Origin of the sequence: Paenibacillus sp. LX16 (assembly GCF_036252815.1) — a bacterium.
Lineage (GTDB): Bacteria > Bacillota > Bacilli > Paenibacillales > Paenibacillaceae > Paenibacillus > Paenibacillus polymyxa_B.
Window position 1 is genome coordinate 531,030 of sequence record NZ_CP141152.1, and the last position, 115,343, is coordinate 646,372.

Sequence of the window (115,343 nt, forward strand, 5' to 3'; positions counted from 1 at the left end):
TGGTTTTTCATCCTTCGCGTCCATATGCTTTTGTCGCCAATGAGTTGAACAATACAGTTGCTGTGTTTAGTTATAACGAACGTAATGGTGAGCTTACATTGATGCAAAGCCTGTCCACACTGCCAGAAGGCATTATAGATGTAGAAAATACAGCAGCCGATATTCGGATTACGCCCTGTGGACGCTTTTTGTATGTGTCAAACCGCGGCCATGACAGCATCGTGCTATACCATGTCGACCTGGACAGCGGCAAGCTGAAGACGGTGGAATGGGTGGAAACCTTCGGCAGCACACCTCGTAACTTCAACATCTTGTCCGGTTATCTGGTAGTGGCGAATCAGGATGGAAACAACCTCGTTTCCTTTGCCATCCATAGTGAGGATGGACGGCTGACCCGAACGGGATATGTGCTGGAGGTTCCTTCACCTGTGTGTATTGAACCTGTACGCTAATCGGATAGCACGTGGCAAAAGAGTACGATACAAGTGGATAAAAAAAATAAAACACGGCGCTTTGTTTCCCATGAAAGGCATGGGCAAAACGCCGTGTTCAGGTTTTGAAGTGGCCTAAAAACTATTTGCTGCTGTCGCCAGCTTCTACCGTTACTGTTTTGGTATGATTTTCTGCAGGTTTGTAGTACAAACGGAACAGGATGTCCTGATTGTAGTTACCGAATCCGGTACCGAACAGGGTAACCCCCCCAACATGCTGGGCATCATCCAATATGGCAATACGGAATTTCCATTGCTTCTGATCAATCAGCACTTGGCTTAAAGTCACGTCAGATATTTGCTTGCCATCCATAAAGGTACCTTCAGAGGTAACGCGAAGTCTTTTAAGGAGACCATATTGATTGATAAAATCAGGCCACCATGCAGGTGTGTATTTACCACGGTTATCCCCGAAATCCCCTGGGCTGGTCCATGTACCCAAATTCACATCATTTAGGAAAAAAGTGATATCTGAAGGCCAATTATCATTGGTAAAAGGGGCCTCGGATGATAGTTCCATCGAAATTTCCAGTTCCTCAGCTTTTTGGCTGGACAGTAGGAAATTCGGCACCTTATAATCCATATATCCTTGGCTGAACCACAGAATTTTGGAATTGAAGCGCTCAGGGTCCAAGAACGAACGAGGCTCATCGAATTCACCAATGATCTTTTCGACGGTAGCCAGTCCGCAGGTCGCCTGTATTTCAAAATCTGTAAAGTGTCCCACAGAAATCTCCGTCTGATGGAATTGTCGTACATCCTGCTGGTAGCGTGGCATGGCGATTTCAATTTTGTCTGTAGCCAGTGAGCACACTTTCTGTACCCCGCCTCGTCCAGGCAGCATTTTGGTCGAAATAATGGACGCTCTCTCCAGTTTCTTGACATGCATCGTCATAATCGCACTGCTGAGCCCCAACGCTTCCGCCAGCTCACGTATATTCATAGGCTTCTCCGCAAGCAGAACAATCATGTTTAGCCGAACCTCACTGGCCAGCGCTTCATAAACGGGAAGTGATTTTTCAGAAATGTCCAGTTGCATAGTTCCTCCAATTCTAACGTACATCATAAATTGATGGTAGTTTAACATATATGGATTTTTTTCAATATTCATACATAAAAAACGATATGATTTACATTTATATAAACAATATACCCTTTCCTTGATCACTGGCACAAGCCTAACCCCTCAAAAAGCCAAAAATTGTTCAAAAAACAGGACACCCCCATAAACTCTTTCTTTGTTGTTGGGATGTCCTGTGATGGTATGTGATTTGCAGGGTGGATACGGGATAGAGTCCTGTGCCATTGGTGTTTAGGACCGGATATGTTCTTCTGCCAAAGAAGAGTCAGCCGTTTTATCTTTATCTGCTGTGTGTAAATCCTGATGTTGAGAAGCATCTGCCTTGATCAATCCGGGATGACCAACATAAGGACGATCACTGCGCGAACGGCCTCGGGTAAGTCGGAAGCCGATCAAGAACAGCACAAGCTGAACAGCCAGTATGTAGGGAGACGCTTCCGGTCCGATCCATTGAAACAGGGCGACAGCGGCGATTACCAAGCACAACAGGCTTGTTGGAAAATGGGATGCCGTCACGTCCAGATCATTTTGCCTGCGAAGGGTCATCAGTCGATATACATACAGTAGGGCGATCAGGCCTGAAACGAATCTCATCCATGCATACCCTTTGAGCCATGAGGCAGATTGTGCAATATCGGGCAGACTAACATCGACATGGCTGGAGGCTATCAGTTCCACAACCAGTCTTGAGACCAACCAGACGATTCCTGCCAGCGCCAACGGACCAGCTGCTGGGCGCAATAGCTTCCACAATGCTGTTCCCCAGCCCGGAGCATGAGATTCCAGCAGAACAAGACGCCGTTCCTCAATGAGTTTGTTCATTTCACGCTCCAGTGATTTGAGAAGCAATTCTCTGCGGAACGTATCACATTCCCGGAGGGATGCTTGAACCTGCTCTTGAAGGTGAGGGGTCAAATAGGGAGCAGCTTTGGCTTCCTGAAGAGCGTGGATGAGTCCGTTCTGGTACTGCCTTTCGCTGTTATTGAACCCGTTCTGGGTAGCGGTTTGGAGACAACCAGCTAATCGTCCATAGATACGCAGCGATTCCTGTAATTCTTCCAGCCGCTGCTGACGCGAATTTCGAAGCTGGGCTGCACTGTGAACATACAGCCATACCATCAAAGACAACGCCAGCAGGAAGGCAATCAGACCGGGTGAGATATATGCGGCTAACGCCGCGAAGTCCGTCGGGGACACCCGCAATCCCTCCTTCCATTGTTCTTTCTACACTATTGCACAGACCACACAGGCATTTCAAGGGCTTGTATATCTCTGACCAAGATATATGAAGTATTTTTTGGTAAAATAGACAAGATTACAAGCAGGAAGAGGAGATTCGGCATGAATAAAAATATAGTAAATGCAACAGAACATCATGAGACATCGAATCACCCGTATGAGCTTCTTCGTGTAGCTTACGCCATTCCATCCGTCGAGGAATATCGGGCTTTGCGCAAGGAAGCTGGTTTGTCTCAAATTACAGAAGAAGCGGCAGCCAAGGGCCTGCCGAATAGTTTATTTGCTGTGACATTGCGGCTAGGACAGGAATTGATCGGGATGGGCCGGGTGAGCGGTGATGGTGGTGTCTTTTTTCTGGTTACGGATATTGCAGTCAAGCCTTCCCATCAGGGGAAGGGTTATGGGCGTAAGCTTATGGAAGAGATTATGGAGTATTTAAGACGGGAGGTTCCGGCGGGCAGCTTTGCAACGCTGATTGCGGATAAACCAGCCGATCAATTGTATGCACAGTTCGGCTTCCAGTTGGTTAGCCCGAGGTCAGAAGGGATGTACTGGCGACAGCCGGGAGGACTGTAAACTGAAATCCTGTACGAGTTTGAGTTGAACATAAAACGGATAAATAACAGTAAGAAAATTATAGACAGGAAGAAGGCAGTGAATATGAAGGTTATTATTTTCGGGGCAACAGGGACAATCGGCAAAGCGTTAGTAAAGGAAGCTATCAAGCGTAAGTATCAGGTGACGGCGGCGGTGCGCGATCCGCAACGTATGACGGAGCAAAGTGAATATTTGACGGTAGTTCAAGCAGATATTCTAAATCCGAATTCCGTTACGGAAGTGGCCAAAGGGCACGATGCTATCATTAGCGCGTACGGTCCCAAGTTTGGAGAAGAGGAAGAACTGCTCGAAGCGACTCGTTCTTTGCTGGAAGGAACCCGGCGTTCCGGCGTGCAGCGCATACTTGTTGTGGGCGGAGCGGGAAGCTTGAAAACAGAAAACGGTGAACGCCTCATGGATACCGCCGAGTTTCCAGAGGAAGTGAAGCCACTGGCGGCTGCCCATGCAGATGCACTAGAGCTGTACCGCGTTGCGGATGTAGACTGGACCTATTGTAGTCCTGCCGGAATGATTGAATCGGGAAAACGTACAGGACAGTTCCGTATTGGTTTGGATCATTTGGTGGTTGACGAATTAGGCCATAGCCGTATCTCGGTCGAAGATTATGCGGTAGCCCTGATTGATGAGTTAGTAGAAGGGGAATTTGTCAATTCCCGTTTTACAGTCGGATATTAATAAGCAGGGATAGCCATACGGGAGGCGAAAAGCATGTATATGGTGACCGCCGAAGAAATGCGAGAATTGGATCGCTATACAATTGACAAGCTGGGTATCCCGGCCCTTACCTTGATGGAAAATGCCGGGCGCGCGGTAGCTGACGAGGTGTTGAAGCTATGTGGCGAAAGAAGTGGGAAGAGCAATAGCGGCGGCTTCTCAGTAGGCACTGCTGATCTAACACGTGGGATTGATCGTGCTGAAGTGTTGGGATCGCAGTGGACAGAAGAGGTTACACACACCGGGCCGGGGGATATACCGGGACATGGCGGTGTTATACGGACAGAGACGTGGAGTCAAGGACGACATGACTTACGGGAACGAGAACACTGGTATATCCTCATAGGTAAAGGCAACAACGGTGGTGACGGACTGGTGGCAGCCCGTCATCTGACCGATGCAGGGCTGCGCGTCACCGTTGTGTACGTCGAGCCGCCAGACACGCTGCGCGGTGAAGCGGCTGCGCAGCGCGATATCATCGCGGCTCTGGGTATCCCGGTGATCCTCTATGGCCGGGATACCTTCGATCTGCGCGGCGCCTCCGGCATCGTCGATGCCCTGCTGGGCACGGGCACGCAGGGCCCGCCGCGCGAACCCTACGCCTCGCTGATCCGCGAGGCCAATGCCAGCGGCGCGCCGCTCGTGTCGGTAGACGTGCCTAGCGGCCTCGACGCCGACACAGGTGCGCTGCACGAGCCGTGCATTCGTGCGCGCGTCACCGTATGCCTCGCTTACTTGAAGCGTGGGCTCGTCCAATATCCGGGTGCCGGGACCGCAGGCGATGTGGTGGTACGCTACATCGGTATTCCACCCGGCCTTGCCCGTGAGTGCGGCGTGCAGCTGCGGCTCTTGACCCGTGACACGCTGCGCGCTGCGCTGGACGTGGATGTAAGCCGCAGCCGCGTGCCGGATGGGCACAAGGGCACCTACGGCCACGTTCTGGTCGCGGCTGGAAGCCTGCGCATGAGCGGCGCGGGCTTGCTGGCCGCACGTGCCGCCCTGCGCATCGGCAGCGGCCTTGTCACGTGGGCGGTGCCCGAGGCGTTGTTGCCGCGCGCCATTGGCGCCGCGCCGGAACTGATGCTCGCTGCCGCGGCAGCAGGCGGAGACGGCGAATGGAATGCCGACTCCGCAGACGAGCTGCTACAGCTCGCGCAGGCACGCGATGTACTGGCCGTCGGCCCCGGCCTCGGCCGCTTTGCAGGGGACACCGGCTGGCTGCGCCGCCTGTGGGAGGAATACGGCGGTCCGCTCGTGCTTGATGCGGACGCCTTGAACATCCTCGCCTCGGCCGGGCCTGAGCTGGAGGCTTGGAAGCCAAGAAGTGCGGCGGTCGTACTGACGCCGCACCCCGGTGAAATGGCTCGCCTACTGGGTATACCGACAGCAGAGGTGCAGCGTGACCGTATCACCCATGCCCGGGAGTACGCCCGGACACGTGGGGTCACGCTGGTGCTCAAAGGAGCGCGCACTGTCATCGCTTGTCCCGACGGAACGGCCTACGTCAATACCACAGGCCATGCTGGGATGGCGACAGGCGGTGCGGGCGATGTGCTGACAGGTATCATCGCAGGTTTGCTGGCCCAGGGCTTGAATGCTTCGCAGGCAGCAGCCTTTGGCGTGTATTTGCATGGTGCGGCTGGAGAAACAGCCGCACGTCATCGCCAGCATCCTGCCTCTGTGATCGCTGGCGACATTATTGAAGCCCTATAGGCCATAGCAGCAGTGGCAGGAGGAAGGCCAGCATAATCTGTAATCCATATTCACGGTTTAGCCAGTGCCTTCCTCCATAATACAGCAGTGTAATCCCTGCACCTGCTATGCTGTTGCTCCATAAAATGCCCGTTCCGGCAGGCGACATCAAAGAACCTAGCAGGAGAAAGACACTGAATCCTGCAGCGAGGTATAGGGTGATCCGCTCGGGCTTGCGAAGCCAGGGTAAAAGATCGCGTAGCGCATCAGCGGCAAGAGCAGCAGGAAGGGCAAAACCATAGGCCCACAGCTGCGCGGTCAGTTCACCACTATTGCCTGCTATAGTCAAAGGAATTCCTGTTATTTCCTCTGTCAGATAGCAGTAAACCCATAAGAGACCAAAAACCAATCCTCCACAGGCCAGTTTATTCAGCGCATAACAACCAAGCTCCATCCGCCAAGGCATTTTGGAATTAAATTCATTCCAAGGCTGTCTCATGTTGCGACTCCTCCTCTTATCACACTCGGTATTCACAACCAATCAAGGAATTTATTTTCAATTACAATCCGCTTACCGTTTACGACATTTCAGTTTACGTTAGCTGTGTATCATGTTCCTAAGCAAAATAAAGATTGCGGATAGCCGCGGTACGGAAAGGCGGGGATTGCATGATACAAGCGGTTATTTTTAATCTCGAAAGTACATTGTTAGACCCCGGAGGACGAGGCTTAACCCAGGGAATGCGTGACATTTTCAGATGGAAAGGTATACAGGTAACTGAAGAACAGGTATCTCATGGGCGAGGAATGCCGATCCGGGATCATATTGCGAATGTGCTGGGACTTTCAGAGGTTCGGAGAAAATGGCTGGAGTGCTTTGGTGCGCATCCCGGCAGAGCGGATATTGAGCATATTTATCTTGAGCTTGTCCCTGTTCTCCGCTCTTTGATCCAAGGGGCTGAGCCTGCTATCGGTATAGACAGGGCGCTGCAGGAGTTGCAGGATCGTCGCATTCAGTCAGGTGCCACTGCATCCTGTCCGATGGAGATGCTCAGTCACGTATTTACGCCTGCACAGTCACCCTATACGCTGGATTGTATGGTTGCCCCTTGTGAAGTTTCGCAGGGGAGGCCTTATCCGTGGATGATCTATGAAATTGCACATCGCTTGCAGGTATTTCCGCTGAGCGATATTGTGAAAGTAGGAGATACAGCAGCCGATATGCAAGAGGGACGGAACGCCGGCGTATGGACGATTGGTGTGTTGAACCATAACGAAAGCGTGACGACCGCAGCTCAAACGACCAGCCATGAAGTGGACGACAGAGTGGCTGAGGAACGGCGCAGACAGAGTGTATATGGTTTGAAAAGGGCAGGAGCCCACATCGTGATGAACTCGGTCGCTGACTTGCCACGTATTTTGCGTGAAATTGAAATGCTCCAACATACGGGAGGATATCCCTCTTATATGAAGCAGGTAAAAACAGCGTTAATGCCACCATCGTGACTAGAAAGGCCTGAGTTTTTGATTGCTTAGTTCTAGGTTATATGTATGCACGTACCTGGATAAAGGTGAACTCTGCTTGGCTTTCACAACATAATAATGGAGCATTTCGCTACGTTAGCGAATGCTCCATTTTAGTTCACTCCTTTTTGTCTGTTGAACTGAAGAATTTATGCGATCTGAATAACTTGAACACCCCAGGCTAATCCTGCGCCGAAGCCAGCCAGGACGACAATATCACCAGCTTGAATTCGCTGCTGTTCCATAGCTTCCGCGAGCGCAATGGGAATAGAAGCAGCTGACGTATTTCCGTATTTTTCGATATTTATAAAGAACTTATCCAGTGGAATTTTCAACTTAACTGCCGCATGTTCAATGATTCGGATATTGGCCTGATGCGGAATGATCAAAGCAATATCATCTATGCTTAATCTTAATTCCTCCATAACTTTAGTCAGCATAGATTCCAGAATGCGCACCCCAAACTTGAAAACCTCTCGTCCATGCATTGTAATAGGCCCTGTGACGGGGGAGATCAGCATGTCTGCTCCACGTTCTTCCGAGCCAAGCAAGGAAAAAGACGAGAAAGCACCGGGATGAGATTGAAGGACAACAGCACCTGCTCCATCTCCAAATAAAACGGCGGTATTACGGTCCTGCCAATCTACGATTTTGGAGAACTTGTCTGCTCCAATCACCAGGACGTTGTGGTATGCACCCGCCTTCATCATGTCACTGCTGATCGAGAGGGCATATACAAAACCGGAGCAGGCTGCCGATAAGTCGAATGCAGGTGCGCGGCTTCCTAGCTTTTGCTTGACCAACATGGCCGTGGAAGGGAAAGCATAGTCAGGGGTGGACGTTGCCACTACAATAAGATCCACATCTTCCGATGATAATTGAGCACGGTGTAAAGCATGAGTTGCAGCCAGGACGGCAAGATCAGAGGTTTCTGCGGATGCTTCTGCGATATATCGCTGACGGATACCTGTTCGCTGAGTGATCCATTCATCGGATGTATCCAGAGATGCGGCTAATTCCAAATTGGTGAATAGTGATGCCGGTACATAGAATCCTGCACCCGTAATAGTAATGCCGTTGGGCTTGAGAGTTGATTGCATGAACGTTTCCCTCCAATAAAATAATCACACAAAAGACCGTAAAGACCAAAAAAACCAAAAAACGATATGGATAAAAATATAACACAAGCCAATTAAAAAGGAAATATGTAAAAGAGCAGCCCGCTGTGTGAGAATCAATAATCATTATGAGGCTTGCTTATATGGGTATTCAGTGCTAATATTTAGACACAAAAAACCCGAAAACGAATTCATAGAGAATTACACAGGGAGGTTACAACGCTATCGTGTCACTTACTAAACGCCGACTGCAATTTTTGCATACATTAGTGGAACTGTACCAAAAAACAAAACTACCTATTCATTATGAGGCCTTGGCTAAATCATTAGGGGTTAGTAAGTGGACGGCCTATGACATGCTGAAAGAAATTGAAAAGCTCGGGTTTATTACGCGCAGCTATGAGGTGAATACCAAGGTAACCGGACGTTCACAGGTTGTATTTGTACCTACAGATAAAGCTTCGGATTTGTTCAACCAGTCCCGGAATGAATTAGTGGATCTGGTGGATTGGAAAAAAACCGTCGAGAATATCTCGGGACTGCTCAAGGATTTGAACAATACAGGTCCCAATGAGGCGGTCCGAAAAATTTGGGCTGAAATTCCTGAAGCCAGTGTCAGAATCAATTTTTGCGCCTATATTATAGGGCTGCTTTTGATGTACTTGAAGAAGCTGGGAGGTAAAAGAGGTCCCTTGATTCAGCGGATTGTCCTTACAGCGCCAAGCAAGGAAATGGGCATGACCATGTTTGTTGGCACTGTGTTGGGTATGGCCTTACAAACGATGAACGATGAACTAGGCCTTGAAATTACGGAGCTGGTTTCCCGTTTTCTGCAATCCATTTCGGATCTTTCTGACGAGGAAAAAGGGTTGCTTTCCGATTTTCTAAGCGAGGCTTTTCATTTTTGAATATAACAGGAATGAGTCATTTGTGAGGAGAGGAAGCTGGCCTCCTTACGTTTAGTTTTTGGGTCTTTTGTGTGTTTGGACGCATGCAGTAAATACATGTAAAGGGGTTGCGTATATGCCGAAGGTAGGATTGGTTTTGGGTGGGGGAGCAGTCAGAGGACTTGCTCATTTGGGGGTACTGAGAGCGTTCGAAAGACACGGGATTCAGGTCGATTGTATCGTCGGTACGAGTATGGGCGGCATTGTTGGCGGACTTTATGCGGCGGGTGTTCCTACGGATGCTCTATTGGATTGTATTAAAAATACACCTAAATACCGCCTGTTGGATATCGGCATACGCCATCGTGGTTTAATTGGCGGTAACAGCATGAATACGGTGGTGAATGAGCTACTGCAGCAGTATGGACAGCATACGCAGAAGATTGAGGATCTTCTTATCCGTTTTGAAGCTGTTTCTATCGATTTACTGGAAGGCAAGCAATTCATTTTTGAACAAGGTGATTTGGTGACAGCACTGCGGGCTACGATGGCGTTTCCTGGCTTATTCGCTCCTGTGATGCATGAAGGCAAGATGCTGGTCGACGGAGGGGTATTAAACAATTTGCCTGTAGAAGAGATGAGTCGGGAAGCAGATTGTTTAGTAATTGCTGTTGATGTGGCACGGGGACATGAAAAGAAGCCGCCGCGAAATATGGTGGAAGTTGTATACCGCTCTTACAGCTTGATGACCGCCGAACGAAAGCATAATAGTCTCCGGCTAGCAGACGCTGTTATTCGCCCTGAAGTCGGACATATTGCGGCGTTTGATTTTACAAAATGGCCTGAATGCGTCGAGGCTGGCGAGGAAGCGGCTAAATGCATCATGGATGAACTGAAGCCGCAAATAGCCAATCATGGGCAATCAGCACAGATGCATGTTTAGTATGTAAAGAAAAGAAGTGCCTCTTAGTCGACACGCACGCATAGATCATCTGCCACTGATCCGCTCCAGACACATCTTGTATTCATCTGTTGAAAACGCAAATGACCCGTAAAAGAAACGCTTTTTCAAAGGTTCATCTTACGAGTCACAATTCATCATGCATGGGTAATCCCTTTTTTACTATTCAGCGTTTTTCACCCGGAACTGGTCAGCATGTCGCTGCAGATTGTTTGATAGTGTGGTCAGATTGCGGGCTACTTCGGATAGTTCTTTTACCGCTAGGGCCTGCTTCTGAGCGCTTGCTGATACATCTTCTGTCATTCCGGCAGTCTGCTGTGCCGCGCTGGCTGTATGATTTAAATGTTGATCTACGCTGTGACGTACCTCTTGCATCTCTGCCGTCAATTGAGCCAGATGTGCAGCTAACTCCTGAACTTCCTGTGAAACCTGGGTGACTTTGTCAACAGACTGTAGACATACAGAAATTTGGGTTTCTTGTTCATTGACGGTCTTTATGTTTTCATCAAATTGATCACCCATTTGCTCAATTTGCTCAACAAAGCTTTTTAAGATTTCGTCGATTTCACGAATCGATATGGCGGATTGTTGGGCAAGTTGTCCCATTTCATGAGCGACCACAGAAAAACCCTTGCCAGCTTCGCCTGCACGTGAGGCTTCAATAGATGCATTAAAGGACAAAATCTGCGTCTGCTTTACGATGCCCTGTACCTGCTGACCGATGTTAGCCGCCTCGCGGGATTTTTCGGTTAACGCGTGTGACATGCGCTGCATCTGCTTGATACGCAAGGCGCTTTCTCGTCCTTTCTCTAATAACAGTTCATGCTCACTAGCTACCTGATTACGAACCTCATTGAGATGATGGGCCGTATCCGTAAATTGTTGCACATGGCTTCCGACTTCATCCAGCGTTTGTCCTAATCGATCAGATTGTTGAACCGATTCCACCGCTTGATCCGCTTGGTTAATAGAGACATCGGCAATTTGCTGGAGTGTACGGGACAGTTCCTCAGTCTGGTGGAGTGTTCCTTCCGTTGTCACGACAATATTCTCCGATGCGTGCTGGAGTGTGCTTGAACTGCTTTGAATATCCACAATCATATTCGACATGGCTTCCACCATTTTGTTCGTCAATTTGCTGATTTCGCCTAACTGATCATAGGTTACTTGCGACGATGTAACCGTAAGGTTGCCGTCGGCTACTTGCTCCAGTGTATTTTTAATAAATCTCACCTGACGCAGTATCCGCCGGGTTACCAGCATCATAGCCGCAATTGAGATGATCAGAATGATGGAGATAACAGGGATAACTAATCGGTAGGCCTCGGGCAAGGTATGTTCGTATACTTCAGTCACAGAGGAGAGGGATCGGTCGATTCCCAAATAACCAATGATGGTTCCATCTGTATCCTTAATGGGAGTAAAGGAGGAAAACATCGTCCCCCACTCAGGGTCCGTTGTGATATCTGTAGTCACTGTTTCCCCTTGTTTCAATTTCTCTTCCGTTTCTTTAAGGGTAAAACTTACAGGAGTTCCGAATGGACTGTAGTCTTTGTCGTCCCATGCGGCTCCATCCACCGTAATTTTCCACTCATTTCCAACACGATTGTACATATAGATGTACAGGATTCCAGTTTGCAACCTGAGCGTATTTAACTCGTTACGAAGCTGCTTATACTCGCTGCTTTGCTCAGATGAATCAGTATTTAAGCTCTTGACTGCGGATTTGTCCAATAGCTGGGCCGTGTTCTTTGCCAGCGTTTCATTGTTTAGCTGCATGGTTGATAGAGAAGCATTTTGGATAGATTGATTGGTCGTCCACAGAACAATGATGCCAATCACTATTAAAGGAATGAGCAAGATGAAGTAGAGTTTGGATTGTAATCCCATTCTTTTTTTAACGCTGCTTTTCATAATATGCTCCTTACTATATTTTTTTCACCTTCATATATATCGTGTACAAATAGGAAAATATGAATAGTAATTCAGATGTTTCATGATTTTTTTGCGTATTTGCGTAAATTCTCATGAAAAAAGCCTTAGCCCGGTAAGTACCGAGCTAAGGCTGTATCTTATGACTTACAAATCGTCAAATCCGTTGTCATCTCCGACCTTGCCATAATTGCGTGATTTTGCTTCAAAAAAGTCCGTTTTTGTCGCATTCAGCGCTTCGTCTGAGAATGGTTTAATCCAAGGCATACAGTTTACATCTACGCCTTCGTATGCTTTGTCCATACCAAGCAATCTCAGGCGCATATTTGCCATGTATTTGATATAATCGCTCAGCTCGTTCAAGTCGATGCCGCGAACCTCTTTGAGCGTATAATGCGCCCAATTCGTTTCCAGCTCCACAGCACGGTTAATCATACGATAGACATAGTCCGTATTTTCCTTGGTGTTCAGCTCAGGGAAGTCAGACAATAGCTGCTTGAACACTTCAGCAAAAAAGTAGCAATGCTGATTTTCATCACGCTGAATATACGAGATCATTTGGCTGGTTGCCATCATTTTCTGATCACGGGCCAAATTGTAGAAGAAAGCAAATGTACTGTAGAAGAAAATGCCTTCCAGAATCAAATCGGCTACCATCGCTTGGAAAAAGGTTTGCGGGTTCTGCTCATCGCGGAACTCCTGGTAAATATCCGAGATGAATGTGTTACGCTCCAGCAGGACAGGATCGTTTTTCCAGTATTCAAAAATTTCCTTCTGTTCCTGATCTGACACCAAAGAAGACAGAACGTAGGAGTAGGACTGGTTATGCACCACTTCCTGCTGTCCGATAATCGCCGAAATAGCTTCCAGTGAGGAATCGGTAAAATAGCGTTTTACATCCCCGACAAACATGGTTTGCATGGAATCCAGCACAGCCAGCAGGCCGATGTTAATTTTGAAGGTGCGCTGTTCTTCGGCATCCAGCACAGGGAACTGGGACGCATCCTTGGACATTGGAATTTCATCTGGAATCCAGTGGTTCAGCAGCAGTACTTTATACAGTTTGTACATATGCGGCATCCGAATATCGTTCCAATTCAAAATACCGGAGCTTTCGCCTTCAATAATACGGGTAGAGCGATTTGGCGCTTCCGTGTTAAATATCTTCTGTAACTGCATGAGAGCTTCTCTCCTTTAGTTTAGGATGCGCAGCTATCACATTCTTCAATCGTCAGTGCGCGGCTGCGTACATAATAGGTCGATTTCATACCTGATTTCCAGGCATGGATGTGCAGCTCTAAAAATTCAGTTGCTTTAATATCGGGACGTACATACAGGTTAAAGCTTTGGCCTTGGTCAATATGACGCTGACGTGCAGAAGCCATGTTGATCGAAGCGTGTTGATCCAGCAAGAAAGCTGTCTTGTAGTACCAGATGGTTTTTTCGTTCAAGTCCGGTGCAGGGTTAGCGATCTTGTAAGTTGTTTTCTCTTCATAAGAAAGCAGCTCGTACAATGGATCAATGCTAGCGGTAGAGCCTGCGATGATAGACGTGGAACCGTTAGGCGCGATGGCGAACAGCCATGCGTTGCGGACACCGTTTTGTTTGACTTCTTCCGCAAGTTCGCTCCACTCGGACGTAGTGACAAATTTGCCTTCGCGTGTACCGTCCGTATAACCACGTGAAGTGAAATAATGCCCGGTAGACCAGTCAGAACCCTCGAATTTCGCATAACGGCCTTTTTCTTTCGCTAGCTCCATGCTGGATTTAACTGCCAGGTAGTTAATCTTTTCATACAAATGATCGTTATAGGTTACCGCTTCATCGGATTCCCAACGGATACCTTCCAGTGCGAGTAGATGATGCAGTCCGAATGTACCCAGACCGACAGCGCGATATTGGCTGTTCGTATATTGTGCTTGCAGCACTTCAATGTTGTTGATATCAATAACATTATCCAGCATACGTACCTGAATCGGTACGAGGCGATCCAGCACACCTGCCGGAACCGCACGAGCCAGATGGATGGAGTTCAGGTTGCACACAACAAAGTCGCCAGGAATTTTGGAAATAACAATGCGTGTTTGTCCGTCCTTGGTGACCAGTTCCTCTTTTTCCACTACAGTTGCAGATTGGTTTTGCATAATTTCCGTACACAGGTTGGAGGAATATACCATACCATGGGCGCGGTTCGGGTTGGCCCGGTTTACCGTATCACGGTAGAACATGTACGGTGTACCTGTTTCCAGTTGTGACTTCATCAGGCGCTTCATAATGTCGATGGCAGGCACTGTAATACGAGAGAGAATGGGATGCTGTGACGCCTCCTCATACTTCTCGCGGAAGGTACCCGAACCGAAGGTTTCATCATAAAAATCTTCCAGACCCAGTGGACGACCCTTGTCATCTTTCCAGCCCATCACCTTCTTCACTTCATGCGGACAGAACAGATTCCATTCGCCCCGGGCTTCGACCCGCTCCATGAACAGATCGGGCAGACATACGCCGTGAAACACGTCATGTGCACGCATCCGCTCGTCACCGTTGTTCAGCTTCAGGTCAAGGAACGCGAGAATGTCCTTGTGGAATACGTCCAGATAAACGGCAATTGCACCTTTGCGAGTACCCAATTGGTCTACGCTAACAGCTGTATTGTTCAACTGGCGAATCCACGGAATGACGCCGGAACTTGTATTTTTATGTCCACGGATATCGGAGCCGCGCGCCCGTACTTTACCGAGGTATACGCCGATGCCGCCGCCCATTTTGCTAAGACGGGCTACATCCGTATTGGAGTCGAAAATGCCTTCCAGCGAGTCGTCTACGGTGTCGATAAAGCAGCTGGAGAGCTGTCCGGCCACCTTTTTTCCGGCATTGGACATGGTTGGTGTAGCTGCTGTCATGTACATGTTGCTCATCGCCCAGTATGCTTCCTTGACCAGCTCCATACGCTTGTCGGCAGGCTCTTGGTGCATCAGATACATCGCGATGATCATGTAGCGTTCCTGCGGCAGTTCCATTACGCGTCCGTCAAAATCATTGGCCAAATAGCGCTCAGACAGCGTTAACAGCCCAATATAATCGAACAACAGATCATTTTGCGGCAATATGGAATCGCCCAACTCATCAATCTGCTCCTTAGTATAGTAGTCGAGCAGTTCTTGACGGTAAATTCCTTTTTGAACCAAATCAGTGATCAGTGGATAAAAAGCGCCGTAAGGCTCGTCTGCATAGGATTTGTAACGTCGGTGAGTAGCTGCTTTTTTATATAAGGAAGTGAGCAAAGCACGTGCAGCGGCAAATTTCCAGTCTGGTTCTTCCTTACTAACCAATTCAAGGGCAGCCATCGCAAACGCGTTGCTGATGTCATCCCCCGTGACTTCGTCCCGGCGCAGCTTACTAATTACACCGCGGATGAGCCGATCTTTATCCAGCTTGTCCAGCCCGCTGAGTACACGGTCGGCATATACGGAAATGCGTATTTCATCAAAAGCCAACTGGCGATTGTTTGGTTTGGTTACGAGTTGTGGCATAGGATTAATTCCTCGCTTTCCTGATTTGGAATCATACTTGGGAATAGGCATGAAAATGATCATGATGAGAAGATAATGGCGAAAAATGCGATGGTCAGACAGCATTTGGGGGCTGTATGTAATCCAATAACATAGAAATAGCGATGCACCTGCCAATGAAGGGGGAAAAGATGGTTCCCGTACGATTTATCGGCTACATCACTATATTTAGACGTGTTATGAATATTTAACCCAACATATTGTGTGTATAAACTTAAAATTTCAAATAAGTGCAAGGAGTATTATAGCAACATTCAAAGCCATACGTAAAGGAAAAGGAATGGAAAATCAAAATATGCAGAGAAGTCGCGCGCTGTATTTGAATTGAGGCAGTTTGAACGGTACAATGAATGATAGAGTTGTTTCCTACAGAAACAAGCAGCATACATATGAACTTTTTTTATGAAATCGGGTTACTCACACTATCGGACTGAGTTTAGATTTTTAAAGAAGCGACGATTTTAAATTAAGGAGGAACTTGGCGATGGCTATTGCAGAAGTGACAGTGATCCCGATTGGAACGGGGAGTACAAGCCTGAGCGACTACGTTGCCCAGATGCAAAAAGTGTTGAAGACGCAAAAAGGAATTACCTATGAGCTTACCTCCATGAGTACGATTATTGAAGGTTCGTTGGACGATGTGTTCACCGCTATTGCTGCGCTGCACGAAGCGCCATTCCTGTCTGGAGCCAAGCGTGTTTCCACTTCGGTCAAAATTGATGATCGCCGTGACAAGCCTTCTTCCAGTCACCAAAAGCTCCGTTCCGTCGCAGAGAAACTATCTGGCACCGCGACAGGAAATGTTACCGAACTAAATCCAAATCCTAGTTGAAAAAGTTGATGTAAGTGATTGATTTTTATGTAACTAAGAGTATAATAGTTTTTGTTGTCAGTTACACTGACCTGCTGGTGTAGCTCAGGGGTAGAGCAACGCACTCGTAATGCGTAGGCCGGGGGTTCAATTCCCTTCACCAGCATAGCTATAAACTCAAGCACAGCGCGGCTTCCAAGCTTTTTGGAGGACGCGTTTTTTTTGTGATTCTGGACAATCTTCTACGTTGAGGTCTTTTTAGTAGGATTATTATGCTATACATAATTAATTTTTTGTTTCGTTTCATGCTAAAGATCGAATTCTTACATTAGTTGCATAGTATATTGACAGGTGGTTAATTTTGGTGAAAAATGAAGTATGATTTTAAAAATTATGGAAAGTTTATGCGAAGGGTGGCTATGGCATGAAGCATACACCTACGATACGAGCAGAATTAGACAGATACTTAAAACAAGAGAGCATGAGTCTAACGCAATTCGGGCATATAGCAGGCATGAACAGGGGGATAGTAAGTAGCATAGTGTCAGGAAATAAATCTATGTCTGTTAACCAGATAGATCGCATTACTGAGGCTATGGGTTTACCAGAAGGCTATTTTTATGATCTATTTATAGAAAACTACATCATCGACACTCCACCGAATATGAGGCGAATCGAGCCGTTTTTGTATCGCTGTGCGGAGTTGGACAAGCTGGATGCGATCCGTCGAGTGGTGGGAACCATTATGGACAACCTACTCTATTCGCCTAAACTATTTGATATGGCAGAAGCGTTATTAGCACAGGGACGACATGATGCTGCGTTGCTGCTCTATGAGGGTGTAGCTGAAACGGAGAAGTACCAACATTCTGAGCGCTTAGCCATCTGTCAATATCGCATATTCACGATTCAAGTTGGAGACGATCAAAGCCGCAATCTCAGTGCAGCTACGATATTTGAAGCTTTTGTTGAGCGCCTAGATGAAATAGACCAACTTGACGCATTGAAGGATTTGGCTAACGTGTATCGTTCATTGCGTAAATGGGATAAGGTTGATGAAACAGCGAAAAAAATGAAGCAAAAAGCGAAAGCTCAATATTCGTTGAAACATCAACAGAAGAATCGAGAGTGTGATGAGACTAATAAGCAGCTAAGTCGTCCCTTATTTGTGTACATTTCCTATGCTGATTTATTGTGTGCAAGTGTCTGTGAAGCCCAAGGCGACTATCAACAAGCTCTAGATTATACATACACCTACGCTAATCTAGATTGGGTCAAAGAGACTGACGACGACACTCAACACTGGGTTAGCTTGTTTAAAAGTTGGGCAGAAGGTAATACTTACGTATATAAACTGTTGTCAGGAGATATAAGTGTGCTTCAAGATTATGTTGAATATATTGCAGCAACATCAGCCACTAACGAGAATGAGAAAATCTCAAAACTGTTGAATGTTATAATTTCAGCAAACCAATATAACATAGATGTGGAAGGTATACTTCAGCAATTTGAAGCGGAAATAAACGCTTTTGCACAACAGCAACCATCATCAGATGATATGTATACCCAACAAGTGATACCGGATTATATCGCTTGGTTTGGTTACGAGTTAGCTTATTATTATTTACATCGAGGCTCTTACATTGATGGTTTTAAACATTTGATGTATGCATTGGTAAGTTATCATACATTAAATAATGAGACTTATTTTATAAACTGTATGGGTTTGTTTTTACATTTTCGGGATTATGCGGTTCCTGAAACCAAAGCAGCGTTTTTAAATTTTATCGAAAAGGTGTGGATGACCAATGTTGAAAAAAATGGTACTGCTGATCATTGCGGCTAGCTTTTTGTTTATTGTTACTGTGCCGGATCAAGCCCTTAACCACCACAATAGTATTCAACCTTACGTTACCATCGGAGGTGCTTAAACGTAAGCAAAACAAATCCCCGCTAACCTTAACTGGTCGGCGGGGATTTTTGTTGAACAATCTAAGGAACAATGTGCTGAAGATTCGTACAGGAAATTTAGGCTTTAACTGGTTCAGGTCTTTTTAATTGAAGAGGGGGAGGTATTAGCCAACCCTTTTCTTTGTTCATTTTTAGAATACGGACTCCCAAAGCAGTCTTAGTTAGATGATACTTCGCAAATAAAGCCCCGATGTCTTCTCTAATGGATTGACCCATAGCTTGGCTGCAAGATGTCAATCCTACAGAGGTATCTAATGCGATTTTAGCTGCGATTTCGGGATCAGTAAACCTTGCACCAACCGGGATATCCTCAAGTTTCACAGGGGGTCTTTCAGGCAAAATAGGAGCTGGGGCAATACCATTATCAGTTAGCATTGCGTCGCATTCTTGGATTTCCAGTTTAGCTTGATCAATAAGATCATCCAGTATTTTTTTGAGTTCTTTGTCACCTGCGTGGTTTAAACATGCTTGGTAAAATGAAACGCTACCTTTCGCTAACGCTGAAAACTGCCACACACTATAAATTTCTCCGTAATGCATGGGCTCGTCTTTTGGATTCCCGCTTAGGATACCCATTATAAAAACCACTCCTTTTTTATTTTAATGATGTACAAATTTATGATTCCCAGTAGTGAAGATTTAATGTGTGTATATGAAATAAGTTCTACGGGGCATGCTAAAAACATTAAAGAATTGATTACAAACACAAATTTAAAGGAGTGGTTTAGGTATGTTGAAAAAAATGAAGATAATGGTTGTTGTTGCATTAATGATATCAAGTTTTGGAGCGGCAGTAGCATTTGCTAAAAATGGTGAAACCAATATGGGCACAAACGACAATGGTAGAACACAAATGCTGACTACTAATAATGATGACGATAATGATAATTGGGGATGGCTTGGTCTGTTGGGGTTAATTGGGTTGGCGGGTTTAAAACGTCGCGAGCCTGAAAACCACAAAAAAAGATAATCGTAAATAACAACTCAAAAACAACTTAACAATCCCCGCTAACCATACTTGGTCGGCGGGGATTGTTTTTATTCGAATTATGTCTTTAGACAGAAAATAAAGATTAAGACGGAGAAAAAGTAGACTAACAATGGACCATTAAGCTAACGGGCAGGATGGTTAAATGCTAATGTGCAACGTCATGACTCCGTTAGTAGTCGTGCAAGCGAAGGTAAGCGAGGAGAAGGATTCTGCTTGCCTAAGTTCCAAAATGGTGCAAATGAAAGGCGATATGCAGAAGGTATGAATCGATCATACAATATGGACGAGAAGCTATATTGTCTAGCGCCATATTTATTCGTCAAGATCAGAAGGACGTATTGGACCGGCTTTTACGGAACAGCAGGACATAGGCAATATGATCAAGCCTTATTATGGGGAAGCCGCTGGTAATAAGCTGGCTGATCTTCTGAGGGAGCATATTCTGATCGCAGGCAAAATTGTAGCGGCTGCCAAAGCGGGTAATCAGGCGGATGTGAAAAAGCTAGAGGCGGATTGGCATACAACGCCGACGATATCGCCAAATTTTTAAGTTCAGCGAATCCTAACTGGGAGTTTAAAGCGCTACAAGATATGCTGTATACGCACCTTCAGTTGATTACGGAAATAGTCCTTGACTGTATCAAAGGAGATTGGAAAGCGGATATTGCAGCAACAGACAAAAACGAGATCCATGTGATTCATTTAGCGGACATCTTGACAGAAGGCATTGTCAAACAGTTCCTGAAAAATTTTAAGTGAGCGCTATAGACGCTGCAAAGAAGATTAGCTTTCTATAATCACCCCAAAGAGTGGTATAGAAAGCTTTTTTATCGATTTAATGAATCGTTAATACAACTATGAATGCAGTCGGTATGTCGAACCGAAATACGTTCTCCCGCAAGCTTATTGTTATTGACTCTATTTCGACGCACTCGTAATACGTAGGGGTTCAATTCCCTTCATCAGCATTCTATGAAACTCAAGCACATTAAAATTTATTGATTTTCCTTCGAGAGAAAAGAAGCTGCTAACAGTGTAGTATTCGTATAGCCACCTGAAACATTTTCATATGAAAAATTAGCGATAGGAACTCCAATAACTGAAGCAACGTCTCCTTCAAAAATTTCTCCACTTGCTCCCGGATAAACTGCCATTACTGTATTATCATTTTCATCACTAATATAAACGATAGCCGTTGTGCCTATAGGAATGTTATCTTCTTCTATATCTATTACATCGCCGCTTATTTTTACAAATTTGTTTAAGTATAAGTTCAGATTTTTATTTAAGTGTTTTGTTGTTACGGATTTGTCTACTAGATTAATGACTTTGCTTTTGTCTGTGGAAGGAAATAAGTCACTGTTTTTAACAATGAAGTCATAAGATGTTTGTTCCATAGAAGCTTGATCTTCTGTTAAAACGGGTGTCCCATCTTTCATGAATTCGGCAAATACATATTGTTTATCTGTGACCTCATTTGTAGTAGATTGCTGAGCAGTATTTTCATTGCTTGCTGTTTGTTCAGTAGCAAAGGATGTACTTGAAGACCCAGACCTTGTCGTTGTTTCTTTAAAGTTGCTTCCACAAGCTGTTAGAGCTACAGAAAGTAGAGCAATGGATAGAACTTTTTTTAACATGACGAATTCTCCTGTGAGTATCCTCATCGGTTGAGGTAGTTGCTCATTTTATCTTGTTACCTTTATTATCGAATATTAGTGTTGAATAAATAAGCCAAGCACAGCTTCCAGGCTTTTTGGAAGCCGTGCTTTTTTTGTTTAAAAAACGATTTGCAAACTTTTAGTCTAGAAAAAATGTATCGTCCAGTATAGCAGTTTAGGCGTGATCTCGAGATTAGAGTAAATGTAAAGAAGGACTTCATCGGCATGTTAGCCGACATGAAGCCCTTCATATGTTTATTTAGTTGAATATTCGCTTACTTCAAATGTGAGAATTTTGTTGAAGATTACGTAGTCTTTGCGATTGCTGAATGGACCTTTGTTGTTATTGTGCTTGTCAATGGCAAAGAAAGAAGCACCTCTACCAGCATCTTTAGCGTCATACCAAGCGATGAAGGCATTCAGTTCTTTTTTACTCAAATCGAATTCTTTATCAAACCCATTTTCCATGGTTACAGTGAGAATGGCACGATCACCAGTTGGTTGGGAGGCCCCATCTGTATCCGACGGATCGGGCTTAGTGGACGGATCCGGTGTAGTAGACGGATCGGGCTTAGTGGATGGATCCGGTGTAGTAGACGGATCGGGCTTAGTGGACGGATCCGGTGTAGTAGACGGATCGGGCTTAGTAGATGGATCCGGTGTTGTAGATGTATCCGAATCTTGATAAGGTAAAAATCCTTCAGGAATAGGATATTTAAAATCACTTGCTCCAAAATTAGCAGTATATACAACAGAGCCATTTAATTGATCGTTTCTTATGTAGGGATATACAGTATCGCCTAATAAAGAAGGAGTGTACTTAGAAATACCTTGTGAAACTCCATTTTTGTAAAAGGTTATTGTGTTATTACTTAGATCTAAAGCGACCGAAATGACATCATTTACTGTATAAACGGCCCCGTAATTATAATTTCCTGTGCCAAAAGATTGGCTCGTAGGACCATGACTGTCTCCATGAGAACCAGTGTACCTGATTTGTTTTTTCTTGTCTGAATTTGCGATTCCAATATCGCCGCTTCCTTTATTAAGGGTTACTTCCCAATACCATTTCCCTGAGCTTTTACCTACATTAGCAATATCGGTTTGATTCCATTCAGGAATTGTTTTTGTTAAAGATCCATCTGACCAGGTCACATTTGTAGTCTCTGCTTTTGTAACGGTAGGGAACAATGAGAACACCGAAGCTCCAATAAGAAGGGCTAACACTATTGTTCCTAGTTTTTTGAATATAATATTGTTCATGACTTCCTCCTAAATATATGAAATAACAAGTGAATTATAGAACTAGATTGGGAGAAATGTCCAAACATTAAATGATATAAATTCAAATATGAGTATTATTATGGAATTTAATTTGTTTCAGGGGAACGTAGGTCGTCGAAAGTATGAAAAGGAGAAAACCCTAAATGATCTAATAACTTTGACGGTCAATAGCCAGTATAGAGAAAAATTTCACGTACATAAATAAGGCAACAGAGTTACGAGTCACAATAGCTCAACTTCAAAGTTAGATTTGTATGAGATTTGGAACTTCATTATTCATAATGACCTGGCATATCCCATATGACTAAGTAAGTGCTTTTTTGCTCACATAGAGGAGGGATATGATTGGATGCATTCGTTTCGCGCTCATTAGATGAAATACGATTTTGGTCGAGGATTATGAAGGAGCATTCCTTTTTTCTGGGGTTAGGTTTTAGAGCGGAAGATACTCAACTTAAAACAGAAGCCAATCAGTTTTACGCCATTTTTGAGGATATCGAGAAAAGGTCGCATGAATTTAATAACAAGACAGATTCTTATACAATCAAAGAGTTTAATACGGAAGTTCAGAATGCAGCGACGAATATTTGGGCATTTAAGAGGATGGTACTGGGCCTTATATTACAATGTAAGCTTCCTGGACAAACCAATTTTCCTTTACTGGTAGATCACGTAAGCCGGGAAGCAAATTATTTCAGAAATCGTTTAGGAGAACTCAATTCAGGAACACTTGAACCCTTACCTGATGCTATTATTGACGAAAATGTATTTTTCTTAAAAATCATGGCTGATCACGCAAAATTTATAGGCCATTTGCTTGATCCATCCGAACGTAAACTGGTTGAACAAGCTAGGGAGTTTAGTAATGATTTTGATATGCTAATGTTTCAAGCGATTGATTTAAGTCATATGCGGCCACAGTCACAGACCGTTCCACTGCTGAGTCAATTTGTTGATGAAAACCGTGTCTCTGTGAAGTCCTTGCGTGATTTTAAGAAAACAGCGCGTGATTTAATCGACGAGTGCCGAATAAAAAGCATTATCCATCCTTTATTAGCCGATCATGTATTTCGTGAAGCTGAGAGGTTCCTTTTTATTCTCGATATGTTCGATCAATCCTTATCAGGTGTTAAGGTGAATAAGAGAGAAATCATGCACTGAGAGACCGTGTTGTATGGAATAAAATAATTTAACGTTTAGAGAAAAAAAGGTGTACATTTAACCATTTGAATTTTGTGTGCATAGGTTATCAGGAAATGAAAATTTTCTGAGGAGAGATGTTAATGTATTTTAATCCTTACAATCAGTCCGGGACACAGTATTACCCAACAGGTACGCCAAGACCATATATTTTGAATCCTAATCAGGTGTCGAAATTTATAAATCAAGCTGTCGATATGAGGTTAAGTAGCGGTTCTCGTCTGTGCAATGTATTCATTACGTTCGTTTCACCTGAAACAGACAAGAACAAACCGACATACGGGGATATGACTTATGTGAGAATTATTGATGGTAAATTTGTGTCTTTAGAGAATAACACACAGAATGTCGATGAAATAGGGCCAGCTGGTTCTATTTGTGGTCATCGACCGTCATGGTGATAGATATACTTAAATTACATTTATGGAGACAAAGGGGTGCTGAAAAGAGAGTCCTGCAAAACGAATACAGTTTCTTTAAAATGTCCAGTGGAAATAAAGCTTTAGACTGAACAAAAATCAAACAGCGGCAGACCAAGACTTGAAAAATAAAGTCTTAGGCAGCCGCTGTTGTCATCCAACTAACGTGTATGAGCATATAGAAAATCCAATATGTCAGCATTAAGTCCCCTATGGAAATGTTCGCGATCAAAGCCGGGAGGGTCTTGCGATGGGAGAAAGGCTCGAGTCCTCATCGATTTCGGGAAAGGACTCAGAAAGGAGAAATGTCCGGCGTTTTTTACTGTTTTGTATTGTACCTTCTTAGGGTCCAGCACGCCATCCAATATTATACGCGCGTGTAAAGAAGGAGTGTACTGATCCTTCTCTGCATCCATCATTAAGATAGGTAGATTAACCGTACGCAAGCTATCTTCAGCTTGAAACCAGACCGACGCTGGCGCTAGTAAAACGAGGCATTTTACTCGGTAATCTGGTGTAACCTCTATAAACTGGGGCTTTCCGTCCGAGGTCTCGTGAGGAAAAGAAGTCGGCACGCCACCTGCCGCTGCTAATACCGTATAACCACCCATGGAATGTCCAATGAGCGACACAGCATTCTGTATCAAATTGTCCTTGAACAGCATACTATCGAAAAACCAATCGGTGGCCATATTAAGATGTCTAGGTCTATAGATAAGATTCTGGGCAGTCCCTTCCAGACTATTATCATTTCGATTGTTAAATGGATGCTCTGGAATGCCGACAATAAAACCATTACGTGCTAAATACTGCGCCAAAATCCGATACACAAGCGGTGTACTGCCAGTACCGTGAGAGATGATAACCAAAGGGAACCTTCCTTCCGATGGCTCTGCCTCTCTCGCCAACTCTAACTGGTATGGACCCAATCGCTCTATTTGTTCGGGTTCGTCCGTTGGATACATTACCATCATGGGAAATGTAATGCCTAGAGAGGAATCCTTTATTTCTACTTCTCGCCATCCTGCATAACTATTCTTAAATTCTGCGTTTCTTATCATCCACTATACTCTTCCTTTCTCGAAATTTTTGTTTAACTATCCCCCTGCCCGTCGCTTAATGCAATAATAGAAAGCTACGGAGTGCATACGCCCCATCTCCGATCAGCTTCAATTTTTCTTGTTCACTTCTAATTATTGCTATATATTCAAATCCAAGTATCATTGGCTGCCGTTAATTCTGACTCTGCTCCTCCAGTATTTACTACGCCCCTCGGCTCTACTAGCATGATATGGCACTCCTCATGGGCGAAAGGTTTATGTTCGACCCCCTTAGGTACAATAAACATCTCTCCCTGAGAAACTTGTACCCGTCCATCTCTAAAATCAATGAACATCTCACCTTCAAGTACAATAAAGACCTCGTCGGTATCCTGATGATCATGCCATACAAAATCCCCAACTATTTTCACCAATTTAAATTGATAGTCATTCATTTCACCAATAACTTTCGGAGACCAATGATCACTAAACTTAGATAACTTTTCATGCAGTTTGATTGATTGATACTTCATAATACCCTCCTTTTAAACTAGATATCCTCTGACGGATTTATAATCGCCAGTACCTGGTGATCCTCCCACTTTCCGTTGATCTTTACGTTGCTTCGAGAGATGCCTTCTTTGTGAAAGCCAGCCTTCTCAAGCACACGGATGGATCCTGGATTCCGAGGAGAGGCTTCCCCGAAGATCCGGTGAAACTTTAGCTCATCGAAAGCATAGCGAACCACTTGCTTCACCGCCTCCGTCATATAGCCCTTGCCGTTATATGCTTGATCTAGGCTGTATCCGATCATACAGCTCTGAAGCGGTCCTCTCACCACAAAAGATAGACCTATGCTGCCTATAATCCGGTCATCCTCCTTGTGGCATACCACAAAGGAATATTTCCGATCCTCCATCATGTCGGCCTTGCTCTTAATAATCGTCTGTAGCTGGTACTCTTCCGTATAGTACTTCTCTTGGTTGTTTGGCGAAAACTTATCAAAGAACTCCTGATTACGCTTGTACATTGCTGCCAACTCTGCGGCGTCCGTCTCCTCAGAGAACCGGATGTATACTCGCTGCTCCGACATCTGCACCATCCTTCCAAACTGTAATATTGAAAGAATTATATCACAGGCTGAAGATTGGGAAATTGATTTGATGATTGGTGTATATCAGGCATCATTCCTTTGAATGTTAACTAAAAATATATACCGTAATTATTGGATTGGATATAATGTTTTCTAAAAAAGGAGGATATATTCTCGTTCTCTTTGACCAAGGGGCTGAGGTTGATTTTCTATTCCGTCATGCTTCTGATCTGGATCATATAATCAAAAATGGACGTATTCCTGAAGGGTTTCAGCGGGGGGTCAGGATGCTGCTCGATAAGACGGGGAATGGAAATCAAATCATTTCTCAAACCACAACGATCCCGGATACTCCTCCAATATCTGAAGGTGCTTATCTACAGGTTGTTAACATGTATTGCTTCGCCTCTCTATATGTGGCTAAACAGATTTTGCGCAATGATCTGTGGGTAGCTAAGCAAAGAGATACGGACTGTAAACAATTATTGCTGCAAATGATAGAGTGGCATGCAAAAGCTGTACATGGATCGGAATATGATACTTGGCATGCAGGGAAATTCATGAATGAATGGGCTGATCAAGATGTTGTTACTGATTTGAAAAAATCTTTTGGGGAATACGACCCAATCATAGTTGGGAAGCACTGATCGTATCCTTTGAGTTGTTTAAACGATTATCCTCGGAAGTGGCAGCTAAGTATAAATACGCGTATCCGGATGAATTATTTTCCCATATTCAAAACTGGTTAGGGGGACAATATGATAAGAATAGATAAAAAGTCGGGCACCTTAATTGTTGTGCTGCATGAGATTTATGGGATTAACCAGCATATACAAAATTTTTGTAGCCTATTATCAGATCAGGGTTATGACGTCATTTGTCCAAATTTACTAGGCAAAGAAACGCCTTATGACTATTCGCAAGAGGAAAGTGCCTATACCAATTTTATAGAAAATATAGGATTTGAACGCTCTTCCTATTATATTGAAAGTTTATTATTAAGTACTCGAGCTCGTTATAAAAAGGTATTTATCGTTGGATTTAGCATAGGGGCAACGATTGCCTGGCTGTGTAGTCAAGAAAAGTATGTTGATGGAATTGTAGGATACTATGGCTCTCGTATTAGGAATTATTTAGAAATAACTCCACATTGTCCAACACTGCTTTTTTTCCCACAGGAAGAACCATCATTTAATGTGGATGAGCTCATTTCAATTTTAGATAACCGTAATATCCGGGTACATAAATTCAGCGGACAGCACGGATTCAGTGATCCGTACTCTCCCCGATATAACGTACATTCGGCTCAGCAATCATTTAACGAAACGGTAGAGTTCTTCAAGAGAGGTTGATCAATGAACAGCTTCATCCAGCCCACACCTGTTTCATTACTCTGGGGAAACGCACAGTCTTGATATGCGGATTAGTCATATGTATACACATCATTGACTATGAAAAGGAGACGTATATGGCTGTGGCTACCTTTTTTTCATAATACCATACAACCTTCTCCGGCAGATGGGGCAAAAGCGGCGGATCAGAGCGGGAAAGCTTCTTAATTTGAGGTAATGCGAAATAATAAAAGGACCCTGATGATTTAGTCGACCTCTATCGAAAATATCTCTTTAAAACCTCTTTTACCATCGGCTGTAATACGTATCGCGCGGGTTGTGGGCAGACGCTCGATCCAATTTAATTCGAATAATCTGTCCAGAAGTGCATTTCCTAAAGCACCTGCAAGGTGATGGCGTCGTTCACTCCAATCCAGGCATTTATGTGAAAAGGAGCGGCGCTTTTGTCTTGTTTTTGTAAGGTCAATCTGAAAGTCAGTGAAGAAAGCCTCTCCTTGTTCCGTGATATGAAGCCCGTCCCGATCCTCGGAAAGAATACCCTTTTGAATGAAAAAACTCATGAGCTGCACGCCTAATTGACCCGCAACATGATCGTAGCAAGTTCTTGCCAACCGTAGGGCCTCGTTTTCGGAGGCATGTTTGAATGAATGGATGGGGACAGACGGAGCTATGGATAAAAATGATTCCATCACCCGGGCAACTTCGGGGTCTTGAATGCCATAGTAACGGTGACGCCCTTGTTTTTCTACAGTAACGACTTGTGCCTCGGTCATTTTAGCCAGATGGAAGCTGGCCGTTTGCGGTTTGATGCCTGCCATATGGGCCAATTCACTTGCCGTGTGGAACCTGCCGTCTAATAAAGCGGTGAGTATAGCTGCACGGGAAGGCTCGCTAACAAGAGAAGCAATCATGGCTACATTTGACTTGGTGCTCATGGCACGGTTATCCCCCTTTGTAATCCATACTTCGATGAAGGTTGAAATATTTATATTTTACAATAGGGAGGCAGATCTGAATAGAAGGAGAAGAGATAATGAACCCAATAAATCAGATGAATGAGATGAATTATAGTTCAGACGTTAAAACGATTAACCCTAGCATTTTATATTACGGAACCCCTGTGATTTTACTCAATACGCTGAATGAGGATGGAACGACCAATATTAGCCCCATTTCCTCTTCGTGGGCATTAGGAGATTGTGTGGTACTAGGCATTGGAATAGGTGGGAAAGCATTTGAAAATATGAAGCGACATCCCGAATGTGTAATCAACGTCCCGGGGCCTTCAATGTGGGAAAATGTAGAACGTTTAGCCCCTTATACAGGCAAGAATCCTGTTCCAGCTGAAAAGAAGGAACATGGATTTATGTACCATAAAAATAAGTATGAGATCAGCGGACTAACTTCGATTGAGTCGAATAGGGTCAAGCCCGCCCGAATCAGGGAGTGCCCTATTCAAATTGAAGCTAAGGTGAAGGATGTGAGAATCCCTAACCATTCTCCTTATTTTGTGATCGTCGAAACTCAAGCCATACAGGTGCATGTTCATCAGGATATCATCCTCGGTGAGAACCATATTGATCCGACAAAGTGGAGCCCACTCATCTATAATTTCCGTCATTACTTTGGTCTGGGTGAGTATTTGGGCAAAACCTTCCGATCCGAAACCTGATATTTCGACAAAATAATAATATCCTACCTGAATAATAAGAATTATCTTCCCAAATCGTTCTTTTTGTGCGAGAATGATTGAAAAATCATCCATGAGTACGCATACAGGAAGAGACGATTCATACAGCACGTATAACAAGGGAGGAAATAATCATGTCAGAAGAACGCAAGCTGTCATTTGAAACTCTCGCTGTCCATGCTGGACAACAAATTGATCCTACTACCTTTGCCCGTGCCGTTCCGTTGTATCAAACCACTTCATATGGATTTCGGGATGCGGAGCATGCGGCTGATTTGTTCTCGCTGAAAGAATTCGGCAACATTTATACGCGTCTGATGAATCCGACCACGGATGTATTCGAGCAACGGATCGCAGCACTGGAAGGCGGGGCTGGCGCGTTGGCAACGGCTTCGGGAGCGGCGGCGATTTCCTTCTCCATCCTGAACATTGCTGGAGCTGGGGATGAAATTGTGTCGGCCTCCAGTCTGTATGGCGGTACCTATAATCTATTTTCTACAACCCTGCCGAAATTGGGCATTAAAGTACATTTTGTCGATTCGGATGACCCAGAGAACTTCCGCAAAGCCATTACGGATAAGACGAAGGCATTATTTGCCGAAACGATTGGCAACCCACAGGGCAATGTGCTGGATGTGGAAGCTGTAGCGGCGATTGCGCACGAATATGGTATTCCGCTGATTGTGGATAACACGTTCCCAAGTCCTTACTTGTTGCGTCCTATTGAATACGGAGCAGACATTGTTGTGCATTCGGCAACGAAGTTTATTGGCGGGCACGGTACGTCTATTGGTGGGGTGATCGTGGACAGCGGCAAGTTTGACTGGAAAGCGAGTGGTCGTTTCCCAGGACTGACTGAGCCGGACCCGAGCTACCACGGAGTTGTTTACACCGAGGCGGTGGGGCCTATCGCATATATTATCAAGGCAAGGGTGCAATTGCTGCGGGACTTGGGAGCGGCCATTTCTCCGTTCAATTCATGGCTGCTGCTTCAGGGCTTGGAGACACTTCATCTGCGGTTGGAAAGACATAGTCAGAATGCCTTGAAGGTAGCGCAATATCTCGAAGGCCACAAGGATGTGGAGTGGGTCAGCTACACCGGGTTGCCGAGCCATCCGTCCTATGAATTAGCTCAAAAGTATTTGCCGAAAGGACAAGGAGCAATCCTGACCTTTGGTATTAAAGGTGGAAGCCAGGCGGGAAGCAAGCTGATTGCGAATGTGAAGCTGTTTTCCCATTTGGCGAATGTGGGTGATTCCAAGTCTTTAATTATTCACCCGGCAAGCACAACGCACCAGCAGTTGAATGTGGAAGAACAGGTTGCTGCCGGAGTCAAACCAGAGCTGTTACGCCTATCTGTCGGGACAGAAGCGATAGACGATATATTGTACGATCTGGAGCAGGCGATCGCGGCCAGCCAGCAGTAGTAGCAGTAGACTCTTCTTAGACTAAGTGTGACAGAGCATTCGTGTAGCATCGCAAGTGATTTTTCGACCCAGATCAGTATTCGTTCAATGTTTATCAGGCGGGGGGCAACCTCCGTCTTTTTTTGCGTGTTGACACCATACCCCCATAGGTATATATTATACCCCATAGGGTATATAAGGAGGGGAAGAAATGGGTAGGAAAATAGTTATTATTGGCGGGGTAGCAGGTGGAGCTTCTGCTGCTGCGAGATTGCGTAGATGGAATGAGGAAGACGAGATTATTCTGTTTGAACGCGGAGAGCATGTTTCTTTTGCGAACTGTGGCCTTCCCTACTATATTGGCGGGACAATCCATGCGCGGGAGAAGTTGTTTCTCCAGACGCCTCAAGGGATAAGAGACCGTTTTAATATAGATGTAAGGGTACTGAAAGAAGTGATACAAATAGACCGCGAGCAGAAGCTCGTCCGCTTCCGCGATATGATTACAGGGGAAACAGATGAGCAGCCGTACGATATTGTGGTATTGTCGCCGGGAGCCAAACCGATGATACCGGACATTCCCGGATTACATGAAGCTGTGAATGTATTTACATTAAGAAACATTCATGACACGGACGTCATTAAAGCATATGTAGATGAAAGACATCCCCAGCATGTCACGGTGATCGGGGCCGGATTTATTGGGCTGGAGATGGCCGAGAATTTGCGGGAGCGTGGACTTGCAGTAACTATTATTGATATGGGTCAACAATTATTGAATCCGCTGGACCCTGAAATGGCCAAATGGGTAGAACAGCATATGAGGCTGAACGGGGTGGGGGTGCGTTTAGAGGAAGGAGTCACGGCTTTTGAAGAGCAGGGGACACAACTTCGATTGACCTCCGGGGGTGTGCTTCATACGGACATGGTTATTCTGGCGATCGGTGTTGTTCCTGAAAATGAGTTGGCCAAGCAAAGCGGATTGGAAATTGGTTTTCGCGGCGCCATTCAGGTCAACGCCCAACTGCAAACCAGCGATCCGGCCATTTATGCGGTGGGGGATGCCATCCAGGTCAAAGACCGCAATCATGGGTTTGCAACGATGGTATCACTAGCTTGGGGAGCCAATCGTCAGGGGCGTTTGGTAGCGGATCATATTAACGGTCAAGCCATTTCTTATGATGGGGCGCTTGGAACATCCGTAATTAAGACCTTTGCATTGACTTCAGCTTCTACAGGTAATAATGAAAAAACATTACAGCGGCTGGGCGTTCCTTATCAGGCTGTTCATATTCATCCTGGTTCGCATGCCGGCTATTACCCTGGCGCATCACCCATCGCTATGAAGCTGCTCTTTAATCCCGAGAACGGGATGATCTATGGGGCGCAGGCTGTTGGATCTGATGGAGCAGACAAAAGGATTGATGTCATTGCAACCGCTATTCGTGGCCATTTGAACGTCCGTGAACTGGCTGATATTGAACTTGCTTACGCACCGCCATATTCGTCAGCAAAAGACCCTGTGAATATGGCGGGCTACGTGGCTTCGAATATCATGGACGGGCTGGTCCAAACGATACAGTGGCATGAAGTTGATGATTTTCACCGCAATGGTGGTCTTATTATTGATGTTAGGGATGCAATGGAGCTACAGGCAGGAACCATTCCAGGTTCGATTCATATTCCGCTGGCCGAGATTAGAGAGCGGATGGCAGAAATCCCTCGTGAACTGGAGATCGCGGTATCCTGCCAAGTCGGCCTGCGAGGCTATATTGCGGCCCGAATTTTGACTCAAAACGGTTATCGGGTGAGGAACGTTGATGGTGGCTATAAGACGTATTCGGTTATGGCTGAACGTGTTCATCTCTTAAAATAGTTCATCACCCATCCAATCTGGTTGAGGTGATCTGTTACTTCGCCGTGCAGCGCACCAAAGAAAGTATCTTGTAGCTCCACGGTAACGGTACCTTTTTCTGCTAGTGCGCGGTAAGCCTGCTTAAGCTCGTCCTCACTTTCACAGTCGAGAATGATTTGTACATGCTGTGCTTTCAGCGGCTTACCGTAGGAATCCGAAAAATGGATATGACTGCTACCCAGGTGAAGTTCAGCGTGCAAGAGTCTGCCTTCCTGCTTGTTTAGCACTTTGATTTTCCCGCCTAAGACAGACTGGTAATAATCAATTGACTGCTGCACATCGTTTACAATGACAAAAGGACTTGCACTTCTCATGGGATCATTTCCTTTCATGTCTTTGGTGTAGGATCGCTACTGTACATTATTTACGTTATCCGCAGGGTTTACCCCTTTTCTGATCAAATTATGGCTTGGTTCACTGTGTGACGTCTGTTACAATAGAATAGGCATATACGAATGGATAGAAAAGAGGTTGAACAGGTGGGCACTTCAGTGATTTGGGAAGCAGTTATATATTGGGTGATCTTGGTGATTTCCGCTCTGTGCGTGATCGCAGTATCTGGTACTCGGAAGACAGCAAGCACGATTATTTTAGCGCCCGTTGTTTTGTTCTGTACCATATTTATGATGCAGGGATCAGTGTTTACTGCCATGAATCACCCGACGATGGGGTCTAATGTCGGTTTGGGTATGGCATTTCTGACAACATGGGTGGTCAGCGGAATATTGTTTGCTGTAGCGCTTGTAATTGCTTTTATTAAATATAACAAGAAGAACAAGGCGTAATTTAGCCTTAACCTCAGATGGATAAAGGCTTTCGGTGATGTGCCGAAAGCCTTTTTTTGTATTTTTTTACGATACAGGATGTCTCTGCTTATCTGCGTCTTCTCATAAGCAATACAACGATCAGCACGACGATGATCACGATCAATAGGAATTTCATATTCAATAACCTCCTTGGTCTGTCTCATATTTGGTATTAACCACTTTTAGTTAGTATGTACCGATGAATCTCAAGCAAGTATTTATTGTTGATTACCTGGGAAAAATTAGAATGTGGGACTAAAAAGAGGTTTACAGGCTTAGCTGGAAAGTGTATACATAAAGTAAGGAGGCGATTGCCATGAGTGATCGTGCATTTCATTTGTTCTATATTATTTTCTTAACGGTTCTGGCACTTGGAAGTGTTGGTGGAATCGCCTGGTGGCTGCGCTCTGTCGGTCGTCAGGAGAAGGAAAAAAACTAAATTCAGCATGGGCATACAAGCCCGAATGCATCTTCCAGTAGGAGGGTGCATTTTTATGTGTTATAATGAGAACATATGTTCTATGTAGGAGGGAAGACGATGTTGCCAGATTTGGAACGAAAGCTGCTACGTATTTTGTATAATTATTTCGCTCAGCATCGCCACATGCCCACAATGGCGGAATTGACCGTAAAAACGGGCAAGCGAGACGCTGAAATTACAGTCGCCTTGCGACATATGGAACAGGAGCGTTACATCACTTGGGAAAACAATTCGGGTACCCAGCATGTTGTTTTACTGGAAGGGTGGGAACGTCCCTCGACCCAAAGGCGCACCCAAGCGGAAACAAGACGTTCCACTACGCAAACAATGCCGTCCGATGGTACAGAATATTGGACGAATTATTAGAAGGTATATAAAACTGGAAAATTAATGAGTTTTTAAGGTGCATATCATTTAGTTTTAAGAAAGCGAGACTATAATGACCCTATTAACCCCTTTTTGATCAAGCTATAGGCCCTGCCGATGTATCGGCAGGGCCACTTTTTTGTTCATAGATATGCTTTCCGTATATGAAAAATCCCCCGGGGATCATCCGGAGGATGGTGCAGTTTGCATATACTGCACGGCCTGCTCAAACTACAACGTTTGATGGCATAATATATATTCAACCCCTGCTACCTTGCATTATATGGTCAGCATGTTCGTAAGGGGCAGTGTGATTCCACTATTCATTTTCCAAACGACAAAAGCCCTACCTCTCTTTCGTCCTTGCGGCTCCGATGACCGCGCCAGTGTGAATGTGAAAATCTTCGGCAAAAGCTCAAAATTCTACATTAGGGTTATACATAAAATTTGGAGAAGCTCCATACGGTGATTAGGAGTAATAGCTTGTTGCGTGGAATCTTATGGGGTTAATACATATTTCAATAGTATAGCAAGAATGATTATAAAACACAAGTCATTTTTGGTTTTTTGATGATTGACTGGAAAAAATGTTGGCTAAAATGTCCTTCCCTCGCGAGTTTCTTAATTAAGAATAAGATGATTTTCCATCTATAAATTGCAGATTAAAAGCCGTCCTCGTATTTATGTAAAATGCTCGAACAAGAAGGTAAACTTTTGATGGTTGGACTCCGATATTGAATACACAAGATATTTTAGAGTGTACGGATGAAAAGAGGGGTAGCAATTTGCCGACCTATAAGCGCTTTATTCAGCATGTTATCCTGAACTATATTATAGGTTCGTTTATCGCTGTATTGTTGGTAGGTATGATTTTTGTATTTTCCACGTTAAATGTAGCCCACTATGAAATTCTGGGTCTTGTTAAAATTATTGCATTTTCCAGCGTTATTATGATTGCTTGTGAAACCATAGTGTTTCGAATGCATTTGAGACCCGTTCATCGTTTTTTTCTAGGTAACCAGGAAACGCTTAAGGATGTAGAAGCGGTGTATATCCGGGTTCATCATCTGCCTAATTTGTCAGTTTTACGTATTGTTGGACCGCATTTGTTAGGCTTCTCTATCCCGGCAACCGTTATTGCTTTATGGATGATACATACTGGACAACTTACTTTTCCCTTTTATTATGTAGGAATCGCCTGTATAGGAGCTTGTCTGGTCGCTTCCATGCACGCACTGGTTGAATTTTTCCTGACAATGAGAGCAATCAAACCTCTGCTGGAGGAAATTCGTGATCGAACCTACCAGCAATATGGATTAAACCTGTCCCTGCGAGGAAGAGTCCTGCTATCGCTTCGGCATAAATTTCAGTTAAGCGCGACGCTCATTGGTGCTTTTCCTTTATTTTTATTTTGTTTAGCTACACAGATTCGCCTGGAACGTTTGGAGGCGACGGATTCTAGCTCCTATTGGGCTTGGGCGGGTACGATTTTAATTTTTGGTGTAGCCTTTGCTTATCTGGGCGGCAGGTTGCTGACCCGTGAGATCGAACAACCGATCCACCATCTGCTGGAAAAAATGAATGAAGTGAAGGAAGGTCGCCTGAACAGTAATGCCAGCGATTTGTATTCGGACGAATTTGCGGAGCTGGTCGAAGGATTTAACATGATGATCGAGGGCCTGAAGGAACGGGAAGAAAAGAACGGTCAGCTATTGGACAGTTACTTCGCCACCTTGGCGGCAGCACTGGATGCGCGAGATGCCTATACCGCAGGACATTCTTTGCGTGTAGCTGAATACTCCGTACTCATTGGGCGCAAGGGAGGTTTGAATGAGACGGACCTCGACTTGCTGCGCAAAACAGCCTTGCTGCATGATATCGGTAAAATCGGCGTGGCTGACGCTGTGTTGCTCAAGGACGGCAAGCTGACGGACGAGGAGTTTGATCAGATTAAAATGCACCCGGTTATGGGAGAGAGCATTCTCCGGCAAGTTGAACCGGCTTATGCTATGGCCCCTTATTTGCCTGGCGTGCGCTCGCACCATGAGCGTTATGATGGCAAGGGATATCCTGATCAGCTCGCTGGGGAAGATATCCCCTTATTTGGGCGAATCATTGCTGTAGCGGATGCTTATGATGCGATGACGTCTGATCGTCCCTATCGGCAAGGTATGAAGGAAGAGAAGGCGGTTATGATATTGGAAGAGGGAAAGGGAACCCAATGGGACCCTTATTTTGCCGAATTATTTGTCAAAGAGTGGCGCCGGAACAAAGGCATCACAAGCTGACTCTATAGGTATCAGCACTAGGGCGAGCCATTGAGGTTCGCTTTTTTTATATACGGATGTAAGACCTTTTGACATGTCGAAAGATGGGGCTTCATGTTATGATGTACAAGAAAGGCAAACGCGGTTAACATAGGCCTGGCATCCAATTTTTTGCGCTATGGGAGTGTGAGTCCATGCAATTTTCAATGATGTTTTTAATGAATTTAGGGATGCTGATTGCCGTTGCCTATGTGGCGAACGTGATTTATAAATATGGTTTGAGTCGTACCTCTTCGCGGTTCAAATATGTCAGCTCGGTGCTGCTAGTGATATTTGGCGGATGGGTCAGCTCTTGCTTTGGTTTTAACTTTAGTGAAACAGTTATTTTTGATCTGCGTTTCGTACCGCTGATTATCGCGGCGTTGGTGTATCCCCGCTCCTATACGCTTATTATTATTGGGGTCGCAATCGGACTTACGAGATTTACCTTCGGTTTGCATACGGCGGCGTGGGTCGGCTTTTTGAATATGAGCATTCTGGGCGTACTGTGCGCCGGATTGAACTACTGGATGCGTCGTTCCACCTGGCGTTTGATTATCAAGGCATCAGTGACCATTTTAGCAGTTAATATCGTAAATACGTTAAATATCGCCTTTCTGGGCGTCATTCCTTGGCGCTATTATGTAGCGGAGGTTGTTCCTCTTACACTGCCTATCGGCATCGTACTCAGTTTTTTATTTGCTCTGATTTTACGGGACTTTCAGATGGAGCAACAGCGGAATCATCAGATTAAGCAGGCGAATGAGTTGTTATCAGAGCAGCGAGATGAGTTGCAGAAGGCAAAGGTCATTCTAGAGGAACGTGCCAAGCAACTGATGATGGCTTCCCAATATAAATCCGATTTTATGGCAACGATGTCGCATGAGTTACGTACACCTCTTAACAGTATCATTAATCTGGCGCAAATTATCAACGAGCAGGGAAAAGAGCTGGATGAGGACGAGCTAGACCAGTATAGTGATCTAATTTATGCCTCAGGGCATGATTTGCTCCAATTGATCAACGACATTCTGGACCTATCCAAGGTCGAGGCTGGGCACATGGAAATCGTAAGTGAGCCAGTCAGTGTACGTGAGATTGCGCAGGTGATGATGATGCATTTTGAAGTCACAGCGAAGGATAAAAATCTGGAATTCAGCTTGAAGGAGCATGGGCCTATACCGAACGAAATCCGGTCTGATTCCAAACGCGTACAGCAAATTTTGCGTAATCTATTGTCCAATGCCTTTAAGTTCACTCATAAAGGACGTGTATTGCTGGAAATCAGTACACAACATCTGGATCGAAAGGGACAGGAGGGAGATTGGGTTGTATTTGCTGTAAAAGATACGGGCATCGGCATTTCCAAGCTTCAGCAACACGTTATTTTTGAGGCATTCCAGCAGGCGAACGGTTCCATTAATCGTAAATATGGAGGAACTGGGTTGGGATTGTCCATCAGCCGTGATTTTTCCCGCTTGTTGGGCGGGTTTATCCGTCTGGAGAGTGAGGAGGGCCATGGAAGTACATTTTCCCTGTACCTACCGATGTGTCCGTCCAAAAGCAAGGAGGCGGACGAACAGCCGTTTAAATTAACCTAATCGCAATTTGTAGGAGCAGGAGCGCTATGGCACAAAGGAGGTCTATCATGGAACGCAAAGCGGTCGTTGTGGGTGCAACAGGGCTTGTCGGGGGTTATGTTGTACGAGAGCTGCTGGTGCAAAAGGAATACAACCGCGTCATGGTTATGGGCAGACGTCCATTGGACATCAAGCATCCCAAGCTGGAGCAGGCGCTCATCGATTGGGAACAGCCTCAGAAAGCTGCGCTCGCCTTCGAAGGGGTGGATGATGTTTTTTGCTGCCTTGGGACAACGATGAAAAAGGCGGGCTCCAAGGAGCAGTTCCGTCTGGTGGATCTGGACTACCCGGTGCTGACAGCCCAGTTGGGCAAAGAAGCTGGAGCGGTACAGATGCTTACGGTCTCTGCGATGGGCGCCGATCCGGATTCACGCGTGTTTTATAATCGCACCAAGGGTGAGGCTGAAGAGGCGCTTGCTGCTGTCGGATTGCCTGCGCTGCATTTGTTCCGTCCGTCGCTGATTTTGGGCGCGAGACCTGAACGACGTTTGGGTGAAGCCGCTGCCGCTGTTGTCATGAAAGCGCTGGACGGTCTGATGACGGGCAAGCTCGCTTCCTACCGCGCCATCCCGGCCCCAGTCATTGCACGAGCCATGGTACGAATTGCTCTCGCACAGGCGAGCGGCGTACATATTTATCCGAACGACATCATTCGGGTCATCGGAGCTGAACTAACTTCCGATGATGAGGAACCTGTTACTGGAACAGCTCCTGATGAGAATGTGTAAAACCACAGCTAGGGTTAAAAATGACAATAACGCCAATGTTGCCCGATGATTCGGGTTGCAGTGGCGTTATTTGTGTTTTATTGGTGGTTTGTATGTTGCGGCACATCTATCGTAATCTCTAATTCATCAATGTAATGGCGTGTCCAGTTGCCATTAGCATCGAGTAGGGCACTGCCTCCTGGTTGTGTTGGCAATATATAAGGCTTGAAGATGATCTTCTGGGGAGTGTCCACAAAAGGAGTAAATAGGGTGATCATTTTGCTCTCACGTTCTTTAGTAAGGGGAACTCCAGAACCGCTTAGGAGTTGGAGTTCTCTTCCCTGCTCGTCGAATACCGCATAATCAAGCATATCCAATTCTTTTTTGGTGTACTGGATCGTTTGTCCATTTTTGATGTCATTGTACTCTCGCTCCACGGTGTACTCATCCGGCATATGTGCAATATCGGTCAGCATTTTAAACGACGTTGTGATCTTGGTCGTGATGGGTGTGATTTCTACCTTTTCTGCCGTAAATGCAAGATACGGATTAGATATACTCAATTGCAGCTGAAGTAACTTGTTATTTATTTTAGTTTTATGAACTGTGGCTTGTATGCGAAACGACTCGGCTACACCTTTTAACTTGGCATATACCTCTAGCTCAAACTGATCTGGTAAGGCGGGTTTACCACTGGCAGGGTCACGCATATACGCAATCAGCATAGAATTACTATCTTTGCCTGGGCGGCCATACATGAAATTAAAGGCGCCATTATTGCTATTGACCGATGTCCCATTGATGAACAGGTCCACTTTCTCCAGAATGTCCTCTTCGGGCTGTCCTTGCGTTTGGATCGCCGGATATAGGGTTTGATGTTGTGAATCTCCGCCGCTCTTTTCCAACGCGACGACCAAGCGTATCCCGTCAAATATGATTTGTGGTACCTTTAATGTAATACCGCTATGGGTAACACTGAGATTCGAGGAAGTTGCCAACCCTTTCTGATCAGCGGTTTGCAGCCCGAGATCCCCAGCAAGCTTGAACACGCTGTCTACAAGGGGAACCTGTTTCAATGATTCTGCCATTGTAGGCGAAACAAAGGCGCTACCAATGATCATAACGCTAATGACAGCCGCAGAAGCAGCGGCAATTGCGGTCCCCCGAAGAAATTTTTTGCCCGGTCGATGTAAGGAAGGATACTTGGATAACGGCTCCACATCCGATTCCATTTGTGTGTAAAATGCATCTAAGCGTGCTCTTACCAAATCGGGAATCATTACCGTGTCTGCGTTCAAGTTTTCTTTTTCTGATTGTAATTTCCGATCCAGCTCTTGATTCTGTTTCTCAATCTCTGAAGGGCTCATTGAAAGGTCACCTTCCTTTCTCCACGATTTTGTAGCAGGTCCATTAATATTCTGCGAGCACGGTGCAATCGTGTTTTGACGGCCCCCTCTGATACATCCAGTACCTCTGATATTTCTCTGATCGGCATATCCCGCAAATAGTGCAGGGAAATTACGGTTCGCATGGATTCCTCCAAGTGGTCGATGGCCTCGCGCAGTTCGATTTTTTCATATTCGCCCGAGGTGGAGGGTTCCTTTATAAATTCCGCCACGGGGACGATCCGTTTTTGCTTGCGGATAATCTGATGGCACTCATTAATGAGGATGCGAAGCAACCATGTTTTAAAATAGCGAGGTTCACGCAGCTCGCCCAGAGACTGGTATGCCTTGAGCATTGCCTCTTGCATCGCGTCCGCGCAATCTTCATTGCTGCGAAGAATGGAACGCGCCATGCCGTACATATCGGATTCCATATGTTTCATCAAGGCGACGAATGCCTTGCGGTCCCCCTGCCTTGCTTGGTTTAGGTTTGTTCCGAGATTCAAAGGATGGTGCTCCTTTCCCGTCTATACTAGCTATGGTCATTGTACCTGTATCTGGATTTGTAGAATTTATGTAGCAGGTTACAGGAGTTAGATGATACATAGGGGCTAAAGGTTACAGCGGAAATAAATAAAAAATATAGTACTGTCGCAAAATGATGTATTAAAGGAAACCCACTGCGTTATTCCGTCGCACGGAATAGTGGCTTTGGACTTCACATGCTATAATACGGTGAACCAGTATCAGGAAGGAGAATCCAACCCTTATGAAAAAAACAATTGCTACTGAAAAAGCACCTGGTGCTATCGGCCCTTATAGCCAAGCGGTAGAGGCAGGCGGGTTTATTTACACCTCGGGACAGCTTGGGCTGAATCCGGCAACAGGTGAGTTCGGTAAGGATGTACAGGAGCAGGCACGCCTGTCCTTGAGCAACGTACAAGCCATTCTGGAGGCGGCAGGCAGCAACATGAACCAGGTTGTGAAAGCGACTGTATTCCTGAAGGACATGAACGATTTTGTCAGCGTCAATGAGGTGTACAGTTCTTTCTTTGAGCAACCCTATCCAGCACGCAGTGCGGTGGAGGTAGCTCGTCTGCCTAAGGATGCACTGGTGGAGATTGAAGTCATTGCATTGAAGGGCGAATAGTCTGAAAGGTCCGTTCATAAAATAAAAAGTTTGTATGGCAACCGGGTGTCCCTATTAAATAGAGGCACCCGGTTGCTCAAATTTAATGTGTTTTGTTTGGAATCTGAACGATTTGTTGACATGATTCTTCGTTTGTATGAAAAAAGGTCGGATTATATTATCAATATGAAGAAAATAAATGCAGATCACTCGACAAGCAAGCTTATAGATTTGATTAAAGTCTATACCTAATCACATAGTTAAAATGAATAAACAAAGCAAGCGAGCTTGGGCTAGATAATTCAGACCCAACTCGCTTGCTTTTGCTAGTAGATAACAATAGTTTCTTTAATCCCGATCTCGATTACGGGCAAAGAATAGACATAGCGCGTACACCAGAATGATTACCGCCAAGATCCATGCAGCCAGCCGTACATTTTCATTGTTCGGATGCTCGACGGCGATGGCGACATAGGCCCATACAAATACGAGAGGATAAATGCTGTCGCGATAAGGGAAGCTGACCATGATGGCCAATACGGTGCCGATGAGCAGGATAATGATCGCCCATGTCGTATCACTCAGTCCCCAGCCACTCCATTCATTCTTTTCCAGTGCCACTGCAATGTTGATAATAGTAGCAACGGATACCCAACCGAGGTTGAGGCTGAACGTTAGCTTGACGAACCACATTTCTCCGCGGGTTGGCTGCGGCGTGCGGGTACGTACATACACGACGCTCAAGGAAAGCAAGTATAGAATAATGACGATGACGCACAGCTCTACGTATACATACTGCCAGAGGAAAATCCAGATGATATTGAAGAGACAGCTTAGAATGAAAAAAATACCGATGGACTGAACGCTTGTCTTGGCTTGCCCTGTAGGTGTAGCTTGGTACACGACAAAGCAGGCGAGCAGTACGTAGATGACGGACCAGATGGAAAAAGCGTAACCCGCTGGTGTGATTAAGGTTGGGTACATGTTGGATACAGCAGCAGTGCTTCTGCCGCCGATAGGAAGTGTAGAAGCCAGAATGTTAACGAGAACGACAGCGATAAATGCAATAATATTCCACCATTTATACGGATGGCTTCGTGACATAGGGATATCTCCTCCTCAACGAATGCTGACCCAAAATGACCGACTGGTCACAATCTTCTATTATGAATATACCCACTTTGCTTTCGAATATGTCCTAACGGGAAAAAGTTTCTTGATCCCGGTATAATCATAAAAAGTTGTATGTATATGCAGTCATATGTAGTACAATGGTGAAAATTTTAAGCACTATATAAGCTGAAATTCCTCAAGTTCAACTTATATGGAAGTAAGGAGATAAGTAGAATGAATGGCTTGGAGAAAGTAGGGAAATTTGTAGGAGGAACCTTTTCCATCTGGGTACTTTTATTTGCATGCTTGGGATTTTTCTTTCCTGCGGCGTTTACAGGGTTAAAAGGATACATACAGTTATTTCTGGGCATTGTCATGTTCGGGATGGGGTTAACTTTATCTGCGGCTGACTTTCGTGAAGTATTCCGGCGTCCAGTGGATGTGGCTATTGGTGTGGTCGGGCATTATCTGATTATGCCGTTTCTGGCCTTTGGATTGGCATTAGTATTGCAGCTGCCACCGGATATTGCGGTAGGTGTCATTTTGGTAGGCTGTTGCCCGAGTGGAACCGCGTCCAACGTAATGACGCTCTTATCCAAAGGCGACGTGGCATTGGGAGTATCGATTGCTTCGGTGTCGACGCTGATTGCTCCACTGGCTACTCCGGCCATGATTAACCTGCTTGCTGGACGTTGGATGAATATTAATGCGAAGTCGCTGATCATGGATATTCTCATCGTGGTTATTGTCCCCATTGTGCTGGGTGTTATCGTCAAATCGCTATTTCGCAAACAGGCAGAAGCCAGTGTCCAGGCGCTGCCGCTTATATCAACACTGGTGATTATGCTCATCGTGGCTATTGTGATTGCAGGCAGCAAAGGCAAGATTTTGGAGACAGGTCCGATTATTTTTGGTGTGGTTATTTTGCATAACGGTATCGGGTTCCTGCTCGGATATTGGTTTGCCAAGCTATTCGGTATGAATCTTTCCAAGCGTAAAGCTGTTACGCTGGAAACGGGAATGCAGAATTCCGGACTGGGCGCTGCGCTGGCAGCAGCTCATTTTAATCCGATTGCTGCTGTACCGAGTGCGATTTTTAGCGTGTGGCATAATATTTCCGGCTCGTTGCTCGCGACCTGGTTTTCCCGCCGGGAGGAGAAGAACAGCACATCCGGGAACCATTAAGCTTTGTCAGTGGCTTGTGACAAGTGGCTGCGGTTCAGCTTTTTCGAACAGTTTAGGGAAGGTCAGAAAGGATAGATTTGACTTTATAGTTGCGGATCATTATACTGTGGTTATTATAACCACTGTATTTAAGTAAGCAACAGTAGTTTGAGTTCGTTGTGGAAGGAAAACTGCATCGAATTCATATTCGGCTTCATGCTTAACAGCCTTATATTATCTGATCTGATTTAAACTGAAGGAGAGAGAACGAATGAACCCAAAATATAATTCTCTATTTGAAGCTTTTACCCTGCCATCTGGTGTTACGTTGAAGAACCGTATTACCATGGCACCTATGACTAACTTTGCTTCCCACGAAAATGGTGAAGTCAGTGACGAGGAACTGGCATACTACCGTGAACGCTCCGGTGGTGTGGGCGCGGTTATTACCGCTTGTGTGTATGTAACTCCAGATGGCAAAGGCTTTGTCAATGAGTTCGGTGCGGACAAGGATGAAATGATTCCGAGCCTGCGTCGTCTGGCGGATACGATTCATCAAGAGGGCGCAAAAGCGATCCTGCAAATTTATCATGGTGGCCGCCTGTGTCCACCGGATCAAATTCCAGATGGACAGCCGATCAGTGCAAGCGCAGTAGCCGAGGAAAAAGAAGGCGCGCCTGTACCGCGTGAAATGACATCCGATGATATCCACCGCGTCATCCGTGCCTATGGCGAAGCAACTCGTCGTGCGATTGAAGCAGGCTATGATGGTGTGGAGCTTCACGGAGCGAACGGTTACCTGGTGCAACAGTTCTTCTCCCCGCACTCCAACCGTCGTACCGATGAATGGGGAGGAAGTGTTGAAAAAAGACTGACCTTCCCGCTGGCGGTTGTTCACGAAGTGAAGAAAGTAATCGCAGAACATGCAAAGCGGCCATTCATCTTTGGATACCGCTTGTCTCCTGAGGAAGGACACACACCAGGCATTACGCTGGATGATACGATGGTGCTTGTAGACCGTCTGGCGGATCAAGGGCTGGATTACCTGCACATTTCCGTAAATCATTTCTTCGGTGGTTCGTTCCGTGACCGCAGTGACGAACGGTCACGTACCGTTCTTATCCATGAGAAGGTAGGTAACCGTGTGCCGATTATGGGAGTCGGGTCGCTGAATACACCGGACGAAGCGCTTGCAGCACTGGAGACAGGTGTACCGCTTGTATCGCTGGGACGTCCGCTTTTGATGGAGCCACAATGGGTTCAGAAGGTGCAAAACGGCACAGAAGATACCATTCGCACGACATTATCCAAGCAAGCCCAGCAGGAGCTAGTCATTCCTGACTACTTGTGGGGTGCGTTGACGACCCTTCCAGGCTGGATGCCTGTTACGGACTAAATTTTGAATGATGGAGATACCCTAGGCTGCTCTCATGCACCTGGGGTATTTTCCTGTCCTGTGAACGTGAACAATAATATAGGAATAACTCAGAAAGAAGGAAAATGACAATGTTACATAAAGCTAATGACGCGATTTTGATAAAGTCCACCCATCCGGGGCTACAGATTCGACTGTTACAAGTAAGTGATGCAGAACGTTTATTAGAGATCAGACGTGAAAATTTTGATTTCTTCAAACCGTTCGAGCCAGAACGACCTGAAATTTACTTTACGCTGGAAGAACAGGCGCGTCTGATTTCCAACGGTTTGGAAGCGGCACAAGCTGGACAGGGATATACGTTTGGACTTTTTTTGCCGGAAAATAATAAGCTGATTGGCAGAATGGAGCTGTCGGGTGTCGCTAGAGGCCCCTTTCAAAACGCCAATCTGGGCTACTTTGTAGATCCTGCATACCACGGACAAGGCTATGCCACTTCCGCAGTGAAGGATATTGTACGCTACGCCCTGAATGAGTTGGAATTACACCGTATTCAAGCTGGAGTAATGCCAAGAAATACGCCTTCCAATCGAGTGATGGAAAAGGCAGGATTTCGCCGCGAAGGGTTGGCTCTCAACTATTTGAAGATTAATGGTGTGTGGGAAGATCACATGTTGTATGCGGTCACAGCTGAGGATTTGCAGAATGGCGTCTTCTGAATTCGCCAGGCGTGACCCCCTCCAGTTTTTTGAACACCTTGCCAAAATATTTTTCATCCTGATACCCGACCATACCGGCAATATGATGAAGGCGCAGCTTGTCATTCAGCAGCAATAGCTTTGCCTTGCTCATCCTGATCTGACACAAATAGTCCGACAGATTAACCCCGTACTCCTGCTTGAATTTACGTGAAATATATTCCCGACTGAGATAAAAGCGGCTCGCCATATCCTGTAGAGAAATGTCCTCGTCATAGTGTGCATCCAGATAGCGGGCAATATCACGGATGGTCGGGTTGTTTGGGCTATGGCTTGGTGTAAGTGCCTGACCGGCTGCCAGCAGTCGGTTTTCAACCTGTCTTTGCCATAAGGGCAGGGAAAGCATGCCACGGTTGTCGATCGGCAATGCATGAATGGAGCCGGACTCATCTGCCAGTTCCTCGCCATCGGTATCTCCGGGTCTGTCATTCAGCCAGCGGGCCAGCATCCAGTCCAACTCCTGATTCCAACTGGCTAGCTGCTCTGCTGTCACCGAAGGCAGCTCGGCTACAGCTGCTATCCAGTGGCCTACCGCTATCGACACACGATTGGCATTACAGCTGAGCGCACTAAGCCGTAGCTCCTCTTCCATCTCAGGCAACTGGGGAAGACGAATGTTCTGCCGTGTCTGGGAACTCTGGTGCATCCAGTCGGCGGTTTGCAACACATCCCGTTTCCACAACGCTTGCCGTGCCTCTTGGTAGGCAGTGGCTGCCGCTATGGGAAAAGCGCCAAAAGAGCCATAAGAGCCAACCCCGATGTGCATGTAACACCGCAAAGCCGTTTTGATCCCTGTGTGAATATCCTGCAAGAGCAGCGGCCAACGAGATGGCTCGCCCCAATATAGCAGAATAATTTCGTCCATACGCTCCAGATGACGGAATGCAATTCCAGTTTGAGAAGTTCCAAGAAATTCGTTGCAGATGTTAATCAGGGAAAAGCTCAAAAGCGCACGACGCGTTTTATATTTGTCCAGTATATCGGCATCCAGCTGCGTGGTACTCATCACAGCTGCATTACATATCTGAATAGCTGCGGGAAGACGTAACTCCTCACGTAAGGGTGTAATGGAAAGAGGGGTACTCGCTATACCGGAAACGATCTCAGTCAGGAGCTTATCAGCATAGTGCGGCCTCATCCGGTTGACCTCCATGGCCTGCATCGTTTGCCTGTTCCGGTCTTGCTCCGCTGTCCGCCAGGCTTGAGTGGCTTTATTTAGAGCCTCGTTAATCTCCACTGGATCTACGGGCTTAAGAATATAGTCCATGCCTCCCCGGCGGATGACCTGTCGAACCAAATCAAAATCATCATAGCCACTGACCACCACAACTCTGGTTGCTGGGGAATTCACTTGAATCCACTCCATCAGTGCTACTCCATCCTTGCCGGGCATCCGCATATCCGTAAGTACAACGGGTGGGGAAAGGGCGGTAATGACCTCAATCGCCTGATCGCCCGACTCAGCTTCAATTACCTCGCTCACACCGCACGCTTCCCAATGCACGAGCATCCGAATGGCATGGCGTACATGCTTCTCATCATCCACAATCAGGACTTTCATTGACAGATCACTCTCCCTTAATATGAATTTCTGCAGGGGCTTCAGTGCGAATTTCGAGTGTAAAACGGACACCATGAGGCAGGATGTTGTCTACGCACAGGGTGTTAGAACCATCCTCCGAGTGAAGCTGAATACGCAATAGAACATTACGAAGGCCAATGGAATCCTGCTCGCTAGTGTCCGGCTCTTCGTAGGCTTTCAGCGGACGTTTTAACATATGCTGGAGCTGCTCCAATTCGGCCTGTGGAATGGAAGTTCCGTTGTTTTCCACGGTTATTTTCACAATGGCTTCCCGGATTCGGCTGCCTGTAATGCGAATTTCACCGGGCCCCAGCCGAGGATCGGCACCGTGTTTAAAGTAGTTTTCCACCAATGGTTGGAGAATCATTTTAGGCACCCGATCATTCAGGACCTCATCTTCCCACTGGTAAGTGACCTCTAATTGCTCACCGAAGCGTTCCTTTTGTAAATCAAGATATTGTTTTACATGTTCGGCTTCTTCCTTAAGTGTAACGACCGTATGGTCCCGCATGTTATAGCGTAGCATTTTGGCAAGGGAAGAGAGTAGAGAATAAATTCGCGGCACCTCATGCTGTAGAGCCAGGGTTCCAATAGACTGTAGCGTATTATATAAAAAGTGAGGATTAATCTGTGCTTGAAGCGCTTTCAATTGGTGTGTCTTGTTAGCCAGCTCCAGCTTGTATTCCTGCAAAATGAGGTTATTGATGGTATCCATCATCTGTCTGAAACGGCGCGACAGCACTCCGATCTCATCGTTACTCATGGCCCGAATGTCTACATCCAGCTGACCGGACTGAATCTGGTTTATGTAGCGAGTCAGTCGCTTAATAGGTTCCGTGATTTTTATCGAAATCCATAACGTGGCAACAATGACAAGTAGCAACGCTGCACCTGTAATGACCGCATTGATCTGAGTCAGGCGGGTAGCCCGTAAATACAGCGTACGATGTGGAATTTTCTTGACGAGCGTCCAGCCTGATAGGTTGGCATCCAGCTTGCCGTACACGTGCAGTGCCGTATCATCCTCAATCACTCCGTGCTCGCCTTCTTTAGAAATTCGATTGAGCAGGTCAGATTCCTTCCAGTGTGTTCCAATCGCTGCTTCTTTTCCGCTATATATGATTGTTCCGTTCCGATCGATCAAAAACAGCTCCTCTGTATCCGCATCATACAATTGACGGCAAATACTGCGCAGCGGCTCCAGATCAACATCTATAGCCAGTACCCCAAGCGTCTCTGAGGCAGGAATGTTCCGAATCGCCCGATGAAGTGTAAATACCTGCCGCTTTGTGCTGTGCTCCGCATAGGCAACCGCCGAAAAGCCGTACAAATGCTTCATGTGCGAAGGCTGTATGAATAGTCCGGAAGGGCCGTAATGAATAGAACCAGTAAAGGGCTCCAGTCGGAATTCCCGTAGCGGGACTGTACTGGTAATCAACGTGGATTGCCCAGCCTCAAAAGAATGCAAATACACTTGGTCAATGCCTGACGAAGCATTCATCATCGTTTGCAGGGTGGTGTAAATTTCAGCGACGGCCCGGTAATCATCTGGAATTTTGGCCAGATTACGCAGAAAATGGGGGTCATTATAGACTCCGATGGACGCGCGATTCAGTCCCTGTAAATAGTTATCCAGATTCGTAATTCCCTGAAAAATAAGCCGTTCATTTTCTTGTGTGGCCTGCTCCCGCAAGGATTGCTTGGTGAGAACGAAGGTCATAGTCATCGACAGCAGCAGCGGTAGAGTGACCGCAATGAGCAAAAACCAGATCAGGCGGGAACGAATACTGTGAAATTTCATGCAGTGAGCTCCTTTCACAATTCAAGGCAAGCCAGAGGTCAATATTTTCCCCCCTAATGGTTCACGATCCTACGTGTTCTCCAGAGCGCTTATTCGACATAATGAACATGTGAATCGCATATCCGTACGGCCCAAGCATCATGCTGCTGAAAGAAAGCCGTAAGGGAGCGTTCCAGACACCAACAGACAACAAAAGGGGGGGATCGGATTGAATCGCGCCAAGTCGTCGCAATGGCTCCAGCAATGCATTTTTGTAGGGCCGTCGACGTTATTTTTCGTTATCATTATTGTAATCCCTTTTATGCTCGGAATGTACTATTCTTTTACAGAGTGGAATGGGGTAGCCAATGAGGCAAAGTGGGTCGGGCTGGATAATTTCAGTCACATTTTATGGAATGATGACAAATTTGGGACAGCGTTCTGGTTTACGGTCCGTTTTACGGTGGTAGGAGTGGTGGCTGCGAATATTTTTGGCTTTCTGCTGGCGTATTTTCTAACCAAACCGCTGAAAACAAAAAATGTACTAAGGACCATCTTTTTTATGCCTAATGTGATCGGAGGTCTGTTGCTGGGCTTTATCTGGCAGTTTATTTTCGTCAAGGGATTTGCAGCAATCGGAGAGAGCACGAACTTGTCTTTCTTCAACCTGTCCTGGTTGGGAGATGAGATCACGGCCTTCTGGGGCATTGTAATCGTGTTTATCTGGCAAACTGCCGGGTATTTGATGGTTATTTATATCTCTTCCCTGACCAATGTGCCCCGCGATATGCTGGAAGCAGCCGAAATTGACGGAGCAAGCCGGATGCAAATTTTGCGGTCGATTATACTTCCTTTGATCATGCCTGCCGTTACAGTATGTCTTTTCCTGGCGATATCATGGTCATTCAAAATGTTCGATCTCAATTTGTCACTGACCAAAGGCGGTCCCTTCGGGTCCACAGAGTCGGTTGCACTCAATATTTACAATGAAGCGTTTGTGAATAATCGTTATGGGCTGGGAACAGCTAAAGCACTCATTTTCTTTATCATTGTTGCTCTGGTTACGAGCCTTCAGGTACGACTGACGAAAAGTCGGGAGGTGGAAGCGTAAATGGAAACAAGCAAACGCTACCGCTTTGGAACATGGGCGACCGAGATGGTGATGATCCTCGTCGCATTGTTATTCCTCGTCCCGTTTTACTTTTTATTCGTGAATTCGGTCAAAAGCTTTGGTGACCTGCTCACTGATTCCGCGGCCTGGCCACAAACCTTTGTATGGAGCAACTACGCTAGAGCGTGGAGCATCACGCGTTTTCCCGAAGCTTTATGGAATTCATTTGTAGTTACGGTAGTTAGTAATCTACTGCTCGTACTGATCAGCTCAATGGCTGCTTACCGAATGGTCCGGCGTCCGACGCGTTATAATCGAGTGTTGTTCAGCCTGTTCGTAGCTGCTATGGTCATTCCTTTTCAATCGGTGATGATTCCTTTGGTCAAGGTTGTAAGTACACTGGATTTAATGAACAGTATAAGTGGTCTGGTAATCTGTTATCTGGGATTCGGAGCCCCTATGTCAATCTTCCTCTTTCATGGATTCGTCAAAGGTGTGCCAGTCGAGGTGGAAGAAGCAGCTACGGTGGACGGCTGTACGCCTTACGGAGTGTTTTTCCGAATTGTGTATCCGTTGATGCTGCCGATGATGGTAACTGTTATTATTTTAAATACGCTCTGGATTTGGAATGATTATCTCCTGCCTTCTCTGGTACTGCAAAAGGCTGAACTACGCACGATTCCGATTGCGACCTATGCCTTTTTTGGACAATACACGAAGCAGTGGGATTTGGCTTTGCCTGCTCTGGTGCTGGGCATCTTGCCAGTCATTGTATTCTTTCTGGCCATGCAAAAATATATTATACAAGGTATTATGGCTGGTTCGGTCAAAGGTTGAGTGTGGCGATGAGCTGAAAATGTACACGGTGTGCCACTCCGCAAACGGGTGGTGCTTACCATCGCTGTTGCCTCCAGATTCCCCTGAATAAACGAATAAAGGTGGGAATCTAGAGACAAAGGCGAGCGCTATCGCTTGTTCAGCAACATTCCGTTTGCTCCGTTTCCACATGAATTTTTCGAGTTCATCTGATATGAATTTAGAATAGAAAGGAACATAAAAATGAAAACGCATACTTTTAAAAAGAAAGCTCAAGCACTAATCTTGCTTCTCTCGGCCTTTGCTCTGGTTTTGGCAGGTTGTAACAGCAGTGGCGGACAAAACGCAGGCAAAGAGGAAGTGAAGGAAAAAACAATTCACATTTTTCAGTTTAAGGTAGAGATTGCAGAAGCGCTGAATCGCATGAAAGCGGAATACGAAGCATCTCATCCGGGCATCAAGCTCGATATTCAAACCGTGGGCGGGGGCAGTGACTATGGTGCGGCGTTAAAGGCGAAGTTCGCCTCCGGGGAGCAGCCGGATATTTTTAACGTAGGAGGTTACCGCGAGCTGGATACGTGGCTGGAATATTTGGAGGACCTGTCTGACCAGCCTTGGGTTGGCGATGTGGTCGATGTCGCCAAAGAACCGATGACCAAAGACGGCAAGCTGTATGGCCAGCCGATGAATCTGGAGGGGTACGGCTTTATTTATAACAAGGATTTGTTCAAGAAGGCGGGGATTACGGAGACCCCTAAAACATTGTCCGAACTGGAGGGAGCTGCGCAAAAGCTCCAAGCCGCAGGGATTACTCCATTTTCTAATGGATATCAGGAGTTTTGGGTGCTGGGCAATCATTTGCTGAACGTGGCATTTGCCAATCAGCCGGACCCTTCGGCCTTCGTCAAAGGACTAAATGATGGAACAGCAAAGATTCCGGGCAACGCTGTATTCGCCGAGTGGGTTAAGCTGTTCGATCTGACACTGAAGTATGGCAATTCGAAGCCGCTCACGACCGATTACAACACGCAGGTAACGAACTTCGCCACTGGAAAGGCTGCCATGATGCAGCAAGGGAACTGGACTCAGGTCCAAATTGACGGAATTAATCCGAAGCTGAATCTGGGTATTTTGCCTATGCCGATTGGTGAAGACGCAACAGCCGGAGATAAGCTGTTTGTAGGTGTCGCTAACAACTGGGTGGTTAATAAAAATTCGACTGTCAAACCCGAGGCGAAGGAGTTCTTAAACTGGATGGTGACATCCGAGCAGGGTAAAAAGTATATCACCAAGGAATTCAAGTTTATTCCAGCGTTCAAGAGTATCGAAGGGGCAGAGGCTGATATGGGCCAACTGGGTGCGGAAGTGGTGAAATACAGTAAGGAAAACAAACTGTTGGGCTGGTTCTTTAGCCGCTATCCTGAAGGAGCACAGCAAGAATTCGGAAGTCAGATGCAAGCCTATGTGGCAGGTAAATCGGATGCCGGGAAGCTATTCGAGGATTTCCAGAGAACATGGGATAATTTGAAGACCAAATAATGAACAAAAGCACGCGATAAAGCCTTCATATTTCTGGGAGATTGCATGATCCTGAAATATGAAGGCTTTTCTGTAAACAAAATTATAAATGGTAATGGAGCAGAGCGATATCCCCGCGGCGTTCTATTTCTTTGAGCTTAAACGTACTTGGTAGCGTTCCTTCTGGAAATAACGGTATTCCTTGTCCAAGCACCTTGGGAATGATCGCAATGATAGCTTTCTCCAGCAGTCCAGCTTGTAAGAAGGCCTGGACTAACTGGCCTCCACCGACTAGCCATACCGCACCTTCCGATTGTTCTTGTAGACGTGGAACCAGTTCAGTCAGAGCTTCGTCCGTAAATGTAACATGTGGCGCTTGCTGTTGCTCCGTTAATGCTCGTGTGAGCACATAGCATGGCTTGCCAGCATAAGGGAAATCATCTGAGAGCTTCAATACTTCCTCATACGTCAGCCTGCCCATCAGCACTGTATCTACGGTGTCGTAAAAGTCGGCATATCCATTGTCCCCGCCATCCCCTTTAACATCATACAGCCAGTCCACCGAACCGTCCGGCAAAGCGATATACCCGTCGAGACTCATGGCAATATACAGCACAACTGCGTTTGATTTCAAATCCTCCATAGTTCATTCACTCCTTTCTATTTCCTAATGTTACAATGTATTTATGACATAGTATGTCGTAGTTAAACGGTCATTTTAAATTAATTTTTGATTCGAGGGGTACCTTATGAACGAACGCAGAATTGCTCTTATGAGGATACTGGATTCCCAAAAAAAATATACAGCGCGTGAGCTGGCTGAACGTTTTGGTGTCTCCGTCAGGACGATACAAAGAGATCTCGACTATTTACAGCAGACCGGGTTACCTCTTTATACCGAAATGGGTCCTCATGGCGGGTATCGGGCACTCCCCAATCGGCTTCTTCCTCCCCTTCATCTTGCTCGCGACGAGGCTCTGGGTCTTTTCCTCATGCTGCAACTGTTGGAGAACATTCCAGATATCCCTTTTGGCTCGGTTCGTGGACATTTATCCGAGCATTATTATGCCGAGCTTCCACAGGATGTGCAGGACAGTATTGATCAATTAAAGGAGTACATTTCTTTTCGTATGCTACCCACTCACGCAGAGTCACCCTACACCTCAATCATTTTGGAGGCTGCGCTGAATAAGCGCCGGGTGAACATGCATTACCGCTCCGCTTCCGGTGAAAAGTGGACTGAAGTATATCCGATTGGACTGTATTTTGATCACGGATATTGGTACATGCCTGCGCATAGCAGAGACCGCATCATTCTGTACCGTTCAGATCGGGTGATTACAATAACGATGCTGGACGAAACCTTGGACAGCCTTCCCACACTTCAGGAATGGTTGGCTTCGGAGGATTCTCGTATAGGAATTCCGTCCAAAATAAAATTTACCGCATTGGGTGCCAGGCTGGCCGGATCAGATGCCCTCTTCCAAAATGTTTTCCATCAAGAAGGGCAGGATCAGGAATGGCACGGATATATTCCGGTCGAAGAGTTTAGATATGTGTCCCGACTTTTGCTAAAGTACGGGCCAGAGGCCGAGGTCATATATCCGAAAGAGCTGCGGATGAGGGTCAAGGAATTGCTGCAAGACAGCCTGAACCCTTATCTGAAGGATGCAAAAGCAGATGATGAAGAAAAAGACAATTAATCCTGTAAATTGATTCTCTTATTTATAGTTAACCACATGAATATTTAAGGTTATTAACTTATGACTTTCCATTTATTTTTGTGATAAAGTTTTGAAAAGAGCCCGTTTTCGTATATGATGAAGAGTAATAATTCAAAAGGCTGGACGGGAGACAGATATGAATCAACCGCTTTATGGAATATGGCTCGGAGATGTGTTTTTTTGCTTTTCTGGTGAGACGTCGGAACCACGTATCGATGCGTGGAGCAGTGTAATCCGCAAGCTGACGCTAAAGGGGGACCTTCGGCCGTTTCGGCAGGCTGCGTTGCGTCTTGCTGAGGTACGGATACCGAACACTGCTCGTGTGGAAACCGCGGGCAGAGGTGGCAAAAGACGTTCCATGCTGGGGCGTACATTGGAGGGTTTGGCGCTGGAACCGCGCGAGACGATGGCGCTGCTGACCCGCATGGACGAGAAGGGCTGTGCGGCATCGGGCATTACGCTGGGCGAGGAAATGCAATATTGGCAAAAAGCCGCTTATTTCGCGCTAGAGCTGATGCAACGGGGCGAAATTGCGCCATCGCTTACAGAGGCGCGTCCATCGGGACCGCGTCGTCGTGGTCCGGAAGCGGCTGTCGGGGTGTGGATTCCTCGACTGTGTCAAGAGGAGGACATACGCCGCTTTCATGAGCTGGCTGCTGCGATGCCAGCTGTTTGTATGGCGGCTCCGGCCGTGTTCGCGGGTAAGGAGCCTGAAACACGCGAGGATGCAGCCGGAATCGTGCTGTACTCCTTCTTGTGTGCGGTCATCCATGCCGAAACGACCGCGGTGCTGGCAGCATCAGACCGTGAGCTGGGTCGATATCGCGCAGAGTATCGGCGCGGAGGATCGCCGCTGGCGGAGCTATGGTGGAACAGTCTGCTGACAGGTTCCCGGCCGGTGGCGATTCAGGGAACGCCCGCGGAGATGGAGGAGCTGGTCATTCAAGCGTCCTCTCTTGAGGGAAGCGCAATGCCTGTCACGGAACGGGAAGACAAGGAGCCGATAGAAGGGCAACTGCGGTTGTGCCTTCGTTTGGAGCCTTCCCTGGAAGAGAGTGTCAAGGATTGGCACATTACCTTTTGGGCAGAAAGCGATGCTGAGCCGGGGTTGAGACTGCCTGCTCTGGCACTGTGGGCGCATCCTGAACGTGATCTGGTTCGCGGCGGAATTGTATATCGTCAAGTGCAGGCGCAACTGCTAATGAGGCTCGGACAGGCGGCTGAAGCGGCACCTATATTGCAAGAAGCGTTGAACCGTCCTTATCCCGAGGGGCTGACACTGGAGCCAGAGTTGTTCTTCCGCTTCCTGACGGAAGCCGTTCCCGCATTACAAAAGAACGGTATCACCGTGCAAATGCCTTCACGCTGGAGCCGGGAGGGCCGAAGACGTGCAGGCTTGCGGCTCAAAATGCGTTCGACAGAGCAGGGTGCCAAGCCAGATGGTGTGATTGCCGATACATCGTCTGTCGGCATTAACCGCATGATTTCGTTTGATGCCGAGGCTGTGCTGGGTGATACGACTTTGACGATGGAGGAACTGGAAAGCATCGTCGCAGCCAATTTGCCGTATGTGCGTCTAGGAGGGGAATGGATCGAGGTCGATCCCAAGGAAATCCGTCAGGTGCTGCGCTTTATCAAGCGCGGGGAAAACGGTGAGATGAGCTTGTCCGAATGGATGCATCTGGCTGCAGAAAATGAAAGTGCAGGCGAGGCCTCATGGAAAGGCTTGTCCATCTTTGGCGCGGAATCGGCCGGATTGCTTGCGTCTTTGGCTGAGGGCGGCGTACTCCGTTCGGTAGAGCCGCGGCCTGTGCCGGAGACACTGCACGGCGCATTACGGCCCTATCAAGAGCGCGGCTTTCAATGGCTGGCTGCGATGCGCGGATTGGGCTTTGGCGTCTGCCTTGCGGACGACATGGGGCTTGGTAAAACGATTCAGGTTATCACCTGCCTGCTCGACGGTGGCATCGGCGCAGATGATCAACGTCCGGCGTTGATCATCTGTCCGACGTCCTTGCTCGGCAACTGGCAGCGCGAGTTGAAGCGCTTTTCACCGGATTTGTCACTGTATATTCACCATGGCAACCAGCGACTCCACGGCGAGCTGTTTCAGGAAAGTGTACGTGAGTATGATATCGTCCTCACTACCTATCATTTGGCGGGCCGGGACGGCAGCGATTTATCTGCGGTATACTGGTCCTCTATCGTGTTGGATGAGGCGCAATATATAAAAAATGCACGAACAAAGCAAGCACAAAGCGTCATGAAGCTGTCTGCTCCACACCGGATTGCCATGACAGGTACCCCGGTAGAAAATCGCCTGAGCGAGCTGTGGTCTATTTTTCAATTCCTGAATCCAGGTTACCTCGGTACGGCGTCTTCGTTCCGCCAGCGTTACAGTCTGGCGGGAGAAGAGCGGGGGTCCGCGTTGCGTGAGCTTCATCGCCTCGTCTCCCCGTTCATGCTGCGTCGACTCAAAAGCGACCCAGATATCCGCAAGGATTTGCCAGAGAAGCTGGAGTTGAAATCCTACTGTGTACTGACACCAGAACAGGCCGGATTGTATCGGGGCGTGGTGGATCAATTATTGGGAACACTGGATGGGCAGATCGGTATGGCTCGCAAAGGGCTTGTTCTGTCTTCACTGACCAAGTTGAAGCAGATTTGTGACCACCCGGGTCTGATCATTCCGGGTCGGGCTGATAGTGGTAAAACGGAAAATTCGGGCAAAATGGAGCGACTGCTGGAATTGGTAGAGACGATTCGCGAGAACGGCGAATCGGCGCTGATATTCACCCAATATGTGTCGATGGGAGAATTGCTGGTCTCACGGTTGGCCAAAATCTTCGGGGAAGAGCCGTATTTTCTGCATGGAGGACTGGCGAAAACCAGACGGGATGAAATTGTTCACAACTTCCAGCAGGGGGGAGGCCCGAATATATTCGTACTTTCCCTGCGTGCAGGTGGCGTGGGTCTGAACCTGACACGTGCCAGCCATGTCATTCACTATGACCGCTGGTGGAATCCAGCAGTGGAAAATCAGGCGACGGACCGTGTATTCCGTATTGGTCAAAGCCGCAATGTACAAGTGCACAAGCTGATTTGCCAAGGTACACTGGAGGAGCGGATTGACGAGCTGATCGAGAGCAAAAAGGCACTTTCCGAGCAGGTTGTCGGCTCCGGTGAACATTGGCTCACCGAAATGTCTGATGATGAATTGCGCGGTCTGATTGCGTTACAAAATGATGTATGGATTGAGTGAGCAGAGAAAGGATGAAGGCGATGACGAGGCCGCGAGTGAAGCTGAAAGTAACTGACGGTCAATGGATAGCGGAATTAGACGGACATGGGCTGGAAGGCGAATCAACGGGTGTATCTTCCACACATACTGTCCAATGGACTGGCCCAGCGCCTGTACTGAACCCCGAACAGCGAAAGGCATGGCTGGAGCAGCTAAAAGCAGATCCTTTGGACATCTACCGTTTTTTGCAAGGGGAAACCTGTCTATCGCTGGATGAGATCGTTCAGCTAGCAGCTGAGACAGCCACTTCCAGCATGGAGGATGGCGTGGGTGTAGTCGACGATGTGAAGAAAGCTCTTCAAACCGGTCTGGAAAGCGAGCCGCAGACCTGTCTAGAACTGATCGGAATGACACGGGAAGAGCTGCTGGAGTACGTATTCAGTGCTTGGGCCGGAGAGTTATCCCATGTGCAGGGGACATCCCCCGCGCTTGAGTCTACCTCGCGGCCAGAGGGCGGACGTAGCGGATCGGCAGCGATTAGCGAATGGATTGCAGAGTCTGCGGCGGAAGGAGCATTGCATCGTCCCGGTGCGGGCTTTCATGCGATTGAGATTCGTCTGCCGCAGAAGCTTGCTTCTAAGAAGGAAGCGGATATTACAGCTTTGCTGCCGGGTTTACCCCGTGCGGAAGAGGCGTTGAAACTCATACGTGAACGAGTAGCCGAGCGGGCCCGAGCTGTAATCCCACAAAAACGTCATACTCCGTAACAATTCGAGTATATACTTCCTTTTTCGAGTCTATTCGCCTTCATCGAACGGGATAACGGCTTCGAAGAGTGCCAAAAGTTCAGTTACAATGGGGAAACGGAAAAGTCACAGCAAGTCATGCATCAAATGCATTATTGGAGGAGATACCAGCATGAAACGACATATACAACAGACGCGAGCATCTAAGCGCTGGACCAAAGCGCTCATTCCGGGGCTGATCCTGCCAGGGCTATTACTGGCAGCCTGCCAGCAGGGAGGATCAGGTGGACAGGAAAGCGAGCCGTTGAAGTCATCTACAGCGGTGCAGGAGAATGTACAGCCTTCCGCCCAGCCGGATGCGGGCAATGGCAGCACTAGCGCTGGACAAGCCTCTGCGGGTACAGAAAGTGGACAGGCCGACCCTGTGATGGCGTTGCGAAGCCAGAGTGCACTGCAAGCCACGGTTAAGGAAGAGGATGGAACCGCGATCGTCACCAATGCGACTTCTGATACAGTCGTTGTGAACAAAAAGCGCAGCTTGCCTGTAGGCTATGTCCCCGATGACCTGGTGGAGCCGCAGGTGCCTTTTTCCTTCGAGGGACCGCATGAAAAGCGGCATTTGCGTAAGGAAGCGGCAGAGGCACTGGAGAAGCTGTTCGACGGTGCGGAAAAAGACGGCATTGAGCTGCGTGCGGTATCGGGATACCGTTCCTATAAGCGTCAGGTATCTATTTTCAACAACAATGTAAAGACAAAGGGGCAGGAGTATGCCTCTAAAGTTAGCGCTGTACCGGGTACGAGTGAGCATCAGACAGGTTTGTCCATTGATGTATCCAGCCCAAGCGTAGGTAATGCGCTGGAGCAATCCTTCGGAGCTTCCAAGGAAGGCGAATGGTTGGATAAACATGCACCGGAATACGGATTTATTATTCGTTATATGAAGGGTAAGGAAGATGTGACCGGCTATGTGTACGAGCCTTGGCATATCCGTTATGTGGGAATAGACATTGCGGAGGATGTAGCCAAGCAGGGGATGACGCTGGAGGAATATTTCGACGAGAACAATATCAAGCTGTAGCAGTGAAAACCAAGCCGTAATCCTAGAGATTGCGGCTTTTTGTCGTGTTTTTCTTCCAAATTGAACCTTTTCAAGGTAGAATCTCGTATAGTGAACGACGACAGAAGCGCTTTGATTTGTTGCAAACCTCATGGCAGAAGCGTACAGGAAGGGAAGGGAATCATCATTTATTATTCATTGACGTATCGCGAATGGTCGGAAGACACTCAAAAGGAACTGCGCAGCCTGACACGGGAATCCGTATCGGGAGATGAGCTGTTTCTACGCAAGCTTGTAGACGCTACGCGTCTCCATGACAAACTATGGTCGCATATATCGAATGAAAGTGAGGAACATACGGATCATTCCGTCTATGTGACTGAATTTACAGGGGAACGGGCAAAGCCTTACGGTGCGTCCATCACAGACCTCGTGCTTGCCAGTGAGGGAGGTTACACTTCCACATACAGTGCAATGTATTGGATATGGCATGAACCTGCATTCCGTAGTATGGATCAACGGGAAGGCTCGGTATTTACTTTGGAGCTAGCCCAACGGCTATTAGATCACTATACAGTACTGGGTGGCAAAACCTATGAATTTATATATTCGGTACTGGACCCTCAGCTGAAAAAGGTACATCTGTTTGTGAAGGAGGTCGATCTGTGATGGAGCATTCTTGGGAAAAAATGAAATCCAAACCAGGCTCTCGTACACGGATGGCGGCCTTTGCTCTGATGTTGGCTGTCCCGGCTGCTCTGACGGGTTGCGGTGACGACGAGTATTATGACTGCGATGAGCTTCCTGTATCGGAGCAAACGGCGTGTCGGGATTCAGGCAGCAGCGGGTATTACTATGGCGGATCGACTTATTATAGTGGGGGCTCCTCATACCATAGCAGTCGTTCATCTTCCAGCTCATACCGCAAAAGTTCATCCTCATCTTCCAGCTCACACAGCGGTTTTGGCAGTAGCGGCTCACGCAGCGGCTTTTTCTCTGGGGGTTAAAATGAGCATGCGTACGATTAGGCAATTGCCTTATGAACATGATGAGCTTTTTAAGGGTGAAATCAGCCGTATCATCCCGTATCACCGCATGTATGGCAAGTCTTATTGCGTGCCGGCCTTAACGGTATATCGGGAAAGCGAGCTGGCAGAGCTTCAGGTTGCTTCTGAGGCGGTACATCGTATTTATCGCAAGGTTCAGCAATTCGTTCAGCGCTATATGCCGGATGAATACCTGGTGGAACGGTTGGGGATTCATCCGGGCTTGCTGCGTGCTGCACGTATGGAGGCCGAGCCGGATGGGATTACCCGCCAGGACTGGATTGTGGGGGAAGCGGGTATCAAGTGCATTGAGAATAACACCGATACCCCAACCGGGATACCCGAGGTGGCTTATCTCGAAGGAAAGCTGCTGGAGGTGCTGAGTAGGAATGGAATGTCGGAGGATGACAATGCACTACATGGACCCTCATCTGGAATGGACGAGGCGATTCAGTCTGCCTTGACGGAGCTCATTCATTTTTATAGCCGCAAGGGATTAGGGACAAAGGTGTATTTTGCTTGCTATGACTGGCACATCGAGGATCAGACGAACACCAAATATATCATGCGTTTATGTGAACAAGCCGGGTTTGAAGTCGTTTATGCGCCTTTGGAAGAATTGGAGATTATCCCGAATGAAGGATTGTATCACCGGGGAGAGGAGATCCACATTCTCTATCGCCTGTATCCGCTGGAGTATCTAATTGATGACCGGGAGGAGAATACGGGGCTTGAGGTGGGGCAGGTGCTAATGGATATGGTGGCAGACGGGAAAATAGGATTAATCAACCCGCCGCAGCATATCATTACCCAGAGCAAAGGGTTCACCGCAACCGTGTGGTCACTGTATGAGCGCAATGAGCAGACACCAGAGTTCTGTGGCTTTCGTTTGTTTGACGATCGCGAGCTGGAGGTGATACGAACCTACCTGCTGCCTACGTATTTTGAACCCTCGGTGTTTATGCAAAACAAAGAGCCTTATGTGGCCAAAGGTATATGGGGTCGGGAGGGTAAAGGGACGCACTTGATTGAACATCCTCAATCCGAGGAGATGCTGAAAGGCACCTTGGGAGAGGTTGAACCTGCGGAGACTGAGAACCTTGATCCGCTTCACCAAGCTGACGCTCCACGAATGCCTGAGCAGGAGGAAGCTGCACATATCGCTGCTTATTACGAGGGACAGCCTAAGATTTATCAGCGGCTGTGGCCGATGCAGAGCGCAAAGGTACAGACCGACGAAGGACTATTCCACGGCTATGTGCTAACAGGCATATTCGTGATTGGGGGGCGTTTTGCGGGTGTCCTGCCGCGAATCGGTGAAAAGGTGACAGGTGATATGGCCTACTATTGCGCCGCCGCCGTTGCCACCGCACCTCCTGATCCGCACGTTATATAAGCTGAATTAAAAAATGTACAATATTCGAACATATCTGTTCATTTTCACAAGTGAGGATTTTGCAAAATCCTGAAGCAGCATAAGGAGGAAGAAAATTGGAATCTCATATCAGTTTGGGCAACGCATTGGGCAATGTAGGTATCGGCCTGCTTATCCTGTTTGCCATCTTAATCGTAGGTTATTTTGTGTTCAGCTTGCTGACACGTTATAACGATAATCAAGAAATCGCACGCGGCAATGAGGCGGCAGGCATCTATATGGGTGCAAAGCTGCTAGGTCTGTGTATCATCGTGGGGATGGTGTCGTACAGCAGTCATTCATGGCTAGATATGCTGACCTGGTCAGCTGTGGGCATTGTAGTGCTGTGTCTGGTCTATGTGATTTTTGATCTGGTGACGCCGCGTACCAAGGTGTGCGAGGAAATTGCCAAAGGCAATGTAGCTCTGGCACAGCTGCTGCGCTCGGTCATCGTCGGGGTGTCTTTTGTGGTAGGTACATTTTTGATGTAGTCGACATAGAGAAGGAATACCAAGGATCTGCAATACCGGACAACGGAGCTGCAGATCCTTTTTTTATGGAACATTGTATTCACTGCCCGGCATCAGAATGTTGATTTGAAGGTTGCAACGATCACTTCCTGTGGGGACTATTCTATAAAGCAACGGGTGATACTGCATAGCAAAAGGAATTTGCTACAGAGCTCAAACCAAATAGAAGAGAAGGGAAGGGAATTCTGAACATATGAGTACCTCCACTGCCCCAACCAAACAAATTCGGATGGGTATCATTGGCCTGGGTCTTATCGCTGAATATCACATAAGATCACTGCACACCATCTCTGGGGTATCTATTGTGGCCGTTAGTGATGTGAATCCCCATCGCCTTCAAGCCATCGGAGAACAATTGCAACTGCCTGCTTCCAAGCGGTACTCCCATTATGAAGCATTAATCCGTGACCCAGAGGTAGATGCGATTCTGTCGCTGACACCCAATGATGTGCATTTTGACATTATTCGTATTGCGCTGGAAGAACACAAAGCTGTACTGGCAGAAAAACCATTGACTCTCACATGGGAGGAAGCGAATCGGTTGAAAAAGCTATATACAGCGAATCCGGTGCCTTTGCTGGTTCACTATAAGCATCGCTACGGCGCGGCCTTCCAATATACCAAGCAACTGCTGGATGAGCAAAAGCTGGGTAAAATCTATAACATTCAATTTCGTTATCTAATGGATGCATTTGCGCCGTATCGTCAGCATCCGTATACATGGCGTCACAATTTAGCCAAGGCTGGTTCTGGAGTAGTGGGGGATACAGCCTCACATATCATTGATCTGGCCCGTTTTTTGGTGGGTGAATTCAAAAGTGTCGCAGCGCTGCTACATACCATTACACCCGAGCGGCTCGATCCGATCACGGGCCTGCCTGTAAAAGTGGATGTGGAAGATCTCGCTGCCTTTCATGGCATCGTAGGCGATAATACCGTGGGAACCTTCATTACTCATAAAAATGCCATCGGCATACGGCACGATATCGAAGTCGATATCTATGGAGAACTTGGTACGCTACACGCCAGCCTCAATAATCCGGAAAGTATCCGAATCGTACTGCGTGATCTGGAACATCCGGGTGCCGAATACGAGACTTGGGCTGTCCCTGCAATCTATAATCATACGGCCTATGGAGATTTTGTTGAGCTGGCAAGGGGAAAGTCTGTGGATCGAGCTCCCATGTTCGAGGACGGCTACAAAAACCAGTGGGTACTTGAAAAAATACTGCAATCCTGGAAAGAAAATGGACGTTTAGTAGAAATGTAGGGATGTGAGGGGAGTCGCTGAAATTCCAGCAATGACAAAAAGTATAAACATGCTGTTCCCCGCAAGAGGGTTCCTTGGAAAGAGCGGCCATCTTGCGGTTTAGCAATTCAATATATCTGTAAAGACATCTTTTTCATCATGTTCGCATCGCCACGCTTATATCACTTCAAATGAATCCTGCCTCAATCTTTTCAATAATGGTCAGTAAGAAGGATTCAGCTAAGCTGTTTTTCAAAATAGCTTGCTTGGCTTCCTCCAGTGTAAACCAACGTGCTTGATCTACCTCCGTACTAAGAACATCCAACTGATCGTCATTCACAATGGATACAAAATTCAGCATCAGTGTATTGCTTCGTTCAAAATACTCGCTGCGCATATATTGATACTCATCGACTTGTAAGCCTACTTCTTCCTTCACTTCACGCACCAATGTCTGCTCGGCGGATTCACCCTTGTTCACATAACCTACCAATAAAATGAAGGCCTGAATATTGTACTGCTGTATGAGCAGCACCTTATCTCTCTGACTATTCAATACAGCGGTACTGATCGCAGTGCTGAATATCGGGAAACGAAAGAGCTGGCATGTATGACAAAAGGGGATAGGGCCTTCGCCTTCACACTCCTTCACCATCAATTTTGTTCCGCATTCATAGCAATATTTCATGTAAGCTCCACCCTTGTATCCCATTTTTAAAATTGGAAATGTTGCTCTTTATCCCTTTTCTTGCTGCGTTCTTGCCCGTCTAGCCCCGATCAGCCGCCAGCCTGTTAACAATGCCGCCACAAGACAGATGGACGCGGACGTCATAAAGACTACATGCATGCCTGCCAGAAAAATTTCTGGATGACCCGGGACCAAGCCGGTGACCCGATAACCAGCCTCTTTACTCATAATATAAAAGAGGATCGATGTGGCCAAAGTAATCCCCACAACCATACCGACGTTGCGAACCAGCGAATTGACACTCCCGGCTGAGCCAAGCTGTGTGCGGGGTACTGTAGACATAATCAGCGAGTTGTTCGGCGATTGGAATAAACCACTGCCAATGCCCAGCATGGCAATCCACAGACCCACGAGCGGGATGGAGCTGCCTGCATGCAATTGGGCCAATCCAATCTGGGCAATAACCATAACGACTAGCCCGGCGAATGTAAGCAGTTCAGATCCGATTTTATCGGAAAGCGCACCGCTGAGAGGGGCCACAATAACCATCGAGATGGGGAGCAGCATCAGCAGGAACCCGGCATGAAAAGGCGACAAGTTCAGCATATTCTGCGCATAGAAAGGCGAAATGATGTTAAAGCAAAAGTTAGCGACGAACACCAGAAAAGCACACAAAATACTGAGCGAAAATAACGGATTTTTGAATAGCGCGAGCTGTAACAGCGGCCCAGGACGACGAAGCTCCAATCTAATGAACATGGCAAAAGCAACTACTGCCACCACCAGCGAAGCAACGATACGTTTGTCGCCATACCCGACCTGCTGTCCCAGCAACAATCCGACGAACAAAGTGAGAATAAAAATAGCAAATACCAAGCTACCGGGAACGTCAATTTTATCTTTCACCTTGATCAAATCCTTCGGCAGAAGCTTCCAGCCAAGAAAGACAGCGACCAGCCCTACCGGTACATTGACCCAGAAAATGTACTGCCAGCCCAGCGACGAGACAATAATACCGCCCAGGCTTGGCCCGGCGATACTGCCCAGAGAAACGAAGGTTCCAATGAGGCCAAGTGCTTTGCCCCGTTCATTGGACGGGAAGATATCTGTCACGATCCCCTGGCTGTTCGCCATGGTCATGGACGCTCCAAATGCTTGAATAATGCGGGAAATCAGCAGCATAGAGAGCGAAGAGCTAAGACCGCAGAATAGGGAGCCAAGAATGAATACGATTGTGCCGATTTTGAATATTTTGATTTTACCGACGATATCTCCAAGCTTGCCAAAAAATAAGATAGCGGTACATATCGCCATTAAATAGGCGGTTGTCACCCATTCAATCTGTGCCACGGGTAAATGTAACGTGCGAGACAACACAGGAAGAGCGATATTGACGATGCTTCCATCCAATGTGGACATAAATGTAAACAGATTCAAAACAATTAAAATTAGCCAACGTTTCTTCTGGACTTCGATATTCTCTTGATAGGTTGTAGCAGTTGAACTCATCATTACACCTCGTTATCGTTAACAATTTCTATTTAGTTGCACGCGCAACTAAATGAACGGTTCTAGTGTACAGCAAATTAGTTGCGTGCGCAACAATATTGTTGTAAACTTTGCTTTGGTCCCAACTGGGGATTTGCCATTTTCAAGCCAATGAGGTGTAGTTGATGAGAAAAAAACCGATTGGAAAGCTAATTTCCCACTTGTACCGTCGAAATCAAAAAATACTGTCCAAAAAACTGGCCCCTTACGGAATCGGCAGTGGAGGACAACACAGCTTTTTAAAGCTCATTTTGCAGCGGCCAGGCATTACACAAGAGCAGTTGACGAATGAACTTAAATTTGACAAGGCAACCACGGCACGCTCTGTAAAACAATTGGAGGAATCAGGCTATATTGAACGGAAAACGGACCCAAATGACCGCCGTTCCTATCTTGTATCTCCCACGGCCAAGGCGTTAGAGTTTGCCCCTGTCTTACAAGGAATATTGGATGAGCTCAATGTCAGCCTTGTCCATAAACTATCCGAAGAGGAAGAGGATCTTCTTATCGACTTACTGCAAAAGATTAGTATAGACCCTGACGAATAAACAAATAAATAAATAAGGAGTTAGCCAGAGGATCGTGGCAGGTAAAAGAAAAAGCAGCCCTCACAGAGGATACTCTGTGAGGGCTGCTTGATACCACGTCATTCAGTCCAAGCCAATTCCTTTGAACGCATTCGTGACTAATTGTCGCACATAGGAATCGTCTAATGGATAACCGGTTACCAGCAATCGATAAAAAACCGGCCCATAAATGAGATCAATACATAATTCAATATCGAGATTTTCCTTCAATTCTCCGCGCTCTATTCCGCGCTCAATAAGAAGCCTGGCCTCAAGTCGCCGAGGGTGGAAATATCGGGTCCGGTATGCCTCTGACAATCCTGAATCAAGTTGCCCTTCGCCTATTAACTCCGTAATGATTTTACCCTCTCGGCTTATTAAGAACCGCACTAAATTCGTGGCATGAATGAGAATGTCATCTAATACACAACCCGTGTCGGGCACGGGCAATCTTGCTATGGTGGCTGACAGGAAACCATCCATTACTACTGCAGCTTTGTTAGGCCACCATTTATAAATGGTGGCTTTGCTAACTTTCGCTCGCTCAGCGATTTTTTCTACCGTAACCGCCCCAAAGCCTTGCTCCAACAGTAGATCATAGGAAGCGTTAAGGATAGATTTTTGCGTCTCGACATTACGTGGACGTCCTCTTTTGCTCTGCACTGGAATGCTCACCTTCTTAACAGATATAAGTACGCGAAAAATAAACTATACGTTCAGTATATCAAATATCATGTGAAATAAAAAAGTTGATTTTGCCTATTTACAAAACGAAACGTTCAGTATATCATTTGATTATCGAATTAATGAACTATACGTTTAGTATTTAAATTAATGAGGAGGATTATCATGCAAAGAGAACAACAAGCTTTAAAAAGTAACCGTATCTCAAATTGGATGATGTTTTTGTTGGCAGCCGCATGCGGCCTTATTGTTGCCAACCTGTACTATGCTCAAACCCTTGTAGGACCTATTCACGTTGCTATGGGTCTTTCTTCTACAGCAGCGGGCTTCATTGTCACCTTAACTCAAATCGGTTATGTGGTGGGATTGCTATTTATCGTACCGCTCAGCGACATTATTGAAAATCGACGGCTTATGGTCATATCGCTAATCATCACAGTCTGTGCATTGGTTGTTGCCGCTTTTGCTACCAATGCCCCGTTGTTCCTGACTTCATCCTTGTTCATTGGAATTGGATCTGTGGTAGCCCAAATACTGGTACCGTACGCTACCTATTTAGCATCCGAAGAGCAGCGCGGCCGCGTTGTTGGGAATGTCATGAGCGGACTCTTGCTAGGCATTATGTTCGCACGGCCAGTAGCAAGCTTTATCACCAGTATTTGGGGATGGCAAGCCGTATTTATTTTGTCAGCCATTGTCTTGACGCTGTTGACGATTCTGCTCTCACGAGCTCTTCCAGAGCGCAAGCCTGTGCCTACGGTATCTTACAGTAAATTAATTTTCTCGCTAGGCACTCTTTTAAAACAAACGCCTGCACTGCGCCGCCGTGCCCTGTATCAAGCCTGCCTATTTGGTGCCTTCAGCCTATTTTGGACTGTTGTTCCTCTACGTTTGGCGGATGATTTCGGAATGTCTCAACAAGGGATTGCATTGTTTGCTTTAGTAGGCGTAGGCGGCGCAGTAGCTGCTCCGATTGCCGGGAGATTGGCTGATAAAGGCTGGAGCAAAGGTTTAACCGGGTTAGCTATGATCATTGCAGCCTTGTCTTTTTTGCTCATCTATCTTTTTCAAAGTCATTCGACGGTTGCGCTCGTACTTCTCTTTATTTCAGCGATTACACTGGATATGGCTGTATCGGGAAATCTTGTACTTGGACAGCGTGTGATTTACTCCTTGGGAAGTGAGGCGAGAGGGCGTTTGAACGGATTATTCATGTCTATTTTTTTCATAGGCGGAGCGATTGGATCATCATTAGGGGGTTGGTCGTATGCGTTAGGTGGTTGGAATTTCAGTGCTCTGATTGGAGTCGTCCTGCCTGTGCTGGCTTTGCTGTACTTTTTCACTGAGAAAGAAACGAGTGGAGACGTGCGAAAGAAACAAACCACCTAATAGAGGTCAGCTTTAAGCTATGCCGTACGCAAAAACATAATGATTAAAATGGCAGTTCCCAAGAGAAAACAAAGGGGTGAGTAGAGCACAGTGTCCCACTTTGCAAAAACGGTTCCTTTTTTTCTCTTGAAAAACCCTACCCATTTGAAATCTCCTATAGAACGTAAAATAAATAAACATGACAACAAGCCTGCACCGTAGGAATAAAAGGAACTGAAAAACAGGAATTGTGTAACTCCACCTAGTTCTAGGACGAACCAAGCGGCTAAAGCTAGTAGAATAGCTACAATTGATGTCCCTATTTTGGAGGGCTCAAAGAGCATAGCCGTTCCCGTGCTTGGGATCGCTGCCTTAGCGCCTTTTTGTCCGCCAAATACCCAATATAGATGCATACCGCTCAGTACAAATAGAATTCCGCCAACTGCCCATGTAAGTAATTCCAAAATATTTCATCCTCCTTAATTCGAAATCCATTCTGTCCAAATCATGTGAATATGCTGCTGGATGGCCTCGTCACTTAACGTCTCTTGCTTGTGACGCTCATACCAGCCTAAGTAGTAATGGTACAACATCCATGATCTCTGAAAGGCTTTCTCTGGCTGCATTCCCTTCTGTATTAAAAGCTCTTTCATAAACTCCATTCTCATCTGTTCGACTTCATTGAGCAGGGAATGGTAACTATCATCCTTCAATGACAGCTTGCGCAGATAAAACAGAAAATCTCCCCGTTTCGTCTTCCCGAACATCTGGGTTAACAACTCTCTGATCCGCTCATCTGCAGCAGCATGGATGATGGACGCGGCAATAACCTGTTGTGTCGTCTGTTCCTTCCATGTCTCCACAATCTGTCTAATGTAGCTGCTGCGATTGTTAAAATACCAATAAAAACTGCTCTTACTGCACCCTAAAGAAACGGCCATTTTTTCAACTACGAGTTGATCAATTCCACCCTGTTCAAAACGTTCGATTCCTTTCTGAATCCATTGTTCTTCTGTGACAATAATTTTAGGCATGCATAGGAGGCATCAACTTGCATAAACGCCCACTTGAAATACCCGCGAATTTGCTCTATAATGCTGTAGCATATAGTGATATTCAAGGCGTTGACCAAAGACATGATTTCCTTGAAGGGCCGTTCAGAGAGAAAAGACGAGGCTGAGAGCTTTTCCGGCAACCGCATGTGAAGTTACCCCTTTGTAGCCGTGACGTTGAACATGTAGCTGTGCAATCTGGCAGTAACATCAGTAAGCGCCCACCGCTTTATCCCCGTTAACGGATACCAATGGAGGGTCACGCATGTCGTGCATGAGCATGTTCCGATGAACATAAATGTACGCACAGGAGCGGGCCGAACTAGGGTGGAACCACGAGCTGAACGCACTCGTCCCTTGAGGGAGAGAGGCGTTTTTTTGCGTTCAATTTTGATATAGCACACAATTTGAAATGGAGGCTTTAATCGTGAGTATTCAAGTGAAATTGCCGGATGGAGCCGTACGCGAGTACGAGCAGGGCGTATCGATCGCCGACGTGGCGGGTTCAATCAGCTCCGGGCTGAAAAAGAACGCAGTAGCAGGTAAAGTGAACGGGAAGGCTGTAGATCTGAACACTGTTTTGGATAAGAACGTTGACCTTGAAATCATTACGCTGGACGGTGCAGATGGTCTGGAAATTTATCGCCACAGTACAGCGCATTTGCTCGCTCAGGCGCTCAAACGCATTTACGGTGAGAAAAACGTGAAGCTGGGTATCGGTCCGGTCATCGACAGCGGCTTCTACTATGACATTGATATTGAAAACCCATTGTCCGTTGACGACTTGGCCAAGATCGAGAAGGAAATGACGAAGATCGCACAGGAAAATCTGCCGATTACACGTCGTGTGGTCAGCCGTGAGGAAGCCACTCGTATTTTTGGTGAATTGGAAGATCCATTGAAGCTGGAACTGATTCGTGATTTGCCGGAAGAAGCGGAAATTACGATCTATGATCAAGGCGAATTTTTTGACCTGTGTCGTGGCCCGCATTTGCCATCTACTGGCCGCATCAAAGCTTTTAAACTGTTGAGTGTAGCGGGCGCATACTGGAGAGGCGATTCCAACAACAAGATGCTGCAACGTATCTACGGAACAGCATTCCCGAAAAAAGCACAACTGGATGAGCACCTGCATTTGCTGGAAGAAGCGAAAAAACGCGACCATCGCAAGCTGGGTAAAGAGCTGGAACTGTTCATGTTCTCCGAAGAAGCACCCGGCATGCCGTTCTACCTGCCTAAAGGTATGGTTGTCCGCACTGCATTGGAAGATTACTCCCGTGACATTCAACGTCTGCATGGCTATGAGGAAGTACGTACGCCGCTGATGATGAACAACCGTCTGTGGGAACAATCGGGACACTATGAGCATTACAAGGAAAACATGTACTTCTCCGAAGTGGATGAAACTACATTTGCTCTGAAACCGATGAACTGCCCAGGTCATATGCTTGTATTTAAAAATGAGCTTCATTCTTATCGCGATCTGCCAATTCGTATAGCCGAATTTGGACAAGTGCATCGCCATGAGCTGTCCGGTGCGTTGAACGGTATGATGCGTGTTCGTACATTCTGTCAGGATGATGCACATATTTTTGTCACACCAGGTCAGATTGAACAAGAGATTACAGACGTGATTAAGCTGATTAACGAAATGTATAGTGTGTTTGGCTTTGACTTCACAGTGGAATTGTCCACACGTCCAGATGACTTTATGGGCGAGCCAGCGCTGTGGGATCAAGCGGAACAAGCTCTGCAAAACGTGCTGGATCACCTGGGCATCAACTACCGTATTAATGCGGGAGATGGAGCATTTTATGGCCCGAAAATTGACTTCCACATTCTCGATGCGCTCAAACGCAGCTGGCAGTGCGGAACGATCCAATTGGACTTCCAAATGCCTGAAAAATTCGACCTCACTTATGTGGGCGAGGACAACCAGAAGCACCGTCCAGTCGTTATTCACCGTGCCATCTATGGTTCGATTGACCGCTTCATGGGCATCCTGACTGAGCATTTTACAGGTGCATTCCCATTGTGGTTGGCTCCTGTTCATGCAAAGCTGTTGCCAGTATCCGAGAACTATATTGAGACTGCCAATGAGATACAGGATGCGTTGCTGAAAGCAGGTCTGCGTGTCGAAGTGGATACTCGCAATGAGAAGCTTGGTTATAAAATCCGCGAGGCGCAATTGGAGAAGGTTCCATATATGTTCGTTATCGGGGAAAATGAAAAAACAACCGGTACTGTAGCGGTTCGTAAACGCGGCGAAGGCGATCTGGGATCACTCAGCATTGCGGATATCGTTGAGAAAATCAGCACAGAGATTCGTGAGAAAAAATAATATTTGATCGAAAAAATGTGTAAAAGAGCCATCAAAACCATGATGAACGTGGTTTTGATGGCTCTTTATTTATACCCAATACATAAGAATCCAGCTTGAGATTGAACCAACGTTTTTGCAGCCTCGACTGAATTCTTAAGTTATCTTGTACACAAAAACTTAGCAGGTTTGTGGCCGTGAAGTGGCGTGATCTGCAGGGAGGGAGAGTGTCTTCAAGGACGACTCTTCGGATGGTTTCGCCGGGGATTCTTCCGCATCCTGTTCCTCGCTAAGCGATAAAATTTCGCCGCGCAACTTCAGCATTTTCTGATCCAGCTCGTAAGTTGCACGTGCAGCTTCGGTCAATCCATTAACGACATGTTCAGGCACTTTCTTATCGAACTTATAGTACAAAATATGCTCCATACTGGCCCAGAAATCCATAGCCAATGTGCGCAATTGAATTTCAACCTTGATCCAGCGTGTGCCCTCAAACAGGATCAGCGGAATTTCCACAATGACATGCAGGCTCTGATAGCCGTTGGGCTTAGGATGGGCTATATAGTCCTTGACCTCCAGAATACGAATGTCTTCCCGTGTGTGAAGATGATCCATCAGACGATAAATATCTTTCACAAAAGCGCATACCACGCGCATTCCAGCGATATCATGAATTTCACGCAATATATTGTCCAAGGTCACTTCATGCCCTTTGCGCCGAACCTTTTCCACGATGCTGTGGGGCTCTTTGATCCGGGTTTTAATATGCTCAATCGGGCTAAAACCGTCTAACAGCTTCCATTCCGTCTGGATCAGCTTAATTTTATTCTTTAATTCCTCCAGAGCCAGCTGATAAAGGACGGGAATCTTTCTCCACTCCTCTAGTTGCTTGGCGTCAACACTGTTTTGATCCAGCTGTAGCTGAAATTCCTGCAAGGGTAATGGGACAGCATTCAGGTGCTTCCAATCCGGTTCATTCACAGAGCATTCTCCTAAATGAGGCTTATGATGTCCTCGATCTTTTTCGTAAAAATGCATTATCGTATACATTGTACACTATGTCAAAACCTACAGGCAAAGGAGAGACGATCAAAGAAAAAAAGAAATACGACAAGAATTATAGTGGTAAAACCGAGTAATCCGATGTATAATTACAAAAATGCTGATTTGGAGCATTTAATTCTTTAAAAAAATCACAAATGTAGAGTATCCATCATTAGATTAAAAATATAAATTACCGAAAAGAGGAAAAGAAAAATGGCAAAAGTAGAAAGTTTTCAATTAGATCACACGATTGTAAAGGCTCCTTATGTAAGAGCAGCTGGAGTAGAGCATGACGAAAAAGGAAGCACAGTACAAAAGTATGACTTGAGATTTTTGCAACCCAATGAAGATGCACTTCCTACAGCTGCCGTACATACGCTGGAGCATTTATTAGCAACGTATCTGAGAGATGAAATCAAAGGAATTATTGATATCTCTCCTATGGGATGCAGAACGGGGTTCTACTTGATTTTATGGAATGAACATGAGCCTGAGGAAATTGCACTCGCTTTGGAAAAAACCTTGAAAAGAATTCTGGAAACGACAGAGGTTCCGGCTGTTACTGCTTTGGAATGCGGGAACTACAAGGACCACTCTCTTTTTTCCGCGCAGGAATATGTGAAGATTGTATTGGAAGCTGGTATTAGCCGCGATCCTTTCGAAAGAGTACTTTAAAATCTATGATTTCGATTGACCTATCTCATCAGACAGCGGTAGTGACAGGCGGCAAGTCAGGCATAGGCAAGGGAATTGTAGAGCTTTTCATTCAAAGCGGAGCTAAAGTGATTTCTGCTGATATTTCTTATGAAGAGCCGTATAGAGTGGTCAATCCACAGTTGGTTGAAACTCAATTGGACATATCCAAACCGGATGATATCGAAAGATGGTGCGATCTACTAATCAGCGAAGCGGGAGTTCCTGATATATTGGTGAACTGCGCGGGTACTTCTACGATGGATTATGTCATTGATAGTGAGTTAGCTGATTGGGAGAAAGTATTTTCGATCAATTCAACCGGATTATATGTAACGTCCAAACGTTTTGCCAAAGAAATGGTGGCAGCTCGTAAATCAGGACGAATTATTCAAATTGCTTCGCAGGCTGGAAAAAATGGATATCGGGCCATGGGCGGATACTGTGCTTCCAAACATGCGGTTCTTGGCTTGACCAAGGTGATGGCTATTGAGCTTGCCCGGCAAAATATTTTGGTAAATGCGGTCTGCCCCGGCATTGTAGAAACGCCGATGAAGCATCGTGAACGGATTGAAGGGGGCGTCATTCGCGGAATGACTGCTCAAGAAATATACGAAGAAGATTGTTCGCAGGTACCTTTGGGGAGAACGGCCGAGGTGGAGGATGTTGCCAATGTGGTGCTGTTTCTGGCAAGTCCGCTCTCTGCATATATGACAGGACAAGCGATTAATGTTACAGGTGGAATGACGATGCACTAGCATACTAGCATGATCTGGGGGAAAACAACATGAGAAAATCGTTCGTTTTACTATTAGGGATTAGTTTATTATTAGTTGCCGCAGGATGCGGTAATAAAAGTTCAGACAGCAATGGCTCCAGCGCCGCTTCCGGTTCGGAAACGCAAAAAGTAGTCATCGGCTCCATGGGCTCTGACGCCCAGATATGGAAGCATATTGCCCAGTCCCAGGCCGCCAAGGATGCCAAGCTGGACATTGAAGTGAAAGAAATTAACGGCGGAATCGAAACGAACAATGCAACCAAAGAAGGCGAAGTAGACGTGAATGCATTCCAATCGTGGGCGTACCTGGTTAGCTATAACAAAGAGAGCAAAGCCGATTTGAAGGCTATAGCCACAACCTATCTGGAGCCTATGGGGATTTATTCGCAAAAATTCAAAAGCATCGATGAAGTGACTGACGGGGCTCTGGTAGCTTTGGCAGATAACCCGGCGAATACGGCAAGAGGTTTAAAGTTATTGGAAGCATCCGGTTTGATTAAGCTTAAGGCTGACTTTAATGATGCCTTGGGTACAGTCAATGATATTACTAGCAATCCTAAAAACCTGAAATTTGAACTCATTGATGATAAAACAGGACCACGAGTGATTCAAGATGTTGGCTTGGTGCTGATTGGGAATACGATTGCTTTAGAAGGGGGCCTGAATGTACTGAAAGATTCCTTGTTCCATGAGGAAATCAGTCAGGCAACCAAAAATAATATTAACGTCCTGGTTACTTCATCTGATAAGGCGAATGACAAAGGGCTGCAAAAGTTAGCGGATCTCTATCATAACGAGGATACTCAAAAATACATTAAAGATGAATTTGGCGGCACCAAAGTAGAGGTTAAAGAGCCGGTTTCTTATTTGGAAGGACAAACTACAAAATAAACAAAAGAGGTCAGCCAGTTTTTCTGGTTGACCTCTTTTGTTCGTAAGAGGCCTCGTACCGGTAGCCGGGTAGAACGTCATCTCTGCCCTTAGAGTCCACACCGAATAGGTGACAAACGTTGAGTTGATGTCTCCCAGCTTCCAAATGAGTCAGCGATTGTATTTTTAGTAATCGGCTTGAGTTTGAGTATGGGTTTCGGTTCGATAATGTTTGGGGGAGAGTCCCTTTACCTTTTTAAAAATTTTCGAGAAGAGTAAAGGGTCGTTATAGCCGACTGAACGGGAAATATCACCGATCGAAAGTTCGGCGTTTCCCATCATTTCACATGCTTTGTTGATCCTATAGCGAACCAAATAATCCTGAATGCTTGTGTTCACTTGTTGTTTGAATAACGAACATAAATAGCTTCGATTGAGTCCGATAAAATTTGCAATGTGCTCAATAGTAATTTTCAGAGCATAATTCATTTCGATAAAATCCTTCACTTTTTCCACGTAAATTTCCGCCCGGCTTTCCTTTTGTTCGGAAGGTGTTACCGGACCGAGCTCTATAAGCTCCGATAACATTAAGCAAAGCAGACCGGTCAGTCTGGTTTCCCGAGCTTTATGGCATGCACTTGATTCATTCATTCGCTGCAAATACTGATAAATCAAATGGTCTCCTTCAAAGTCGAGAATTGGACGCGACATCGTTAGGCCTGCTTGCTTGAGGAGTGTTTCTGCCAGTGCCCCGTTAAAACCAAACCAGCAATAAGACCAAGGATTCACTACATCGGCTTGATAATAAGTAATGACCTGGGGGCAGATTAGAAACCACTGTCCTTTCCGCAAGCGATAACTGAACCCACCGACCTCGAAGGTACCTTCTCCGTCCAAAATATAATGGAGCAGATAGTGATCTCTTATCGCAGGTCCAAAAAAGTGACTCGGTATGCATTCCTCTATGCCAAACTGAGTTAGATACAATTCAGAATGCTGTTTACTACGCGGCAAATATTCTATCACGCTAAATCTCCTTATGTAAATTATCAAGCATTATAACATAAATAGTGAGCACCATGCCATGTACTTCATATCTAAAATTAATATATCATTTCTATAGAACCTATTCCGATTATTATAACGAGATTATCAAGCTTTACACCATGTGAACTTAGTTGATGGCTGTTACAAAATGCTTCTTCTGAGTGTCTTTTTGGTGTGGAACTCCGATGATTATTATCTATGAGAGGGGTTATTTTCCCAATGGGTATCATTGTTCAAGAGCAAACAGGGCTGTTTCATTTGCAGTCGTCGGGCATGAGTTATATTATTCAGATTGTGGATGGATTTCCTGTGCATGTATACTGGGGAGACAGGTTGAAGCACCGCGAACCCATGGCTGACCTATTGCTTCACACTCCCGCGACGGCTGGATTGGATCGGCTACCGCAAGAATATCCGCAGTATGGGAGCGGGGACTTCCGTAACCCGGCATATCAAGTAGAGCTTGAGGATGGAACTCGTATCACGGAGTTAAAGTATATTGGCTACCGGATCACTAAGGGAAAGCCATCATTAACCGGGCTTCCGGCCGTATATACCGAAAACGAAGACGAAGCGGATACGCTGGAACTGGAGTTACAAGATGATTTTTCAGGCCTTAAAGTTGTTCTTCTTTATACCGTCTTCACGGATCGAAATGTAATCGCTCGTTCGGCTCGTTTGAGTAATGCGGGAGCCAAGAACCTTCGGCTTCTCCGTGCTCTAAGTGCCAGTGTCGATTTTTCAGGTAAAAGCGATTTAGAGTTCATGTATCTTTCGGGAGCATGGGCTCGGGAGGGGAATATTACCCGCAAACCGATTCTTCAAGGTGAAACCCGAATTGATAGTAAAAGGGGCATGAGCAGCCATCAACTCAACCCTTTTGCTGCATTGGTCACTCGGGGAACAACGGAATGCTATGGTGAGGTATTCGGCTTTAGCCTCGTCTACAGTGGGGGCTTTGAGGCGGGAGCAGAAATAGATTCATTCGGCTCTACACGGTTTAGCATCGGCGTGAACTCCTTTGATTTTTCGTGGTTACTGAGCCCAGGTGAGAGCTTCCAAACGCCAGAAGCCGTTATGGTTTACTCTGGTCAAGGGCTGGGAGAAATGTCGCGTACATATCATCGCTTGTATCGGACTCGTCTTTGCCGAGGGAAATATCGGGATGAAGAACGCCCTATTCTGGTCAATAACTGGGAAGCTACCTATTTTGACTTCAATGCAGATAAGTTGGTATCGATAGCGAAGGAGGGGGCAGAGCTAGGCATCGAGCTTTTTGTCTTAGATGACGGTTGGTTCGGAAAACGGGATTCCGACAATTCGTCTCTCGGCGATTGGTACGAGGATCGTCGGAAGCTGCCAGACGGACTCGCGGATGTCGCGAACCGTATCAATCGGCTGGGCCTTAAGTTCGGGCTCTGGTTTGAGCCAGAGATGATCTCTCCAGACAGCGAGTTGTACCGGGAGCATCCAGATTGGTGCCTTCACGTTCCAGGACGGCGACGCAGTGAAGCCAGATGGCAGTTGGTGCTGGACTATACTCGCAAGGAAGTACGCGATTACATCTACGATTCGCTGGCTGCCATTTTCTCCAGCGCCCCAGTTTCTTACGTGAAATGGGATATGAATCGCTGCCTGACGGAAATCGGTTCCGCAGCTCTGCCGCCGGAGCGCCAATCTGAGACTGCCCATCGCTATGTTCTTGGATTGTATGAGCTGCTGGAGCGCGTCACCACCGAATTTCCGCATATTCTTTTCGAGAGCTGTTCAAGTGGTGGAGGACGCTTTGATCCAGGCATGCTTCACTACATGCCTCAAGTCTGGACTAGTGATAATACCGATGCGGTAGAACGCCTGAAGATTCAATATGGAACTAGCCTTGTCTATCCTGTAAGTGCAACGGGAGCGCATGTGTCGGCAGTTCCGAACCATCAAGTTGGACGCATAACACCCCTTGATTTTCGAGGTGATGTGGCCATGTCAGGAAATTTTGGATATGAGCTTGATCTCACGAAATTCACCTATGAGGAAAAAGAGACGGTCAAACGCCAAATCGCAGTATACAAGCAGATACGTGGCTTAGTACAGAAAGGTGACTTGTATCGCTTAAAGAACCCGTTTGAAGATAACGAATCGGCTTGGATGTTTGTTTCTGAAGACCAAGAGGATGCCATCGTCTACTATTTCCAAGTGATGGCTGTCCCGAACGCGCCTTGGCGAGCCCTGCGTCTTGACGGACTAAATCCAGAGCTCGAATATGAAGTTAAGTCAGGAAATAGCGGGCAAAAGTCTATCCATGGGGGGGATCGGCTTATGAAGTTGGGCCTCCCTCTTCTCTACAGACAAAAAGACTATGAAAGTGGATGGTTCAGGCTTCGGGCATTAAGGTCCAACAAGGCTTAAGGCTTAAAGGATCAGTACAACAGTACAATTGGCAAAAGATAAAAAACAATCGATTGAGTTATGCATGCCCCTTTTTGTATAAAAGGGGCATTTTGCGCGCAGCAGCCGTACTGATCGGGGAGGGGCAAGCCATGTTTTTTATACGAATGATGAATGACATGAAACTGAGAAAGAAGATGACGCTTACATTCATTTCGGTAGCTGTTCTTCCCTTGCTGTTATGTGGCCTGTTTCTGACGGGGAAGCTTCGAGAGTCCGTCATTAAGGACGCCTTTATGCAAGTGTCCAACAATGTCGAGCGGGTCCGAAATCGTACAGAAGAACTGATCAAAGTGCCGCTGGACATCTCGTATCGGCTAACCAATGACAATCGGATGAAAATGGTAGCCAGCCAAAAGTATGACAGCTACATCGAAGTCATTCAGGCCTACCGGGAGTATACAGGTATTCGTGACTACCTCCAATTGTACAAAGAGATATCCGGCATCCGTGTCTATGTCCCTAATCCTGGAGCACTTAATAATTGGGAATTTATCCAGCCGGACGAAAGAATCACAACCGCAGATTGGTACAAGGAGGCCATCGCGCAGAAAGGATTGGCCGGCTGGAATTTAATCAAGGATGAGAGGGACGATGCTGATTATCTCAGCTTGATTCGTTCATTTTCAGTGGATTCACCAGGGCGAAAAGGGATTCTGGTCATAAATGTTAACCAGCGCCAATTAAATTCAATCCTGAATCAGGAATCGTTCCCTACCTTAATCGTGGATAACCGGAATCAGATTGTCGCGTCCAATGAAGCAGAGTTGTTTGGGAAGAATCTTTCTGAAATTCATGCCGACGAAAATATACTTTTCCAACAGGAAGGAAGTTACAACACACTCATTAACGGAAAAGCATCGAAAGTGGTGATCGCAAATCTAACTCCACAGAACAGCTGGAATGGACTTCGCATTATTTCCATTTTTTCCGTTTCTGAGATTACCCGAGATGCTAATCAAGTGATATGGCTTGGCGGAATCGCGATCACAGCCAGCCTGATATTTGCAGCCTTGCTTATCTATGCTTCTGCTTCGCTATTATCCAGAAGGCTTCTTCGCTTGAGCAAGCATATGACCCAAGTAGGGGCGGGCTCATGGGAAACCTATCTCCATATCGATGGGAAAGATGAAGTGGGGCTATTATCGAGGGAATTTAACGCGCTCGTCAGTAGCGTGAACGATTTGGTTCAGGAGGTTCAAGAGACGAATCGCCAGAAAAGTCTCGTGGAGCAAAGACAAAACGAGATCAAGTTCAAAATGCTGGCAAGCCAGATCAATCCGCATTTTCTCTTCAATTCTTTGGAGTCTATCAGAATGGAGGCCCACATTCGCCAACAGGACGATATCGCTAAAGCAGTCTGGCAGTTGAGCGCGTTGTTGCGCAGCAGTCTGGAGGCTGGTAACGACAAGATTCCACTGCGTAAAGAGCTTGAGCAAGTGTGCTGTTATCTCGATCTTCAAAAGTTTCGGTATGAAGACCGTTTGGAGTATCGCTTAACCGTTGATCCAAATTTGGAGAAAATGTTGGTTCCACCTCTGATTATCCAACCATTGGTGGAAAATTCCATTGTACATGGTCTGGATAATCAAGCAGAAGGAGCTGTCATTGAAGTGAAAGTTAAGGAAATCCCGGAGGGGGTTCGAGTTATGGTATGTGACAACGGCGCTGGTTTCACGGCCGATCGTCTCGCCCTAGTACAAGCAGAGCTTGCTGCATCCGTACATGAACAGGAGGTCCAGCGAATTGGACTACGAAACGTAAATGATCGTTTAGTCTTACTGTATGGGACCTCAAGTGCTTTACATATTGAGAGCGAGCCTGGGAAAGGCACTTGTATTCAGTTTTTCATACCTGGAGGTGAATCCAAATGATTAAGGTAGTCATCGTTGACGATGAGCCGAAGCTTCGTCAAGGGCTTCAAACGCTGATCCCATGGGAAAGCCTCGGATTTATCGTTACAGCTACGGCAGCCAATGGAAAAGAAGCACTGGAAGTCATCGAGGAAAAAGCCCCTGATGTCGTAATCGTCGATATCCGCATGCCGGTTATGGATGGCCTACAGTTGATTGAGCACTTGAGATCCAACGGTCATCATTTGCACTTTATGATCCTCAGTGGATATGCCGACTTTGAGTATGCCAAACAAGCGATCAAATATGGGGTATTCGGCTATCTCGTTAAACCGGTCGACATTGATGAAATGTCGTCCAGTTTAAAACGGATACGCGAGCGGATCGAAGAGGAGCGTCTTCAAGGGGAGTGGCGTAAGAGAGAGGTTATAAATCGGGATTTATACCTGCATAGCCTGCTCGTCCCTCAAGAGAGAACTGAAGATCCGGCCAAGTTGAGAAGTAAGGCAATAGAAGCGGATTTGTTGTGGAGCAACTACGAAGTCGTGGTCGTCTACCCGCGTGTTTCTGAAGTGGACCGTTCTGATGTCGCATACCAGCTTTCGAATGGATTGAAGGCAAAGATCGAGGGGCAGATGATGGGGCTTGTCACAGTAATCCCACCGTATACAGTCCTGTTGCTCAACGCGCCGTTGCGTGGAAGAGAACGGCGTGAAATTCTGCACAATGAGATTCGTAATGCTGCGGATAATGTTAGGTTCGTCGCTGCAACCGGAGGGGCAGTATCTGCTCCTGAAGATATTTGTAAATCTTTTTTAAAGGCCCAGGAAGCGGTAAAGCAATCCTTTTTCAGTGAGAAGAACCGACTGCTAGGTCCGTATCCTTTCTTTTCTCCTGCGCTGGATTCCCCCCGATTATCTGCTGATAAAGCTGAGGAAACGATGGAGGAATTCATCTTCCGCCTGTATTACAGTCTGGAAGTAGGAAACCAAACCGCAATACTGTCATTATTGAACGAGGCGGCTGCATTTTTTCTCCAACAGGGGCAAGATGAGAAGTCAATCAAAGAGTCGTTCTTTTTTATGTCCAATGCGGTCATTCATAAGCTGACCGCGGGTTTCTGTATCGAGTTGAAAGAGACGGAGGAAGTTTCCCGTTTTTTGAATGGGATATACCAGCATGATCATTTACATGATCTTTTGGAAGAGACCTACCGTTTCCTGCTAGCTTTGGCGAAAGACTCCGAACCTCGTGGAAAGGAGCAGGAATTCAAAAAAATGATCGACTTCATTCACAGTCATTATACAGACAACCTGAAGCTGGAAACGCTGGCTGGACTACTAAACTATAGTACTGCCTATTTAGGCCAGCTATTCAAGAACAAGACTGGGGAGTACTTTAACACCTATCTGGACAGAGTCCGTATCCACAAGGCAAAGGAGTTGCTGGACCAGGGAATGAAAGTTTACGAAGTCGCTGAAAGCGTCGGCTATACAAGCGTCAACTACTTTTACAGCAAATTCAAAAGATACGAAGGCCGTTCACCGTCGGAATATAGAAATCCATAATTTGTGGATGATTTTTTCCGAAATCCGTTGTATGGGTTCTGACTCTCCTCTGTTTTATGATTGGTTTTAAGAGAGGGGATGAAAAAATGAAAGCGGTAACAGCAAATTCGGAAAACGTATACAAAAAACCGAAGCGGAATGCTTGGAAGGTATTTAAAAGCCAAAGGTATCTTTATTATATGTCCATTCCGTTTGTGATCTGGGTCTTTATCTTTCAGTATTTGCCGCTATGGGGCTGGACAATGGCATTTCAGAAATACAGACCCGGTTTGAGTTTTTTTGAACAGAAGTGGGTGGGCTTGGAGCATTTTCGTACTTTGTTCCAAGATGATCATTTCTACCAAGTACTGCGGAACACGCTGGCTATGAGCCTTATGGGACTGGTCGCTGGTTTTATTGTACCCGTTGTCTTTGCTCTATTGCTCAACGAGGTCCGCATACAAGTGATAAAACGATTTGTTCAAACCGTATCTTATCTGCCGCACTTTGTTTCATGGGTGGTTGCTGCAGGCATTGTCACCAAAATGCTTTCAGCGGATGGCGGTGTCGTAAACGATATGCTCATGGGTCTAGGCATCATCGATCAGCCAGTCCAGTTTATGGCCCAAGGTAAATTATTTTGGTGGGTTGTAACTTTCGGAGACATCTGGAAGGAAACGGGGTGGAACGCCATTATTTATCTGGCTGCCATCGCCGGTATTGGTCCTGAATTATACGAGGCTGCGCGGGTGGACGGCGCTAGCCGATTACAGCAAATGTGGCATATCACGCTGCCGGGGATCCGGCCGACTATTATCATTCTCCTAATTATGTCTATTGGTCATCTGCTCGGTACAGGATTCGAGAAACAATTTCTGCTGGGCAATCACCTGGTCATTGATTACTCTGAAGTACTTGATTTATATGCGCTTAATTATGGTCTGGCAATGGGACGTTACTCTTTCGGAACGGCCATTAATATTTTTAATTCGGTGATAAGCCTGATCCTATTGTTTGCGGCTAATGGAATCTTTAAGCGCTATACCAACGAGAGCATTATGTAAGGAGGAGAATGGACATGGAGGCTGTCAAAAGCACTACGCCGGTCGGCGGATTAAACAACAAGCTTCAGGCGAAATCACCACAAGACCGAATCCTGGGGATAGTTGTTTATGTTTTCATGATTGTGGTCACCGTTCTGACGATCTACCCGTTCTTAAATGTGCTAGCTATCTCTTTTAACGATTCGGTAGACACCATTAGAGGTGGGATCACCATCTGGCCAAGGCAATTTACTTTGAAGAATTACGACTTGATTTTCACCTATGAGGGGTTAATCACTGGATTCAAAATCTCCTTTCTGCGAACCGTCATTGGCACCGTAGCGGGCTTGGTCAGCGGCTCGATGCTTGCCTATACGCTTGCACGAAGTGATTTTCAAGCTAGAAGGTTCATCTCCATCTTTCTGGCCGTCACCATGTATGTTTCTGGAGGGTTGATTCCAGGTTTTATCCTGATGAAGGAATTGCATTTAATTGATACATTTGCCGTCTATATTTTACCAGGTCTTGTAAGTGCGTTTAATGTCTTCATTATTCGTTCCTTCATTGATGGTCTGCCTTATGCGTTACAGGAATCAGCCAAGCTGGATGGTGCCAACGATTTCACGATCTACTGGCGCGTTATTCTTCCTCTTTGCAAACCGGCATTAGCGACCGTAGCGCTCTTCTTGGCAGTTGGGCAATGGAACTCTTGGTTCGATACTTATCTGTTTAATGGGTCTAACGAATCGTTGACGACTCTGCAATATGAATTGATGAAAATTCTGCAAAGTACGACAACAAGCGCAACCAATTCCCAGGACGCTGCCAATATGGCCGAGCGTATGGCACAGGTATCCCCGGAATCGGTCAAAATGGCAATCACCATCATTGTTACTGTGCCAATTCTTATCGTCTATCCTTTTCTACAAAAATATTTTGTTAAAGGTATGACGCTCGGGGCGGTAAAAAGCTAACACGAGGCAACATTCATTATAATGGGAGGTTTTGCTCCATGAAGCCAAGAAAAAATAGAATGGTCGTATCTTTCGTAATGTCACTGACTTTAGTCGCGACCCTTGCAGGGTGCAGCGGTAATAATCCGTCTGAGGCTACCAAGGCCGTAACAACAGGAGACATCACACTTACTTATTTCTCGGAAGACTCCAGCACAAATTGGAATAGCATGAAGGATGAAGTCGGTAAGGTCATCGCTGAAAAAACCGGAGTAACTCTAGATGCTGAATTCGCTGTCGGAGACCCGGTCCAAAAGATTTCGTTGATTGCAGCCACAGGAAACTATCCTGATTTGATCGCTGCTAAGGCGGATGTCGGCAAACTTGTCGATGCTGGCGCAATCATTGATTTGACGGATTTGATCGACAAGCACGCACCGAACATCAAAAAAATGCTGGGTGACAAGCTTGTTCGGACAAAGTACAGTTTGGACGACCCATCGATCTATGTGATTCCGACCTGGTCCGCTGTCGAGGAGAAAAAAATTAAACCCGACGTAGGATTTAAACTCCAGCATCGTGTCGTCAAGGAAGCGGGATACCCCGGCATTCGTACGGTACAGGATTTTGAAAAAGTCATTAAGGACTATATCACCAAGCATCCGACGGACGAAAATGGCAACAAAAATATTGGACTGTCCCTAAATGCGGACGATTGGCATATGTACCAGGTAACGAACTCAGGATTCCAAACGACCGGGGGGCCAGACGATGGCGAATACTACATCGATCAAAAAACACACCAAGCGACTTATCATTTCCGCCGACCGGAAGAAAAGGAATATTTCCGCTGGTTGAATCACATGAACTCCATTGGATTGCTGGACCCAGAAAGCTTCGTACAGAAGACAGACCAGTTTAAAGCGAAGATAGCTTCAGGACGTGTACTGGGCTTGGCCGATCCAGAGTGGGACTATGGCGACGGACAAAATGCGCTGAAAGCGGAGGGCAAATTCGACCAAACATACGGTCATTATCCAGTCACCATGAGCAAGGAGTATAAGGATACCAATTTCTGGCTTCCTGGCTTTGATGGGGGGTACGGAATCTCAATCTCTAGTAAGTGCAAGGATCCGGTACGCGCTATCCAGTTTCTCGACTTTCTAGCATCGGAAGAAGGGCAAGTCCTGAATAACTGGGGAATTGAAGGAAAGCATTACACGATTAAAGACGGCAAACGGACGATTATTCCGGCTGTGCTGGAACGGATGAACAATGACAATGCAGCTTTCCAAAAAGAATCTGGAATCGGTCTATATTGGAACTTGTCGGTCCATTATGGTGATGGCATCAAGGACTCCACCGGCAACTACTTTACTCGTAGTTATCCGGAGATGCTGACAGCAACTTATAACAAGTCGGAGAAGGAAGTCCTAAAGGCCTATAAGATTGATCATTGGAAAGATCTATTCCCAAAAGAAGAAGAATTCCAACCGAGAGCATACGGAGCAGCCTACACGATGTCTCTCCCCAATGACGATCCGGCTGTTATTCTCGGAGCCAAGATGAAGGATATTACATGGAAACGAATTCCGGAAGCTGTCATGACCAAGCCGGAAAACTTCGATAAGGTTTGGGATACCTATATGGCAGAGCTGGAGAAAGCCGGAGTACAAGAAATGGAACAATCCTTTACCAAACATATTCAAAACCGGATTAAGCTATGGTCCACCAATTAATTCGTTTTGCATAAAAGAACGGGGCCGTTTCCACTTTCCAATTGGAGAGGAGACGGTCCTTTTTCATTAAGGTTTGCTATAGATTGCATTCGTTCAAGTAACAAACCAACAGCGGCCGCCTCGGTTATTTTCTGAGGTGGCCACTGTTCGTTAGGGGCAGGCTTATGCGTTACTTTGGTGCTGGGTGGGACGGTAAAGTTGCGGGCACGTTCAAAGTAATTACCAATTTGTCGACGTTGTTATCAGAATCCAGCCACATACCCAAAGTCCGAAAATCTGCTACCTTCCGTGATAAGGTGAGTCCCGTAGGAGCGCCTTACTCCGCTTCATTCTTGGAGGAAGTAAATAGGTCTTGAGGCAGCTCATCTCTCGTGATCACGTAATCGCTGTTGAACACTTTTATGAGATGATCCAGGGAATTATATTGTCCGTTGCGGACGAAATCGCCCGTCCATGTGGTGAAAAAGAGCCAATGCGCTGAATATGCTTGAAGCAATTCAGGATCGCCAATTGGGCCGTTTTCGGACAGACCAACCAGCTTCTTGTCTTGCACGAGATTTACCAAGCTGTCATACTTGCCGATACTTGGACCGTAATTAGCCGCCGGGTTGTAGATATCCACACTTACAATATCGACGACATCGTCCCCCGGATACCATTCGGGGCTCTCGGAGTTCCATACCCAGATCAGATTGTTTAGGTGATGGTAGTGTGTTAGACGGTCGTACATGATACGGTACAGCTGCTTTGCGGAGTCTGGCCCTTGGGCGCCCCACCAAAACCATCTGCCTTCCGCCTCGTGCAGTGGTCTCCACAGCACCGGAACGTGAGCGTCTTGAAGACGTTTCAACTGAGCGGCAATGGCATCAATGTCCCGCAGGATAAGCTGATATTCTTCCGACTCGGGATGATTAAGCGCATATTGAACGTCGAATGTAGTCGCCTCGGTGTAAAATCCGCGGTACCATTCTTTGCCTGGAATGTCATGTAGACCCTTAGGGGCATTCCAGTGCCATACAAACGTGACAATTCCACCTTCTTTGGCCCATTGGATCGCCTTGTCCACCTCAGTTGAGGTGGCACCATGCTCGACGCGAGAGGGGGAGTAATCCATCATGTCCGTTGACAACATCGCAGGATACTTTCCAGTCTGGTCTTTAATCCACTGGGCATCCTCAAGAGTGTGCTGACCGGAAAGAATTTTGTCCCCGTAAACATCCACGAGATAACCCATGAGTGCCTCGGTTTCCATAGTCGCATCCGGGTTTACCGGCTTTTTCTCAATCTGATGCAGTTTCAGGGGGAGCACTGCTGACAGCTTGATGTAGTCGATATGATACTGGCCCAAGTCGACATTGAACTGTATTGTATTGTTTCCCGAATTCAGCATGAGTTTACCGCCGGATACCTCGGTATTGCTTGCTGTTGTCGGAAGGGATATTTCGCTTGTCTGACCGTTGACCACCATATGGGTCTTTTTGTCACTATTAGGATTACTGTAACCGATTGCAAGATTGTAAAGGCCACTTGAAGCTGCGTCATAGGCAAGGGTTAACGACCCTGTGCCTTTAAAGGCTGCGTAGCCGGTACCAGAATAGCCCGTGCTGGCGGTTTCGGTGCTGACCTCACCAGTAATGACTCCGTCTTCAGCTTCAATTTTGCTGTTTGTAGCAGGTAAACTGGCGAATTCAACCTTCACGTATTCGATCCCGTAATATCCCCAGCCTCTTGAAAAAGTAACCTCGTTTGTACCGGCATTCAACATGATCTTGCTTACCAACTTCTCGTTTACAACCGCACCTCCCGGAGGGGGAACCAGCGTTATGCTTTCAGCCATTGTACCATTGACCTCGAAGCTGGTATCCTTGGAGCCGGTGTTCGCCAGAATATAGTAACCGAGGCTCAGCTTATATAGACCTGCTGTCGGCACATTCACTTTAAACGTAGCCGTCCCGTCAGACTTGCCCGAATTTGGGTCATAATCATAAAAGAAGGATACATAGCCGTCGCCTTTATAAAGTGTATCGCCTGTATAGGGAGTATCCCGTTTTTCTACGCCGTAACCTTGAATAATTGCATCCTTGGAGCTGACAACTGTAGGAGGAGATTTGCCATTAGTGGATAAATCTTGACTTGCACCCATCGTCGTTTCATCTTCAACTTCGGTGACCAAGTTAGTTGATTCTGCTTTTGCTAAGCTTGGAATTAAATCGAGAGATACCAACAAAAAACATAAGAGAACAAAACTAAGAATACCAAAAAACCTTCTTTTCCACGGATCTGGCATATGACTCACTCCTTGAATTAGATGTTACCGTCTTAATTGTCCTGCGGCGCAGCTTGAAGAAATCGTTTTCAAAAATGAAAAAATTAAATAATAAACAACTGCTTCCATAATCCCATCTTTATTTGTATGCGTTTTCAATATTTCCTTTTAAGTTTTTTAGTTCATCACCTCGCTTTAATTTCATCATAAATTAGAGGCAAGGCAGGAACCATACAATGAATTTCGGAAGAAATCATCCTTAAATTATGGATTTTTAACTCCGATGGTAAACAAACTTCATATCTTCTGAATTTGTCTGGGCGAAATTTGCTGAACGAATTCTTCCTTAATTGATGAATTCATTTCTAAATTTACGGAATTCTTTAGGTGTTTTTTTTTGATGTTTCTTAAAAGACTGAATGAAGTGATTTACATGATTGAACCCCACTCTGTGGGCTATTTCAGTTATTGTAGAATCTGTTGAAATTAATAACTCGCTGCTTTTCTTGATACGGTACTTAATTAAGTAGTCGTAAGGTGTCATATGAATAGTTCTCTTAAAACTACGAGTGCATTCTGAAATACTTAAATGTGCTATAGCAGCAATTTCTTGCAGTGTTATATTGTCTGAGTAGTTTTGATGGATAAAGCTGAGCATCAATTGAAGTCGCTCCTGTTGCAATTTCATGTATTTAGGTGCTTCCTCAGAAGACAGCGAAATATTAGATATTAAGACTAACCATAATTGTACCGTTTTGATGGAAACCTCGTATTCCCAGCCCCATTTTTTTTTCATATCAAATTTCTGTTTCATATCCCAAAGCATTTGCAGTATTTGAATTTGCCATTCAACATCTCCTTTGATTACGAATGACAATAAGAGAGAGTTTGTATAAGGCAGTACATAATTTTTTTCCATCGCACTATCTGCATAAAAGGCCAACAGCTTCTCAGGGAAATTAAAACTGACATATTGACCGTTATGTGTAAGGTGTGTAGTAACGTGAAGAACACCCTTATTAATTAAAATGGCCTGACCTGTTTCTAATTCATGATCAATCCCGTTAACTTGTATCACTAGCTTTCCTTTGGTAACCAAAGTGATTTGTAGTTCCTCATGCCAATGTAAATCGTTGAACCCTCTACCTTCAGGATTACTTGCATGAATAGTATGGGTGTACATGATGTATGGAAATGAAACATCGGGATATAGAATGGTCTCATGCAATTGTTTTTCCATTTTAGCGAGGTCCCTTCTGATGACGATATTTCTATATAAATTAAAGATATAGTTACACAAATAAAATAAAAGTGGTGATATTATTATACCAGATCTTCGGCTTATCATTACAATCCTGTGCACAGGCGATTGGATAAGACATCTTGGAGGCGTACATGTGAAAATAAATCAATCGTCGTTACCGTTTCATCCGTATATTTTGCTTTTAATCAGCATATTGTCTGTTTCTATCTCATCCATCATGATAAAATCCTCTGATACTCCAACCTCTGTGGCTGGGATGTACAGATTGTATATGTCAGTACTCATAATGCTTCCTTTTGTACCTTGGAAAATGTTCCGTTCCTTAGAAATGAACAAAAAAGATTGGAGTACCGTTTTCATTGCGGGTCTTTTTCTCGGGTTATATTTCTTATTCTGGATGGAATCTTTAGTATATACCTCAGTTGCGAGCTCCATGGTCATTCTATCGTTACAGCCTTTATTTGTAATGATGGGTTCATACTTTATGTTCAGAGAACGAGCAAACATATTGACCATTCTTTGTTTGATCGCCGCTCTTGTCGGTTCAATCATTATAGCTTGGGGAGACATTGGGATTTCGAGAGAGGCATTAATCGGAGATGGATTATCTTTAGTAGGAACAATTTTGGTTTCAGCATATATGTTGGCAGGACAGAAAGTAAGCCACAAAATAAATGCAAATGTATATAGTGTTATTGTTTTTTTTATTGGTGGCAGCGTCATGCTGGTCTACAATTTGTTGAATCATTATGCCTTGATCGAATATGACTCGTCGGATTGGGTGTATTTCTTTTTACTTGCAGTAATTCCAACTATTTTTGGACAATATATTTTTAATCTGTTGTTGAAATCAATGGGTGCAACTACGGTCTCAGTTGGTATTATTGGAGAGCCTGTTCTTGCCATAATTCTCGCCTACTTATTCTTGGGAGAAATAATCTCTGCATTTCAATTCATAGGTGGAATCATGACTTTATTCGGTATGGGGATGTACTTTTGGGCAAAATCTTTAAAGTATACTACGGTTGCAAAATATTAAATTTGAAATTCATTATCGCGAAATTGAATAAAACAATAGATGAGGAGAATGTTTAGATGGCAACGATTGATGATTTTTTGAAACTAGATATTCGAGTTGGAACCATAATTAAAGCTGAATTCTTTGCAGAAGCAAAAGTACCTGCTATTAAACTTGAAATTGATTTTGGACAAGATATCGGAATAAAAGCTTCGAGTGCACAAATTACAAAAAGATATGTGGCTGAAGATATTATAGGGGAACAAATCATAGGTGTAGTCAACTTTCCACCTCGACGGATAGCAGGCTTTAAGTCAGAGGTATTGGTCCTTGGAGGAATTCCTGAAAAGGGGGATGTGGTTCTATTGAAACCGGATATCAAACTACCTAACGGAACACCTATTGGGTGATAGAGCGCTTGTTTAATCATTAAAATATATAACTTCACAACAGGCAAGTCATTGAACTAACGGGATACGATTCTTCAATAGCAAGTTGAAATAGATAGCGGCAGACTAGGACTTTATTTTCACGTCCTAGTCTGCCGCTTTTTCTTTTATTGGTCTGTCTAAAGCTTATTTGATTCATTAAAATCTGCAACAGTTAGGCTGGAAATCACGAGTGTCACCAGTCCAGTAAAAGCACAGTTCTCCAATACCAGCTATACGCCTTATACCTATCTGGCTGGGATGCTGCGTGTCCCCTCTGTCATCGGGGAGGCGCAGAGCGGGCACACCGGCGGCGTGCCTGTGCTAGCCGCGCTTGTACGGCGTCCGCTTGTTGTGTCGCGCCGCATCCACGCTTTGCAGGCACCGTCGGTGCATTTCCACACGGGCACGTTGATGCGTGGCTCCGCCGGAGACCCTGTCACCGACGAGGTCGTCCGTGTCGTAGCGCTGCCTGGTCCCGGCCTGCTGCTTACGCGGGTCGCTGTGCCAGCCGCTGGCGATCCAGCACCAGCACGGTTGCTATACCCGGAAGCACCCTTCGGTTGGCCGAAGCTGCTGCGGCGTGCTTCCGGCTTGGAAGCCTCAGGGGCGACCCCATAGGCTTCCAGCAGGAAGCGTGACACGGCGGCAGGCTTGCCATGATTAGAGGCGGGAGAGGTGATGTATAGCAACTCCTTCGCCCGGGTGACGGCCACATAAGCGAGGCGGCGCTCTTCTTCAAGCGCTGCATCGTTATCCACAGCGGTAGTCGGGGCGGCGCCTGCCCGCCGATCCTCCGGAAGCTCGCTGTGCAGCGCCGAGCTGTGCGGCAGAATGCCTTCGCTGGCTCCGATCCAATATACGCAAGGGAATTCCAGCCCTTTGGCGCGGTGGATCGTCATGAGCCGAACTGCATCGCTGTCTTCTTCTCTGCGCAGCGATTCCATTTGGCGGTGACGCTCGGAAAGCTCGTCCGCAAAGCTGACGAACGCCTCCACGGTGTCAAACCGCTTGGCTGCCGTTTCGAGCTCCTCCAGACTTTCTTGCATCGTTTCCTTATAATGAGTCCACGCGCCCGTATCTCCGCTTTCCAAATATTTGTCATAAAAGACGCGCCGCATTTCTTGAATGGCATAGGCAGGTTTCATTGTAGTGAGACTGCGAATCAGACGAATACGTTCTTTTACCTGTTCACGCTGAAAATCACGTAGTCGATCCCAGCGGCTGAGATGAATCAGCGGGTATTTTTTAGCCTGCTGTTTCTCCTCGCGCATAATCCATTCCATCCCCGCCTCACGGGAGACGTACAGCGGCCCAAGGGTGCTCGGAATGGATTCCATACGCCGGGGATTCAGCGACAAGCGCAGGTGATCCATTAAGGGACGAATCAGGGACTGATCATAAAATACAGCCCCTGCTCCGTACTGAATAAATGGGACATCCCGCATAATTAATTGCTCAAAAATAGATCGGCTTCCGCTGGCTGTCCGGTGCAAAATAGCGATATCCCGGTAGCGCAGCCGACCTTCCTCTACCTGTCCGAGTAGATGGGTAACAATATGCCCCGCTTCCTCCTCGGGTCCGGATGGGGTGGCAAACTGCGGCGGCAAGCCTTCACGCCCGGCAGCTGAAAGACGCTTGGAGCGTCGATGAACATTTTTGGCGACAATGTTAGAACCAAGCCCTAAAATCCGCGCATCGCTGCGATAATTAATATCCAGGGTAATGACCTTTGCATCCTTATAGACCTTGTCAAATTCCAGAATGGATTCCTGGCGTGCCCCATTAAAGGTATAGATCGTCTGATCATCATCTCCCACAACCATCAGATTGCGATGTCGGGCAGCCAACCGCTGCACCATCTCATATTGCAGGGCATTCGTATCCTGAAATTCATCGACCATGATATGTGAAAAACGCCGCTGAAGCGGCTGAAGCACATCCGGGTCACGCAGCAGTGCGGAGGCACGCAGCAGAATATCGTCAAAATCCATTTTATTGCGCTCCTGTTTCCACGCTTCATAGGCGAGCATGGCACGCTTGGCATCCGATTCCTCGCGCACGCTTTCCGGCAGCTCGTCCGCGCTGCGGCCTTCCGCTTTCCAGGCGGAGAGGGCAGACAGCAGGCTTTCCGGCTGGAAAGCCTCGCTGAGCCCAAGCTGACGCAGCATCATTTTCATGACGGTATGCTGGGCCTGCGTTTCACCGAACACTTCATCTTGCACGCCGCGATGACGCAGCATCGCCAAAGCGAATGAGTGAAACGTGCGTGCCTGAACTGCACGTGCAGCGGCAGGGCGCACACCGGGTAATCCTGCGATGCGCAATTTCATTTCGGCAGCTGCCTTGCTGGTGAAGGTCACCAGTAGAATGGACGATGCAGGGACATCCCGCATCGCCATGAGGTAGCCTGCGCGGGCAGCCAGCACTGTGGTTTTGCCGCAGCCCGCCCCTGCAAGGGTCAGAAGGGGGCCTTTGCCGTGGCGAACGGCCTGGATCTGCGGGCGGTTCAGGTGAATGCCGGCGTTCTCTAAAGCACGAAAATAGGCAGAGTCTTGGTCGGTGTCGGGCACCAGCGTCATACTGGTATCCATGGAAGCACGACGTGCCTGAGGGCTCGACGTTGAATAAGGAACCCCGATGGGTCGGGGGTAAAAAGAAGGATTTGGGTCCATAATCCTGAAACCCCTTTCGTTCTTAAAATCTTCCATTTTCACAAATGGGGGTAGTTTTTGGTATGATAGAGTTCTAGTCAGCTTTAGCTGACGATAAGAACAAGGCGATGGACTAAAATAATGCTGAAATTCATGCGGATCTTGCCGGAGCGACAGAACGTCAATACGTTGACGCTAATGCCTATAGCCTTCAACCAGGCGATATGACCGCATTCCATTATACAGGAGTTCGAGGTTAGCCAACAGAAAAAAACTTTGGGATATACGGACGGTACAGTGAAATCCGGCTGGATATGGGGAGGAAATAACGATGAAGCTGATTCAACGTATAAAGGAAGGCGCTAATCGCGCCACAGAAAAGGCGCAGCATGCTGTCGAGATTAGTAAGATCAATTCACAAATTACAACGATTCAGCAGGAAATGGATGTTCATTTCTTACGAATGGGTCAGATCTTTTACGAAGGCTACCGAGCATCCGACATGTCGGTGGCAGAAACCGAGATGACACAGCTATCCACCGCATGTGATGAGCTTCAGGATGAAATTGACGAGCTGCGCAGTAGAATTGCAGAATTGAAAAACGCTCATTTATGCACCTGTGGAGCGGTTGTGCCTCTGGATGCGAACTTTTGCCCCAAATGCGGACGCAAGCTCAATGAAGGACAGGCTGCTTCCAAACAAGTGGCTGCTGTGCGTGAAGAGGTGCCAACGGACGTCTATTCTTTTGATCTGCGCAAGCCAGAGGTAGTGAAGGATGCTGCACCTGCTTACACGGAGTATGCAGAACATGAAGTAGTCGATCGGCATGAACAGGAACAGGATGAGCGGTATGAAACACACGAACCAGCGGGACTAGACCGCGATTACACAGTGTCTGATTTTACACCGGAAGAAAAAGCGGCATTCGACGCTGAGTGGGAGCGCCGTCGTCAGGAAGAGCTGGAAAAAGAACACCGTCGTCTTGAAGAACTGGCACGTGAGCGTGAGCGTCAGGAAGAGCTGGACGAGCGGATTCGATATTGGAAGGCCAACAACTCCGGGGCTGATAAGCCGGCAACGCCGTCTGCACAAGTACGTGAAAATGTAAAATGCCAAATCTGTACTGCAGAACTACCCAAAGGGTCCAAATGGTGCCCGCGTTGCGGAGCTGAACAGATTTGACGCAGCCGAACAGGCTGCTGCAGGACACAGACATAACGCCGGGCAGCATAGGGGGAACAGAATATATGGAGCGTTTGCTGCATCATCTGCGGAATCTGGGTTTTACGGAAATGGAAGCCAAGGTTATGGTCGAGCTTTCGAGGCAAAATGCGGCTTCCGGCTATGAAGTGGCTAAGCGTCTGGGTGCATCGCGTTCCAACGTGTACGCGGCTTTACAGCGTTTGGCCGGGCAGGGATACCTCAGAACCAGTGCTGGAGAGCCTGTTCGTTACAGCATGCTGCCACCGGGTGAATTGACCCGGATGATCGAAGGACAAATGCAGGAGTCCCTGCGTGCGGTGGAGAAGGAAATGCCACGAACAGAACCAACCAAGCCGACCTTTTATAATGCGGAAGGCGATCGGAAGGTGCTGGAAAGTCTGACACGTGAATTGGAACGGGCAGAGCATGAGATTGTGTTGGATTTGTGGCGCGAGGAAGCCGAACTGCTGCGGACAGAGTTGGAGAAAGCCGAGAGTCGAGGTGTGCGTCTGCTCTGGTCCTGCGATAACGGGGAAAGCATGATGGGACCGTGGTTACCGCTTAGGTCTGGTACAGACGGACAGGAACCAGCAGGACGCAAGTTTTCTTTTGTTATTGATCGGCGTTGGTGCATGCTGGGTATGCGGGGAGAGAATTGCCTGACACAGGCGCTTATTACCGAGCATCCGGTAATGACAGGTCTGCTGCTTAATCATTTTGCTCAGGATCTTATTCTGTATGAGCTGGAGCATGATATGGGCAGAGAGCTGTCGACCCGGTATGGCTGGCGGTATGAAGGCATTATCGGCAAATATATGTCAGCTGGAGAATAGCTAAAGATTACCGGTTAGGAAGTTCCATCAGTGCCCGGCATATAGATGTAATATAGCCCGCCTTATGAGGCACGAATTGATCCGATGTAATCAGGCGGCGAGTTTTTTCTGGGTTCGGCCCTGACGTAATGCCTTGGGCTTCGATAAAGGGAATATGGCCTTCAAAAAGGGCCAGTGCTTGGTCAAGATCTGCTTCGTACAGTCCGGCTACTTCTTCTTGCTGGAGGTGATAAGCTTCCAATGGCTGGTTCGATAGCAGTCCAAACACCGAGCTAACCTCCCGGTCCCAAAAAGAGGTGCCTTGTGCGGTACCTTTGCTTTCATACCGAACGGTCATCAGCGGTGTTAATGAGGTAAAGGGAACATGAATACCCAGTTCTTCCTCCAGCTCACGAGCCGCCTGAGACATATCTTCGCCTGCCGTCAAGTGACCGGCTGCTGTAATATCGTAGCATCCGGGGAAGGTGTCCTTCGTATCCTGACGCTGTTGGAACAGCAAGCGACGGCCTGTCGAAGTGTCTCGTGCTAGCCAGCAGTGAAAGGTATGGTGCCAGTATCCCTTGGCATGTGCGTCTTGTCGCGAGGCTGTGCCAAGAGAGTTGTCTTCATCATCGTAGATATCTAGAAGCTCGCTAGTCATCGTGGTTCCTCCTATAGTAAGCAGAAATTCAAAGGTCTACTTTACAGTATAACGTGTTTTCTGTCCTGACGATATGAAGGCGGGTGTGGAATGTGGAGTGGCATTTGGGGTATGCTGGGAACATAAGGATTTGCAACATTACACAGGTTTATGATTGAAAGGAGCGATTTTACATGGAATGTATAGTACATTTTCGAGTCATGCATCCGGAGGAACCCAAGGAACTTCGTGGGTTAATTATGCTGGAAAGTGGGGGCAAGCCGGGGATTGATCAAATCACGGATATGTTCAAAAATATGGGCTATGATGTCCGCCCAGACAATCCGGACGAATTGATTTTTAAACCAGTCGATGTCAGAGCCAATTATACATATATCCGGGTGATTGAGCTGGATACGGGTGAGGAAGTCTACCAGGAAGATAGGGATTTGCGCGCGATTTTGGAAACTTTGCTGAATAAACGTTAAAGATCAGGAGAACTAATCGATGAAATGAGATAGAGCGATCCTGTCGCCATTCATAGGAACGGAGAACAATGATGAGATTGTATATTATCCGACACGCTGACCCCGATTACCCCAATAACACCATCACACCGGAGGGACATTTGGAAGCCCAGGCACTAGCCAAGCGGCTTTCCAGTCACGGACTGGATCGAATTTATGCCTCTCCTTTGGGGAGGGCTTTGGATACGATGCGCTACACCGCCGACTCTCTGGGTATGACTCATGAAGTAGAACACTGGACGCAGGAGCTGGCTCTAAAGCTGGAGGAAACCCCATACGGCCGTCTTTCCCATTGGGATTTGCCTGGTGAAGTGATCCGTTCCGAGTTGCCCCTGCCCACTCATGACTCTTGGCAGGAGATTTCCTATTATCAGGGAACGCAAAGCCCTGAAACCTTCGAGCGGCTGAAGCTTCATTCCGATGAGTTCCTGAAACGGCAAGGCTTTGAGCGGGTGGAGGGCAGGTACCGGATTCTGAAGCACACTGAAGATCAGGTGGCGGTATTTTGTCATGGCGGCTTCGGGCTGACCTGGCTTGCTCATCTGTTGGAGCTGCCATTGCCCTTGGTCTGGTCCGGTTTTTGGATGCCGCCTAGCTCCGTAACCACGATCTTGTTTGATGAGCGCTCCCAAGAATGGGCAGTTCCCCGTTGCATCGGCTTCGGTGATGTTTCCCATCTGTACGCTGAGGGCTTGCCCGTCAGACCCCGTGGCATTATCACCAATTTCAACTAATTGGATTTTTTATACCATGCCAAAACGGCTTAAGACGATACACCGTCTTAAGCCGTTTATTGTAGTCATATAAATGGGTTGAGTCAGCGTGCTTCCACGTACCCTTCCAGCTTGGAAGTGCAATGTGCGCAACGGGTAGCGGCTACAGGAATTTCGGATAGGCAATGAGGACATTCCTTGATCGTTTTTTCCTGAGGAGGTTTTTCTTCCTCTTTGCGTTTCAGCATGTTAATCCCTTTGACCAGCATGAACACACAGAAGGCCACGATCAGGAAGTCCAGCAGGACGTTAATGAACTGACCATAGGCGAGGACCGCAATCCCTGCTTCTTTGGCCTGTGCCAAAGTCATGCGTGTACCGTCAGCATTTAAAGGACCGGCATTTTGTAAAGCTACATACAAGTCTGGAAAATTCATGCCGCCCAGAAGTTTACCAATCGGAGGCATGATAATATCGTTTACCACAGAAGTGACAATCTTGCCAAACGCTCCACCGATGATAACACCGACCGCGAGGTCAATCACGTTACCCCGTACAGCGAATTCTTTAAATTCTTTTATAATACCTTTTCCGCTCATGTGAGTGCTCACCTTCTTTGCATAAAATCATTTATCTATAATACATGCTATGTCAATTGAGGGCAATTCCAAATTGATGTATTGCACTTTGTCACAAAATCACATGTTCATTTGTCTTCTATATGTAAACCAATAATGGAGGCGATGTATCGTGAGTTTAAGATTCAATCACAGAGCAGTGAGTCCTAGCACGTTCAAGGCAATGATGGAGATGGAAAAATATATTTCCGGTCGTTTTACAGACAAAGTATTGTACGAACTACTGAAAATTAGAGTATCCCAAATCAATGGATGTTCCTATTGTCTGGATATGCATGCGAAGGATTTGCTCAAGCTGGGGGATTATGCTGACCACATTTTGCAGCTAGCCTTATGGCGGGAGGTTCCTTTGTTCACGGAAAAAGAACGTGTTATGCTTGAATTAGCTGAAGCGGTCACCCGTATTTCTGAACAAGGGGTACCTACGGATTTGTACAATAGGGTCAGAGAACAGTTTACAGAGGAAGAATACGTAGATTTGATAACCGCAGTTAACGTGATTAATAGTTGGAACCGGATTGCAATTGCAACGGGGATGTATCCGGGCATTCTTTAATGAACAGGGGGCTATGCTTTGTCTGGCAAAGAACATAGAATTGAACAACAATCGGTGGATTTAAATCTGGAGGAGCTGTATCAAAGATATCGCAAATATTCTTTTGCCATTGCTTATCGCATGCTTGGAACGGTTACAGATGCCGAGGATGTAGTTCAAGACTGCTTTGTCGAGCTGAAGAATAAGCCCCTGGATGATTTACACAATCCCAAAGCCTATGTAGCCAAAATGACGATGAATCGGTGTCTAAATCTGTTGAACTCTGCACGCAAGCAAAGAGAGACATATGTAGGACAGTGGCTGCCGGAGCCGTTGGGTGAAAGTGCAGATCTTCCTGCGGATTGGTTAGAGCGTAAAGACATGATATCTTACGCTTTTCTGGTTTTGCTGGAGCAGCTAAAGCCGATAGAGCGGGCTGTTTTTGTGCTGAGGGAAGCTTTTCAATATGATTACAAAGATATTGCGGAATTGCTAGGGAAGACTGAGAGCAACTGTCGTCAGTTGTTCAGTCGCTCCCGTCGTATTCTATCTTCGGGAGAATCTGCCCTTGAGGCTCAGTCCAGTCGCAATGTGAATAACTCTTCCCGAATAAAACTACTAGAACGTTTTACAACCGCCTTTCTTGCCTACGATGTGACTGCTATGCTGGAACTACTGGCTGAACAACCTGTATTCGTGTCAGATGGCGGAGGTAATGTGCATACGGTGATGAGACCGATGGTTGTACGCAAAGGTGTTCTTGCCCTGTTGACTTCTCGTCGGGTATTAACCGTTTTACGAGAAAGAGATGTGTTCCACACCGTCATCAATGGCGAGGTCCAGCTGGCATTTCTGGAAGACGGAAAAGTGAGAGAAACCTTATGCCTCATACTGACACCGGACGGGGAGCATATTCAGAGTTTTTATTTAATGGTCAACCCAGATAAGTTGGGATACATTCATATAGGACAGAAGAAGCAAACATGCGATAAAAAGTAATCATCGAAACAGCAAAAACCTTGAATCCTGCTAAGGATCAAGGTTTTTTTTGTTGTTTTCACAACTGCCGGGCTTGATGAAGAGCCAGATCGCCTACCCAGGGAAGCTTGAGCCACTTTCCTTGGCCCGCACGAATTAACAAGATAATCCACAAGGCAAGGCTTGCCAGCGTTAGCAGGGAAGCGAGGAAAGGACCGAGTAGCGGAATGAATCCGACCAGCACATGTCCGATCATGAGGGCTACAAAAAGAAGTATGGATTGCAGTGCGTGAAATAATACGAATCGGCTTTTCTTTTCCAGCATGACAAAGGCCAGCGCGCCAATAAAGGCGAACAAATAGCACAGGACAGCTGCTATATTTTCATCCAATCCTGTGGAAGACTTATAGACTGACATGTCAGGCCAATCCCCCTTTATAAGTTATCCGTACTATACAAGCTATGAGGACAGGAATTAAAGATATGCCCGAAACGCCAGAAAAAGTTCAATTAGGAAATGTGTATAAAAATATGAAAAAGGCTGAACGAAAAGAATTCGCTCAGCCATTCACAGGGTTATACACAGGTTTTGCACATGTTGTGCGCATTTTATCCACTGTATCCTGCTATTTGCCCACAAAATAAACATAGGTTATACACAAATTGTGCACAAACTGTAGACAATATAACGATAACACATACTTTGCACACAGGTTGTCCACAAAATATCAACATATTGAGAGTAATTGTGGATATACTTCCTTAATTATCGGTCACCACGTTGTAAACGGCGGCGCGGATGTGTGATTTTACCCATTTTATTCTCGTCGTCCTCTTTGGGGATAAGTCTTTCATCGGTACGTCCTTCGTGATGATTATCAAAGGCATATTCGGTCATTTTCCACTCGGAAGTACCCAGAACTACATCAGCGGGAAAGTGCTGGCCTCTGTGCAAATGCTGCTCATGTCCATCCTCATCAACATAAATACCATCCACTTCTACCTTTTCACCCGTTAGTGGGAGTAAATCCTTTCCTTTACGTTCCATTGGTATCCCCTCCGTCTGGCTTATTCTTCGTTAATTTGTCCGGACGGAGGTTCTTTTATCCACAAGCTGATGCAAAATATCCTCGGCAATCTGGTCTGCGGGATGAGGTTTGCGAAGTAGCTTAATCGCCTGCGTCATCTCTTCGGCAAGAGAGGGGATGGAAATCAGGTCGAGACAATGCTGAATCAGCTCCTCCGTAGTGCGAGCAATACGGGCAGCTCCTTTTTGCTGCAAATACAGAGCATTATTTAGCTCCTGACCGGGTACGGGCTTGAACACAAGAATAGGCAAACCGGATGCAATGCTTTCCGAGAGTGTAATGCCGCCGGGCTTCGTAATCACCAGATTGCTCGCACGCATAAGTGCTGGAACAAAGTCCACGAATCCATAGGTGTAAATGTCCGGGTGGTCTGCATACAGCGCATCCAATTCTGCTTTCAGTTGCTGGTTACGTCCGCAGACGATGAGTAGCCGCAGTTGCGGCAGCTGGCTTAATTGCCGACAGATATCCAGTATGCCGGATAGCACACCATAGGCGCCAGCCATTATGAGTAGAGTAGTAGTCTCAGACTGTAGTGATGGAATTACCTGTTCCTGAACAGGAACTTCGTTAGCAGACATGTTATAAAAAGAAGCGTGAATCGGAATACCCGTAGCGATAATGCGTTCGATAGGTATTCCCCGCTGGGCGGCTTCCTGCTGGATATCCTCAGTGGCTACATAGTAGCGGTCAATATCGGGATGCAGCCAGCGCCCATGCAGATCGAAATCTGTAACTACGTTGACAATAGGCAAATTCATTCCCATTTTGCGGCGTAACGCCGGGAGCGCGAGCTGCGGGAACGTATGTATCACGAGATCCGGCAACTCCTTCTTCAGTGTGAGCGTAAGTTGACGCATTCCGAATGAATGCAACACATGGCCGAAGGCCGATTTAGCCTGCATACCGCGCGTGATGTTATAGACCCAGCCGTAAAGCTGAGGAATGGTTTTGAAGCTTTGCATATATACAAATTTGGTCAGACCGTTCAACCAGGGATGAGATTCAGCCATCAGGTCAAGTAGTTGTACCTCGCAGCGTCCGAGTCTTCGCAAACTGTCCTTAATTGCCCGGGCCGCCTGTACATGGCCTTCCCCGTAACTGGCGTATAATATTAGAATTTTTGGTGCTGAGACTTCCATGATTATTTAGCCTCCTATATTCAATAAGCACATGAAGTTCATTTCAGGAACGTTCCAAGTTGAGGGAGGATACGGCTGGCAAAACGTAGCGCTCCAGCAGTGTTCGCGGATTTTTCCAACGGCTCACCTTGCTGTCTGCTGTGAATACCGCGACTGCGTTCGCTTCTGGCACAAGATAAATTTGCTGTCCTCCATGTCCGTGCGCACACGCGTAGTTAATGCCGTGGAGTCGTCCTGTCCACCATTGGAATCCGTAATCCCCGAATTCTGGATAGCCTTCAACCTGTCGTTGTGTCGCCTGATGTAGCCAATCGGCCGGAATCAATTCTTTTCCGTTCCAGCTGCCTTGATGAAGGCAGCAGTCGCCGAATTTAGCCATGTCACGCGATGTCAGATATAGCCCGATGTGTCCCATAGTGTAGCCCTCTGGATCTTGTGCCCAACCACTTCTCCCGAAACCTAAGGGTTCAAACAGATGCTGGAGAGCGTACGTATAGGCGTCAATCCCACAACAATGGGTCAGCAGCACGGACAACAGGTGCGAATCAACACTACGATATTGGAATACACCGAGTTGATCCTCCTGTACAGGTAAGCGCAGGGCAAAGGACGGCCAGCTTTTGCTGCGATGAAAACGGTGGATAAAAGCTTCTCCGAGCTTTTTACCCGTCTGCCAATACAAGCCGGATGTCATGGTCAGCAGATGGCGAATCGTAATCTGCTCTAGCAGTGTTTCCTTCCGTCTAGGTAAATACTCCGGCAACAGCTTATGCACAGCAGTCTCTAGCCCGGGCATATCACCGCGAGCCATGGCAATGCCGATGAGCGTGGAAGTGAAGCTTTTGGTCGCGGATCGCAAATCGTTCAGAGAGCTTGCTTCATGACCATTGTAATAGCGTTCCCAGATCAGCTTGCCGTGGCGCAACAGTAGGAAGCTGTGCATTTTAGGAAACTTGGCTTGGATTTCACGGTCTGCCTGATCAAGTAGGGAGACATTGATGCCCTCCTCTTCACAAGTTCCTATGTTCAGGGCAGACATACGGGCAACAGGTGCAGTGAACAGCGGAGCAAAGCGGCTCATCCTTTTCCCTCCTTGTTATGTTTATTTATTTTACCCCAAACACATACACTCCAAAAACCGATAAATAAGGTATATCCTCTGTGCAACAGCTGATTGAGTACCCCAAATGACATGATGCGTAAAAGATAGGTAAAATCAATGTAAATTTACTGGAAAGCTGAAAGCTGTATCTGAATATGTTATAATGGGGTAGTGATTCAGCCAAAAGAAAATCGGTTAATAATAGTGTCAGGTACATGCCTTGTATAAGGTGTTCCCGACCTAAGCTGCAATTAGACATACTACTTCACTGCATAAGGACATCAATACTTTTCGGCATTCTCTTCAACGGAGCACTTATTTTCAACGTTTTGGGAGGGAGTTACATGGCAACGAAAGGTCACAATGAAGTTAAGGAAAGTCTGCGGGAAATGACTCGAATTTTCCGGCCTAAGGATCCCAAAAAATTTGTAAAGGAATATGTGCGAAAATACCGGATTACAGGAGGGTATGAGGAAGAGTTGACCATGGTGGTGGAAAACGAACTCGGTCGCATAAATTCTTCAGTATCTTAAAGGGTTCGATTACCCGAAAAACTAGAAATACGACTTTTATAAACCGTCTATCCACAGAGGAGACGGTTTTTTTGTGTCTGCCCTGCATACAATGGGATAGGTTTAGTGTATTTGTATGCTCAAAGGAGGCGGATTCCAATAGAGATAGCGATACGAACACCGGAGGAAATCGGCTACATGAGGGAGGCCGGACGTATTTTGGCAGATTGCCATCGTGCGCTGGAAAGTCGTATTCTTCCGGGAATCACAACGCTTGAAATCGATGCTTGGGTGGAGTTGTTTTTAAGCAAGCGCGGAGCCACGCCTGAACAAAAGGGCTATAAAGGTTTCCCTTATGCCACCTGTGCTTCGGTTAATGAGGTGGTATGTCATGGCTTTCCCTCGGAGCGGGTGCTTCATGATGGGGATATTGTGACCATCGACATTGTGGTTAACAAGGACGGTTGGCTTGCTGACCGAGGATGGACCTATGCGGTAGGTAACATTAGCCGCCCGGTAGCACGACTGTTGCGGCAGACCCATAAGGCACTGGTGCGTGGTATCGAGGTTGCCCGCCCGGGGAGGACATTGGGGGATATCGGGCATGCTGTGGAAAAAGAAGCAGCAGGCTGGCGTCGATTCGGCAACGTCAAGCCTCTGATCGGGCATGGTATTGGCCGCCAAATGCATGAGCCGCCGGACGTTCTGCACTACGGTCGTCCCAAAACGGGATTACCGCTGCGCGAAGGGATGGTCATTACCATCGAGCCTGTATTTACCCTCGGAACCGAGGGGGCCGTGCTCTGGGGGGACGATGGCTGGACCATCAGCACAGCAGACGGCAGCTGGGGTGCACAATACGAGCACACGATTGCGATTACAAAGAACGGCCCTTATATTTTGACCTCGTAAAGGCGAGTTGTGCCATAGGGAGTCAATGTGCGGGTCCTTTGCATAAGGCTCTCTAGGTAAGTTTTTTCAGGATGACGCATTCATCGTGGCTGTAGAGATTTTTCGATAAAGCAACAGATAAATCCCCAGCTCGACAGGCGAGGAAACGGCCATCACAATTCCCGCCATTTTGCCGTCCAGTCCTGGAAAAAAGCAGATACACAGAATAAGCGCGAGAATTGCAAAGCTCACAGAAAACAGCCTGCCGATAAAGATAGGTTTAGTATTGCCGATTAATATCGACCGTCCAATAAAATATTCCACCCAAGGATAAAATGCAACATAGACAGCCAGTATGCGAAGCAGTCCTCTGGTTTCTAGCAACAGTTCTCCTTCCAATCCCAATACATTCCGTAACACAGGATCACCAGCAAATCCGAAGGAGAGTAACAGTAGTAGCAGCGGCGACAGGGTGGACAAAAAGCCCAAAAATATTAGCACTTCCCTGCGCTTGGTCGTATAAAATTGAATGACAATTTGATGCAAAGAGCTGCAAAACCAGACAAATAGATTTAGGATTTGCAGTGCTACAGAAAAGGATGCCACGGCCAACAGTGGATCAGTTGTATTGTTCAGCGCAGCTTGAATGGAAGGATTCAAGATAACCAGCACCAGCGCAGAATATAGCAAAGGAAGGTAAAAAGGTAGGAGATGCTTCGCGTGATGGATGGTTTGCTCCCCATTGTCAGGAGGCAGCATTCTTTTGAGAACCCGGCCTTCTAAAAAAGTAACGACGAGCTCTATGAGAATACCTCCAATAAAAATGGCGGCACCGACTCGTCCGTCATTCGTCCAGCCAGCACGGATCAAAAACCATGAAGCAATTAGCATCACAAGAATACGTATGGACGAGCTGAACGTCATCCATGCCGTTCGGTGCTTGTTAATAATAAGTCCCTGATATATGTTACGGACAGCTACTAATATGTATAGTAAAGTAAGAACCTGAAATACGTTCTTGGTGGGTTCGATCAATACTGGGGACACACCAAATACATATTGAAAGACCAGATTGCCTACGGGCGTCAACCCGATACTCCAGCCTATGATCAATACTGCCACCGCCACGAACGTACATAAAATACCGATAGAATGAACGGACTTGCGATCATAACCGAATTTCGTGGTCATCTGCCGTACAGCGGTTAATGGAGTTTCCAACAGCAGGCACAAGCTGACGGCGACCGCATAGCTGCTTAATGTAAACGAAGGATGTTCCGAACGAGCGAGCACGGCATTGACGATGACATGCGTTAGTGCAGCGATCAATGACGAAATGCCCAGCGGCACATAGAATGAAACGATTTTATTCAAGTCGAATCCTCCAGTAATGAATGAGTAGCATTGAATATTCTTATTATAGAACAAGATTTGGATCATCGGTATTATAGAAAGCATAATATTGGAAACTAGGAGTGGAACACACATGAACATCAGGGAAGCAACGATATCAGATGCCGAGGACATCGCCAAGGTGCACGTAGATTGCTGGAGGACGACGTACAAAGATATAATGCCTGCCGAGGTTCTTGAACGGCTTTCCTATGAGCAAAGAACAGAACTGTGGAATGCGAATCTAACCAGTGAAGACGGTCGTCGGGTATATGTTGCTGAAAATGAGAAGGGGGAAATCATCGGGTTTGTGAGTGGGGGGCCGGAAAAGTCAGGCGAATATCCCCCGTATGGGGGAGAAATAACGGCTATTTACGTTTTGAGTGAATACCATAGTTTAGGCTTGGGGAAGAGACTATTTTTACGTCTGCTTCAACATTTTAATAGTATGGATATTCACTCTGTAATCGTATGGGTGCTAGCAGATAACCCAGCATGTACTTTTTATGAAAAGCTAGGGGCCAAACTTATAGTAGAACAACATATTATAAGTTTGGGTGGCAAAAACCTGAACATGGTGGCTTACGGTTGGATACTATTCGGATAGAATACGCTTTTGTCCTTCCAAGGCACGAATTGGTGCGATATTTTGCGTAAATTCCAACGTTCCCAGATAGCGGCCCTCTGCATCACGGATGGCAAAATAACGGATGTAGACAAATTTGTCCTTGATTGGAATCCAAAAATCCTCAACATCCTTGCGACCTGCCTTAAAATCTTCCAGTAGCTTCTCAACGACATGCACGCTTTGGGGCGGGTGGCAATTCTGTACGGTACGACCAATGACGGCTTTTGTGCGCGCGAAGATTCGTTCTTTACCATGGGAAAAATAGCGAACAACATCATTTTCATCTATAAAGGTCAGGTCAACGGGTAGATGATTCAACAGTAGTTCCAATTGTTGTACAGATATAATCCCTGTCTCGAATCGCACGAACCCTTGCGGTGTTCCGGATGTGCCTTCTGTTTGCTCAAGGGCTTCCGCAGGTTCCTCTGCCCGTTCGGGTATCCATTCACGTTCAGGAGCAGTCAGGCAGAACCCGATTTCCTCGCTTTCCCGGGCTATTTTCAGCCACTCATCCTCTGTCAGCTTACTGAGTGCCATCGGCAGCAAAATATTCTCTTCCTTGAATATCATTTCATTCACTTCGCTCATGATATGGGCAAGCGCATTCCCAATCTGTTCACGATCTCCGTTATATTCGGTGAGCAGACTCTTCGCTTCCTTGATTGCGGCACGAATGCTGTCGTCCACACCCCACATGACTTTGGTTGGACCAAAAATCCCATAGCGTTCTAGATAAGGAAAGACCAGATTTTCTTTGCGACTATAGTGCTTATCGAGATCGAGCAGCAGACTTAAATCTTCCAGTAGCTTGTAGATAATTTTGGGACTGTCGTCCTTTTGAAATTGGTCCGCATGCAATGACAACTTGAAGTTGACTAGTCGTTCGATCTCCCGATTTTCAAGCTTGAAGGTATGAACAGGATGTCCCGGTTGTTCCTCTGGTCCTGAAGGACGGTGAATATCCTCAATGGAACCCTTGAATATCGATGTATGCACAGAACAAAGACGCTGCACTTCCGATACGGGAATCCCCTCCTCAGTCATCAATGCATGCTCCATAGCTGAAATTTCCGCCACGCTTACTCCGCCAACAGCCTCTGCGAAACGCGCTTTGACTTCCTCCACGCTTTTCCCAGCATGTAATTCTTTTATAATTTCCTTTAGCGTTTGTTGGCGCTCCGTTAATTCCTGTGTTGTATGTTCACGGTTGTTAATTAGCTCGCTCATGATCGTTAGCTCCTTTATTTTTGAATGGTAAAACCATGTTGCAAAAACGTGCGTTCCACGGTTTCCATAGCTACTTTTTTCAATGCAATACCTTTGGACAGTGTCATAAAACGACCTGCGGTTTGTAACATGCCAGGCTTGGCGATATCATGAAAACCTAGCTCTACCATAATGTCCTTCACTTCGGGATAACGGTTAACAAGGTTAAATATCGGCTCATCCCAGTGCAGTATCTTATCCATCTGTTCATCCTTTGATTGAGAACGTTTATCATTTACAGAGTAGCATAGGTCCTGACGAGCTATTGTGATTGTACGCACAATTTACATTCAGGTGTTGACAGTTGTAATTCATGGTTTATATACTGTGTATAAAGATATATACAGTAATAACACTGATTACTTTAATAATAACTTCGTATGAAGAGAGAACGAGGTCGTCATTACAGGCAGTGCAGAAGGGATCAGGATAAGAAAATGACAATCATCAAGCAGGCATGGAAGATTACCCGGCAGGATTTTCGCAACAATCCATATGTTGTGCTGTGGACATTGCTGTTTATTGCGTATTTGGGATTTACCATGAGTTTTGCTGTAAGTGTGCATTGGGATGAACGTGGAAACTTGAGTCCGGTAGCCGATTTTATCATGCTGGTGTTGATTCCGTTTCTCGGATACATTTATAACCGCCGTGCATTTAAATATCTTCAGGAAGATTCCTATACGCATATGCTAGCCTTTTTCCGCACCTTGCCTATACCGATGAATGCGGTGATTATGAGTCGAATTCAACAGGCGCTTTTGGCGTTTGTTGCGAATAGTGTGATATTTTTTACGCTCTTGTTTACGTTGTCAGCTACGTTTCGGGTATATGCCAGTACAGGTTTCTTTGTATCGTTTGCACTTACCTGGATAGGCTACGGAATGCTGATTCAAGCCATTTATATTCATTTGGAATTTCTTAAAAAAGGAAAATCCTACTTTTGGCTATCCATTGTCATCATGCTAATTTGTGGGATAGTTACGATTATAGTTCGAGTATGTGGGGCCAATCTGGTATCGATAACGGCATTTTACAGCAAGGAATGGCAGCTGCTGTCTCCGGTGATGTGGGGAGCGCTGCTGGCAGGAGCTCTGGGTATGTGGATGTCCTACAGGGTGACACAGCGTAAGCTTATGAAACGGGATTTAACTTAGCGGTATGTGTACAAAGATAGATAAAAAGGGGGGAGAAGCAGGTGAATATACCAGTGCAAATTGATGAGAATAGCGCGGAACCACTGTATGCGCAGATTGAAAAGCAACTTCGTTCACTCATTGTAACTGGACAGATTGCAGCGGGAACGCTGCTTCCCTCCATTCGGGAGTTCGCAGGGACGCTCCGCTGCAGCGTCATCACCGTCCGGCGGGTCTATCAGGATTTGGAGAACGAGGGCTTGCTTCGTACCCGGCAGGGGACGGGCACCTTCGTAGCTCTGGTCGAGGACGATAAGCGCTCAGGTTACCGCCTTAAAGCAGTGACTGAGGCGTTGGAAACCGCGATTGACACAGGCATCGCTGTGCAGATGACAGAACAGGAATTGTTGGAGCTTTTCGCAGAAATGGTGAAGAGAAGGTATGAAGTCCAAGTGAAGGAGTGACGCCCGTGAAGATACAGATAAAAACACCGATTATTGAGATGAGCCAAGTCTATAAAACCCGAGGTAACCGGGTAATTGGACCGATTAATCTGACCGTTGAACCGGGGTATGTGGTCGCTTTGACTGGACATAACGGATCAGGCAAAAGTACATTGATTCATCTGCTGACTCAGCTTATCCACCCGGATTCCGGTGAAATTCGTTGGTTCGGTCAATCGTATCCAGACGGCATGCCAGCAGATACACGACAATGGGTTGGGTATCTGTCAGAGCAGCCGACCCGTGAGGAAGATCGGCTCACGGCAGAAGCAGCAGCGGCTTTTCGAGCCTTATGGTATCCCGGCTGGGATGAAACACGTTTTCAGCGTCTGATGGAACGATTTCAGGTTCCTCAGCATACGAAATTATCGGGCATGTCCAAGGGAGAACGTCGTAAGTTTGAGTTAGCAGCTGCCTTGGCGCCTCATCCTCGATTGTTGTTGTTGGATGAACCTTCGTCGGGTTTGGACCCTTTTGCCTGGAAGATCATGCTGGAGGAACTGCGGGATTGTATGGAGAACGGCAAAACGACGGTCATTATTGCTACTCATATCATAGACGAAATCAAACGCTTGGCGGATTATATTGTCCTGATGCATGATGGCAGGCTGCTCGGCAAGCTGGAAAAAGACCATTTGCTCGAAAATAGCAAAGAAATGTGGTTTGAAGGCACACCGGAGGAGGCATCGGAGCTTCCGGGTGTTGTAGAGATGGAGAGCGAAGGCGGATTGCAGCGAATTGTAACGTTGGCAGCCGGAGAGACCAGCGCCATATTGGAACAAGCGGGCATTCGGCCCATCCGTGTGCGGCGTTTGGAGCTGGATGATATTTTAGTATATTGGTCTGCGGGACAACTATCAGAAGATGCGGAGATATACACGCATAAAAAAGGAGCGGAGTAATCATGAGCATGCTGCAATTGAAAGAGGTCGTAAAGCAATATGGGAACCACACGGCGGTGAACGGAATTTCGCTGAATGTGAACGGTGGAGAGATTTACGGACTACTGGGAGGCAATGGAGCAGGCAAAACGACAACGATGCGCATGGTGCTCGGTCTGATTTACCCTGATGGAGGTAACATTCAATATGAGGGCAAGCCCTACAGCAAGGAGCTTCAGCGGACGATGGGCTATTTGCCCGAGGAGCGCGGGTTGTATCCTAAGGTGAAGGTGAGCGAGCAAATTAACTATTTGGGCAGGCTGCGCGGCATGTCGGCCAAGGAGGCGGACAAAAGTCTACGCTACTGGCTGGAGCGCTTTGGAGTGCCGGAATATTACGACAAGCGGATTGAGGAGCTATCCAAGGGGAATCAGCAGAAAATGGGCTTTATTGCTGCCGTCGTGCATCGCCCAACGCTGCTCATTTTGGATGAGGCCTTTAGTGGGCTTGATCCGGTAAATGTTGAATTGCTTAAGGATACGGTGAAGGAGCTGCGGGACGATGGGGCTGCGATTTTATTCTCGACCCACCGCATGGAGCATGTGGAGGAACTGTGCCGCCATATTACGATTTTGCATCGCTCAAATACCGTAGTGCAGGGAAGTGTGCAGGAGATTAAGGGCCGTTATCCACGTGAAAAAGTTCGTCTCATCACTACAGGTGAAGTGAACGGACTGGAGCAGCTGCCCGGCGTGCGCCGTGTAGAGCCTATGGATCGCGGCTGGATGCTGCATATTGAGCAGCCGAATGCGGCAAAGTTGGTATTACAAACGGCGTTGGAGCAAACGGATGTAGAGCATTTTGAGATCAAGGAACCTACGCTGAACGAGATTTTCATAAGAGAGGTGGGTGATTCCCATGAATAGACTGGGTACGGTGATCGGTTTTACGTTTCGTCAGAAGGCGAGAACCAAATCTTTTATCATTACAACGCTGGTACTGGCCTTGCTCATTACGATTGGTATGAATCTGCCGTATTTGATTTCTTTGTTTAAAGGAGATGGGGTAGGAGGTTCGGGCACAACGGCAGCCGAGCATCATCGCTTGGGACTGATTGCTGGGAGCCGGATAGAAGTGGCGAATCAGCTGGAGCAATTCACCAAGGAGCAATCCAACCCGGCAGCCTTCTGGGTGCGTTATGACAGCGTACAAACGCCGGCAATGCAACAAGCCTTGAAAAACGGGGAGCTGCAAGGTTACGTGCAGTTCACGGAGCCTGCCGCCAAGGGAGACGCGTTTCCTAAAGTGGAGTACGTCTCTGTAGAAAAAGAGCCATCTCCTGCTGTAATTACATTGTTGCAGACGGGACTTCAGGAAGCTAAGGTCAAAGCCATTATGGGCGGCAATGCATTGACCAGCGATCAAATTCGTGAAATTAGCACACCTGTATTGGTGGATAGCAGGGAAGTAGACGGTCCGTCTGAGGCAGGGGGAGCCGTGGGGACAGAGAAAAAAGAGACCTCTATGATTAACTATGGTTTGGTCTACGTACTGATGATTTTATTCTTCACCTCCTCCATGATGACGGGGAATATGATTGCTGCAGAGGTGACATCGGAAAAAAGCTCACGTATCATGGAGATTCTCATCACAAGCGTATCGCCGTTGACCCAGATGTTCGGAAAAATTATCGGCATTTTCCTGGTCGGCCTGCTGCAAATTGCTGTCTTTGCAGCCGTTGTATGTGCCAACCTTATGCTGCCGCATAATAATGTCATTCTTAGCTCAGCCGGGCTGGATCTGTCGCAACTGAATATCGCGGTGTTGGGTTATGGTCTGGTATTCTACATCCTCGGCTACTTTCTCTACGCAGTACTGTTCGCCGCGGTGGGCTCCATTGTTAGCCGTACCGAGGAGTTGGGACAGGCGATCATGCCGATTACCGTGCTGTCACTAGCAGCCTTTTATATCGGTATCTTCAATATCGCCGCATCTGATACGATTTTCGTAAAGGTTGCCGGGTACATCCCATTTTTCTCGCCAACCGTCATGCTGCTGCGGATTGGTCTGGAACGGGCGAGCCTGCTGGAAATCTGGCTGTCACTTGGTATTCTGGTCGCCTCCATTTTGCTGTTCGGTTGGCTGGCCGCCAAGATCTACCGTACGGGTGTCTTAATGTATGGTAAACGTCCTTCGTTCAAAGAGCTAAGAAAAGCTATGAAGGCTTACAAGATTTAAATTTTTAGCAATACACATGAGTAACGGTAAAAATTGAGACTGATTTGGTTGATAACCGAGACATTTTTGGGTATATGTTTGAGACATTTTTAAACCAGTAGAAACAAAGCCCCTTGTTTCTATTGGTTTTTTGTGTTTCTATATATTCTATATATGTTAACATATGGTATTATCGATATCGAATCCAAATTACGATCATAATTGATACTTTTCGTAAAGGTGGTTTGGTTATGGATTGGAGAAGTTGGACGTGGAGTTTGGAAGATGAGTTAATAAAATCCCCAAGTGCTGTACAAATCTCTTCAACTGCAATTTTGGAATACATAAGATGAAAACCTGCTTGTTCTCCATGGATTCTCAGGCTACTAAGCCTGCTGCTACGAAGCCTACAGGAAGTAGTCGAAAGAGCGCTGCTGATGATAAGAAGACCGAATAAGGAGAGCGTGCCATGGAAGTCCGATCCGGACAATTCGCGTAGCAGCCATTGGCAGAAAAAAAGGGTTGTCCCATAAGTCATAAAAATGACTAGGGACGTCCTGTTCTCCAATTGTAAAACAATAAGAAACCGTTCCTGGGTAAAATGGAGGTACCACCCGACCATTTGAAAGGATATGGTTTCTTTGTACATTCAATATACCATTATGAGATAAAAAGAGAGTTACGCAGGACTATCCCTCATCCATGTTATGTGGCTTTGTGGCCAGCCCCTCAATTAATGCCTATTAGCTCTTAAACCTTCAATAAATATGCGGTGTAATCCATCAAGAACTCGTTGGCTTGTAAAGCCTTCATCTTGGAGATGGTAATCGATATTGTGAAGCACGGCCAGCAGAGCTTCAATAGTATATGAAATGTCCACCCCGGATACGTCTCCCTGTTCAACGGCCTCATTTAGCAGATTTCTGCTTATATTGCGCATCCATTGACATAACGGAGATTGTAACGGACGATGCCCGGTTGAGGCCCGGCTGACCTCACAGAGCCAAGGAACTTTCGCCTCTAAAAAAGAGACATATCTTACGATTACATGGTAAAGCCGGTCCAAGGCAGCGGTTTCTGGGGATTGATCAAGAAATGCTTGAACTTCATCAAACAAAGGTTGGTATTCTTCATACGCGATCTCCTGACATATGTCGCCCTTATCCGAGTAGCGGCGGTATAGGCTTGCTTGTCCTACTCCAGCAGTCTTCGCAATCTGATGCATATTGACATTGTCAACACCGTTTTTGATGAAAAGTTCTCTAGCCGCCGCCAAAATTCGTCTTCGGTTTAACTCCTCTCTGGGAATTTTCAGAGAGACAGATTGCGATTCTGAATTCATCATAAACATCTCCCTTCATCATTAATTTAACTGTTATTTAACACGAAAAACGGACAATATGTCCGTTTTTCGTGTATAGGACATGTTGTCCGTCTTCATATTATAATACATTTCGTGAAAAATTAAAAATACATTCATTTGGGTGACCGATGAGCTTTTTTTATTTCTTGGTATAGTGCTTTTTGTAAATTGGAGGCAAATGCGGTTCAATGCCCGATAGGTCCAGTTCCTTTAAACTTGCGATCGTATGAATAAACTGCTCGTATGCTTTTTTCTTGTCGCTCGTCGTATCTGTTCCGGTTTCGGTTGATGCTTTCCTGCTAACTTCAAAGTTAAGTTGCTTTTGATCCATAGATTACCCTCCATCAAATATAGTCAGGCTTACAAATCCGGATGTCTCTTGTGCCAGTCTGTATTCATTTCATAAGTATTGCCGATACCTAGTACTGTCGCTTCTTCGAAGGGGCGGCCAATCAATTGCATATTAATCGGCAGACCGGAAGGTGAGAAGCCGCAAGGCATGCTCAGGCTAGGCAAGCCAGTCAAATTGGTCGGAACCGTAAATGAGTTCAATCTGAATACACTAGCATCATCATCTGCACGCGGCGCAGTGATCGGTGTTGCCGGCGTCAACAAGATGTCGATTCCGGACAATGCATTCAAAAAATCATTGACAATTAGTTGCCGGGCCCGCTGAGACTGAAGGTAAATGGAAGCCGGAATATCTCTACTGCTTTCAAGAAACATTCGGACGTCCGGTCCATACTGTTCCAATTCTGTCTCAAGCCACTTCTCGTGGTTCGAGTACATTTCCGTCATCATAATGGCCATCGTCGCACTTCTAACATGTTTGATCAGGGGCAGGCTAACTTCGATGATTTCTGCTCCCAGTTCTCGGAATTTATTGATAGCGGCCTTCATCGCAGCTTCCACTTCCGGCATCAAATCCTCGTAATAGTAGCTTGTCGGCAATCCGATACGCACACCCCTGAGACCATTCGGATACATCTTGATACCTGGCGCAGGCAGATCGACAGTCGATTCATCCTTTGGATCGAAGCCAGACATCACATCCAAGCACAGGGACGCATCCATGACACAGCGGGTCAACGGACCCGAGTGGTCCAATGACCAGGCCATTGGAATGATACCATACCGACTGACCCGACCGTACGTCGGCTTCATCCCTACGACACCGCACAAAGCAGCGGGTATGCGGATCGAACCTCCGGTATCCGAGCCTGTGCCCAGATAAGTAAGTCCAGCTGCTAAAGCAGAAGCCGAACCGCCGCTTGAACCTCCCGTTACAAGTTCAGTGTTCCACGGATTGAGGCAAGGACCGAAGTGCGGGCTAGTTGTTGTCAATCCCGCAGCGAACTCGTGAGTCTGTACTTTGCCTAGCAGAACTGTTCCAGCCTCATGTAGCTTAGCTGCAACCGTCGAATCGTAATCGGGGACGAAGCTGTTCAATATTTTTGAACCGGCAGTTGTTCGGATCCCTTTAGTGTAATATAGATCCTTATGAACGATGGGAATCCCGTGAAGGGGCCCTTTGTACCGACCATGCATAATATCGCGTTCCGATTGCTTCGCTTGTTCAATCGCCAGTTCGGACGTTTGGGTAACGA

Annotated in this window: 109 protein-coding genes, 1 tRNA gene and 2 pseudogenes (2 of these 112 cut by a window edge); 69 read left to right on the plus strand and 43 right to left on the minus strand. The window is 46.5% G+C overall.

Annotation, left to right across the window (positions count from 1 at the left end; translation table 11 throughout):
• On the plus strand, positions 1-452 hold the end of the coding sequence (locus tag T3H97_RS02365) for a lactonase family protein (RefSeq protein WP_134903087.1). The gene continues 601 nt to the left of window position 1, outside the view; 452 of the gene's 1,053 nt are visible here — the last part of the coding sequence; its start codon lies off the left edge, out of view; its stop codon occupies positions 450-452.
• A 121-nt stretch (positions 453-573) separates the two neighbouring features.
• Here the strand turns inward: T3H97_RS02365 and T3H97_RS02370 are convergent, their stop codons facing one another.
• Complete coding sequence (locus T3H97_RS02370) at positions 574-1,530, minus strand: ArsR/SmtB family transcription factor (protein ID WP_134903086.1); 957 nt, start codon at positions 1,528-1,530, stop codon at positions 574-576.
• Positions 1,531-1,803: 273 nt separating this feature from the next.
• A complete protein-coding gene (locus T3H97_RS02375) occupies positions 1,804-2,769 on the minus strand; it encodes a hypothetical protein (protein WP_134903085.1) in 966 nt (321 codons plus the stop codon).
• A 144-nt stretch (positions 2,770-2,913) separates the two neighbouring features.
• Here T3H97_RS02375 and T3H97_RS02380 point away from each other — a divergent pair, with 144 nt between their 5' ends.
• The 3 genes from T3H97_RS02380 to T3H97_RS02390 all read left to right on the plus strand — a co-directional run bounded on the left by T3H97_RS02380 (position 2,914) and on the right by T3H97_RS02390 (position 5,856).
• Complete coding sequence (locus tag T3H97_RS02380; protein ID WP_328801573.1) at positions 2,914-3,387, plus strand: GNAT family N-acetyltransferase; 474 nt, start codon at positions 2,914-2,916, stop codon at positions 3,385-3,387.
• Between the two features lie 84 nt (positions 3,388-3,471).
• Entirely contained in the window at positions 3,472-4,104 is a 633-nt protein-coding gene (locus tag T3H97_RS02385; RefSeq protein ID WP_328801574.1) for an NAD(P)-dependent oxidoreductase, read from the plus strand.
• A 33-nt stretch (positions 4,105-4,137) separates the two neighbouring features.
• The gene (locus tag T3H97_RS02390) at positions 4,138-5,856 is read left to right on the plus strand and encodes an NAD(P)H-hydrate dehydratase (protein ID WP_328801575.1); all 1,719 of its coding nucleotides are present in this window, start codon (positions 4,138-4,140) and stop codon (positions 5,854-5,856) included.
• Here the strand turns inward: T3H97_RS02390 and T3H97_RS02395 are convergent.
• Positions 5,840-6,334 (minus strand): hypothetical protein, encoded by a 495-nt coding sequence (locus T3H97_RS02395; RefSeq protein ID WP_328801576.1) that lies wholly within the window; start codon positions 6,332-6,334, stop codon positions 5,840-5,842. The two genes, T3H97_RS02390 and T3H97_RS02395, sit on opposite strands and share 17 nt — an antisense overlap.
• 170 nt (positions 6,335-6,504) lie before the next feature.
• Here T3H97_RS02395 and T3H97_RS02400 point away from each other — a divergent pair, with 170 nt between their 5' ends.
• On the plus strand, positions 6,505-7,341 hold the full coding sequence (locus tag T3H97_RS02400) for an HAD hydrolase-like protein (RefSeq protein WP_328801577.1): 837 nt from the start codon (positions 6,505-6,507) through the stop codon (positions 7,339-7,341).
• A 167-nt stretch (positions 7,342-7,508) separates the two neighbouring features.
• Here T3H97_RS02400 and T3H97_RS02405 read toward each other — a convergent pair whose 3' ends face one another.
• A complete protein-coding gene (locus T3H97_RS02405) occupies positions 7,509-8,459 on the minus strand; it encodes a beta-ketoacyl-ACP synthase III (protein WP_328801578.1) in 951 nt (316 codons plus the stop codon).
• A 245-nt stretch (positions 8,460-8,704) separates the two neighbouring features.
• On the opposite strand from T3H97_RS02405, the gene T3H97_RS02410 reads away from it, so the two are divergent.
• Both T3H97_RS02410 and T3H97_RS02415 read left to right on the plus strand, forming a co-directional pair.
• Positions 8,705-9,385 (plus strand): LexA family transcriptional regulator, encoded by a 681-nt coding sequence (locus tag T3H97_RS02410; RefSeq protein WP_328801579.1) that lies wholly within the window; start codon positions 8,705-8,707, stop codon positions 9,383-9,385.
• Positions 9,386-9,500: 115 nt separating this feature from the next.
• Entirely contained in the window at positions 9,501-10,307 is an 807-nt protein-coding gene (locus tag T3H97_RS02415; protein WP_328801580.1) for a patatin-like phospholipase family protein, read from the plus strand.
• A 180-nt stretch (positions 10,308-10,487) separates the two neighbouring features.
• Here the strand turns inward: T3H97_RS02415 and T3H97_RS02420 are convergent, their stop codons facing one another.
• The 3 genes from T3H97_RS02420 to T3H97_RS02430 all read right to left on the minus strand — a co-directional run bounded on the left by T3H97_RS02420 (position 10,488) and on the right by T3H97_RS02430 (position 15,790).
• On the minus strand, positions 10,488-12,239 hold the full coding sequence (locus tag T3H97_RS02420) for a methyl-accepting chemotaxis protein (RefSeq protein WP_025723694.1): 1,752 nt from the start codon (positions 12,237-12,239) through the stop codon (positions 10,488-10,490).
• Between the two features lie 165 nt (positions 12,240-12,404).
• The gene (locus T3H97_RS02425; protein ID WP_023986750.1) at positions 12,405-13,436 is read right to left on the minus strand and encodes a ribonucleotide-diphosphate reductase subunit beta; all 1,032 of its coding nucleotides are present in this window, start codon (positions 13,434-13,436) and stop codon (positions 12,405-12,407) included.
• A gap of 20 nt (positions 13,437-13,456) precedes the next feature.
• A complete protein-coding gene (locus tag T3H97_RS02430) occupies positions 13,457-15,790 on the minus strand; it encodes a ribonucleoside-diphosphate reductase subunit alpha (RefSeq protein WP_328801581.1) in 2,334 nt (777 codons plus the stop codon).
• A 523-nt stretch (positions 15,791-16,313) separates the two neighbouring features.
• Here T3H97_RS02430 and T3H97_RS02435 point away from each other — a divergent pair.
• The 3 genes from T3H97_RS02435 (at position 16,314) to T3H97_RS02445 (ending at position 18,486) form a co-directional block, all read left to right on the plus strand.
• On the plus strand, positions 16,314-16,661 hold the full coding sequence (locus T3H97_RS02435; protein ID WP_013308518.1) for an MTH1187 family thiamine-binding protein: 348 nt from the start codon (positions 16,314-16,316) through the stop codon (positions 16,659-16,661).
• Between the two features lie 73 nt (positions 16,662-16,734).
• Positions 16,735-16,806: transfer RNA gene (locus T3H97_RS02440), tRNA-Thr, on the plus strand.
• A gap of 258 nt (positions 16,807-17,064) precedes the next feature.
• On the plus strand, positions 17,065-18,486 hold the full coding sequence (locus T3H97_RS02445; protein WP_328801582.1) for a transcriptional regulator: 1,422 nt from the start codon (positions 17,065-17,067) through the stop codon (positions 18,484-18,486).
• Between the two features lie 182 nt (positions 18,487-18,668).
• Here the strand turns inward: T3H97_RS02445 and T3H97_RS02450 are convergent, their stop codons facing one another.
• Positions 18,669-19,187 carry a DUF3231 family protein gene (locus T3H97_RS02450; RefSeq protein ID WP_025723699.1) on the minus strand — a complete coding sequence of 173 codons (519 nt, stop codon included), beginning with the start codon at positions 19,185-19,187 and terminating at the stop codon, positions 18,669-18,671.
• Between the two features lie 154 nt (positions 19,188-19,341).
• On the opposite strand from T3H97_RS02450, the gene T3H97_RS02455 reads away from it, so the two are divergent.
• The gene (locus T3H97_RS02455; protein ID WP_328801583.1) at positions 19,342-19,581 is read left to right on the plus strand and encodes a WGxxGxxG family protein; all 240 of its coding nucleotides are present in this window, start codon (positions 19,342-19,344) and stop codon (positions 19,579-19,581) included.
• 163 nt (positions 19,582-19,744) lie between these two features.
• Positions 19,745-20,361, plus strand: a pseudogene (locus T3H97_RS02460) (glycosyltransferase).
• 236 nt (positions 20,362-20,597) lie between these two features.
• Here the strand turns inward: T3H97_RS02460 and T3H97_RS02465 are convergent.
• Together T3H97_RS02465 and T3H97_RS02470 are read right to left on the minus strand one after the other, a co-directional pair.
• The gene (locus T3H97_RS02465) at positions 20,598-21,239 is read right to left on the minus strand and encodes a hypothetical protein (RefSeq protein ID WP_328801584.1); all 642 of its coding nucleotides are present in this window, start codon (positions 21,237-21,239) and stop codon (positions 20,598-20,600) included.
• A 276-nt stretch (positions 21,240-21,515) separates the two neighbouring features.
• Entirely contained in the window at positions 21,516-22,523 is a 1,008-nt protein-coding gene (locus T3H97_RS02470; RefSeq protein WP_328801585.1) for an SPRY domain-containing protein, read from the minus strand.
• Between the two features lie 366 nt (positions 22,524-22,889).
• On the opposite strand from T3H97_RS02470, the gene T3H97_RS02475 reads away from it, so the two are divergent.
• Together T3H97_RS02475 and T3H97_RS02480 are read left to right on the plus strand one after the other, a co-directional pair.
• Positions 22,890-23,705 (plus strand): DUF2935 domain-containing protein, encoded by an 816-nt coding sequence (locus tag T3H97_RS02475; RefSeq protein ID WP_328801586.1) that lies wholly within the window; start codon positions 22,890-22,892, stop codon positions 23,703-23,705.
• Between the two features lie 122 nt (positions 23,706-23,827).
• Positions 23,828-24,145 (plus strand): hypothetical protein, encoded by a 318-nt coding sequence (locus tag T3H97_RS02480; protein ID WP_328801587.1) that lies wholly within the window; start codon positions 23,828-23,830, stop codon positions 24,143-24,145.
• A gap of 179 nt (positions 24,146-24,324) precedes the next feature.
• On the opposite strand, the gene T3H97_RS02485 is transcribed toward T3H97_RS02480, so the two are convergent.
• The 3 genes from T3H97_RS02485 to T3H97_RS02495 all read right to left on the minus strand — a co-directional run bounded on the left by T3H97_RS02485 (position 24,325) and on the right by T3H97_RS02495 (position 26,296).
• On the minus strand, positions 24,325-25,224 hold the full coding sequence (locus T3H97_RS02485; protein WP_328801588.1) for an alpha/beta hydrolase family protein: 900 nt from the start codon (positions 25,222-25,224) through the stop codon (positions 24,325-24,327).
• A gap of 146 nt (positions 25,225-25,370) precedes the next feature.
• Positions 25,371-25,736: a cupin domain-containing protein gene (locus tag T3H97_RS02490; RefSeq protein WP_328801589.1), complete on the minus strand. Its 366-nt coding sequence runs from the start codon at positions 25,734-25,736 to the stop codon at positions 25,371-25,373.
• Positions 25,737-25,753: 17 nt separating this feature from the next.
• Positions 25,754-26,296, minus strand: coding sequence for a GNAT family N-acetyltransferase (locus T3H97_RS02495; RefSeq protein ID WP_250242673.1), 543 nt, complete (start codon positions 26,294-26,296; stop codon positions 25,754-25,756).
• A gap of 146 nt (positions 26,297-26,442) precedes the next feature.
• Between T3H97_RS02495 and T3H97_RS02500 the strand changes: the two are divergent.
• Together T3H97_RS02500 and T3H97_RS02505 are read left to right on the plus strand one after the other, a co-directional pair.
• Positions 26,443-27,071 (plus strand): annotated as a pseudogene (locus T3H97_RS02500) (aminoglycoside 6-adenylyltransferase).
• On the plus strand, positions 27,055-27,648 hold the full coding sequence (locus T3H97_RS02505; RefSeq protein WP_328801591.1) for a dienelactone hydrolase family protein: 594 nt from the start codon (positions 27,055-27,057) through the stop codon (positions 27,646-27,648). Before T3H97_RS02500 ends, T3H97_RS02505 begins: the two are co-directional and overlap by 17 nt.
• Before the next feature lie 245 nt (positions 27,649-27,893).
• Here the strand turns inward: T3H97_RS02505 and T3H97_RS02510 are convergent, their stop codons facing one another.
• On the minus strand, positions 27,894-28,583 hold the full coding sequence (locus T3H97_RS02510; protein ID WP_328801592.1) for an ArsR/SmtB family transcription factor: 690 nt from the start codon (positions 28,581-28,583) through the stop codon (positions 27,894-27,896).
• Positions 28,584-28,681: 98 nt separating this feature from the next.
• Between T3H97_RS02510 and T3H97_RS02515 the strand changes: the two genes are divergently transcribed.
• The 3 genes from T3H97_RS02515 to T3H97_RS02525 all read left to right on the plus strand — a co-directional run bounded on the left by T3H97_RS02515 (position 28,682) and on the right by T3H97_RS02525 (position 32,620).
• Entirely contained in the window at positions 28,682-29,320 is a 639-nt protein-coding gene (locus T3H97_RS02515) for a flavin reductase family protein (RefSeq protein ID WP_328801593.1), read from the plus strand.
• A 152-nt stretch (positions 29,321-29,472) separates the two neighbouring features.
• On the plus strand, positions 29,473-30,765 hold the full coding sequence (locus tag T3H97_RS02520) for a homocysteine synthase (protein ID WP_023986774.1): 1,293 nt from the start codon (positions 29,473-29,475) through the stop codon (positions 30,763-30,765).
• Positions 30,766-30,955: 190 nt separating this feature from the next.
• On the plus strand, positions 30,956-32,620 hold the full coding sequence (locus T3H97_RS02525; RefSeq protein WP_328801594.1) for a CoA-disulfide reductase: 1,665 nt from the start codon (positions 30,956-30,958) through the stop codon (positions 32,618-32,620).
• Here T3H97_RS02525 and T3H97_RS02530 read toward each other — a convergent pair.
• Positions 32,605-32,973 carry a VOC family protein gene (locus tag T3H97_RS02530; RefSeq protein ID WP_103046838.1) on the minus strand — a complete coding sequence of 123 codons (369 nt, stop codon included), beginning with the start codon at positions 32,971-32,973 and terminating at the stop codon, positions 32,605-32,607. The genes T3H97_RS02525 and T3H97_RS02530 overlap by 16 nt on opposite strands.
• 141 nt (positions 32,974-33,114) lie before the next feature.
• Here T3H97_RS02530 and T3H97_RS02535 point away from each other — a divergent pair, with 141 nt between their 5' ends.
• The 6 genes from T3H97_RS02535 to T3H97_RS02560 all read left to right on the plus strand — a co-directional run bounded on the left by T3H97_RS02535 (position 33,115) and on the right by T3H97_RS02560 (position 38,986).
• Positions 33,115-33,444, plus strand: a complete 330-nt coding sequence (locus T3H97_RS02535; RefSeq protein WP_023986776.1) for a hypothetical protein — start codon at positions 33,115-33,117, stop codon at positions 33,442-33,444.
• Positions 33,445-33,781: 337 nt separating this feature from the next.
• Positions 33,782-33,904 (plus strand): hypothetical protein, encoded by a 123-nt coding sequence (locus tag T3H97_RS02540; protein ID WP_023986778.1) that lies wholly within the window; start codon positions 33,782-33,784, stop codon positions 33,902-33,904.
• Between the two features lie 99 nt (positions 33,905-34,003).
• A complete protein-coding gene (locus T3H97_RS02545; RefSeq protein ID WP_134904522.1) occupies positions 34,004-34,312 on the plus strand; it encodes a hypothetical protein in 309 nt (102 codons plus the stop codon).
• Positions 34,313-35,097: 785 nt separating this feature from the next.
• Complete coding sequence (locus tag T3H97_RS02550) at positions 35,098-36,600, plus strand: HD-GYP domain-containing protein (protein ID WP_250268991.1); 1,503 nt, start codon at positions 35,098-35,100, stop codon at positions 36,598-36,600.
• 173 nt (positions 36,601-36,773) lie between these two features.
• Positions 36,774-38,219 (plus strand): ATP-binding protein, encoded by a 1,446-nt coding sequence (locus T3H97_RS02555; RefSeq protein WP_328801595.1) that lies wholly within the window; start codon positions 36,774-36,776, stop codon positions 38,217-38,219.
• A 47-nt stretch (positions 38,220-38,266) separates the two neighbouring features.
• Entirely contained in the window at positions 38,267-38,986 is a 720-nt protein-coding gene (locus T3H97_RS02560; RefSeq protein ID WP_328801596.1) for an NAD(P)H-binding protein, read from the plus strand.
• Positions 38,987-39,063: 77 nt separating this feature from the next.
• Here T3H97_RS02560 and T3H97_RS02565 read toward each other — a convergent pair whose 3' ends face one another.
• Together T3H97_RS02565 and T3H97_RS02570 are read right to left on the minus strand one after the other, a co-directional pair.
• Positions 39,064-40,332: a DUF4179 domain-containing protein gene (locus T3H97_RS02565; RefSeq protein ID WP_328801597.1), complete on the minus strand. Its 1,269-nt coding sequence runs from the start codon at positions 40,330-40,332 to the stop codon at positions 39,064-39,066.
• Positions 40,329-40,856, minus strand: a complete 528-nt coding sequence (locus T3H97_RS02570) for an RNA polymerase sigma factor (protein ID WP_328801598.1) — start codon at positions 40,854-40,856, stop codon at positions 40,329-40,331. Before T3H97_RS02570 ends, T3H97_RS02565 begins: the two co-directional genes overlap by 4 nt.
• Positions 40,857-41,119: 263 nt before the next feature.
• Here T3H97_RS02570 and T3H97_RS02575 point away from each other — a divergent pair, with 263 nt between their 5' ends.
• Positions 41,120-41,500 carry a RidA family protein gene (locus T3H97_RS02575; protein ID WP_013308546.1) on the plus strand — a complete coding sequence of 127 codons (381 nt, stop codon included), beginning with the start codon at positions 41,120-41,122 and terminating at the stop codon, positions 41,498-41,500.
• A 327-nt stretch (positions 41,501-41,827) separates the two neighbouring features.
• On the opposite strand, the gene T3H97_RS02580 is transcribed toward T3H97_RS02575, so the two are convergent.
• Positions 41,828-42,583, minus strand: a complete 756-nt coding sequence (locus tag T3H97_RS02580) for a TspO-related membrane protein (protein WP_328801599.1) — start codon at positions 42,581-42,583, stop codon at positions 41,828-41,830.
• A gap of 243 nt (positions 42,584-42,826) precedes the next feature.
• Between T3H97_RS02580 and T3H97_RS02585 the strand changes: the two genes are divergently transcribed.
• From T3H97_RS02585 to T3H97_RS02595, 3 genes are all read left to right on the plus strand, one after another.
• Positions 42,827-43,777, plus strand: coding sequence for a bile acid:sodium symporter family protein (locus tag T3H97_RS02585; RefSeq protein ID WP_328801600.1), 951 nt, complete (start codon positions 42,827-42,829; stop codon positions 43,775-43,777).
• 250 nt (positions 43,778-44,027) lie between these two features.
• Positions 44,028-45,152, plus strand: coding sequence for an NADH-dependent flavin oxidoreductase (locus T3H97_RS02590; protein ID WP_328801601.1), 1,125 nt, complete (start codon positions 44,028-44,030; stop codon positions 45,150-45,152).
• A 110-nt stretch (positions 45,153-45,262) separates the two neighbouring features.
• Positions 45,263-45,850 carry a GNAT family N-acetyltransferase gene (locus T3H97_RS02595; RefSeq protein ID WP_328801602.1) on the plus strand — a complete coding sequence of 196 codons (588 nt, stop codon included), beginning with the start codon at positions 45,263-45,265 and terminating at the stop codon, positions 45,848-45,850.
• Here the strand turns inward: T3H97_RS02595 and T3H97_RS02600 are convergent.
• Both T3H97_RS02600 and T3H97_RS02605 read right to left on the minus strand, forming a co-directional pair.
• The gene (locus T3H97_RS02600; RefSeq protein WP_328801603.1) at positions 45,816-47,450 is read right to left on the minus strand and encodes a response regulator transcription factor; all 1,635 of its coding nucleotides are present in this window, start codon (positions 47,448-47,450) and stop codon (positions 45,816-45,818) included. The genes T3H97_RS02595 and T3H97_RS02600 overlap by 35 nt on opposite strands.
• Positions 47,451-47,457: 7 nt before the next feature.
• On the minus strand, positions 47,458-49,272 hold the full coding sequence (locus T3H97_RS02605) for a sensor histidine kinase (RefSeq protein ID WP_328801604.1): 1,815 nt from the start codon (positions 49,270-49,272) through the stop codon (positions 47,458-47,460).
• Positions 49,273-49,480: 208 nt separating this feature from the next.
• On the opposite strand from T3H97_RS02605, the gene T3H97_RS02610 reads away from it, so the two are divergent.
• The 3 genes from T3H97_RS02610 to T3H97_RS02620 all read left to right on the plus strand — a co-directional run bounded on the left by T3H97_RS02610 (position 49,481) and on the right by T3H97_RS02620 (position 52,717).
• Entirely contained in the window at positions 49,481-50,362 is an 882-nt protein-coding gene (locus tag T3H97_RS02610; RefSeq protein WP_025721893.1) for a carbohydrate ABC transporter permease, read from the plus strand.
• The gene (locus T3H97_RS02615; RefSeq protein WP_103046850.1) at positions 50,363-51,199 is read left to right on the plus strand and encodes a carbohydrate ABC transporter permease; all 837 of its coding nucleotides are present in this window, start codon (positions 50,363-50,365) and stop codon (positions 51,197-51,199) included.
• Between the two features lie 222 nt (positions 51,200-51,421).
• Positions 51,422-52,717: an ABC transporter substrate-binding protein gene (locus tag T3H97_RS02620; protein WP_103046851.1), complete on the plus strand. Its 1,296-nt coding sequence runs from the start codon at positions 51,422-51,424 to the stop codon at positions 52,715-52,717.
• 82 nt (positions 52,718-52,799) lie between these two features.
• Here the strand turns inward: T3H97_RS02620 and T3H97_RS02625 are convergent, their stop codons facing one another.
• Positions 52,800-53,339: a dihydrofolate reductase family protein gene (locus T3H97_RS02625; RefSeq protein WP_103046852.1), complete on the minus strand. Its 540-nt coding sequence runs from the start codon at positions 53,337-53,339 to the stop codon at positions 52,800-52,802.
• 106 nt (positions 53,340-53,445) lie between these two features.
• Between T3H97_RS02625 and T3H97_RS02630 the strand changes: the two genes are divergently transcribed.
• The 9 genes from T3H97_RS02630 (at position 53,446) to T3H97_RS02670 (ending at position 63,724) form a co-directional block, all read left to right on the plus strand.
• Positions 53,446-54,399 (plus strand): helix-turn-helix transcriptional regulator, encoded by a 954-nt coding sequence (locus tag T3H97_RS02630; protein WP_328801605.1) that lies wholly within the window; start codon positions 53,446-53,448, stop codon positions 54,397-54,399.
• 157 nt (positions 54,400-54,556) lie between these two features.
• Positions 54,557-57,682, plus strand: a complete 3,126-nt coding sequence (locus T3H97_RS02635) for a DEAD/DEAH box helicase (RefSeq protein ID WP_328801606.1) — start codon at positions 54,557-54,559, stop codon at positions 57,680-57,682.
• A 20-nt stretch (positions 57,683-57,702) separates the two neighbouring features.
• Complete coding sequence (locus T3H97_RS02640) at positions 57,703-58,428, plus strand: phosphoribosylglycinamide synthetase (protein ID WP_103046855.1); 726 nt, start codon at positions 57,703-57,705, stop codon at positions 58,426-58,428.
• Positions 58,429-58,579: 151 nt separating this feature from the next.
• Positions 58,580-59,485 (plus strand): M15 family metallopeptidase, encoded by a 906-nt coding sequence (locus T3H97_RS02645; RefSeq protein WP_103046856.1) that lies wholly within the window; start codon positions 58,580-58,582, stop codon positions 59,483-59,485.
• Between the two features lie 90 nt (positions 59,486-59,575).
• On the plus strand, positions 59,576-60,133 hold the full coding sequence (locus T3H97_RS02650; protein WP_258012326.1) for a hypothetical protein: 558 nt from the start codon (positions 59,576-59,578) through the stop codon (positions 60,131-60,133).
• Positions 60,133-60,471, plus strand: a complete 339-nt coding sequence (locus T3H97_RS02655) for a hypothetical protein (RefSeq protein ID WP_023986799.1) — start codon at positions 60,133-60,135, stop codon at positions 60,469-60,471. The genes T3H97_RS02650 and T3H97_RS02655 overlap by 1 nt, the downstream gene beginning before the upstream one ends.
• A gap of 1 nt (position 60,472) precedes the next feature.
• Positions 60,473-61,906: a glutathionylspermidine synthase family protein gene (locus tag T3H97_RS02660; protein ID WP_328801607.1), complete on the plus strand. Its 1,434-nt coding sequence runs from the start codon at positions 60,473-60,475 to the stop codon at positions 61,904-61,906.
• A gap of 95 nt (positions 61,907-62,001) precedes the next feature.
• On the plus strand, positions 62,002-62,415 hold the full coding sequence (locus T3H97_RS02665; RefSeq protein ID WP_328801608.1) for a DUF350 domain-containing protein: 414 nt from the start codon (positions 62,002-62,004) through the stop codon (positions 62,413-62,415).
• Between the two features lie 232 nt (positions 62,416-62,647).
• Positions 62,648-63,724, plus strand: coding sequence for a Gfo/Idh/MocA family protein (locus T3H97_RS02670; protein ID WP_328801609.1), 1,077 nt, complete (start codon positions 62,648-62,650; stop codon positions 63,722-63,724).
• Between the two features lie 166 nt (positions 63,725-63,890).
• Here the strand turns inward: T3H97_RS02670 and T3H97_RS02675 are convergent, their stop codons facing one another.
• Together T3H97_RS02675 and T3H97_RS02680 are read right to left on the minus strand one after the other, a co-directional pair.
• Positions 63,891-64,391 carry an NAD(+) diphosphatase gene (locus tag T3H97_RS02675; protein WP_328801610.1) on the minus strand — a complete coding sequence of 167 codons (501 nt, stop codon included), beginning with the start codon at positions 64,389-64,391 and terminating at the stop codon, positions 63,891-63,893.
• 48 nt (positions 64,392-64,439) lie between these two features.
• Entirely contained in the window at positions 64,440-65,900 is a 1,461-nt protein-coding gene (locus T3H97_RS02680; RefSeq protein WP_328802766.1) for an MFS transporter, read from the minus strand.
• 164 nt (positions 65,901-66,064) lie between these two features.
• Here T3H97_RS02680 and T3H97_RS02685 point away from each other — a divergent pair, with 164 nt between their 5' ends.
• Positions 66,065-66,487 (plus strand): MarR family winged helix-turn-helix transcriptional regulator, encoded by a 423-nt coding sequence (locus T3H97_RS02685; RefSeq protein ID WP_069290990.1) that lies wholly within the window; start codon positions 66,065-66,067, stop codon positions 66,485-66,487.
• A 102-nt stretch (positions 66,488-66,589) separates the two neighbouring features.
• Here T3H97_RS02685 and T3H97_RS02690 read toward each other — a convergent pair whose 3' ends face one another.
• On the minus strand, positions 66,590-67,168 hold the full coding sequence (locus T3H97_RS02690; RefSeq protein ID WP_103046863.1) for a TetR/AcrR family transcriptional regulator: 579 nt from the start codon (positions 67,166-67,168) through the stop codon (positions 66,590-66,592).
• A gap of 186 nt (positions 67,169-67,354) precedes the next feature.
• Between T3H97_RS02690 and T3H97_RS02695 the strand changes: the two genes are divergently transcribed.
• Positions 67,355-68,578 (plus strand): MFS transporter, encoded by a 1,224-nt coding sequence (locus T3H97_RS02695; RefSeq protein ID WP_328801611.1) that lies wholly within the window; start codon positions 67,355-67,357, stop codon positions 68,576-68,578.
• Between the two features lie 17 nt (positions 68,579-68,595).
• Here the strand turns inward: T3H97_RS02695 and T3H97_RS02700 are convergent, their stop codons facing one another.
• Entirely contained in the window at positions 68,596-69,021 is a 426-nt protein-coding gene (locus T3H97_RS02700) for a DUF3995 domain-containing protein (RefSeq protein ID WP_223822003.1), read from the minus strand.
• A 15-nt stretch (positions 69,022-69,036) separates the two neighbouring features.
• Positions 69,037-69,591 (minus strand): TetR/AcrR family transcriptional regulator, encoded by a 555-nt coding sequence (locus T3H97_RS02705; RefSeq protein WP_190298533.1) that lies wholly within the window; start codon positions 69,589-69,591, stop codon positions 69,037-69,039.
• 445 nt (positions 69,592-70,036) lie between these two features.
• Between T3H97_RS02705 and thrS the strand changes: the two genes are divergently transcribed.
• A complete protein-coding gene (gene thrS / locus T3H97_RS02710) occupies positions 70,037-71,950 on the plus strand; it encodes a threonine--tRNA ligase (protein WP_328801612.1) in 1,914 nt (637 codons plus the stop codon).
• A 159-nt stretch (positions 71,951-72,109) separates the two neighbouring features.
• Here thrS and T3H97_RS02715 read toward each other — a convergent pair whose 3' ends face one another.
• Positions 72,110-72,910, minus strand: coding sequence for a GTP pyrophosphokinase (locus T3H97_RS02715; RefSeq protein ID WP_103046868.1), 801 nt, complete (start codon positions 72,908-72,910; stop codon positions 72,110-72,112).
• Between the two features lie 276 nt (positions 72,911-73,186).
• Here T3H97_RS02715 and T3H97_RS02720 point away from each other — a divergent pair, with 276 nt between their 5' ends.
• The 3 genes from T3H97_RS02720 to T3H97_RS02730 are packed head-to-tail and all read left to right on the plus strand — an operon-like array spanning position 73,187 to position 75,335.
• Entirely contained in the window at positions 73,187-73,648 is a 462-nt protein-coding gene (locus tag T3H97_RS02720) for an S-ribosylhomocysteine lyase (RefSeq protein WP_029515967.1), read from the plus strand.
• Between the two features lie 5 nt (positions 73,649-73,653).
• Positions 73,654-74,424 carry an SDR family NAD(P)-dependent oxidoreductase gene (locus T3H97_RS02725; protein WP_025719772.1) on the plus strand — a complete coding sequence of 257 codons (771 nt, stop codon included), beginning with the start codon at positions 73,654-73,656 and terminating at the stop codon, positions 74,422-74,424.
• Between the two features lie 29 nt (positions 74,425-74,453).
• Entirely contained in the window at positions 74,454-75,335 is an 882-nt protein-coding gene (locus tag T3H97_RS02730) for a MetQ/NlpA family ABC transporter substrate-binding protein (RefSeq protein ID WP_250273227.1), read from the plus strand.
• Positions 75,336-75,500: 165 nt separating this feature from the next.
• On the opposite strand, the gene T3H97_RS02735 is transcribed toward T3H97_RS02730, so the two are convergent.
• A complete protein-coding gene (locus tag T3H97_RS02735) occupies positions 75,501-76,340 on the minus strand; it encodes an AraC family transcriptional regulator (protein ID WP_328801613.1) in 840 nt (279 codons plus the stop codon).
• Positions 76,341-76,580: 240 nt separating this feature from the next.
• Between T3H97_RS02735 and T3H97_RS02740 the strand changes: the two genes are divergently transcribed.
• The 6 genes from T3H97_RS02740 (at position 76,581) to T3H97_RS02765 (ending at position 85,938) form a co-directional block, all read left to right on the plus strand.
• A complete protein-coding gene (locus tag T3H97_RS02740) occupies positions 76,581-78,764 on the plus strand; it encodes an alpha-galactosidase (RefSeq protein WP_328801614.1) in 2,184 nt (727 codons plus the stop codon).
• Positions 78,765-78,895: 131 nt separating this feature from the next.
• Complete coding sequence (locus tag T3H97_RS02745; RefSeq protein ID WP_328801615.1) at positions 78,896-80,677, plus strand: cache domain-containing sensor histidine kinase; 1,782 nt, start codon at positions 78,896-78,898, stop codon at positions 80,675-80,677.
• A complete protein-coding gene (locus tag T3H97_RS02750; protein WP_328801616.1) occupies positions 80,674-82,224 on the plus strand; it encodes a response regulator transcription factor in 1,551 nt (516 codons plus the stop codon). The genes T3H97_RS02745 and T3H97_RS02750 overlap by 4 nt, the downstream gene beginning before the upstream one ends.
• Positions 82,225-82,310: 86 nt before the next feature.
• Positions 82,311-83,267 (plus strand): ABC transporter permease, encoded by a 957-nt coding sequence (locus T3H97_RS02755; protein ID WP_069010822.1) that lies wholly within the window; start codon positions 82,311-82,313, stop codon positions 83,265-83,267.
• A 14-nt stretch (positions 83,268-83,281) separates the two neighbouring features.
• Complete coding sequence (locus T3H97_RS02760) at positions 83,282-84,220, plus strand: carbohydrate ABC transporter permease (protein ID WP_165178879.1); 939 nt, start codon at positions 83,282-83,284, stop codon at positions 84,218-84,220.
• Between the two features lie 38 nt (positions 84,221-84,258).
• Positions 84,259-85,938 carry an ABC transporter substrate-binding protein gene (locus T3H97_RS02765; RefSeq protein WP_328801617.1) on the plus strand — a complete coding sequence of 560 codons (1,680 nt, stop codon included), beginning with the start codon at positions 84,259-84,261 and terminating at the stop codon, positions 85,936-85,938.
• A gap of 316 nt (positions 85,939-86,254) precedes the next feature.
• On the opposite strand, the gene T3H97_RS02770 is transcribed toward T3H97_RS02765, so the two are convergent.
• Together T3H97_RS02770 and T3H97_RS02775 are read right to left on the minus strand one after the other, a co-directional pair.
• Positions 86,255-88,225 (minus strand): glycosyl hydrolase, encoded by a 1,971-nt coding sequence (locus tag T3H97_RS02770; RefSeq protein WP_328801618.1) that lies wholly within the window; start codon positions 88,223-88,225, stop codon positions 86,255-86,257.
• Between the two features lie 325 nt (positions 88,226-88,550).
• Complete coding sequence (locus T3H97_RS02775) at positions 88,551-89,444, minus strand: AraC family transcriptional regulator (protein ID WP_328801619.1); 894 nt, start codon at positions 89,442-89,444, stop codon at positions 88,551-88,553.
• Positions 89,445-89,601: 157 nt separating this feature from the next.
• Here T3H97_RS02775 and T3H97_RS02780 point away from each other — a divergent pair, with 157 nt between their 5' ends.
• Positions 89,602-90,507 carry a DMT family transporter gene (locus tag T3H97_RS02780; RefSeq protein ID WP_328801620.1) on the plus strand — a complete coding sequence of 302 codons (906 nt, stop codon included), beginning with the start codon at positions 89,602-89,604 and terminating at the stop codon, positions 90,505-90,507.
• A 56-nt stretch (positions 90,508-90,563) separates the two neighbouring features.
• The gene (csaA, locus tag T3H97_RS02785; RefSeq protein ID WP_053324545.1) at positions 90,564-90,896 is read left to right on the plus strand and encodes a chaperone CsaA; all 333 of its coding nucleotides are present in this window, start codon (positions 90,564-90,566) and stop codon (positions 90,894-90,896) included.
• A 266-nt stretch (positions 90,897-91,162) separates the two neighbouring features.
• On the opposite strand, the gene T3H97_RS02790 is transcribed toward csaA, so the two are convergent.
• Positions 91,163-93,589, minus strand: a complete 2,427-nt coding sequence (locus T3H97_RS02790) for a UvrD-helicase domain-containing protein (RefSeq protein WP_328801621.1) — start codon at positions 93,587-93,589, stop codon at positions 91,163-91,165.
• A gap of 310 nt (positions 93,590-93,899) precedes the next feature.
• Between T3H97_RS02790 and T3H97_RS02795 the strand changes: the two genes are divergently transcribed.
• Complete coding sequence (locus T3H97_RS02795) at positions 93,900-94,751, plus strand: zinc ribbon domain-containing protein (protein WP_069010833.1); 852 nt, start codon at positions 93,900-93,902, stop codon at positions 94,749-94,751.
• A 65-nt stretch (positions 94,752-94,816) separates the two neighbouring features.
• Entirely contained in the window at positions 94,817-95,605 is a 789-nt protein-coding gene (locus tag T3H97_RS02800; RefSeq protein ID WP_165178885.1) for a TrmB family transcriptional regulator, read from the plus strand.
• A 7-nt stretch (positions 95,606-95,612) separates the two neighbouring features.
• Here the strand turns inward: T3H97_RS02800 and T3H97_RS02805 are convergent, their stop codons facing one another.
• On the minus strand, positions 95,613-96,245 hold the full coding sequence (locus T3H97_RS02805; protein ID WP_165178886.1) for an NUDIX hydrolase: 633 nt from the start codon (positions 96,243-96,245) through the stop codon (positions 95,613-95,615).
• Positions 96,246-96,418: 173 nt separating this feature from the next.
• Between T3H97_RS02805 and T3H97_RS02810 the strand changes: the two genes are divergently transcribed.
• Both T3H97_RS02810 and T3H97_RS02815 read left to right on the plus strand, forming a co-directional pair.
• Positions 96,419-96,712: a hypothetical protein gene (locus tag T3H97_RS02810; protein WP_025719794.1), complete on the plus strand. Its 294-nt coding sequence runs from the start codon at positions 96,419-96,421 to the stop codon at positions 96,710-96,712.
• Between the two features lie 71 nt (positions 96,713-96,783).
• Complete coding sequence (locus T3H97_RS02815; protein ID WP_025719795.1) at positions 96,784-97,485, plus strand: histidine phosphatase family protein; 702 nt, start codon at positions 96,784-96,786, stop codon at positions 97,483-97,485.
• Between the two features lie 83 nt (positions 97,486-97,568).
• Here the strand turns inward: T3H97_RS02815 and mscL are convergent, their stop codons facing one another.
• Positions 97,569-98,063 carry a large conductance mechanosensitive channel protein MscL gene (mscL, locus tag T3H97_RS02820; protein ID WP_165178887.1) on the minus strand — a complete coding sequence of 165 codons (495 nt, stop codon included), beginning with the start codon at positions 98,061-98,063 and terminating at the stop codon, positions 97,569-97,571.
• A 151-nt stretch (positions 98,064-98,214) separates the two neighbouring features.
• Between mscL and T3H97_RS02825 the strand changes: the two genes are divergently transcribed.
• Complete coding sequence (locus tag T3H97_RS02825) at positions 98,215-98,658, plus strand: carboxymuconolactone decarboxylase family protein (protein ID WP_069010897.1); 444 nt, start codon at positions 98,215-98,217, stop codon at positions 98,656-98,658.
• An 18-nt stretch (positions 98,659-98,676) separates the two neighbouring features.
• Positions 98,677-99,636 (plus strand): sigma-70 family RNA polymerase sigma factor, encoded by a 960-nt coding sequence (locus T3H97_RS02830; protein ID WP_328801622.1) that lies wholly within the window; start codon positions 98,677-98,679, stop codon positions 99,634-99,636.
• Between the two features lie 58 nt (positions 99,637-99,694).
• On the opposite strand, the gene T3H97_RS02835 is transcribed toward T3H97_RS02830, so the two are convergent.
• From T3H97_RS02835 to T3H97_RS02850, 4 genes are all read right to left on the minus strand, one after another.
• On the minus strand, positions 99,695-100,033 hold the full coding sequence (locus T3H97_RS02835; RefSeq protein ID WP_165178889.1) for a DUF4870 domain-containing protein: 339 nt from the start codon (positions 100,031-100,033) through the stop codon (positions 99,695-99,697).
• 348 nt (positions 100,034-100,381) lie between these two features.
• Positions 100,382-100,663 (minus strand): transposase, encoded by a 282-nt coding sequence (locus T3H97_RS02840; protein ID WP_328801623.1) that lies wholly within the window; start codon positions 100,661-100,663, stop codon positions 100,382-100,384.
• A gap of 30 nt (positions 100,664-100,693) precedes the next feature.
• Complete coding sequence (locus T3H97_RS02845; protein ID WP_328801624.1) at positions 100,694-101,845, minus strand: MGDG synthase family glycosyltransferase; 1,152 nt, start codon at positions 101,843-101,845, stop codon at positions 100,694-100,696.
• Positions 101,846-101,888: 43 nt separating this feature from the next.
• Positions 101,889-102,926, minus strand: a complete 1,038-nt coding sequence (locus T3H97_RS02850; RefSeq protein ID WP_328801625.1) for a serine hydrolase domain-containing protein — start codon at positions 102,924-102,926, stop codon at positions 101,889-101,891.
• A gap of 365 nt (positions 102,927-103,291) precedes the next feature.
• On the opposite strand from T3H97_RS02850, the gene T3H97_RS02855 reads away from it, so the two are divergent.
• Together T3H97_RS02855 and map are read left to right on the plus strand one after the other, a co-directional pair.
• Positions 103,292-103,480: a hypothetical protein gene (locus T3H97_RS02855; protein WP_007428354.1), complete on the plus strand. Its 189-nt coding sequence runs from the start codon at positions 103,292-103,294 to the stop codon at positions 103,478-103,480.
• Positions 103,481-103,585: 105 nt separating this feature from the next.
• Positions 103,586-104,371, plus strand: a complete 786-nt coding sequence (gene map, locus T3H97_RS02860; RefSeq protein ID WP_080682965.1) for a type I methionyl aminopeptidase — start codon at positions 103,586-103,588, stop codon at positions 104,369-104,371.
• A gap of 66 nt (positions 104,372-104,437) precedes the next feature.
• Here the strand turns inward: map and T3H97_RS02865 are convergent, their stop codons facing one another.
• Complete coding sequence (locus T3H97_RS02865) at positions 104,438-105,724, minus strand: hypothetical protein (protein WP_328801626.1); 1,287 nt, start codon at positions 105,722-105,724, stop codon at positions 104,438-104,440.
• Between the two features lie 112 nt (positions 105,725-105,836).
• Between T3H97_RS02865 and T3H97_RS02870 the strand changes: the two genes are divergently transcribed.
• Positions 105,837-106,349: a GNAT family N-acetyltransferase gene (locus tag T3H97_RS02870; protein ID WP_250242903.1), complete on the plus strand. Its 513-nt coding sequence runs from the start codon at positions 105,837-105,839 to the stop codon at positions 106,347-106,349.
• Here the strand turns inward: T3H97_RS02870 and T3H97_RS02875 are convergent.
• Both T3H97_RS02875 and T3H97_RS02880 read right to left on the minus strand, forming a co-directional pair.
• Positions 106,338-107,597, minus strand: coding sequence for a DUF438 domain-containing protein (locus T3H97_RS02875; RefSeq protein WP_328801627.1), 1,260 nt, complete (start codon positions 107,595-107,597; stop codon positions 106,338-106,340). The genes T3H97_RS02870 and T3H97_RS02875 overlap by 12 nt on opposite strands.
• A gap of 14 nt (positions 107,598-107,611) precedes the next feature.
• Positions 107,612-107,839, minus strand: a complete 228-nt coding sequence (locus T3H97_RS02880) for a DUF1858 domain-containing protein (protein ID WP_029515936.1) — start codon at positions 107,837-107,839, stop codon at positions 107,612-107,614.
• A 234-nt stretch (positions 107,840-108,073) separates the two neighbouring features.
• Between T3H97_RS02880 and T3H97_RS02885 the strand changes: the two genes are divergently transcribed.
• From T3H97_RS02885 to T3H97_RS02905, 5 genes are read left to right on the plus strand one after another with little or no spacing between them, the layout of a single operon-like run.
• The gene (locus T3H97_RS02885) at positions 108,074-108,793 is read left to right on the plus strand and encodes a hypothetical protein (RefSeq protein ID WP_328801628.1); all 720 of its coding nucleotides are present in this window, start codon (positions 108,074-108,076) and stop codon (positions 108,791-108,793) included.
• Between the two features lie 41 nt (positions 108,794-108,834).
• Positions 108,835-109,236, plus strand: coding sequence for a GntR family transcriptional regulator (locus T3H97_RS02890; protein ID WP_039270421.1), 402 nt, complete (start codon positions 108,835-108,837; stop codon positions 109,234-109,236).
• Positions 109,237-109,274: 38 nt separating this feature from the next.
• Complete coding sequence (locus T3H97_RS02895; RefSeq protein WP_328802767.1) at positions 109,275-110,177, plus strand: ABC transporter ATP-binding protein; 903 nt, start codon at positions 109,275-109,277, stop codon at positions 110,175-110,177.
• Between the two features lie 2 nt (positions 110,178-110,179).
• Positions 110,180-111,082, plus strand: a complete 903-nt coding sequence (locus T3H97_RS02900; protein ID WP_039270422.1) for an ABC transporter ATP-binding protein — start codon at positions 110,180-110,182, stop codon at positions 111,080-111,082.
• Positions 111,075-112,394, plus strand: coding sequence for an ABC transporter permease (locus T3H97_RS02905; protein WP_328801629.1), 1,320 nt, complete (start codon positions 111,075-111,077; stop codon positions 112,392-112,394). Before T3H97_RS02900 ends, T3H97_RS02905 begins: the two co-directional genes overlap by 8 nt.
• A gap of 712 nt (positions 112,395-113,106) precedes the next feature.
• Here the strand turns inward: T3H97_RS02905 and T3H97_RS02910 are convergent.
• The 3 genes from T3H97_RS02910 to T3H97_RS02920 form a co-directional block, all read right to left on the minus strand.
• Positions 113,107-113,718: a TetR/AcrR family transcriptional regulator gene (locus T3H97_RS02910; protein ID WP_081112483.1), complete on the minus strand. Its 612-nt coding sequence runs from the start codon at positions 113,716-113,718 to the stop codon at positions 113,107-113,109.
• Between the two features lie 157 nt (positions 113,719-113,875).
• Positions 113,876-114,067, minus strand: coding sequence for a hypothetical protein (locus tag T3H97_RS02915; protein WP_328801630.1), 192 nt, complete (start codon positions 114,065-114,067; stop codon positions 113,876-113,878).
• 29 nt (positions 114,068-114,096) lie between these two features.
• Positions 114,097-115,343: the 3' portion of an amidase gene (locus T3H97_RS02920; RefSeq protein WP_328801631.1), read on the minus strand. It continues 142 nt past the right edge of the window; 1,247 of the gene's 1,389 nt are visible here — the last part of the coding sequence; the start codon falls outside the window, past its right edge; its stop codon occupies positions 114,097-114,099.

Bases quoted from the DNA above. Each gene is read 5' to 3' on its own strand.
- T3H97_RS02645 (WP_103046856.1), top strand. From the start codon at position 58,580: ATGAAACGACATATACAACAGACGCGAGCATCTAAGCGCTGGACCAAA.
- T3H97_RS02490 (WP_328801589.1), bottom strand. From the start codon at position 25,736: ATGAAGTATCAATCAATCAAACTGCATGAAAAGTTATCTAAGTTTAGT.
- T3H97_RS02870 (WP_250242903.1), top strand. From the start codon at position 105,837: ATGAACATCAGGGAAGCAACGATATCAGATGCCGAGGACATCGCCAAG.
- T3H97_RS02575 (WP_013308546.1), top strand. From the start codon at position 41,120: ATGAAAAAAACAATTGCTACTGAAAAAGCACCTGGTGCTATCGGCCCT.
- T3H97_RS02775 (WP_328801619.1), bottom strand. From the start codon at position 89,444: ATGGAAAAACAATTGCATGAGACCATTCTATATCCCGATGTTTCATTT.
- T3H97_RS02545 (WP_134904522.1), top strand. From the start codon at position 34,004: ATGTTGCCAGATTTGGAACGAAAGCTGCTACGTATTTTGTATAATTAT.
- T3H97_RS02435 (WP_013308518.1), top strand. From the start codon at position 16,314: ATGGCTATTGCAGAAGTGACAGTGATCCCGATTGGAACGGGGAGTACA.
- T3H97_RS02760 (WP_165178879.1), top strand. From the start codon at position 83,282: ATGGAGGCTGTCAAAAGCACTACGCCGGTCGGCGGATTAAACAACAAG.
- T3H97_RS02910 (WP_081112483.1), bottom strand. From the start codon at position 113,718: ATGATGAATTCAGAATCGCAATCTGTCTCTCTGAAAATTCCCAGAGAG.
- T3H97_RS02815 (WP_025719795.1), top strand. From the start codon at position 96,784: ATGAGATTGTATATTATCCGACACGCTGACCCCGATTACCCCAATAAC.
- T3H97_RS02455 (WP_328801583.1), top strand. From the start codon at position 19,342: ATGTTGAAAAAAATGAAGATAATGGTTGTTGTTGCATTAATGATATCA.
- T3H97_RS02390 (WP_328801575.1), top strand. From the start codon at position 4,138: ATGTATATGGTGACCGCCGAAGAAATGCGAGAATTGGATCGCTATACA.
- T3H97_RS02725 (WP_025719772.1), top strand. From the start codon at position 73,654: ATGATTTCGATTGACCTATCTCATCAGACAGCGGTAGTGACAGGCGGC.
- csaA (WP_053324545.1), top strand. From the start codon at position 90,564: ATGGCAACGATTGATGATTTTTTGAAACTAGATATTCGAGTTGGAACC.
- T3H97_RS02730 (WP_250273227.1), top strand. From the start codon at position 74,454: ATGAGAAAATCGTTCGTTTTACTATTAGGGATTAGTTTATTATTAGTT.
- T3H97_RS02880 (WP_029515936.1), bottom strand. From the start codon at position 107,839: ATGGATAAGATACTGCACTGGGATGAGCCGATATTTAACCTTGTTAAC.
- T3H97_RS02430 (WP_328801581.1), bottom strand. From the start codon at position 15,790: ATGCCACAACTCGTAACCAAACCAAACAATCGCCAGTTGGCTTTTGAT.
- T3H97_RS02525 (WP_328801594.1), top strand. From the start codon at position 30,956: ATGGGTAGGAAAATAGTTATTATTGGCGGGGTAGCAGGTGGAGCTTCT.
- T3H97_RS02720 (WP_029515967.1), top strand. From the start codon at position 73,187: ATGGCAAAAGTAGAAAGTTTTCAATTAGATCACACGATTGTAAAGGCT.
- T3H97_RS02370 (WP_134903086.1), bottom strand. From the start codon at position 1,530: ATGCAACTGGACATTTCTGAAAAATCACTTCCCGTTTATGAAGCGCTG.
- T3H97_RS02875 (WP_328801627.1), bottom strand. From the start codon at position 107,597: ATGAGCGAGCTAATTAACAACCGTGAACATACAACACAGGAATTAACG.
- T3H97_RS02905 (WP_328801629.1), top strand. From the start codon at position 111,075: ATGAATAGACTGGGTACGGTGATCGGTTTTACGTTTCGTCAGAAGGCG.
- T3H97_RS02670 (WP_328801609.1), top strand. From the start codon at position 62,648: ATGAGTACCTCCACTGCCCCAACCAAACAAATTCGGATGGGTATCATT.
- T3H97_RS02685 (WP_069290990.1), top strand. From the start codon at position 66,065: ATGAGAAAAAAACCGATTGGAAAGCTAATTTCCCACTTGTACCGTCGA.
- T3H97_RS02885 (WP_328801628.1), top strand. From the start codon at position 108,074: ATGACAATCATCAAGCAGGCATGGAAGATTACCCGGCAGGATTTTCGC.
- T3H97_RS02470 (WP_328801585.1), bottom strand. From the start codon at position 22,523: ATGAACAATATTATATTCAAAAAACTAGGAACAATAGTGTTAGCCCTT.
- T3H97_RS02895 (WP_328802767.1), top strand. From the start codon at position 109,275: ATGAGCCAAGTCTATAAAACCCGAGGTAACCGGGTAATTGGACCGATT.
- T3H97_RS02520 (WP_023986774.1), top strand. From the start codon at position 29,473: ATGTCAGAAGAACGCAAGCTGTCATTTGAAACTCTCGCTGTCCATGCT.
- T3H97_RS02535 (WP_023986776.1), top strand. From the start codon at position 33,115: ATGGATAGAAAAGAGGTTGAACAGGTGGGCACTTCAGTGATTTGGGAA.
- T3H97_RS02425 (WP_023986750.1), bottom strand. From the start codon at position 13,436: ATGCAGTTACAGAAGATATTTAACACGGAAGCGCCAAATCGCTCTACC.
- T3H97_RS02400 (WP_328801577.1), top strand. From the start codon at position 6,505: ATGATACAAGCGGTTATTTTTAATCTCGAAAGTACATTGTTAGACCCC.
- T3H97_RS02790 (WP_328801621.1), bottom strand. From the start codon at position 93,589: ATGGACCCAAATCCTTCTTTTTACCCCCGACCCATCGGGGTTCCTTAT.
- T3H97_RS02395 (WP_328801576.1), bottom strand. From the start codon at position 6,334: ATGAGACAGCCTTGGAATGAATTTAATTCCAAAATGCCTTGGCGGATG.
- T3H97_RS02675 (WP_328801610.1), bottom strand. From the start codon at position 64,391: ATGAAATATTGCTATGAATGCGGAACAAAATTGATGGTGAAGGAGTGT.
- T3H97_RS02765 (WP_328801617.1), top strand. From the start codon at position 84,259: ATGAAGCCAAGAAAAAATAGAATGGTCGTATCTTTCGTAATGTCACTG.
- T3H97_RS02740 (WP_328801614.1), top strand. From the start codon at position 76,581: ATGGGTATCATTGTTCAAGAGCAAACAGGGCTGTTTCATTTGCAGTCG.
- T3H97_RS02605 (WP_328801604.1), bottom strand. From the start codon at position 49,272: ATGAAATTTCACAGTATTCGTTCCCGCCTGATCTGGTTTTTGCTCATT.
- T3H97_RS02495 (WP_250242673.1), bottom strand. From the start codon at position 26,296: ATGTCGGAGCAGCGAGTATACATCCGGTTCTCTGAGGAGACGGACGCC.
- T3H97_RS02705 (WP_190298533.1), bottom strand. From the start codon at position 69,591: ATGCCTAAAATTATTGTCACAGAAGAACAATGGATTCAGAAAGGAATC.
- T3H97_RS02835 (WP_165178889.1), bottom strand. From the start codon at position 100,033: ATGTCAGTCTATAAGTCTTCCACAGGATTGGATGAAAATATAGCAGCT.
- T3H97_RS02850 (WP_328801625.1), bottom strand. From the start codon at position 102,926: ATGAGCCGCTTTGCTCCGCTGTTCACTGCACCTGTTGCCCGTATGTCT.
- T3H97_RS02800 (WP_165178885.1), top strand. From the start codon at position 94,817: ATGGAGCGTTTGCTGCATCATCTGCGGAATCTGGGTTTTACGGAAATG.
- T3H97_RS02420 (WP_025723694.1), bottom strand. From the start codon at position 12,239: ATGAAAAGCAGCGTTAAAAAAAGAATGGGATTACAATCCAAACTCTAC.
- T3H97_RS02415 (WP_328801580.1), top strand. From the start codon at position 9,501: ATGCCGAAGGTAGGATTGGTTTTGGGTGGGGGAGCAGTCAGAGGACTT.
- T3H97_RS02810 (WP_025719794.1), top strand. From the start codon at position 96,419: ATGGAATGTATAGTACATTTTCGAGTCATGCATCCGGAGGAACCCAAG.
- T3H97_RS02615 (WP_103046850.1), top strand. From the start codon at position 50,363: ATGGAAACAAGCAAACGCTACCGCTTTGGAACATGGGCGACCGAGATG.
- mscL (WP_165178887.1), bottom strand. From the start codon at position 98,063: ATGAGCGGAAAAGGTATTATAAAAGAATTTAAAGAATTCGCTGTACGG.
- T3H97_RS02795 (WP_069010833.1), top strand. From the start codon at position 93,900: ATGAAGCTGATTCAACGTATAAAGGAAGGCGCTAATCGCGCCACAGAA.
- T3H97_RS02805 (WP_165178886.1), bottom strand. From the start codon at position 96,245: ATGACTAGCGAGCTTCTAGATATCTACGATGATGAAGACAACTCTCTT.
- T3H97_RS02565 (WP_328801597.1), bottom strand. From the start codon at position 40,332: ATGAGCCCTTCAGAGATTGAGAAACAGAATCAAGAGCTGGATCGGAAA.
- T3H97_RS02515 (WP_328801593.1), top strand. From the start codon at position 28,682: ATGAACCCAATAAATCAGATGAATGAGATGAATTATAGTTCAGACGTT.
- T3H97_RS02555 (WP_328801595.1), top strand. From the start codon at position 36,774: ATGCAATTTTCAATGATGTTTTTAATGAATTTAGGGATGCTGATTGCC.
- T3H97_RS02445 (WP_328801582.1), top strand. From the start codon at position 17,065: ATGAAGCATACACCTACGATACGAGCAGAATTAGACAGATACTTAAAA.
- T3H97_RS02580 (WP_328801599.1), bottom strand. From the start codon at position 42,583: ATGTCACGAAGCCATCCGTATAAATGGTGGAATATTATTGCATTTATC.
- T3H97_RS02750 (WP_328801616.1), top strand. From the start codon at position 80,674: ATGATTAAGGTAGTCATCGTTGACGATGAGCCGAAGCTTCGTCAAGGG.
- T3H97_RS02405 (WP_328801578.1), bottom strand. From the start codon at position 8,459: ATGCAATCAACTCTCAAGCCCAACGGCATTACTATTACGGGTGCAGGA.
- T3H97_RS02595 (WP_328801602.1), top strand. From the start codon at position 45,263: ATGTTACATAAAGCTAATGACGCGATTTTGATAAAGTCCACCCATCCG.
- T3H97_RS02770 (WP_328801618.1), bottom strand. From the start codon at position 88,225: ATGCCAGATCCGTGGAAAAGAAGGTTTTTTGGTATTCTTAGTTTTGTT.
- T3H97_RS02635 (WP_328801606.1), top strand. From the start codon at position 54,557: ATGAATCAACCGCTTTATGGAATATGGCTCGGAGATGTGTTTTTTTGC.
- T3H97_RS02840 (WP_328801623.1), bottom strand. From the start codon at position 100,663: ATGGAACGTAAAGGAAAGGATTTACTCCCACTAACGGGTGAAAAGGTA.
- T3H97_RS02510 (WP_328801592.1), bottom strand. From the start codon at position 28,583: ATGAGCACCAAGTCAAATGTAGCCATGATTGCTTCTCTTGTTAGCGAG.
- T3H97_RS02450 (WP_025723699.1), bottom strand. From the start codon at position 19,187: ATGGGTATCCTAAGCGGGAATCCAAAAGACGAGCCCATGCATTACGGA.
- T3H97_RS02660 (WP_328801607.1), top strand. From the start codon at position 60,473: ATGAGCATGCGTACGATTAGGCAATTGCCTTATGAACATGATGAGCTT.
- T3H97_RS02530 (WP_103046838.1), bottom strand. From the start codon at position 32,973: ATGAGAAGTGCAAGTCCTTTTGTCATTGTAAACGATGTGCAGCAGTCA.
- T3H97_RS02755 (WP_069010822.1), top strand. From the start codon at position 82,311: ATGAAAGCGGTAACAGCAAATTCGGAAAACGTATACAAAAAACCGAAG.
- T3H97_RS02590 (WP_328801601.1), top strand. From the start codon at position 44,028: ATGAACCCAAAATATAATTCTCTATTTGAAGCTTTTACCCTGCCATCT.
- T3H97_RS02625 (WP_103046852.1), bottom strand. From the start codon at position 53,339: ATGGAGGATTTGAAATCAAACGCAGTTGTGCTGTATATTGCCATGAGT.
- T3H97_RS02540 (WP_023986778.1), top strand. From the start codon at position 33,782: ATGAGTGATCGTGCATTTCATTTGTTCTATATTATTTTCTTAACGGTT.
- T3H97_RS02655 (WP_023986799.1), top strand. From the start codon at position 60,133: ATGGAGCATTCTTGGGAAAAAATGAAATCCAAACCAGGCTCTCGTACA.
- T3H97_RS02560 (WP_328801596.1), top strand. From the start codon at position 38,267: ATGGAACGCAAAGCGGTCGTTGTGGGTGCAACAGGGCTTGTCGGGGGT.
- T3H97_RS02385 (WP_328801574.1), top strand. From the start codon at position 3,472: ATGAAGGTTATTATTTTCGGGGCAACAGGGACAATCGGCAAAGCGTTA.
- T3H97_RS02845 (WP_328801624.1), bottom strand. From the start codon at position 101,845: ATGGAAGTCTCAGCACCAAAAATTCTAATATTATACGCCAGTTACGGG.
- T3H97_RS02620 (WP_103046851.1), top strand. From the start codon at position 51,422: ATGAAAACGCATACTTTTAAAAAGAAAGCTCAAGCACTAATCTTGCTT.
- T3H97_RS02695 (WP_328801611.1), top strand. From the start codon at position 67,355: ATGCAAAGAGAACAACAAGCTTTAAAAAGTAACCGTATCTCAAATTGG.
- T3H97_RS02640 (WP_103046855.1), top strand. From the start codon at position 57,703: ATGACGAGGCCGCGAGTGAAGCTGAAAGTAACTGACGGTCAATGGATA.
- T3H97_RS02600 (WP_328801603.1), bottom strand. From the start codon at position 47,450: ATGAAAGTCCTGATTGTGGATGATGAGAAGCATGTACGCCATGCCATT.
- T3H97_RS02505 (WP_328801591.1), top strand. From the start codon at position 27,055: ATGATAAGAATAGATAAAAAGTCGGGCACCTTAATTGTTGTGCTGCAT.
- T3H97_RS02630 (WP_328801605.1), top strand. From the start codon at position 53,446: ATGAACGAACGCAGAATTGCTCTTATGAGGATACTGGATTCCCAAAAA.
- T3H97_RS02680 (WP_328802766.1), bottom strand. From the start codon at position 65,900: ATGAGTTCAACTGCTACAACCTATCAAGAGAATATCGAAGTCCAGAAG.
- T3H97_RS02485 (WP_328801588.1), bottom strand. From the start codon at position 25,224: ATGATAAGAAACGCAGAATTTAAGAATAGTTATGCAGGATGGCGAGAA.
- T3H97_RS02855 (WP_007428354.1), top strand. From the start codon at position 103,292: ATGGCAACGAAAGGTCACAATGAAGTTAAGGAAAGTCTGCGGGAAATG.
- T3H97_RS02480 (WP_328801587.1), top strand. From the start codon at position 23,828: ATGTATTTTAATCCTTACAATCAGTCCGGGACACAGTATTACCCAACA.
- T3H97_RS02900 (WP_039270422.1), top strand. From the start codon at position 110,180: ATGAGCATGCTGCAATTGAAAGAGGTCGTAAAGCAATATGGGAACCAC.
- T3H97_RS02745 (WP_328801615.1), top strand. From the start codon at position 78,896: ATGTTTTTTATACGAATGATGAATGACATGAAACTGAGAAAGAAGATG.
- T3H97_RS02380 (WP_328801573.1), top strand. From the start codon at position 2,914: ATGAATAAAAATATAGTAAATGCAACAGAACATCATGAGACATCGAAT.
- T3H97_RS02585 (WP_328801600.1), top strand. From the start codon at position 42,827: ATGAATGGCTTGGAGAAAGTAGGGAAATTTGTAGGAGGAACCTTTTCC.
- T3H97_RS02915 (WP_328801630.1), bottom strand. From the start codon at position 114,067: ATGGATCAAAAGCAACTTAACTTTGAAGTTAGCAGGAAAGCATCAACC.
- T3H97_RS02465 (WP_328801584.1), bottom strand. From the start codon at position 21,239: ATGTTAAAAAAAGTTCTATCCATTGCTCTACTTTCTGTAGCTCTAACA.